Origin of the sequence: Streptomyces sp. NPDC047917 (genome assembly GCF_043204345.1) — a bacterium.
Lineage (GTDB): Bacteria > Actinomycetota > Actinomycetes > Streptomycetales > Streptomycetaceae > Streptomyces > Streptomyces sanglieri.
Genome location: NZ_JBIDCA010000003.1, coordinates 1 through 115,343, shown reverse-complemented (window position 1 = coordinate 115,343; position 115,343 = coordinate 1). Strand labels below are relative to the sequence as shown.

General features: G+C 70.7%; 97 protein-coding genes, 1 pseudogene and 1 riboswitch (1 of these 99 running past the window's edge). Of the genes and pseudogenes, 30 read left to right on the top strand and 68 right to left on the bottom strand.

Annotated elements, in window-relative coordinates; genetic code table 11:
- The 7 genes from ACGF8B_RS07475 to ACGF8B_RS07445 all read right to left on the bottom strand — a co-directional run.
- A protein-coding gene (locus tag ACGF8B_RS07475; RefSeq protein WP_384761690.1) for a potassium-transporting ATPase subunit C crosses the window boundary here: on the bottom strand, positions 1-608 show its 5' portion. It extends 55 nt beyond the left edge of the window; 608 of the gene's 663 nt are visible here — the first part of the coding sequence; its start codon is at positions 606-608; the stop codon falls past the left edge of the window.
- A 23-nt stretch (positions 609-631) separates the two neighbouring features.
- The gene (kdpB, locus tag ACGF8B_RS07470; protein WP_392735657.1) at positions 632-2,758 is read right to left on the bottom strand and encodes a potassium-transporting ATPase subunit KdpB; all 2,127 of its coding nucleotides are present in this window, start codon (positions 2,756-2,758) and stop codon (positions 632-634) included.
- Positions 2,755-4,419 (bottom strand): potassium-transporting ATPase subunit KdpA, encoded by a 1,665-nt coding sequence (gene kdpA, locus ACGF8B_RS07465; RefSeq protein WP_392735656.1) that lies wholly within the window; start codon positions 4,417-4,419, stop codon positions 2,755-2,757. Before kdpA ends, kdpB begins: the two co-directional genes overlap by 4 nt.
- A 7-nt stretch (positions 4,420-4,426) precedes the next feature.
- Positions 4,427-4,516, bottom strand: a complete 90-nt coding sequence (gene kdpF, locus ACGF8B_RS07460) for a K(+)-transporting ATPase subunit F (protein WP_037701211.1) — start codon at positions 4,514-4,516, stop codon at positions 4,427-4,429.
- Between the two features lie 347 nt (positions 4,517-4,863).
- Positions 4,864-5,637, bottom strand: a complete 774-nt coding sequence (locus tag ACGF8B_RS07455; protein WP_392735653.1) for a DUF3710 domain-containing protein — start codon at positions 5,635-5,637, stop codon at positions 4,864-4,866.
- Between the two features lies 1 nt (position 5,638).
- Positions 5,639-6,172, bottom strand: coding sequence for a dUTP diphosphatase (gene dut / locus ACGF8B_RS07450; protein ID WP_124721000.1), 534 nt, complete (start codon positions 6,170-6,172; stop codon positions 5,639-5,641).
- Positions 6,172-6,756: a PaaI family thioesterase gene (locus tag ACGF8B_RS07445; RefSeq protein WP_392735651.1), complete on the bottom strand. Its 585-nt coding sequence runs from the start codon at positions 6,754-6,756 to the stop codon at positions 6,172-6,174. The genes dut and ACGF8B_RS07445 overlap by 1 nt, the downstream gene beginning before the upstream one ends.
- A 58-nt stretch (positions 6,757-6,814) precedes the next feature.
- Here ACGF8B_RS07445 and ACGF8B_RS07440 point away from each other — a divergent pair, with 58 nt between their 5' ends.
- Positions 6,815-7,270: a DUF3093 domain-containing protein gene (locus tag ACGF8B_RS07440; protein WP_392735649.1), complete on the top strand. Its 456-nt coding sequence runs from the start codon at positions 6,815-6,817 to the stop codon at positions 7,268-7,270.
- Between the two features lie 55 nt (positions 7,271-7,325).
- On the opposite strand, the gene ACGF8B_RS07435 is transcribed toward ACGF8B_RS07440, so the two are convergent.
- The 4 genes from ACGF8B_RS07435 to ACGF8B_RS07420 form a co-directional block, all read right to left on the bottom strand.
- Entirely contained in the window at positions 7,326-8,282 is a 957-nt protein-coding gene (locus tag ACGF8B_RS07435; RefSeq protein ID WP_392735647.1) for a hypothetical protein, read from the bottom strand.
- 12 nt (positions 8,283-8,294) lie between these two features.
- Complete coding sequence (locus tag ACGF8B_RS07430; protein WP_003965732.1) at positions 8,295-8,591, bottom strand: DUF4193 domain-containing protein; 297 nt, start codon at positions 8,589-8,591, stop codon at positions 8,295-8,297.
- Positions 8,592-8,995: 404 nt separating this feature from the next.
- Entirely contained in the window at positions 8,996-10,225 is a 1,230-nt protein-coding gene (locus ACGF8B_RS07425) for a sensor histidine kinase (RefSeq protein ID WP_392735645.1), read from the bottom strand.
- 5 nt (positions 10,226-10,230) lie between these two features.
- Positions 10,231-10,884 carry a response regulator transcription factor gene (locus ACGF8B_RS07420; protein WP_072485872.1) on the bottom strand — a complete coding sequence of 218 codons (654 nt, stop codon included), beginning with the start codon at positions 10,882-10,884 and terminating at the stop codon, positions 10,231-10,233.
- A 382-nt stretch (positions 10,885-11,266) separates the two neighbouring features.
- Here ACGF8B_RS07420 and ACGF8B_RS07415 point away from each other — a divergent pair, with 382 nt between their 5' ends.
- Entirely contained in the window at positions 11,267-11,440 is a 174-nt protein-coding gene (locus ACGF8B_RS07415) for a hypothetical protein (protein ID WP_392735643.1), read from the top strand.
- 75 nt (positions 11,441-11,515) lie between these two features.
- Here ACGF8B_RS07415 and ACGF8B_RS07410 read toward each other — a convergent pair whose 3' ends face one another.
- Both ACGF8B_RS07410 and ACGF8B_RS07405 read right to left on the bottom strand, forming a co-directional pair.
- Complete coding sequence (locus tag ACGF8B_RS07410) at positions 11,516-12,334, bottom strand: inositol monophosphatase family protein (RefSeq protein ID WP_392735641.1); 819 nt, start codon at positions 12,332-12,334, stop codon at positions 11,516-11,518.
- A gap of 35 nt (positions 12,335-12,369) precedes the next feature.
- Positions 12,370-13,497, bottom strand: coding sequence for a ferrochelatase (locus ACGF8B_RS07405; protein ID WP_392735639.1), 1,128 nt, complete (start codon positions 13,495-13,497; stop codon positions 12,370-12,372).
- A 153-nt stretch (positions 13,498-13,650) separates the two neighbouring features.
- Between ACGF8B_RS07405 and ACGF8B_RS07400 the strand changes: the two genes are divergently transcribed.
- Positions 13,651-14,892 carry an MFS transporter gene (locus ACGF8B_RS07400; protein WP_392735638.1) on the top strand — a complete coding sequence of 414 codons (1,242 nt, stop codon included), beginning with the start codon at positions 13,651-13,653 and terminating at the stop codon, positions 14,890-14,892.
- Positions 14,855-16,171, top strand: coding sequence for a D-arabinono-1,4-lactone oxidase (locus ACGF8B_RS07395; RefSeq protein ID WP_392735636.1), 1,317 nt, complete (start codon positions 14,855-14,857; stop codon positions 16,169-16,171). The genes ACGF8B_RS07400 and ACGF8B_RS07395 overlap by 38 nt, the downstream gene beginning before the upstream one ends.
- Positions 16,172-16,238: 67 nt before the next feature.
- On the opposite strand, the gene ACGF8B_RS07390 is transcribed toward ACGF8B_RS07395, so the two are convergent.
- Positions 16,239-17,279, bottom strand: coding sequence for a hypothetical protein (locus ACGF8B_RS07390; protein ID WP_392735634.1), 1,041 nt, complete (start codon positions 17,277-17,279; stop codon positions 16,239-16,241).
- A 497-nt stretch (positions 17,280-17,776) separates the two neighbouring features.
- Here ACGF8B_RS07390 and sepH point away from each other — a divergent pair, with 497 nt between their 5' ends.
- Entirely contained in the window at positions 17,777-18,835 is a 1,059-nt protein-coding gene (sepH, locus tag ACGF8B_RS07385) for a septation protein SepH (RefSeq protein WP_392735632.1), read from the top strand.
- 123 nt (positions 18,836-18,958) lie between these two features.
- Here sepH and ACGF8B_RS07380 read toward each other — a convergent pair whose 3' ends face one another.
- Positions 18,959-19,786, bottom strand: coding sequence for a sulfurtransferase (locus ACGF8B_RS07380; RefSeq protein ID WP_392735630.1), 828 nt, complete (start codon positions 19,784-19,786; stop codon positions 18,959-18,961).
- A 233-nt stretch (positions 19,787-20,019) separates the two neighbouring features.
- Between ACGF8B_RS07380 and ACGF8B_RS07375 the strand changes: the two genes are divergently transcribed.
- On the top strand, positions 20,020-20,796 hold the full coding sequence (locus tag ACGF8B_RS07375; RefSeq protein ID WP_392735628.1) for a VOC family protein: 777 nt from the start codon (positions 20,020-20,022) through the stop codon (positions 20,794-20,796).
- Here the strand turns inward: ACGF8B_RS07375 and ACGF8B_RS07370 are convergent.
- From ACGF8B_RS07370 to ACGF8B_RS07350, 5 genes are all read right to left on the bottom strand, one after another.
- Entirely contained in the window at positions 20,768-21,688 is a 921-nt protein-coding gene (locus tag ACGF8B_RS07370) for a PaaX family transcriptional regulator C-terminal domain-containing protein (RefSeq protein WP_392735626.1), read from the bottom strand. The two genes, ACGF8B_RS07375 and ACGF8B_RS07370, sit on opposite strands and share 29 nt — an antisense overlap.
- A gap of 43 nt (positions 21,689-21,731) precedes the next feature.
- The gene (locus ACGF8B_RS07365) at positions 21,732-22,382 is read right to left on the bottom strand and encodes a thymidine kinase (RefSeq protein WP_392735624.1); all 651 of its coding nucleotides are present in this window, start codon (positions 22,380-22,382) and stop codon (positions 21,732-21,734) included.
- Positions 22,383-22,433: 51 nt separating this feature from the next.
- Positions 22,434-23,621, bottom strand: coding sequence for an alkaline phosphatase family protein (locus ACGF8B_RS07360; RefSeq protein WP_392735622.1), 1,188 nt, complete (start codon positions 23,619-23,621; stop codon positions 22,434-22,436).
- Entirely contained in the window at positions 23,621-24,217 is a 597-nt protein-coding gene (locus ACGF8B_RS07355; protein WP_093539487.1) for a DUF5998 family protein, read from the bottom strand. The genes ACGF8B_RS07360 and ACGF8B_RS07355 overlap by 1 nt, the downstream gene beginning before the upstream one ends.
- Before the next feature lie 96 nt (positions 24,218-24,313).
- Positions 24,314-27,232, bottom strand: coding sequence for a GNAT family N-acetyltransferase (locus tag ACGF8B_RS07350; RefSeq protein WP_392735620.1), 2,919 nt, complete (start codon positions 27,230-27,232; stop codon positions 24,314-24,316).
- 173 nt (positions 27,233-27,405) lie between these two features.
- Here ACGF8B_RS07350 and ACGF8B_RS07345 point away from each other — a divergent pair, with 173 nt between their 5' ends.
- The gene (locus ACGF8B_RS07345) at positions 27,406-27,687 is read left to right on the top strand and encodes an HPr family phosphocarrier protein (protein WP_329819353.1); all 282 of its coding nucleotides are present in this window, start codon (positions 27,406-27,408) and stop codon (positions 27,685-27,687) included.
- 260 nt (positions 27,688-27,947) lie between these two features.
- On the opposite strand, the gene ACGF8B_RS07340 is transcribed toward ACGF8B_RS07345, so the two are convergent.
- The 4 genes from ACGF8B_RS07340 to ACGF8B_RS07325 form a co-directional block, all read right to left on the bottom strand.
- Positions 27,948-28,643 (bottom strand): GntR family transcriptional regulator, encoded by a 696-nt coding sequence (locus ACGF8B_RS07340; RefSeq protein WP_392735618.1) that lies wholly within the window; start codon positions 28,641-28,643, stop codon positions 27,948-27,950.
- A gap of 226 nt (positions 28,644-28,869) precedes the next feature.
- On the bottom strand, positions 28,870-29,691 hold the full coding sequence (locus ACGF8B_RS07335; protein WP_392735617.1) for a M23 family metallopeptidase: 822 nt from the start codon (positions 29,689-29,691) through the stop codon (positions 28,870-28,872).
- 13 nt (positions 29,692-29,704) lie between these two features.
- Positions 29,705-29,870, bottom strand: a riboswitch (cyclic di-AMP (ydaO/yuaA leader).
- Between the two features lie 236 nt (positions 29,871-30,106).
- Positions 30,107-31,489: a M16 family metallopeptidase gene (locus ACGF8B_RS07330; protein WP_392735615.1), complete on the bottom strand. Its 1,383-nt coding sequence runs from the start codon at positions 31,487-31,489 to the stop codon at positions 30,107-30,109.
- A 26-nt stretch (positions 31,490-31,515) separates the two neighbouring features.
- On the bottom strand, positions 31,516-32,880 hold the full coding sequence (locus tag ACGF8B_RS07325; protein WP_392735614.1) for a M16 family metallopeptidase: 1,365 nt from the start codon (positions 32,878-32,880) through the stop codon (positions 31,516-31,518).
- 270 nt (positions 32,881-33,150) lie between these two features.
- Here ACGF8B_RS07325 and ACGF8B_RS07320 point away from each other — a divergent pair, with 270 nt between their 5' ends.
- The gene (locus tag ACGF8B_RS07320; RefSeq protein ID WP_392735612.1) at positions 33,151-35,601 is read left to right on the top strand and encodes a DNA topoisomerase (ATP-hydrolyzing) subunit A; all 2,451 of its coding nucleotides are present in this window, start codon (positions 33,151-33,153) and stop codon (positions 35,599-35,601) included.
- A gap of 30 nt (positions 35,602-35,631) precedes the next feature.
- On the opposite strand, the gene ACGF8B_RS07315 is transcribed toward ACGF8B_RS07320, so the two are convergent.
- Both ACGF8B_RS07315 and ACGF8B_RS07310 read right to left on the bottom strand, forming a co-directional pair.
- Positions 35,632-36,747, bottom strand: a complete 1,116-nt coding sequence (locus ACGF8B_RS07315) for a CobW family GTP-binding protein (protein ID WP_392735610.1) — start codon at positions 36,745-36,747, stop codon at positions 35,632-35,634.
- Between the two features lie 21 nt (positions 36,748-36,768).
- On the bottom strand, positions 36,769-37,923 hold the full coding sequence (locus ACGF8B_RS07310; RefSeq protein WP_392735608.1) for a citrate synthase/methylcitrate synthase: 1,155 nt from the start codon (positions 37,921-37,923) through the stop codon (positions 36,769-36,771).
- Positions 37,924-38,032: 109 nt separating this feature from the next.
- Between ACGF8B_RS07310 and ACGF8B_RS07305 the strand changes: the two genes are divergently transcribed.
- From ACGF8B_RS07305 to ACGF8B_RS07295, 3 genes are all read left to right on the top strand, one after another.
- Positions 38,033-39,352 carry a citrate/2-methylcitrate synthase gene (locus tag ACGF8B_RS07305; protein WP_392735607.1) on the top strand — a complete coding sequence of 440 codons (1,320 nt, stop codon included), beginning with the start codon at positions 38,033-38,035 and terminating at the stop codon, positions 39,350-39,352.
- 115 nt (positions 39,353-39,467) lie between these two features.
- Positions 39,468-41,132 (top strand): ATP-binding protein, encoded by a 1,665-nt coding sequence (locus ACGF8B_RS07300; protein ID WP_392735605.1) that lies wholly within the window; start codon positions 39,468-39,470, stop codon positions 41,130-41,132.
- Positions 41,129-41,812: a response regulator gene (locus tag ACGF8B_RS07295; protein WP_392735602.1), complete on the top strand. Its 684-nt coding sequence runs from the start codon at positions 41,129-41,131 to the stop codon at positions 41,810-41,812. Before ACGF8B_RS07300 ends, ACGF8B_RS07295 begins: the two co-directional genes overlap by 4 nt.
- Before the next feature lie 314 nt (positions 41,813-42,126).
- Here ACGF8B_RS07295 and ACGF8B_RS07290 read toward each other — a convergent pair whose 3' ends face one another.
- The 6 genes from ACGF8B_RS07290 to ACGF8B_RS07265 form a co-directional block, all read right to left on the bottom strand.
- Positions 42,127-43,719 (bottom strand): cation acetate symporter, encoded by a 1,593-nt coding sequence (locus tag ACGF8B_RS07290; RefSeq protein ID WP_392735600.1) that lies wholly within the window; start codon positions 43,717-43,719, stop codon positions 42,127-42,129.
- Positions 43,716-44,159, bottom strand: a complete 444-nt coding sequence (locus tag ACGF8B_RS07285; protein ID WP_392736459.1) for a DUF485 domain-containing protein — start codon at positions 44,157-44,159, stop codon at positions 43,716-43,718. Before ACGF8B_RS07285 ends, ACGF8B_RS07290 begins: the two co-directional genes overlap by 4 nt.
- 143 nt (positions 44,160-44,302) lie before the next feature.
- On the bottom strand, positions 44,303-44,968 hold the full coding sequence (locus ACGF8B_RS07280; RefSeq protein WP_392735598.1) for a response regulator: 666 nt from the start codon (positions 44,966-44,968) through the stop codon (positions 44,303-44,305).
- A complete protein-coding gene (locus tag ACGF8B_RS07275) occupies positions 44,965-46,131 on the bottom strand; it encodes a sensor histidine kinase (protein WP_392735596.1) in 1,167 nt (388 codons plus the stop codon). The genes ACGF8B_RS07280 and ACGF8B_RS07275 overlap by 4 nt, the downstream gene beginning before the upstream one ends.
- Positions 46,128-46,736: a DUF1453 domain-containing protein gene (locus tag ACGF8B_RS07270; protein ID WP_392735594.1), complete on the bottom strand. Its 609-nt coding sequence runs from the start codon at positions 46,734-46,736 to the stop codon at positions 46,128-46,130. The genes ACGF8B_RS07275 and ACGF8B_RS07270 overlap by 4 nt, the downstream gene beginning before the upstream one ends.
- Before the next feature lie 127 nt (positions 46,737-46,863).
- Positions 46,864-48,984 carry a type IIA DNA topoisomerase subunit B gene (locus ACGF8B_RS07265; protein WP_392735592.1) on the bottom strand — a complete coding sequence of 707 codons (2,121 nt, stop codon included), beginning with the start codon at positions 48,982-48,984 and terminating at the stop codon, positions 46,864-46,866.
- 436 nt (positions 48,985-49,420) lie between these two features.
- Between ACGF8B_RS07265 and ACGF8B_RS07260 the strand changes: the two genes are divergently transcribed.
- Positions 49,421-49,654 carry a hypothetical protein gene (locus tag ACGF8B_RS07260; protein ID WP_024489001.1) on the top strand — a complete coding sequence of 78 codons (234 nt, stop codon included), beginning with the start codon at positions 49,421-49,423 and terminating at the stop codon, positions 49,652-49,654.
- Positions 49,655-49,754: 100 nt separating this feature from the next.
- On the opposite strand, the gene ACGF8B_RS07255 is transcribed toward ACGF8B_RS07260, so the two are convergent.
- From ACGF8B_RS07255 to ACGF8B_RS07225, 7 genes are all read right to left on the bottom strand, one after another.
- Entirely contained in the window at positions 49,755-50,585 is an 831-nt protein-coding gene (locus tag ACGF8B_RS07255) for a S1 family peptidase (RefSeq protein WP_392735590.1), read from the bottom strand.
- Positions 50,586-50,718: 133 nt separating this feature from the next.
- Positions 50,719-52,266, bottom strand: coding sequence for an RNA polymerase sigma factor (locus ACGF8B_RS07250; RefSeq protein ID WP_259933791.1), 1,548 nt, complete (start codon positions 52,264-52,266; stop codon positions 50,719-50,721).
- Between the two features lie 324 nt (positions 52,267-52,590).
- Positions 52,591-53,457, bottom strand: a complete 867-nt coding sequence (locus ACGF8B_RS07245) for a FadR/GntR family transcriptional regulator (RefSeq protein ID WP_392736457.1) — start codon at positions 53,455-53,457, stop codon at positions 52,591-52,593.
- Between the two features lie 145 nt (positions 53,458-53,602).
- Positions 53,603-55,480, bottom strand: a complete 1,878-nt coding sequence (locus ACGF8B_RS07240; RefSeq protein ID WP_392735588.1) for an ATP-binding cassette domain-containing protein — start codon at positions 55,478-55,480, stop codon at positions 53,603-53,605.
- 112 nt (positions 55,481-55,592) lie between these two features.
- Positions 55,593-56,357 (bottom strand): NUDIX domain-containing protein, encoded by a 765-nt coding sequence (locus tag ACGF8B_RS07235; RefSeq protein ID WP_392735586.1) that lies wholly within the window; start codon positions 56,355-56,357, stop codon positions 55,593-55,595.
- Between the two features lie 213 nt (positions 56,358-56,570).
- Positions 56,571-57,869, bottom strand: a complete 1,299-nt coding sequence (locus ACGF8B_RS07230) for a DUF4192 domain-containing protein (protein ID WP_392735584.1) — start codon at positions 57,867-57,869, stop codon at positions 56,571-56,573.
- Positions 57,870-58,062: 193 nt separating this feature from the next.
- Positions 58,063-60,222: a RecQ family ATP-dependent DNA helicase gene (locus ACGF8B_RS07225; protein ID WP_392735582.1), complete on the bottom strand. Its 2,160-nt coding sequence runs from the start codon at positions 60,220-60,222 to the stop codon at positions 58,063-58,065.
- Between the two features lie 403 nt (positions 60,223-60,625).
- On the opposite strand from ACGF8B_RS07225, the gene ACGF8B_RS07220 reads away from it, so the two are divergent.
- The gene (locus tag ACGF8B_RS07220) at positions 60,626-61,255 is read left to right on the top strand and encodes a hypothetical protein (RefSeq protein WP_392735581.1); all 630 of its coding nucleotides are present in this window, start codon (positions 60,626-60,628) and stop codon (positions 61,253-61,255) included.
- A gap of 72 nt (positions 61,256-61,327) precedes the next feature.
- Here the strand turns inward: ACGF8B_RS07220 and ACGF8B_RS07215 are convergent, their stop codons facing one another.
- From ACGF8B_RS07215 to ACGF8B_RS07190, 6 genes are all read right to left on the bottom strand, one after another.
- Entirely contained in the window at positions 61,328-61,942 is a 615-nt protein-coding gene (locus ACGF8B_RS07215) for a hypothetical protein (protein ID WP_392735579.1), read from the bottom strand.
- Positions 61,943-62,002: 60 nt separating this feature from the next.
- Complete coding sequence (locus ACGF8B_RS07210; protein WP_392735577.1) at positions 62,003-62,713, bottom strand: ribonuclease HII; 711 nt, start codon at positions 62,711-62,713, stop codon at positions 62,003-62,005.
- Between the two features lie 253 nt (positions 62,714-62,966).
- Positions 62,967-64,688: a DUF4173 domain-containing protein gene (locus ACGF8B_RS07205; protein WP_392735575.1), complete on the bottom strand. Its 1,722-nt coding sequence runs from the start codon at positions 64,686-64,688 to the stop codon at positions 62,967-62,969.
- 231 nt (positions 64,689-64,919) lie between these two features.
- Positions 64,920-65,837 (bottom strand): ADP-ribosylglycohydrolase family protein, encoded by a 918-nt coding sequence (locus ACGF8B_RS07200; RefSeq protein ID WP_392735573.1) that lies wholly within the window; start codon positions 65,835-65,837, stop codon positions 64,920-64,922.
- A 12-nt stretch (positions 65,838-65,849) separates the two neighbouring features.
- Positions 65,850-66,509: a histidine phosphatase family protein gene (locus ACGF8B_RS07195; RefSeq protein ID WP_392735571.1), complete on the bottom strand. Its 660-nt coding sequence runs from the start codon at positions 66,507-66,509 to the stop codon at positions 65,850-65,852.
- A 25-nt stretch (positions 66,510-66,534) separates the two neighbouring features.
- Positions 66,535-68,145 (bottom strand): ABC-F family ATP-binding cassette domain-containing protein, encoded by a 1,611-nt coding sequence (locus ACGF8B_RS07190; RefSeq protein WP_392735569.1) that lies wholly within the window; start codon positions 68,143-68,145, stop codon positions 66,535-66,537.
- Between the two features lie 99 nt (positions 68,146-68,244).
- Here ACGF8B_RS07190 and ACGF8B_RS07185 point away from each other — a divergent pair, with 99 nt between their 5' ends.
- Entirely contained in the window at positions 68,245-68,904 is a 660-nt protein-coding gene (locus ACGF8B_RS07185) for a TetR/AcrR family transcriptional regulator (RefSeq protein ID WP_392735567.1), read from the top strand.
- A gap of 183 nt (positions 68,905-69,087) precedes the next feature.
- Here the strand turns inward: ACGF8B_RS07185 and ACGF8B_RS07180 are convergent, their stop codons facing one another.
- The gene (locus ACGF8B_RS07180) at positions 69,088-69,693 is read right to left on the bottom strand and encodes a YdbC family protein (protein ID WP_392735565.1); all 606 of its coding nucleotides are present in this window, start codon (positions 69,691-69,693) and stop codon (positions 69,088-69,090) included.
- Positions 69,694-69,792: 99 nt separating this feature from the next.
- On the opposite strand from ACGF8B_RS07180, the gene ACGF8B_RS07175 reads away from it, so the two are divergent.
- Both ACGF8B_RS07175 and ACGF8B_RS07170 read left to right on the top strand, forming a co-directional pair.
- A complete protein-coding gene (locus ACGF8B_RS07175; RefSeq protein ID WP_392735563.1) occupies positions 69,793-70,749 on the top strand; it encodes a DUF1152 domain-containing protein in 957 nt (318 codons plus the stop codon).
- A 184-nt stretch (positions 70,750-70,933) separates the two neighbouring features.
- Complete coding sequence (locus tag ACGF8B_RS07170; RefSeq protein ID WP_392735561.1) at positions 70,934-71,470, top strand: TerD family protein; 537 nt, start codon at positions 70,934-70,936, stop codon at positions 71,468-71,470.
- Positions 71,471-71,662: 192 nt separating this feature from the next.
- Here ACGF8B_RS07170 and ACGF8B_RS07165 read toward each other — a convergent pair whose 3' ends face one another.
- From ACGF8B_RS07165 to nrdR, 5 genes are all read right to left on the bottom strand, one after another.
- The gene (locus ACGF8B_RS07165; protein WP_392735559.1) at positions 71,663-74,059 is read right to left on the bottom strand and encodes an ATP-binding cassette domain-containing protein; all 2,397 of its coding nucleotides are present in this window, start codon (positions 74,057-74,059) and stop codon (positions 71,663-71,665) included.
- A 216-nt stretch (positions 74,060-74,275) separates the two neighbouring features.
- On the bottom strand, positions 74,276-74,686 hold the full coding sequence (locus ACGF8B_RS07160) for a VOC family protein (protein ID WP_392735557.1): 411 nt from the start codon (positions 74,684-74,686) through the stop codon (positions 74,276-74,278).
- Between the two features lie 10 nt (positions 74,687-74,696).
- Entirely contained in the window at positions 74,697-75,140 is a 444-nt protein-coding gene (locus ACGF8B_RS07155) for a helix-turn-helix transcriptional regulator (protein ID WP_392735555.1), read from the bottom strand.
- 179 nt (positions 75,141-75,319) lie between these two features.
- Positions 75,320-78,214 carry a vitamin B12-dependent ribonucleotide reductase gene (locus ACGF8B_RS07150; protein WP_392735553.1) on the bottom strand — a complete coding sequence of 965 codons (2,895 nt, stop codon included), beginning with the start codon at positions 78,212-78,214 and terminating at the stop codon, positions 75,320-75,322.
- A 160-nt stretch (positions 78,215-78,374) separates the two neighbouring features.
- A complete protein-coding gene (gene nrdR, locus ACGF8B_RS07145; protein ID WP_392735551.1) occupies positions 78,375-78,887 on the bottom strand; it encodes a transcriptional regulator NrdR in 513 nt (170 codons plus the stop codon).
- Positions 78,888-79,407: 520 nt separating this feature from the next.
- Here nrdR and lexA point away from each other — a divergent pair.
- Positions 79,408-80,202, top strand: a complete 795-nt coding sequence (gene lexA / locus ACGF8B_RS07140) for a transcriptional repressor LexA (RefSeq protein WP_383768179.1) — start codon at positions 79,408-79,410, stop codon at positions 80,200-80,202.
- Positions 80,203-80,303: 101 nt separating this feature from the next.
- On the opposite strand, the gene ACGF8B_RS07135 is transcribed toward lexA, so the two are convergent.
- From ACGF8B_RS07135 to ACGF8B_RS07115, 5 genes are read right to left on the bottom strand one after another with little or no spacing between them, the layout of a single operon-like run.
- The gene (locus ACGF8B_RS07135) at positions 80,304-82,274 is read right to left on the bottom strand and encodes an ATP-dependent DNA helicase (protein ID WP_392735548.1); all 1,971 of its coding nucleotides are present in this window, start codon (positions 82,272-82,274) and stop codon (positions 80,304-80,306) included.
- Positions 82,275-82,311: 37 nt separating this feature from the next.
- Positions 82,312-84,201, bottom strand: a complete 1,890-nt coding sequence (locus ACGF8B_RS07130; RefSeq protein ID WP_392735547.1) for an IucA/IucC family protein — start codon at positions 84,199-84,201, stop codon at positions 82,312-82,314.
- 60 nt (positions 84,202-84,261) lie between these two features.
- The gene (locus tag ACGF8B_RS07125) at positions 84,262-85,077 is read right to left on the bottom strand and encodes a GNAT family N-acetyltransferase (protein ID WP_392735545.1); all 816 of its coding nucleotides are present in this window, start codon (positions 85,075-85,077) and stop codon (positions 84,262-84,264) included.
- A 44-nt stretch (positions 85,078-85,121) separates the two neighbouring features.
- Entirely contained in the window at positions 85,122-87,002 is a 1,881-nt protein-coding gene (locus ACGF8B_RS07120) for an IucA/IucC family protein (protein ID WP_392735543.1), read from the bottom strand.
- Between the two features lie 29 nt (positions 87,003-87,031).
- On the bottom strand, positions 87,032-88,411 hold the full coding sequence (locus tag ACGF8B_RS07115) for a diaminobutyrate--2-oxoglutarate transaminase family protein (protein WP_392735542.1): 1,380 nt from the start codon (positions 88,409-88,411) through the stop codon (positions 87,032-87,034).
- Positions 88,412-88,739: 328 nt separating this feature from the next.
- On the opposite strand from ACGF8B_RS07115, the gene ACGF8B_RS07110 reads away from it, so the two are divergent.
- Entirely contained in the window at positions 88,740-89,954 is a 1,215-nt protein-coding gene (locus tag ACGF8B_RS07110) for a trypsin-like serine peptidase (RefSeq protein ID WP_392735540.1), read from the top strand.
- A gap of 259 nt (positions 89,955-90,213) precedes the next feature.
- The gene (locus tag ACGF8B_RS07105) at positions 90,214-91,383 is read left to right on the top strand and encodes a trypsin-like serine peptidase (RefSeq protein WP_392735538.1); all 1,170 of its coding nucleotides are present in this window, start codon (positions 90,214-90,216) and stop codon (positions 91,381-91,383) included.
- A 77-nt stretch (positions 91,384-91,460) separates the two neighbouring features.
- Here ACGF8B_RS07105 and hflX read toward each other — a convergent pair whose 3' ends face one another.
- The 6 genes from hflX to miaA form a co-directional block, all read right to left on the bottom strand.
- Entirely contained in the window at positions 91,461-92,981 is a 1,521-nt protein-coding gene (gene hflX / locus ACGF8B_RS07100; RefSeq protein WP_392735536.1) for a GTPase HflX, read from the bottom strand.
- A gap of 142 nt (positions 92,982-93,123) precedes the next feature.
- Complete coding sequence (locus tag ACGF8B_RS07095) at positions 93,124-94,578, bottom strand: M1 family metallopeptidase (protein ID WP_392735534.1); 1,455 nt, start codon at positions 94,576-94,578, stop codon at positions 93,124-93,126.
- A 96-nt stretch (positions 94,579-94,674) separates the two neighbouring features.
- Positions 94,675-96,840, bottom strand: a complete 2,166-nt coding sequence (locus ACGF8B_RS07090) for a RelA/SpoT family protein (RefSeq protein ID WP_392735532.1) — start codon at positions 96,838-96,840, stop codon at positions 94,675-94,677.
- 140 nt (positions 96,841-96,980) lie between these two features.
- Positions 96,981-97,853, bottom strand: a complete 873-nt coding sequence (gene dapF / locus ACGF8B_RS07085) for a diaminopimelate epimerase (protein WP_392735530.1) — start codon at positions 97,851-97,853, stop codon at positions 96,981-96,983.
- Between the two features lie 119 nt (positions 97,854-97,972).
- Complete coding sequence (locus ACGF8B_RS07080) at positions 97,973-98,410, bottom strand: hypothetical protein (RefSeq protein ID WP_124721527.1); 438 nt, start codon at positions 98,408-98,410, stop codon at positions 97,973-97,975.
- Between the two features lie 107 nt (positions 98,411-98,517).
- Positions 98,518-99,456 (bottom strand): tRNA (adenosine(37)-N6)-dimethylallyltransferase MiaA, encoded by a 939-nt coding sequence (gene miaA / locus ACGF8B_RS07075; RefSeq protein WP_392735528.1) that lies wholly within the window; start codon positions 99,454-99,456, stop codon positions 98,518-98,520.
- A gap of 228 nt (positions 99,457-99,684) precedes the next feature.
- Between miaA and ACGF8B_RS07070 the strand changes: the two genes are divergently transcribed.
- Positions 99,685-99,951: an antitoxin gene (locus ACGF8B_RS07070; protein WP_392735526.1), complete on the top strand. Its 267-nt coding sequence runs from the start codon at positions 99,685-99,687 to the stop codon at positions 99,949-99,951.
- Between the two features lie 80 nt (positions 99,952-100,031).
- Here the strand turns inward: ACGF8B_RS07070 and ACGF8B_RS07065 are convergent, their stop codons facing one another.
- Complete coding sequence (locus ACGF8B_RS07065) at positions 100,032-100,745, bottom strand: class III extradiol dioxygenase subunit B-like domain-containing protein (RefSeq protein WP_392735524.1); 714 nt, start codon at positions 100,743-100,745, stop codon at positions 100,032-100,034.
- Positions 100,746-101,046: 301 nt separating this feature from the next.
- A complete protein-coding gene (gene miaB / locus ACGF8B_RS07060; protein ID WP_392736455.1) occupies positions 101,047-102,540 on the bottom strand; it encodes a tRNA (N6-isopentenyl adenosine(37)-C2)-methylthiotransferase MiaB in 1,494 nt (497 codons plus the stop codon).
- Between the two features lie 145 nt (positions 102,541-102,685).
- On the opposite strand from miaB, the gene ACGF8B_RS07055 reads away from it, so the two are divergent.
- Positions 102,686-103,684 (top strand): TAXI family TRAP transporter solute-binding subunit, encoded by a 999-nt coding sequence (locus ACGF8B_RS07055; protein ID WP_392735522.1) that lies wholly within the window; start codon positions 102,686-102,688, stop codon positions 103,682-103,684.
- A gap of 81 nt (positions 103,685-103,765) precedes the next feature.
- On the opposite strand, the gene ACGF8B_RS07050 is transcribed toward ACGF8B_RS07055, so the two are convergent.
- Entirely contained in the window at positions 103,766-105,160 is a 1,395-nt protein-coding gene (locus ACGF8B_RS07050; RefSeq protein WP_392735520.1) for a sensor histidine kinase, read from the bottom strand.
- A 15-nt stretch (positions 105,161-105,175) separates the two neighbouring features.
- Positions 105,176-105,868, bottom strand: coding sequence for a response regulator transcription factor (locus tag ACGF8B_RS07045; protein ID WP_124720932.1), 693 nt, complete (start codon positions 105,866-105,868; stop codon positions 105,176-105,178).
- A 356-nt stretch (positions 105,869-106,224) separates the two neighbouring features.
- Between ACGF8B_RS07045 and ACGF8B_RS07040 the strand changes: the two genes are divergently transcribed.
- From ACGF8B_RS07040 to ACGF8B_RS07000, 9 genes are all read left to right on the top strand, one after another.
- Entirely contained in the window at positions 106,225-107,010 is a 786-nt protein-coding gene (locus ACGF8B_RS07040) for an amino acid ABC transporter ATP-binding protein (RefSeq protein ID WP_392736453.1), read from the top strand.
- A 69-nt stretch (positions 107,011-107,079) separates the two neighbouring features.
- On the top strand, positions 107,080-107,916 hold the full coding sequence (locus ACGF8B_RS07035; protein ID WP_392735518.1) for a glutamate ABC transporter substrate-binding protein: 837 nt from the start codon (positions 107,080-107,082) through the stop codon (positions 107,914-107,916).
- A gap of 75 nt (positions 107,917-107,991) precedes the next feature.
- On the top strand, positions 107,992-108,657 hold the full coding sequence (locus ACGF8B_RS07030; RefSeq protein WP_392735516.1) for an amino acid ABC transporter permease: 666 nt from the start codon (positions 107,992-107,994) through the stop codon (positions 108,655-108,657).
- Positions 108,654-109,553, top strand: a complete 900-nt coding sequence (locus ACGF8B_RS07025) for an amino acid ABC transporter permease (RefSeq protein WP_392735514.1) — start codon at positions 108,654-108,656, stop codon at positions 109,551-109,553. The genes ACGF8B_RS07030 and ACGF8B_RS07025 overlap by 4 nt, the downstream gene beginning before the upstream one ends.
- A gap of 221 nt (positions 109,554-109,774) precedes the next feature.
- A complete protein-coding gene (locus tag ACGF8B_RS07020) occupies positions 109,775-111,388 on the top strand; it encodes an FAD-dependent monooxygenase (protein WP_392735512.1) in 1,614 nt (537 codons plus the stop codon).
- A gap of 32 nt (positions 111,389-111,420) precedes the next feature.
- Complete coding sequence (locus ACGF8B_RS07015) at positions 111,421-111,507, top strand: putative leader peptide (RefSeq protein WP_311605579.1); 87 nt, start codon at positions 111,421-111,423, stop codon at positions 111,505-111,507.
- A gap of 103 nt (positions 111,508-111,610) precedes the next feature.
- Positions 111,611-112,129 carry a cysteine dioxygenase gene (locus ACGF8B_RS07010; RefSeq protein WP_392735510.1) on the top strand — a complete coding sequence of 173 codons (519 nt, stop codon included), beginning with the start codon at positions 111,611-111,613 and terminating at the stop codon, positions 112,127-112,129.
- 53 nt (positions 112,130-112,182) lie between these two features.
- On the top strand, positions 112,183-112,581 hold the full coding sequence (locus ACGF8B_RS07005; RefSeq protein WP_392736451.1) for a rhodanese-like domain-containing protein: 399 nt from the start codon (positions 112,183-112,185) through the stop codon (positions 112,579-112,581).
- A gap of 987 nt (positions 112,582-113,568) precedes the next feature.
- Positions 113,569-114,240 (top strand): hypothetical protein, encoded by a 672-nt coding sequence (locus ACGF8B_RS07000; protein ID WP_392735509.1) that lies wholly within the window; start codon positions 113,569-113,571, stop codon positions 114,238-114,240.
- Positions 114,241-114,347: 107 nt separating this feature from the next.
- Here ACGF8B_RS07000 and recX read toward each other — a convergent pair whose 3' ends face one another.
- Complete coding sequence (recX, locus tag ACGF8B_RS06995; protein ID WP_392735507.1) at positions 114,348-115,079, bottom strand: recombination regulator RecX; 732 nt, start codon at positions 115,077-115,079, stop codon at positions 114,348-114,350.
- A 3-nt stretch (positions 115,080-115,082) separates the two neighbouring features.
- Positions 115,083-115,343: pseudogene (locus ACGF8B_RS06990) on the bottom strand (DNA recombination/repair protein RecA); the annotation flags it as partial.

Sequence of the window (115,343 nt, the reverse complement as noted above, 5' to 3'; positions counted from 1 at the left end):
TCCCCCACGAAGCCCAGGATCCGGCCGTCCGTGTGCTGTTCGACGAGCTTCTCCACCCGGTCGACGGAGAGGTGGTTCCGCTCGGCCACCCGACGCACCTGGAGCTGTGCGTACGCCGGGGAGATGGCCGGATCCAGGCCGGAGCCGGAGGAGGTGACGGCGTCGGCCGGCACGTCCGAGGGGCTGACCGGGTGGCCGGGGACGGAGTTGTCCTTGACCACGGCGGCCTTGGCCGTCCTCACCCAGTCGATCAGCTCCTTGCTGTCGCCCGCGCGGTTGGTCGCGCCGGAGAGGATCAGCTTGTACTGGGTGTTGACGCTGTTGCTGCCCAGGCCGTTGGAGGGGCGCGGCTGGAACCACTTGAGGTCCGGGGCCGCGGTCTCCTGCCCCTTCTTCAGCGGCAGGTCGTAGCGCTGGCCGATGAGCTCGGAGCCGACGACCTTGCCGTTCGCGGATATCTCGGAGCCATTGGCCTGGTGGGGGAAGACGCCCTGGGCGACGCCGGTGACGGCGAGCGGGTAGAGCACGCCGCAGACGACGGTGAGGACGAGCAGGGCCCGCAGCCCGGCCCAGAGCAGCCGGGCGGTGTTTCCTACGGAGTTGTTCATGGCGAGTCAGCCGTTTCCTGGATTCAGTTCAGCCCGGGTACGAGGGAGATGACCATGTCGATGATCTTGATGCCGACGAACGGGGCGACCAGGCCGCCGAGTCCGTAGATCCCGAGGTTGCGCCGGAGCATCGAGTCGGCGCTGCTGGGCCGGTAGCGCACGCCCTTCAGGGCGAGCGGCACCAGCGCGACGATGATCAGCGCGTTGAAGACGACGGCCGACAGGATCGCGGACTGGGGCGAGGACAGCTGCATGATGTTCAGCTTGTCCAGGCCGGGATAGACCACCGCGAACATCGCGGGGATGATCGCGAAGTACTTCGCGACGTCGTTGGCGATCGAGAACGTCGTCAGCGCACCGCGGGTGATGAGCAGCTGCTTGCCGATCTCGACGATCTCGATCAGCTTCGTGGGGTTGGAGTCCAGGTCCACCATGTTCCCGGCCTCCTTGGCGGCCGAGGTCCCGGTGTTCATGGCCACGCCGACGTCCGCCTGGGCGAGCGCGGGGGCGTCGTTCGTGCCGTCCCCGGTCATCGCGACGAGCTTGCCGCCCGCCTGCTCCCGCTTGATGAGGGCCATCTTGTCCTCGGGCGTGGCCTCGGCGAGGAAGTCGTCGACGCCGGCCTCCTCGGCGATGGCCTTCGCAGTCAGCGGGTTGTCGCCGGTGATCATGACCGTGCGGATGCCCATCCTGCGCAGCTCGTCGAACCGCTCCCGCATGCCCTCCTTGACGACGTCCTTGAGGTGGATGACGCCGAGGACCCGCGCCCCCCGCTCGTCCTCCAGGGCCACGAGCAGCGGTGTGCCGCCCGCCTCGGAGATCGTGGCGGTGAGCGCCTTCGCGTCCGGTGCGACGGTGCCGCCGCGCTCCTCGACCCAGGCGACGACCGAACCGGTGGCGCCCTTGCGGACCCGGTGCCCGTCCACATCGACGCCGGACATGCGCGTCTGGGCGGTGAAGGCGACCCACTCGGCCTGCCGCAGCTCGCCCTGGTGGCGTTCACGCAGCCCGTACTTCTCCTTGGCGAGCACGACGATCGAACGGCCCTCGGGCGTCTCGTCGGCCAGCGAGGAGAGCTGGGCGGCGTCGGCCAGTTCGGCCTCGGTGGTGCCCTTGACGGGTACGAACTCGGCGGCCTGCCGGTTGCCGAGCGTGATGGTGCCGGTCTTGTCGAGCAGCAGCGTCGAGACGTCTCCGGCGGCCTCGACGGCCCGCCCCGACATGGCGAGGACGTTGCGCTGCACCAGCCGGTCCATGCCGGCGATGCCGATCGCGGAGAGCAGTGCGCCGATCGTCGTCGGGATCAGACAGACCAGCAGCGCGGTCAGCACGATCATCGACTGCTCCTGCCCGGCGTATATCGCGAAGGGCTGGAGGGTGACGACGGCGAGCAGGAAGACGACGGTGAGGGACGCGAGCAGGATGTTCAGCGCGATCTCGTTGGGCGTCTTCTGCCGGGCTGCGCCCTCGACCAGGGCGATCATCCGGTCGATGAACGTCTCGCCGGGCTTGGTGGTGATCTTGACGACGATCCGGTCGGAGAGCACCTTCGTGCCTCCGGTGACGGCCGACCGGTCACCGCCGGACTCCCTGATGACGGGCGCGGACTCGCCGGTGATGGCGGACTCGTCGACGCTCGCGACGCCCTCGACGACGTCTCCGTCGCCGGGGATGATGTCACCGGCCTCGCAGACCACCAGGTCGCCGACGCGGAGTTCGGTGCCGGGCACCCGCTCCTCGTTCGAGCCGATGACCCTGCGGGCGACGGTGTCGGTCTTGGCCTTGCGCAGGGTGTCGGCCTGCGCCTTGCCGCGGCCCTCGGCGACCGCCTCCGCCAGGTTGGCGAAGATCGTGGTCAGCCAGAGCCAGACCGCGATCGCCCAGCCGAACCACTCCCCCGGATTCAGGCACGCCAGCACGGTGGTGAACACCGAACCGATCAGCACCACGAACATCACCGGGGACTTGACCATCACCCGGGGGTCGAGCTTGCGTACGGCGTCGGGGAAGGACCGGATCAGCTGTGCGGGGTCGAACAGGCCCCCGCCGACGCGCCCTTCGTTCTGGTGACCCGTGGGCGCGTCCTGGTGCGGTGCCCTGGTGGGGGTGACAGTGGACATCGAGTCCTCTTGCTCCGTACGAGTGGTCATGACGCCAGCCCTTCGGCCAGCGGCCCCAGCGCCAGGGCCGGGAAGTAGGTCAGCCCGGTGATGATCAGGATGGTGCCGACCAGGAGGGTGCTGAAGAGCGGTTTGTGCGTGCCCAGGGTTCCCACGGTGGCCGGTACGGGCTTCTGCTCGGCGAGTGAGCCGGCCAGCGCGAGGATGAACACCATCGGCAGGAACCGGCCGAGCAGCATCGCGAGACCGATCGTGGTGTTGAACCACTGGGTGTCCGCGTTGAGCCCGGCGAACGCCGAACCGTTGTTGTTCGCGCCCGAGGTGTAGGCGTAGAGGATCTCGGAGAATCCGTGTGCGCCGGAGTTCAGCATCGAGTGGGGCGGGGTGGGCAGCGCCATCGCCGCGGCGGTGAAGCCGAGCACCAGGGCCGGGGTGATGAGGATGTAGCAGGCCGCGAGCTTGATCTCACGGGTGCCGATCTTCTTGCCGAGGTACTCCGGCGTGCGGCCGACCATCAGCCCGGCGATGAACACCGCGATGATCGCCATGACGAGCATCCCGTAGAGACCGGAGCCGACGCCTCCGGGCGCGATCTCGCCGAGCTGCATGCCCAGCATGGTGATCCCGCCGCCGAAACCCGTGTACGAGGAGTGGAAGGAGTTCACCGCACCGGTGGAGGTGAGGGTGGTGGCCACCGCGAAGATCGACGATCCGGCGATCCCGAACCGGGTCTCCTTGCCCTCCATCGCCCCGCCCGCGATGTCGAACGCGGGCCCGTGGTGGGCGAATTCGGTCCACATCATCAGGGTGGTGAAGCCCAGCCAGATGACCCCCATCGCCGCGAGGATCGCGTAACCCTGCTTGAGCGAGCCGACCATCCGGCCGAAGGTCCGCGTCAGCGCGAAGGGGATGACCAGGATCAGGAAGATCTCCAGGAGGTTGGACAGCCCGTTGGGGTTCTCGAACGGGTGGGACGAGTTGGCGTTGAAGTAGCCGCCGCCGTTCGTGCCCAGCTCCTTGATGGCCTCCTGGGAGGCCACGGCGCCGCCGTTCCACTGCTGCGAACCGCCCATGAACTGCCCGACCTCGTGGATGCCGGCGAAGTTCTGGATCGCTCCGCAGGCCACCAGCAGCAGGGCGCCGACCACGGCGATCGGCAGCAGGATCCGTACGACCCCCCGCACCAGGTCGGCCCAGAAGTTGCCGAGTTCACCGGTGCGGGAGCGTGCGAAGCCGCGTACGAGGGCCACCGCTACGGCCATGCCGACGGCGGCCGAGACGAAGTTCTGCACCGCGAGGCCGCCGGTCTGCACGACGTGGCCCATGGCCTGTTCGCCGTAGTACGACTGCCAGTTGGTGTTGGCGACGAACGAGGCCGCCGTGTTGAACGCCTGGTCCGGATCGATCGAGGCGAAGCCGAGCGAACCCGGCAGCGAACCCTGCAGCCGTTGCAGCAGATAGAGGAAGAGGACGCTCACCGCGGAGAAGGCGAGCACCCCACGCAGATACGCGGGCCAGCGCATCTGCCGGTCGGGGTCGGCGCCCACGGCCTTGTACATCCACTTCTCGACCCGGAGGTGCTTGGTCGAGGAGTAGACGCCGGCCATGTGGTCGCCGAGCGGACGGTACGCCAGTCCCAGCGCCACCACGAGCGCGAGGACCTGGAGCACACCAGCGAGGACGGGGCTCATATCGCGCTCAGAACCTCTCCGGGTACAGAAGGGCGAGGACGAGGTAGCCCAGCAGGGCGACGGCCACTATCAGACCGACGATGTTCTCGGCAGTCACAGCTTCGCCACCCCCTTGGCGACGAGAGCCACCAGCGCGAAGACCGCGATCGTGGTGACGACGAAGGCCACATCGGCCATCGTGTGCTCCTAGATGAGGTACGGATTCTCGGACCTCTTGAGCAAACCTCCCGCCGCGACCCTTCTGGCCTGCGTTGATGGCTTCCTTACGGGGAACGTCGGGCCCTTGACGGCGCGCATACGTGCCCCATACGCGCCCCATACGCGCGTCCTTCGCACGCTGTCCGGAAACCGCCCCCGACACGGAAACGGCCGGTGGGCCGCACCCCCTCGTAAGGGGATACGGCCCACCGGCCGAAGCTGTGCCGGGCGGCTGCCCGGATCCGCTCAGCGCACCTCGGTGATCTCGGGTCCGCGCTGGAGCTGGCCCATGCCACCGGAGAACTTCGAGCTCTCCTGGCTCTCCTGCTGGACCCCTTCGGGGACCATCTGGGCGTCGTCGGGCAGCTTGAGGACGATCGGGTCGCGCGGCGCCATGGGGCCCTCGCCCCGGACCACCACGGTGTCCCGGAAGATCGTCTCCAGCAGCCCGGCGGCCTCCGGCTGCACGGCGCCCTGGCCGGAGATCACTCCGCGCAGGAACCAGCGGGGCCCGTCGACGCCGACGAAGCGCACCAGCTGCACGCCGTTCGTCCCGTCCGGGAGCTGTACGGGGACCTGGGCACGCAGCTCCCAGCCCAGCGGGCCCTCGACCTCGTCGATGATCCCGCCCTGCTGGGTGATGCCGGAGGCGATCTCGTCGCGGACCTCGCCCCAGATGCCCTCCTTCTTGGGGGCTGCGAAGGCCTGGAGCTGTACGGCGCTGTCGCGCAGCACCACGGTCGCGGCGACGATCGCGTCACCGGCCACCTCGACGCGCAGTTCCATGCCCTCGACGCCGGGCACGAAGATGCCGCCCAGGTCGACCCGGCCCTCGCCGGGCAGGGAGACCTCGGAGACGTCCCACGGCCCGTCCGGCCGCGGTGCCGGCGGGAGGTTCACCCGACGCGGGCCGCCGTCGGCGCCGTCGGTGTCATCGAGCTCGTCGACGACCTGCTCGGCCTCGCGCGCTTCGTCCGCCACGTCCTCGGCGGAACCACTCTTCTTGCGACGTCCGAACACGTCACTGTCCTTCCCGGTCGGGTACGACCGAAGCGTAGCTGTTACCGCCCTGGGTGTTCCCGCCCCTGACGCCATCGACATCACCGGAGGCATGCCCTCCGGTGGATCCGAAGCCTCCCTCGCCGCGGGCCGAGCCCGGCAGCTGAGCCACCTCGTGGAAGCGCACCTTCTCGACCTGCTGGACGACCAGTTGGGCAATCCGGTCGAACCGCTCGAACCGCACCGGCTCTCGCGGGTCGAGGTTGATGACGATCACCTTGATCTCTCCACGGTACCCGGCATCAACCGTCCCCGGGGCATTCACCAGGGCGACTCCGCAGCGTGCGGCGAGCCCGGAGCGCGGGTGCACGAACGCGGCGTACCCGTCGGGCAGCGCGATCGACACCCCGGTGGGCAGCACCGCCCGCTCGCCGGGGGCGAGTTCGACGGCCTCGGTGGTCACCAGGTCCGCCCCGGCGTCGCCCGGGTGCCCATAGGCCGGAATCGGCACGTCCGGGTCGACCCGGCGGATGAGTACGTCCACGGGCCGGCGCATCAGGGGTTCACCTCGAAGGCACGGGCACGCCTGACCTGGTCCGGGTCGGCCATCGCCGCCTCGATCTCGGCCGGGCGGCCGTTCTCGATGAAGTGGTCGACCTTGACCTCGATGAAAAGGGCTTCGGCCCGGACCGCCACGGGCCCGTCCGGGCCGCCGATCCGGCCGGTCGCCCGGGAGTAGATCTTCCGGCCGTGCACCGCGGTGATCTCGGCGTCGAGGTGCAGCACGGTGTCCACCGGCACCGGGCGCACGAAGTCGGTCTCCAGCCGTCCGGTCACGGCGATCACCCGCAGGAGCCAGTTGAGCGAGCCGAGCGTCTCGTCCAGCGCGGTGGTCAGGATGCCGCCGTGCGCCAGCCCGGGGGCGCCCTGGTGGGCGGCCTGCACGGTGAACTCGGCGGTGACGCTGAGACCGTCGCCGGCCCGCGCCTGCAGGTGCAGCCCGTGCTGTTGTCCTTCGCCGCAGCCGAAACAGTGTTCGTAGTGCGCGCCGAGGAGTTCGCCGGGGGCCGGGGCTTCGGGGTGCCGGACCGGTTTCACCGCGTCGGCCGGGGGCTTCAGAGCCGCAGATGTTCCACTCACAGGCGCAGACCTTACCCGCGCGGCTACCCGCGGGTCGCGCCGTGCCAAGCTTGGGTTCATGCAGCCTTCCACCCCGCCTTTCGACGAACGACTGACCGCACCCCGTTCGTGGTGGCTCATCGCCTTCCTGGTCGGCATCGCCTGCGCGCTGATGCTGCTGCCGCTCGGCACCCTGCCGCTGCTGGCCGGTCTGGTGGGCGGCACGGCCCTGTCTGCGGTCGCGGTGAGCTCCTACGGCTCGGCCAGGATCCGGGTCGTGGCGGGCGCCCTGGTCGCCGGTGACGCGCGGATCCCCGTGACGGCGCTCGGCGAGGCCGAGGTGCTGGACGGGGAGGAGGCGCGCGCGTGGCGCTCGTACAAGGCGGACACCCGGGCGTTCATGCTGCTGCGCAGCTACATCCCGACGGCGGTCCGGGTGGAGGTCACCGACCCGCAGGACCCGACCCCGTACGTCTATCTCTCGACCCGCGAACCGCAGGCCCTGGTGGCCGCCCTCGCGGCCGTACGCGCCTGATCGGGCGGGGGGAACGGCGGCCCCTTCGCGGGCCGTCAGGGCCGTTCACAGGCCCCTAGGGTTCCAGCTCGCCCGGCACGGGCCGGTACGGGCCCACCTGCCGCTCCAGCGGCGGCAGCTCGGGGAGCCGGTCCCAGGGGATCTGGCGTTTACGCAGGTCCTTCCTGACCCGTTCGGCGAGCTTTCTGGTGTCGCGCCGGTTCATCATCGCGCCGACGGCGGCGCCGATCATGAACGGGACCAGGTTCGGCACGTCGCGCACCATGCGCTTCATGATCTGCTGGCGCAGTTCGCGCTTCATCTGGCCGCCCAGCGCCGCGTTCACCGTCGTGGGGTGGGCGACGTCGATTCCGCGCTCCTGCGTCCAGGACGTGAGGTAGGCGGTGGAGCGCCGGCCGAGCCCGCCCGGCGGGCGCAGTCCGTAGACCTCGTGCAGCTCGGCGACGAGCTTCATCTCGATCGCGGCCACACCGGTGATCTCCGCCGCCAGCTCGGCGAGCATGGCGGGCGGTACGGGCAGCATCGCCGCCGCGCCGATTCCGGCGCCGACGGTGGCGGTGCCCTTGCTCGCGCCTGCGATGAGCTTGTCGGCGAGCTCCTCCGGGCCGAGCCCGGGGAACTGCTTGCGCAGGGTGGCGAGATCGCGCACAGGGACGCGGGGAGCGTTCTCGATGATCAGGTCGGCGATATGACCGATCGCTGCCCTGGCGCTCTCCCCGCCCTTGCGTACGCCCCGTTTCGCTGAACTCAGACGGCCTGCCCCGGTCACGGGCTCCGTCCTGTCGACCTGTCCGGCCCCATAGGCCGCGTCGACTTCCTCGATCGCCGCGATCACTTCTTCGAGCGAGGCCGGCCGGCCCCGCTCGTCGTCCCGCTCGCCCGGGGAGGGTGGCAGGGCGGACCGCTCGGCAGGCGCTGTCACGCCTTCTGCCGGGCCTGTGCCGCCCTGATACGCCTCCGACGACCTCTTGCGCCGCAAGCGCCGCTTCCGGAACGGTGTGTCGCCTGCCACGGTCGGTGCGACCTAGTCGCAGTCGCGGCAGATCGGCTGGCCGTTCTTCTCCCGTGCCAGCTGGCTCCTGTGGTGCACGAGGAAGCAGCTCATGCACGTGAACTCGTCGGCCTGCTTGGGCAGGACCCTGACGGCCAGCTCTTCGTTGGACAGGTCTGCGCCGGGCAGCTCCAGTCCTTCGGCCGCGTCGAATTCGTCGACGTCGACGGCGGACGCCGTCTTGTCGCTCCGGCGAGCCTTGAGTTCTTCGAGGCTGTCCTGGTCGACGTCGTCATCGGTCTTGCGTGGGGTGTCGTAATCCGTTGCCATGTCGCTCTCCCCCTCTGGGTGTCTGCGGTGTCTCAGCGCACGTAACGCGTGAGAGGCCGGACTTGTGCCCGACCCGAGGCGGAGATTTTGCCTCACATCAAGGTCTGTTACTCAATCGACACCCAAAAGGGCCGCTCGGGAGTGGCCGGCTTGGGTGGCGATGGGGACCGTACACGGTCCCGGTGTCGCTCTTCACGGGCGCCACCCCGTGTACTTCCCGTGATATCGGGCCCCGAAAACCCCGACTTTTGCGGGTTTTCCGGTGGAGCGCCTGATCACGGAGCGTTGACCGCAAGAAATTCGCCCCTGTGATCGATCACACACGGAAGGTCTGGGCACAGGTCCCGAAAATTCCGCTCAAAGCGAACAAACTAATTCTTGCCCGGATCGCTCGGTCCGGCCTCTCAGACGGGCAGTGAGACGCGCATCACAAGACCACCGCCTTCACGGGGCTCCGCGATGATACGGCCGCCGTGAGCGCGCGCCACGGAGCGCGCGATCGACAGACCGAGCCCGACCCCCTTGTCGCTGCCCGTTCGCTCCGTACGCAGCCGTCTGAAGGGCTCGAAGAGGTTGTCGATCTCGTACGCCGGCACCACGGGGCCGGTGTTCGAGACGACCAGCAGGGCCTGGCCGCCCCGGAGCTCGGTGTTCACCTCCACCCAGCCTCCCTCGGGAACGTTGTAGCGCACGGCGTTCTGTACGAGGTTCAGCGCGATCCGCTCCAGCAGGACCCCGTTGCCCTGGACGACGGCGGGGGTCCGCTCGCCACGGATCTCCACGCCGCGCTCCTCGGCCTCGCCACGCGTCTGGTCGATCGCACGCGAGGCCACCTCCTCCAGGTCGACCGGCTTGCGCTCGACGATCTGGTTGTCGCTGCGGGCCAGCAGCAGCAGGCCCTCGACCAGCTGCTCGCTGCGCTCGTTGGTGGCCAGCAGGGTCTTGCCGAGCTGTTTCAGCTCCGGCGGGGCCTGGGGGTCGGACAGGTGGACCTCCAGGAGCGTGCGGTTGATCGCGAGCGGGGTGCGCAGCTCGTGCGAGGCGTTGCCGACGAACCGCTGCTGGGCGGTGAAGGCCCGCTCCAGGCGGTCGAGCATCTCGTCGAAGGTGTCGGCGAGCTCCTTCAGCTCGTCGTCGGGGCCGTCCAGCTCGATCCGGCGGGACAGGTCGGTTCCGGCCACCCTGCGGGCGGTGCGGGTGATCCGGCCCAGCGGCGAGAGCACGCGTCCGGCCATCGCGTAACCGAAGGCGAAGGCGATGACGCTCAGCCCCACCAGGGCCAGCAGCGAACGGTTCAGGAGCGTGTCGAGCGCCTGCTGGCGCTGGTGGTTGACGCAGGAGTTCATCGCCGCGTTGAAGGAGTCCGGGGACGCCTTCTCGGGCAGGTTGCAGACATCGCTGGTGACCTGCCCGTTGACGATCTTGAACGGCAGCTCGCTGCCCACGTGCAGGGCCTGTGCGGCCAGCATGTAGATGATCGAGAGCAGCAGGATTCCGGCGATCAGGAACATGCCGCCGTAGAGCAGCGTGAGCCTTATCCGGATGGTCGGGCGCAGCCAGTAGGGGGGCTCCTGCTGTTTGGGCTCCCAGGTGGGCTTCGGAGGCGCCGTCGGCGGCGCGGGGGCGGTGGGCACGGCCGTCAGATCCGGTAGCCGGAACCGGGCACGGTGACGATGACCGGCGGCTCGCCGAGTTTCCGGCGCAGCGTCATGACGGTCACCCGGACGACGTTGGTGAACGGGTCGGTGTTCTCGTCCCATGCCTTCTCCAGCAGCTGCTCGGCCGAGACGACCGCACCCTCGCTGCGCATCAGGACCTCCAGCACGGCGAACTCCTTCGGTGCGAGCTGGACCTCCGTCTCGCCCCGGAAGACCTCGCGCCGATTGGGGTCGAGCTTGATCCCGGCCCGCTCCAGGACGGGCGGCAGGGCCACCGTGGTGCGCCGGCCGAGCGCCCGCACCCGTGCGGTCAGCTCGCTGAAGGCGAAGGGCTTGGGCAGATAGTCGTCGGCCCCCAGCTCCAGGCCCTCGACGCGGTCGCTGACGTCGCCGGACGCGGTGAGCATCAGCACCCGGGTGGGCATGCCCAGCTCGACGATCCGCCGGCAGACGTCGTCGCCGTGGACCAGCGGGAGGTCCCGGTCGAGCACCACGACGTCGTAGTCGTTGACCTCGATGCGCTCCAGGGCCGCCGCGCCGTCGTACACGACATCGACGGCCATGGCCTCCCGGCGCAATCCGGTGGCCACCGCATCGGCGAGCAGCTGCTCGTCCTCCACGACGAGTACGCGCACGGCGCTGTCCTTCCTTAGAAACCTACAGAAATCCGGGTGGAAACTTCAGAACGTCCCAAAGTGCCCACGGTCCGTGATCCGGACACCCCTCGGCACGGGTCTGTGCGGCTCCATCCTGCCCGCAACGCGCATAAACCGGCGGTAAGACGACGCGCAGCGGCCTGGGGCCCGGTGGAATTCACCGGATTTTCGGGCCAGTTGAGGTTTCCCCCGGTTCGGGCCCGGGGAGGACGAATTCACACCCGAGATCACGCCTTGAATGTGGCGTGCCACAGGCCACTCCGTCCCCGGAGAGCGCGTGATCACCCGCCCTACCGCCTCCGTGCGGAGGGAAACCCCGGGCACACCCCCGTGCCACCGACCCACGATGAGGGGGCGCATTATGGACGCTTTCACCGCAGGTCTGCTGCAGCGGATCAAAACCACCGAGTACGACCTCACGAGAGCTCGGGAGACCGGCGACGACTTCCTCGCGGATGTCGAGCAGGGCGAGCTGGACGACCTGCACCGCCTCGCCGCCGAGCACGGCGTCGAGATCGGCGCCACCAGCGTCTGAGCACATCGGCACGAAGGGCCCCCGATGCCGTCACCGGCGTCGGGGGCCCTTCCCGCGTACCGGGCCGGCCTGCTTTCAGTCGTGCCAGGCGCCGAACTCGTCCAGGAGCGCCTGGAGCGGCTCGAAGACGCCCGGCGTCGCGGCGACCGTCAGATCACCGTCGGCGGGCAGCCCGGGCCGCCCGCCGGTGAGCGCGCCCGCCTCACGGGCGATGAGGTCGCCGGCCGCCAGGTCCCAGGGGTGGAGCCCGCGCTCGTAGTAGCCGTCGAGGCGGCCCGCGGCCACATCGCAGAGGTCCACGGCGGCGGAGCCGCCGCGGCGGATGTCACGGAGCCGCGGGATCAGCTTCCCGGCCACGTCCGCCTGGTGCGCACGGACGTCACCGACGTAGTTGAAACCGGTCGAGACGAGCGCCTGGTCGAGCGGCGGCGCGGTCCGGCAGCGCAGCGCGGTGCCGTCGCCGTACGCGCCGCCCTCCACGTACGCGCCGCCGCCGAGCACCGCCCGGTAGGTCTCGCGGCGCATCGGGGCCGCCACGACGCCCACGACCCGCACGCCGTCCCGCTCGGCGGCGATGGACACGGCCCAGGTGGGCAGCCCGTACAGGTAGTTCACGGTGCCGTCGAGCGGGTCGACGACCCAGCGGATTCCGCTGCTGCCCTCGGCGCTGGAACCCTCCTCGCCGAGGAAGCCGTCCTGCGGGCGGCGCTCGCTGAGGAAGCCGGTGATCAGCTTCTCGGCGGCGATGTCCATCTCGGTGACGACGTCGATCGGGCTGGACTTCGTCGCGGCCACTCCCAGATCGGCCGGGCGGCCGTCACGGAGCAGCGCGCCGGCCCGTGAGGCGGCCTCCAGGGCGAGGGCGAGCAGTTCGGACAGGTTCGGGTCGGTCACGGCTCTCCAGGGGGTTCGTGGGGGCGCAGGGGCTCTTACGCGTAGGGGCTGTCGGCGCCCGCGGCGGCGGGCTTGAGGGCCCGGGCCGGGCAGCAGCCGACCGGACAGAGGTCGTGGCCCGGCCCGAGCGAGCCCAGCGCACACCGCCGGCCGGCCTGTCCCCGCTCGGTGGCGGCGCGCTCAAGCACCAGGTCGCGCACGGCGGCGGCGAAGCGCGGGTCGGCGCCGACGGTGGCCGACCGGCGCACCGGCAGGCCCAGCTCGGCGGCCTTCGCGGTGGCCTCCGTGTCGAGGTCGTACAGGACCTCCATGTGGTCCGAGACGAAGCCGATGGGGGCCATCACCACGGCGGGCACACCGTCGGCGTGCATCGCCTCCAGGTGGTCGCAGATGTCGGGCTCCAGCCAGGGGATGTGCGGGGCGCCGCTGCGCGACTGGTAGACGAGCCGCCAGGGGTACTCGACGCCGGTCTCCTCGCGCACCGCGTCGACGATCAGCCGGGCGACGTCGAGGTGCTCGGCGACATAGGCGCCGCCGTCGCCGTGCGCCTCCACGGGGCCGGAGGTGTCGGCGGCGGAGGTGGGGATGGAGTGCGTGGTGAAGGCGAGGTGCGCCCCGCCCCGTACGTCCTCGGGGAGGTCGGCCAGGGAGGCGAGGACGCCGTCCACCATGGGGGTCACGAATCCTGGGTGGTTGAAGTAGTGCCGGAGCTTGTCCACCCGGGGCACCGGCAGCCCCTCCGCCTCCAGGGCGGCCAGTGACTCGGCGAGATTCTCGCGGTACTGCCGGCAGCCGGAGTAGGAGGCGTAGGCGCTGGTGGCGAGAACGGCGATGCGGCGGTGCCCGGCCTCGGTCATCTCACGCAGGGTGTCGGTGAGGTAGGGCGCCCAGTTGCGGTTGCCCCAGTACACCGGCAGGTCCAGCCCGTGCCCGTCGAAGTCCTTGCGCAGGGCGTCCAGCAGGGCCCTGTTCTGGGCGTTGATCGGGCTGACGCCACCGAACAGGAAGTAGTGCTTGCCCACCTCCTTCAGCCGCTCCTCGGGGATGCCCCGGCCACGGGTCACGTTCGCCAGGAACGGGACCACGTCGTCCGGGCCTTCGGGGCCGCCGAAGGAGAGCAGCAGCAGGGCGTCGTAGGGAGCGGGATCGCGCAGATCGGACATGACGACGATCCTGCCACCCGCCCCGGACGGCGCTCCCACCGACATCGGCTCCCGGGCCCACCCCGGTGCCGGGCCGATCGCCCCGACCGTAAGCTGTGTCGGTTACGTTCATGCATTACAGGCGTGTGCGATCACGCTGTTCCGGAGCTCTCCTTGCCCAGTCCCTACCGCGCGATATTCGCCGCCCCCGGCACCAAGGGGTTCTCGGCGGCCGGATTCCTCGGCCGGATGCCGCTGTCCATGATGGGCATCGGCGTGGTGACCATGATTTCCCAGCTCACCGGCCGCTACGGGCTGGCCGGCGCGCTCTCCGCGACGCTGGCGATGTCCGCGGCGGTGATCGGACCGCTGATCTCCCGGCTCGTCGACCGGCACGGACAGCGCCGGGTCCTGCGTCCCGCGACCCTGGTCGCGCTGACGGCGGTGGCCGGGCTGCTGGTCTGCGCGCAGCAGCGGCTGGCCGACTGGACGCTCTTCGTCTTCGCGGCGGGCGCCGGCTGCGTGCCCAGCGTGGGCTCGATGATCCGGGCCCGCTGGGCGGAGATCTACCGGGGTTCGCCGCGGCAGCTGCACACCGCGTACGCGTGGGAGTCGATCGTCGACGAGGTGTGCTTCATCTTCGGGCCGATCATCTCGATCGGTCTGTCCACCGCCTGGTTCCCGGAGGCCGGGCCGCTCCTGGCGGCCGGGTTCCTGCTGGTCGGCGTGGTCTGGCTGACCGCGCAGCGGTCCACCGAGCCCGTTCCGCATCCGCGCCGGGAGCACACCGGTGGTTCCGCGCTGCGCTCGCGGGGGCTCCAGGTGCTCGTGGTGACGTTCGTGGCCACCGGTGCGATCTTCGGGTCGATCGACGTGGTGACGGTGGCCTTCGCCGAGGAGCGGGGCCACAAGGCCGCCGCGAGCCTCGTGCTGGCCGTGTACGCGCTGGGATCCTGCCTGGCCGGAGCGGTCTTCGGCCTGCTCCGTCTGAAGCGGAAGGCGTCCACCAGGTGGCTGGTGGGCGTGTGCGCGATGGCCGTGAGTATGATCCCCCTCCAACTGGCCGGGAACCTGCCGTTCCTGGCCGTGGCGCTCTTTGTCGCGGGTCTCGCCATCGCACCGACGATGGTCACCACCATGGCTCTCGTCGAACAGCACGTACCGCGCACCGAACTGACCGAGGGCATGACCTGGACCAGCACCGGGCTCGCCGTCGGGGTGGCGCTCGGCTCCTCGGCCGCCGGCTGGGTGGTCGACGCGTCGGGGGCGGAGGCGGGGTACGCGGTGCCCGTCGCGGCGGGAGCGCTCGCGGCCGCGGTGGCGTTCCTGGGGTATCGCCGGCTCAGCGGGCCGGTTCTCATGGAAGGGCGCGCGGAAGATGACCGACGCACGGACGACGACGAACGCGTGGCGTAACTGGGCGGGAAACGTCACCGCCCGGCCGGTACGGGCCGTGTCCCCGGCCTCCGTACCGGAGCTCGCCGAGGTGCTGCGCCGCGCGTCCGAGGACGGTCTGCGGGTGAAGCCGGTGGGCACCGGTCACTCCTTCACCGCGACGGCGGCCACCGATGGCGTGCTGATCCGCCCGGACCTGCTCACCGGCATCCGGAACATCGACCGCGAGGCGATGACGGTGACCGTCGAGGCCGGCACCCCGCTGAAGCGGCTGAACACCGCCCTGGCCCGCGAGGGCCTCTCGCTCACCAACATGGGCGACATCATGGAGCAGACGGTCGCGGGCGCCACCTCGACCGGCACCCACGGCACCGGCCGTGACTCGGCGTCCATATCCGCGCAGATCCGCGCCCTCGAACTGGTCACCGCCGACGGCACGGTGCTGACCTGTTCGGAGACGGAGAACGCGGACGTCTTCGCCGTCGCCCGGATCGGGCTCGGCGCACTGGGTGTCATCACGGCGATCACCTTCGCCGTGGAGCCGGTCTTCCTGCTGACGGCCCGTGAGGAGCCGATGACCTTCGACCGGGTCCTGGGCGGCTTCGACGAGCTGGTCGCGGAGAACGAGCACTTCGAGTTCTACTGGTTCCCGCACACCGGCAACTGCAACACCAAGCGCAACAACCGCAGCGCCGGTCCCGCCGCCCCGCCCGGAAGGGTCAGCGGCTGGGTCGAGGACGAGCTCCTCTCCAACGGGATCTTCCAGGTGGCCTGTTCGCTCGGCCGGGCGGTGCCCGCCACCATTCCCTCGATCGCCAAGCTCTCCAGCCGTGCCCTGTCGGCCCGCACGTACACCGACATCCCGTACAAGGTCTTCACCAGCCCGCGCCGGGTCCGCTTCGTGGAGATGGAGTACGCGCTGCCGCGCGGGGCCGCCGTGGAGGCGCTGCGCGAGGTGAAGGCGATGGTCGAGCGTTCGCCGCTGCGGGTCAGCTTCCCGGTGGAGGTCCGTACCGCCCCCGCGGACGACATCGCGCTCTCCACGGCCTCGGGCCGCGACAGCGCGTACATCGCCGTCCATCTCTACAAGGGCACGCCCTACCAGGCGTACTTCACGGCGGTCGAGCGGATCATGACCGCCCATGGCGGCCGCCCGCACTGGGGCAAGGTCAACACCCGTGACGCCGAGTACCTCGCCGGGGTGTATCCGCGGTTCGGCGAGTTCACCGCCGTACGCGACCGGCTCGACCCGGACCGGCTCTTCGGCAACGACTACCTGCGCCGGGTCCTGGGCGAGTAGGTCCGCCGGACACCCGACGGCCCCGCAGGTCCCGGTCGCACGTCTCCGGGTCCTGCGGGGCCGTTCGTCACTGTCCGGCGGTGGCGGTGGCGCCGTCGCCCTGTGCCGGGGCCTCGCCCGCGGGGTCCGTGCCGGTGGTGGCGCCGTCGGCCGGTGCCGACGGGGAGGGAGTGGCCGCCGGGGACGGGCTCGTACGGTCACCGGTGCTGCCGGACTTCGTGGGGCCGGGCGTCGGGTCGGCCGAGGAGGCACCGCCCTCGCCGGCGGCCGGGCTCCGGTCGGCGCCGCCCTGCGAGTCCGTGCCGGGCGTCGCGCCGTTCTCCTGACCGGGCGTCTGCTTCCGGTCGGGGCCGGTGGTGGTGGACGGCGCCGGATCGTTCGACCCGGAACTCCGCTCCCCGCCGCGCACCACGGAGCCGACGGTCGTCCCGCTGCCTCCGCTCAGGTCGTTGCCGGAGAGCAGCTCGAACGTGGTGATTCCGGTCATCGTGAGGACGAAGACCACCGCCGCGCCGAGTGCGGAGCGCTTCCAGCCGCGGATCCGGGTGCCGTGTGTGCTGGCTTCGGAGAACTCCTCGTCCGGGTCCGGACGTGCCGTGGTGAGCAGCTGGGTCGCGTCGACCGGCCGCAGCAGGCGCGTACGGTCCGGGTCGTCGGCCGGGGCGGGCGGCGGGACCTCGGCGTCCACTCGGCGCAGCACGGTCGTGGCGTCCATGGCGGGCAGCACGGTGGTGGCGTCCGGGGCATCCGGGGTTCCGCCGCGGGTACCGGCCGGGGTCCTGGCCGGCGGCAGCCGCGTCCCCCCGGCCGTACGAGCGCCGCTCGTCTCGCGCGTATGCACCGTCACCTCGCGGCCCGGGTGCTTCACATGGACCGTGACCTCGCGGATCTGCTCCCCCGTGCGCCGGAAGAAGTGCTGGAAGACCGAACCTCCGCAGGTGGCGACGACGCTCATCACTCCGGCGCCGAGGATCGTCCCGTACACGCCCAGCTGGGAGGCCGCCACCGCCGCCGCGACCGCCGCCACGGCACTGCCCGCGACCTGCGGCAGGCTCAGATCTATGCGCCTTTCTCTGGGTTCCGTGTCGCTTTCCGGCTTCTGCACCATTTCCAGCCCTTGATTGACATCTCTCCCACCATGCAACAGGAAGGGACATTTGAGCGAAGTGAATAGTTCCGGTTCCGGGGATTCTGTGAAGCAGGACACGAGCGCGGGGCGCACCACCCCCGGCCCGGTGACCCAACTCCCGCACCTCAGGAGAACTTCGGCGGCGCGGCGGTCCACCCTCGTGGCCCGAATGGAGTACTGTGGCGAGCCCTGGGGCCGGACTCCCGTACGGGTGTCCGGGATCTTCGGGAGGGGGCCGAAGGAGGCACTCGATCCGGCGGCGCCACGGCATCGCACGGAGACTGGCTACATGAGGTGACCAGAGGTCACTTTCTGTTGCAGAATAGGTCACCGTGTCATACCGGCGATCAAGGGCTCACGCCCGACACGCCGGGCAACACGGCAATGTTGTGGCAGGCTGCACCCGGGCAGGCCACACTCGACTAGCGGAAGCAGCGACGCACGTGACGTCGGCAGGCACCACCCGGGAGGTCCCCATGCCCGAACTGCGTGTCGTGGCCGTCTCCAACGACGGCACACGACTGGTGCTCAAGGCTGCGGACAGCACGGAGTACACGCTTCCCATCGACGAGCGGCTGCGCGCCGCTGTGCGCAACGACCGCGCGCGACTCGGCCAGATCGAGATCGAGGTGGAGAGCCACCTCCGCCCCCGCGACATCCAGGCCCGGATACGAGCCGGTGCCTCCGCGGAGGAGGTCGCCCAGTTCGCCGGAATCCCCGTCGACCGTGTCCGCCGCTTCGAGGGCCCGGTGCTCGCGGAGCGCGCCTTCATGGCCGAGCGGGCCCGGAAGACTCCCGTGCGCCGTCCCGGCGAGAACACCGGACCCCAGCTCGGCGAGGCGGTGCAGGAGCGGCTGCTGCTGCGCGGCGCCGACAAGGAGACCGTCCAGTGGGATTCCTGGCGCCGCGACGACGGCACCTGGGAAGTCCTCCTGGTCTACCGGGTCGCGGGCGAGCCGCACTCGGCGAGCTGGACGTACGACCCGCCTCGCCGGCTGGTCCAGGCGGTGGACGACGAGGCGCGCTCGCTGATCGGCGAGACCGACGACGTCGCCGCGCCCGAGCCGAGCTTCCCGTTCGTGCCCCGGATCGCCCGGCTGCCGCGCGACCGGCCGCTGGACCGTGCCCTGGACCGTCAGATGGAGCGGCCCACGGCCCCGCCGCCCCCGCCCGAGCCGGAGGAGCACATCTCGGCCGGTGAGCGCGATTCGCTGACCAGCCTGCTGGAGGCGGTGCCGAGCTTCCGCGGCGACATGGTGGTGCCGGAACGGCCGGCGCCACCCGAGCCGCCTGCGATCGAGCCCGCCGCGCAGGAGCCGGAAGCCGGTGAACCGCCGGCCGCGGCGGCCTCCGCGGGCGCCGGTTCCGCCTACGCGGATGTGCTGATGCCGCGAGCGGTGGCCGGTCACCGCGACCGGCTGACCGGTACGACGGACCGCCAGGCCGAGGCGGACGGCGTCCGGCCCGGCCGCCGGGCCGCCGTACCGACCTGGGACGAGATCGTCTTCGGTACCCGCCGCAAGAAGCAGGACTGAGCGGGGAACCGCGGCATGACGAGGGCCCGTACGCCACTGCGTACGGGCCCTCGTGCCGTCTGCGTCCGCCGGGCCGGGCGCTTACCGGGCCGGGCGCGGCGGTCCCGGTCGGCGCACCCTCCCTTACCGGGGCTCGGGCCCCGTCGCCACCGGGCGGGACTCGTCGCCGGACCACTCGGACCAGGAGCCCGCGTACAGCGCCGCGGGGATCCCGGCGACGGCCAGGGCCAGGACCTCGTGGGCGCCGGAGACACCGGAGCCGCAGTAGACGCCGATCTCGTCCGCCCGGCCGGCGCCGAGTTCCTCGAAGCGGGCCGCCAGCGCCTCCGGGGCCAGGAACCGCCCGTCGTCCCCCGTGTTCTCGGAGGTCGGGGCCGAGACGGCGCCCGGGATGTGGCCGCCCACCCGGTCGATCGGCTCCACGTCGCCGCGGTAGCGCTCGGCGGCCCGCGCGTCGAGCAGCAGCCCCGAGCGGGCCAGCGCCGCCGCTCCGTCCGCGTCCAGCAGTGCCAGCGCGCCGGGGACGGGCCGGAAGTCACCCTCGGCCGGAGCCGGGATCCCGGTGTCGAGATCGCCCGTCCAGGCGGCGAGACCGCCGTCCAGGACTCTGACGTCCGGGTGTCCCGTCCAGCGCAGCAGCCACCAGGCGCGGGCCGCGGCCCAGCCCTGGCCGCCGTCGTACACGACCACCGGGGTGTCCCGGGAGACACCGGCCCGGCGCATCACCGCCCCGAACGCGTCCGGGTCGGGCAGTGGATGGCGTCCGCCGCGGCCCGCGGGGCCGGCGAGTTCCGCGTCCAGGTCGACGAAGACCGCACCGGGAATGTGCCCGGCCTCGTACTCGGGCCGCCCCTCGGGGCCGCCGAGCTGCCAACGTACGTCCAGGAGCACCGGCGGACGTGGCCCCGCCGACTCGCTCGCGTATTCCGATGCGGTGATGATGGGCTTCATGGGTGCCATCCTCGCGCAGGAGGCACCCCACCCGTACCACCTTCGAAACGGGCGCACCGAAGCAAACCGGTCTCCCTCCGTCGAGATCCGGAAAGTGCGGCGCGGCCGGAGCACTTCGTGCGCCGGGTGGTGCCAACATCTGCACGGGGCGTACACATCCCGTACCGCACGACGGCGAGCCGGCCCCGTTTTCCCCCGTACGGCCACCCCGATGGTCCGAGGAGAGAGTGACGATGACCGAGGCTGCCGCGCCGCGTACGCCCGGAACACCTTGCTGGGTGAGTCTGATCGTGCACGGCATGAGCACGACCCAGCACTTCTACGCCGATCTGTTCGGCTGGGAATTCGTGCCGGGTCCGGACCAGTTGGGTCCGTACGTCCGGGCGCTGATCGACGGAAAGGTGGTGGCGGGCATCGGACAGCTGCCGCCGGACCGACATCTGCCGGTCGCCTGGACGACCTATCTGGCCACGGACGACGCGGATCTCACGGCGGAGGCCATCCGGTCCTGCGGGGGAACGGTCGCCGTGGGGCCGCTCGACGCGGGCGAGGCGGGCCGGCTCGCCATCGCCTCCGACCCCGGCGGTGCGGTCTTCGGGGTCTGGCAGGCCGCCGCGCATGTCGGTACCGCGCTCGCCGGTGCCCCCGGCACGCCGGTCTGGAACGAGCTGGTCACCCGGGAGACCGCGACGGTCTGCAAGTTCTACCAGACGGTCTTCGGCTACGAGGCGGAGGCGGTCGTCTCGGCCGACTTCGACTACCAGACCCTGCATCTGGAGGGCCGGCCGGTGGCGTCGCTGCACGGTGTCGGCCATGCCCTGCCGCGCGACCGGGGCCCGCACTGGATGACGTACTTCGAGGTCTCCGACACCGACGAGGCCGCCCGGCGGGTGGTGGAGCTGGGCGGGTACGTCCTGCAGCCGCCCCGGGAGGGGTCGGGCGGCCGGGTGGCGACCGTGGCCGACCCGGAGGGCGCGGCGTTCACGATCGTCCGGTCGGCCGTTCGCTGAGCCGTCCGGCAGCCCGGTCCCCGCCGGTCCGGACCCGTTCGACGTGCCGGTGGGCGGGGCCGGCCAGCCGGGCGTGCATCTCGTCGAAGAGTTCGGACGCGTGGGTTCCGCTCCATTCGGCGGGCAGCAGTTCACGCGCGACGCCGGGATCGAGGTAGACCAGCCGGCGCCAGTCGGTGAGGACCCTGATGTACGTCGTGAACGCCTCCCGGTCCGCCACCCCCGGACCGTTCGCGATCCGCTCGGCCACCGGGCGGTGCGCGGCGAGGAATTCGACGTACAGCCGTTGCAGCCGGGCGGTGTCCCACCAGGAGCGGACCTTCGTGGCGAGTTCGCCGCCGTCGCCCCCGCCGGCCGAGAGGTAGTCGGCGCGGAAGAGGTCGGCGTACGCGCGCAGGCCGTGTCTGGCCAGCATGGACTCCGCCTCGTCGTGCACATGCCCGGGTGCGATCCACACGCCGGCGGACACCGAACCGAAGCCGAGCCGGGTGAGCTGGGTGCGCAGGGTGTGCCGCCTGGCGCGTTCGGACTCGGGCACCGAGAAGACGACCAGTACCCAGCCCTCGTCGACGGTGGCCCGCCGCGCGGCGAAGATGCGCGGATCGCCGTCGCGCAGCATCCGCTCCGTCTCGGGCGAGATCCGGTATCCGGCAGCCCCGGACACCGTCCGGGCTTCGAGCAGCCCGGCCCGCTTCAGCCGTGAGACGCAGGAGCGCACGGTCGGTGCCTCGACGCCGAGGTCGGCGAGCAGCTGGATCAGCGAGGCCACCGACATCCAGCCGTCGGTGTCGCGCGCGTAGAGCCCGTAGACGGTCACGATCAGCTGTCTGGGCTGCACCTTGCCCAGCGGGCCCGGTCCGGAGTCGTCCTCTTCCGCGCTCACCGTGTTCACGGCCTCATCCTAAGCAGCGGGACACGGGTGGCCGACGGGCGGCTCAGCCGGAGGTGACGGGCAGCACGTCCGGCGACAGCGCACCCGCGCGGGCGGTGGCGCTGGTGGTCCTGCGCTGGTGGTGGCGCCGGCACAGCACCTCGTAACCGACCTCACCCGCCTGCTGGTTGACGTCGCCCACGACCACCTGGGCGCCTTCGACGACCATCTCGCCGCCGACCGTCCGGGCGTTGTGCGTGGCCCGTGCGCCGCACCAGCAGAGCGCTTCGACCTGGAGGGTCTCCACCCGGTCGGCCAGCTCGATCAGCCGCTGGGAGCCGGGGAACAGCTTGGTCCGGAAGTCGGTGGTGATGCCGAACGCGAAGACGTCCAGATCGAGGTCGTCGACGATGCGCGCCAGCTGATCGATCTGGACGGGGGCCAGGAACTGCGCCTCGTCCACGATCACGTAGTCCGCCCGGCCGCCGCGGCTTATCCGGCCGACGAGATGGGCGTACAGATCCATGCCCTCGTCGGCCTCGACGGCGTCGGTGACCAGTCCAAGGCGCGAGGACAGCTTGCCCTCCCCCGCCCGGTCGTCACGGGTGAAGATCACGCCCTGCAGGCCGCGTGCCGAACGGTTGTGGCCGATCTGGAGCGCCAGTGTGCTCTTTCCGCAGTCCATCGTTCCGGAGAAGAACACAAGCTCGGGCATGAGGGGTCGAGCACCTTTCGGGCAAGGGAAGGGAAGTGGGGAGAAACGCGGTTACGAGCGTACTTCGAGGAGCGGGACGAGCTGCTCCGCGGGGGTCATCGAGCCGTGCATGCCGACCATCACGGACTCGTGCGGCTCGTTGACGGATGCGGTGATCACCACGTCGTCGTGGGCCGCCGCGACGACGTCGCCGATCCTGCCGCGGACCCGTTCGTCGACCTTCGGGCCGAACCAACCGGCCGCGATCGCCTCGTCCCGGCCCGCCACCCAGAACTGCTCGCCGAGCACTTCCTGCCAGACGGTCAGCACGTCGTTCTCGGCGCCCGGGACGGCGTACACATGACGGGCCCGGCCCTCGCCGCCGAGCAGGGCGACGCCCGCGCGCAGCTCCCAGTCCTCGTCGAAGTCGATCCGGGACTGCTCGTCGAACGGGATGTCGATCATGCCGTGGTCGGCGGTGATGTAGAGCGCCGAGCGGGGCGGGAGCTGTTCGGCCAGGCGCCGCGCCAGACCGTCCACATACATCAGCTGTCCGCGCCAGGCGTCGGAGTCGACGCCGAAGCGGTGTCCCTTGCCGTCGACCTCGCTGTAGTACGTGTAGACGAGCGACCGGTCGCCCATGGCGAGCCGTTCGGCGGCGATGTCCATCCGCTCCTCGCCGGTGAGCCGGCCCAGGAACGAGCCGCCGCTGAGCGCGACCTTGGTGAGCGGGGTCTGCTCGAAGGCGGGGGCGGAGACCTGGGCGGTGCGCACGCCCGCGGCGTCGGCGAGCTGGAACACGGTGGGGTACGGCTGCCAGACCTTCGGGGAGGTCCAGGGCTTCCAGCGGAGCTGGTTCATCAGCTCGCCGGTCTCCGGATTGCGTGCGCTGTAGCCGGGCAGGCCGTGCTCCCCGGGCGGCAGCCCGGTGCCCACCGAGGCGAGCGAGGTCGCCGTGGTGGCCGGGAAGCCCGCCGTTATCGGGCGGCCGGTACCGCCGCGCGAGGTGGGCAGCAGGGAGTGCAGAAACGGCGCCTCGTCGGGGTGGGCCTTGATCTGTTCCCAGCCGAGGCCGTCGATCAGGAACACGCAGTTCCGGTCGGCGGGGGTGAGTTCGGGGATGGCCGCGGTGAAGCCCGCGACGCCCTGTCCGGCGGCGAGCGTGGGAAGCAGATCGGCGAGCGATCCGCTGCCGTACTCCGGCACCGGGGCGCTGTCGACGGGGAGCGGAACGGGGTCCTGCCAGGCCGGCTGCGCCATCAGCGGCCGGTCGCCGCGGTCGCGGCCGTGGCCTCGGAGAGCGACTGGGCGAAGGCGAGGGTCTGGCGCACGGTGTCCGGTCCGTCACCGGCCTCGCTGACCCGCAGGCTCAGGTCGTCGGCGGTGGAGTTGCCCGTGTAGCCGTGGTCGGCCTCGCAGTTGGGGTCGCCGCAGGCGGCCGGCTCCAGGTCGATCCGGGAGACCGCGCCCCAGCCGATGGTGAGGACGACCTCGCGGGGCAGCGTGCCCGGTACGTACTTCTCGGGGTTGGCGACGACCCGGCTGACCACGACCGACGAGATCCGGTCGAGCTTGACCGACTCCGTGGAGGTGGTGGCGTACGGGGTCGGGGAGCTGGTGTCGGCGTTCTGCTCGTCGGTGTGGCTGACGATGAAACGGTTGTCCGTCAGGACCAGGACCGTGACGTGGCGGCGCACCTCGTTGGAGTCGAAGGTGGTCTCCTGGTGCACCAGGTACGAAGCGACCGGCTCACCGCCCACGGCGGCCTCCACCGCCTCGGCCACGAGGGCCGGGTAGTAGCCACTGCGCTCGATCGCCGCGCGCAGCCCCTGGGTCGTCGTACCGGTCTTTGCCATGAGGACCATCCTACGGGGGGCGGATGACTGCCGGGGACGTTGTGCGGCAGGGCCGACCGGGACCCCGGGGCGGGACGGTGGCCGCCCCGGCCGGTGTCAGTAGTTGGGGAGGCGGCGGGGGCCGAGGTCGGTGCGGGCCGGGGGCGGCGAGAGGCGGACGCTCGCGCCGAGGACGGTGAGCCCCTGGGTGGCGACCACGACCGGTTCCAGGGCGATGGAGACCACCTCGGGGTGGTCGTCGACCAGCCGGGAGACCCGCAGCAGCAGCTCTTCGAGGGCCGCGGTGTCCACGGGTGCCGCGCCGCGCCAGCCGAACAGCACCGGGGCCGCCCGGATGGACCGGATCAGTTCGGCGGCGTCGCGGTCGGTGGCCGGGACGAGGCGGTGGGCGGTGTCGCCGAGCAGTTCGGAGGGCGCGCCGGCGAGCCCGAAGGACAGCACGGCGCCGGCCGCCGGGTCGATCGTGGCCCGTACGACGGTGTCGACGCCGCGCGGCGCCATGGCCTGGACCACCGGCTGGAGTTCGGCGGGCTTGCCGAGCAGGTCGGTCAGTTCGCCGTAGGCCCGGCGCAGCGCGGTCTCGTTGGCGAGGTCGAGCCGGACGCCGCCGAGGTCGGCGCGGTGGCGCAGGTGCGGCGCGGTGGTCTTGAGCGCCACGGGGTAGCCGAGCCGGGCCGCCGCCGCGACGGCCGCGTCCGGGTCGGGTGCCGGGAGCGTCGGCCGCACGGTGATGCCGTAGTGGCCCAGGAGCTCGCGGGCCTGGTCGGGCGCGAGCTGGAGGCCCCTCGGGTCGGGGTCGGGGCCGAGGAGGGTGTCGATGAGTCCGGCGGTGCCGGGCTCGTCGATGGTGTCGTCGAGGAACTCGGGCACCTTGCCGGGCACGGCGGCCTGTCGTCGCCACTGCGCGTACCGCACCGCTTCGGCCAGGGCGCGCACCGCCCGTTCGGCGGCGGGGTAGGCAGGGATCCGGCCGTTGCGGGTTCCGGGGCCGGAGGCCGTGGGTACCGGGCCGGGACCGGGCGGAGTGGCGGCCGCGGGGCCGGAGGCCGTGGGTACCGGGCCGGGACCGGGCGGAGTGACGGCCGCGGGGCGTGCGGGGCTCGCGGCCGGGGCGGGCTGCGCCGGGGGACGCGGCTGGGCGACCGTGCTGGTGGCCGCGGCGAGGGCCTCGGCCAGACCGCCGATCTCGACGTGCACGACGGCCACCGGCTTGGCCGGGCCTGCGGCGGCGGCCGTGTGCAGGGCGGCCGCGAGCACCTCCCCGTCGCCCGATTCCGCCTCGCCGTCCTCGCCGACCCACGGGATCGCCGTCACGACGACCGAGTCGCAGCCGTCGTCGGCGAGGGCCTCGGCGAGCGCGTTCCTGAAGTCCTGCGGGGTGGCGGCGGTGGTGAGGTCCAGGGGCGGGCGCGGGCGCAGCCCCTCGGCGAGGCAGGCGTCGTACGTGAGCAGACCGAGCGATTCGGAGTTGCCGAGGATCGCGACCCTGGGGCCGGCCGGGAGCGGCTGGTCGGCGAGGAGAAGGCCCGCGTCGACCATCTCGGTCACCGTGTCCACCCGGATCACGCCCGCCTGCCGCATCAGCGCGGAGACCGTCGCGTCCGGGATCCGGGCGACCGGCACCGCGTGGCCGGGCGGGGTGGAACCGCTGTGCCGGGCGCCCTTGACCACGACCACCGGCTTCACCGCCGCGGTGCGCCGGGCGAGGCGGGTGAACTTGCGGGGGTTGCCGAGCGATTCCAGGTACAGCAGGGCGACGTCGGTGTCGGGGTCCTCGTACCAGTACTGGAGGAAGTCGTTGCCCGAGATGTCGGCACGGTTGCCGGCGGAGATGAACGTGGACAGGCCCGCGCCGCGCCGGTAGAGCCCGGAGAGCAACGCGATGCCGATCGCTCCGGACTGGGTGAACAGGCCGATACGTCCGGGGGCGGGCGGCTCGGGGGCGAGCGAGGCGTTCAGCCGGACGGTTTCGGCGTTGTTGATCACACCGAAGGCGTTCGGGCCGATGATCCGCATCCCGTACGAACGGGCCTGCCGGACCAGTTCGCGCTGCCGTTCCCGGCCCTCGGCGCCCCATTCGGCGTATCCGGCGGAGAGCACGACCAGGCCCTGGACGCCGTGCTCGCCGCAGTCCGCGACGGCTTCCGGGACCCGGTCGGCGGGGACGGCGACGACCGCGAGGTCGACCGGCTCATCGATCTCGCCGATCGAGCGGTGGGCGGGGACGCCGTCGACGGTGTCCCGGTCGCCGGCGAAGGCGCGGTTCACCGCGTAGGTGCGGCCGGTGAAGCCGGCCCCGAGGAGATTGCGCAGGACCGTGCGGCCGACGCCGCCGGGAGACCGGCCGACGCCGATGACGGCGACGGAGCCGGGGGCCAGCAGGCGCTGCACGGACCGTGCCTCCGCCCGCTGTTCACGGCCGCGCTGGACGGCGAGGGACTCGGCGGTCGGTTCGAGGTCCAGGGTCAGGTGGACGGAACCGTCCTCGAAACTGCGCTGCTGGGTGTACCCGGCATCCCGGAACACCTTGATCATCTTGTTGTTGGCGGGCAGCACCTCGGCGGCGAAGCGGCGGATGCCGCGCTCACGGGCGACGGCCGCGATGTGTTCGAGGAGCGCCGAGGCCACGCCCCGGCCCTGGTGCGCGTCCTGGACGAGGAAGGCGACCTCGGCCTGGTCGGCGGGGGCGGAGGCGGGCCTGCCCCGCTCGTCGATCCGGTCGTAGCGGACGGTCGCGATGAACTCGCCGCCGACCGTGACGGCGAGCCCCACCCGGTCGACGTAGTCGTGATGGGTGAAGCGGTGGACGTCCCGGTCCGACAGCCGTGGGTACGGGGCGAAGAACCGGTAGTACTTCGACTCGTCGGAGACCTGCTCGTAGAAGCTGACCAGCCGTTCGGCATCGTCCGTGGTGATGGGCCTGATGCGCGCGGTGCCTCCGTCGCGGAGCACCACGTCCGCTTCCCAGTGGTCGGGATAAGCGTGATGCGGACTCTGCTCCGGCGCGGGCTGCATGGGCAAAGAGTACGGCTCCGTCAGCGGTCGCGTAGGTCTCGGGGCCGGGGCAGTCTGAGAGGGCCGATCGGCGGGTCCGCGGGCGTTATGGGCTGTTCCCGGGGTCGGCCGGAGCACCGCGCACCGCGTGAGAGACTGGTCTAGACAACTGTTGATTCGTGAAGGGCAGAACCATGGCTGAGCGCCGCGTCAACGTCGGTTGGGCCGAGGGCCTGCACGCCCGCCCCGCTTCCATCTTCGTCCGTGCCGCCACGGCTTCCGGCGTCCCGGTGACGATCTCCAAGGCCGACGGCAACCCGGTGAACGCCGCTTCCATGCTCGCGGTCCTCGGTCTCGGCGCGCAGGGTGGCGAGGAGATCGTGCTCGCGTCCGAGGCCGACGACTCCGAAGCCGCCCTGGACCGCCTGGCGAAGCTGGTCGCCGAGGGACTTGAGGAGCTCCCGGAGACCGTCTGAAACACCCTCGGCGAGAGAGCCGCGGCACCCTGAACCGGGGCCGCGGCTCTTTTGTCTCCCGGTGCCCGCCGAACGGGTTCCGGCCTCCAGGATTCAGACGCACGGAATCCGGGCGAAGCAGAATCCGGGCGAAGCAGAATTCGAGCAGGACAGAATTCAGACAGGACGGAATTCACGCGGACGGAATCCAGGCGGTCATAATTTCGACTGCCCGGAATGCGCCCCTGCGCGGCGACTTCTCTTTGTATACGGCGTGATTGTTAATTCCGGGCACCTGCGGCGTTTACGGAATGTTGCGAGGTCCTCACCCGGCCGGCCCCGGGCGCGCCGGGCCGCCGGCGCGGCCGGTGCGCGGCCGCGGCCCGTTCCGCGTGACGGGCGGCCAGCGCCCTGGCCCGTTCCGCGTCGCCGCGTGCCACCGCGTCCACGATCGCCCCGTGCTCGGCCCAGGAATCCACCGGCCGGGCGGACTGCTCGACCACGTACATCCAGTCGATCTTGTGCCGCAGTTGGGTGAGCAGCGCGATCAGACCCGGACTGCCGGAAGCCTGTGCCAGCGTCTCGTGGAACCAGCCGCCCAGCGAGCGCAGATCGTCGCCCTCGCCCCGCCGGGCCCGGTCCTGGCCGAGCCGCACGAGACCGCGGAGCACCTTGAGGTGTGCCTCGGTGCGGCGTTGCGCGGCACGGGCGGCGCCCAGCGGCTCCAGCAGCGTACGGACCTCCAGGAGATCGGCCGCCTCCCGCTCGGTGGGCTCGGCGACGCAGGCGCCCGCGTGCCGCCGGGTGACCACGAAGCCCTCGGACTCCAGGGTGCGCAGCGCCTCCCGCACCGGGACACGGGAGACCCCGTATCGGCGGGCCAGCAGTTCCTCCGTGAGACGGCTGCCGCGTACGAAGACACCGGAGACGATGTCGTCACGGATTGCCGTGCATACCGAATGCGCCGGAATGCGCATGTCCGAACCTCCGTCTCGATCCCCGCGAATCGCGGCCGGCCGATGCCTGTTCCGCGACTCTATTGCAATGCGGCCGCATTTCCGATGCCGGGCGGGAATTCATGAATATCTTTTGGCCGCGGGGCGGTACGGCGGCCGGTCGTCCCGGGCGGCCGGGATCGCCGGACACGTCGAAGGCCCCGGCGCGCTGCCGGGGCCTTCGACGAGGTGGTGCGGTGGGCGCCGGTCAGACGCGGACGCCGTGGGCGCGCAGGTACGCGACCGGGTCCATGTCGGAGCCGTACGACGGGGTCGTCCGGGCCTCGAAGTGGAGGTGCGGTCCGGTGGAGTTGCCGGTCGAGCCGGAGAGGCCGATCTGCTGACCCGCGCCGACGCTCTGGCCGACGGAGACGCCGATCGAGGAGAGGTGGCCGTACTGGGTGTACGTGCCGTCCGTCATCCGGAGCACGATGTTGTTGCCGTACGCGCCGCCCCAGCCGGCCTCGACGACCGTGCCGGCGCCGACGGCGACGACGGAGCTGCCGGAGGCGGCGTGGAAGTCGATGCCGGAGTGGCTGCCGGAGGACCAGAGCGAGCCGCTGGACTTGTAGCCGGTGCTCACGTACGAGCCGGCGACCGGAAGCTGGAAGGAGCCCAGGCGGGTGCGCTCGGCGGACCGGGCGGCGCGGGCCTTCTCGGCGCGGGCCCCGGCGGCACGCTCGGCCTCGGCCTTGGCCTCGGCCACTGCCCTGGCCTTCGCCTCGGCCTTCTTCTTGGCCTCGGCCTTCCGGTGGGCCTCGGCCTTCGCCTTCGCGGCGACGTCGGCCTGGTGCTGCTGGACGTCGGCCTGGGCGTCGATCCGCTCGGCGAGGGTCTTGTCGATGGCGATGACCTGGTTGAGGCCGGTATCGCTCACGGAGGGTGCGTCGGAGTCCGCCGCGGAGGCGGGAGCGGCCAGGCCGCCGATGACGCCGGTGGTGGCCAGAGCCGCGACGCCGACGGCCTTCGCGCTGCCGCGCTTCAGTCGGCTCGGGGCACGGTGCTTCCCGGTGACACGGGTGAACGCCATGGAGGGGCTGGTCCTTTCCTTCCTTCTCGCCTACCGGGTTAGCTGACGGGTTCGGAGCAGGAAGGTCTCCTACGGACGCCCCGGCCCATCCGGGCTCAGACGTCCGATTCACCCCAGGGACTGCGTGGGTCCCCGGCTCCCCAGGCTCGCGCCTGACGGGGACTCGGCGATGACTGTCCGGTACGTCGCGGATGCGGCATACGAGTGACGGGCAGTCGAGCCGACGCTAAGCGGGGGCGCTTTCATTCACCAAACGGACAGGCCGTTTTGTAGCGCATCCCACAGGGCAGACAGGCAACCTTCCCTCAGAACGGACAAAAGGGAAGACCCCGGCGAGATCGCGCTCGCGAGGGCCTTCCTTATGTCCCGATACGCAACGAAACGGCGGGACGTACGTGTCGTGGCGGGCTGGTCGTCAGCCGGTGACCACCGACACTTCTCCGATGCCCAGGGCACGGACGGGCTCCTCGATCCGGGCCGCGTCGCCGACGAGGATCGTGACCAGCCGGTCACCCGGGAAGGCGTTGACGACCGCCGCGGTCGCCTCGACCGTGCCGGTCTCCGCGAGCCGGGCGTACAGCCGAGCCTGGTAGTCGTCCGGCAGGTGCTGCTCGACCTGGTCGGCGAGGGTGCCCGCGACGGAGGCAGCCGTCTCGAACTTCAGGGGCGCCACACCCACGAGGTTCTGCACGGCCGTCTCGCGCTCCTCGTCGGTCAGGCCCTCGGCCGCCAGGGTCCGCAGGACCGTCCACAGGTCCTTGAGCGCCGGCTCGGTGGATTCGGTGTCCACCGAGCCGCTGATGGCGAGCATCGCGGCACCGGTCGCCCCCGAGGCGGAGTCCGCGGCCGAGGAACGCAGTACCTGGGCGAAGGCCCGCACGCCGTACGTGTAGCCCTTCTCCTCGCGCAGCACCCGGTCGAGCCGGGAGGTGAGCGTGCCGCCCAGGCAGTACGTGCCGAGCACCTGGGCCGGCCACACGCTGTCGTGCCGGTCGGCCCCGATCCGGCCGATGAGCAGCTGGGTCTGCACCGCGCCCGGACGGTCGACGATGACCACCCGGCCGGTGTCGTCGGCGGTGATCGGCGGGGCGGGGCGCGGCGCGGCGGTGTCTCCGGACCAGTCGCCGAGAGTGTCGGCGAGCAGGACGTCCAGGTCGATGCCGGTGAGATCCCCGACCACCACGGCGGTCGCCGTGGACGGCCTGATGTGGGCGTCGAAGAAGGCGCGTACGGCCGCCGTGTCGATCCGCTCCACCGTCTCCTCGGTGCCCTGGCGCGGGCGCGACATCCGCGCCGTGGCCGGGAACAGCTCCTTGGAGAGCTGCTTGGCGGCACGCCGCGCCGGGTTGGCCTGCTCGTGCGGGATCTCGTCGAGCCGGTTGCGTACCAGCCGCTCGATCTCGCTCTCGGCGAAGGCCGGCGCCCGCAGCGCCTCGGCGACCAGCGCGAGTGCCTTGGCCAGCCGGGAGGCGGGGACCTCCAGGGAGACCCGGACGCCCGGGTGGTCGGCGTGCGCGTCGAGCGTGGCGCCGCAGCGCTCCAACTCGGCGGCGAACTCCTCGGCAGTGTGCTTGTCGGTTCCCTCGTTCAGCGCCCGCGACATGATCGTGGCCACGCCGTCGAGGCCCTCGGGCTCGGCGTCCAGCGGGGCGTCGAGGAAGATCTCGACCGCCACGACCTGCTGGCCGGGGCGGTGGCAGCGCAGCACCGTGAGGCCGTTGGGCAGGGCGCCGCGCTCGGGCGCGGGAAAGGCCCAGGGGCGGGCGGTGCCGGGGGCCGGCTGCGGGTGGTACTGCATCGAAACTCCAGTCGCGGCAGCGTCGGTCACTGGTCCGCCCCTTCGTGCGCGTCGGTGTCGGTCTCGTCGGTGTCCGCGGGCTCGGCCGGCTCGACCGGCTCGTAGACCAGCACCGCGCGGTTGTCGGGGCGCAGCTGGGCCCTGGCGGCCGCCTGCACCTCCTCCGCCGTGACGTCGAGCACCCGCTGAACGGCGGTCAGGGCGAGCTGCGGGTCACCGAACAGCACGGCGAACCGGCACAGTTCGTCGGCGCGGCCGGCGACCGTACCGAGGCGGTCCAGCCACTCGCGCTCCAACTGGGCCTGCGCGCGCTCCATTTCCTCGGGCGTGGGGCCCTCGGCGGCGAACCGGGCGAGCTCCTCGTCGACCGCGGCCTCGACCTGCGGCACCTCGACACCGCCGGACATCTTGACGTCCAGCCAGCCCAGCGAGGGCGCGCCGGCCAGCCGCAGCAGCCCGAACCCGGCCGCCACGGCCGTACGGTCACGGCGGACCAGGCGGTTGTGCAGCCGCGACGACTCGCCGCCGCCGAGCACGGTCAGTGCCAGGTCCGCCGCGTCGCACTCGCGGGTGCCGTCGTGGGGCAGCCGGTAGGCGGCCATCAGCGCCCGCGCCGGGACCTCCTCGCGCACCTCCTCGCGCAGCTGCTCGCCGATGACCTCCGGGAGCGTGCCGTCGCGCGGCGGCTGCTTGCCGTCGTGGGACGGGATGGAGCCGAAGTACTTCTCGACCCAGGCGAGGGTCTGCTCGGGATCGATGTCGCCGACCACCGAGAGGACCGCGTTGTTGGGCGCGTAGTACGTACGGAAGAAGGTGCGCGCGTCCTCCAGGGTCGCGGCGTCCAGGTCGGCCATCGAGCCGATCGGGGTGTGGTGGTACGGGTGGCCCTCGGGGTAGGCCAGCGCCGTCAGCTTCTCGAACGCCGTGCCGTACGGGACGTTGTCGTAGCGCTGGCGGCGCTCGTTCTTGACGACGTCGCGCTGGTTCTCCATGGACTCCTCGTCGAGCGCGGCGAGCAGTGAGCCCATCCGGTCGGCCTCCAGCCACAGGGCCAGCTCCAGCTGGTGCGTGGGCATGGTCTCGAAATAGTTGGTGCGCTCGAAGCTGGTGGTCCCGTTGAGCGAGCCGCCGGCCCCCTGCACCAGCTCGAAGTGGCCGTTCCCCTTGACCTGGCCCGAGCCCTGGAACATCAGGTGCTCGAAGAGGTGAGCCAGCCCGGTGCGTCCCTTGACCTCGTGGCGCGAGCCGACGTCGTACCAGAGGCAGACCGCGGCGACCGGGGTCAGATGGTCCTCGGAGAGCACCACGCGCAGGCCGTTGGCCAGGCGGTGCTCGGTCGCTGTCAAGCCGCCGGAGCCGGCCTGAGCGGTGGCCGTGTGACCCATGGGCATGTACGTCCCTTCGATCGCGATACTGGATTTCCTGCGAGACCTGCCACTTTAGGCAAGCGCACGGGCGCGTGGCGAAGTTCCCGTAACCCGGAAGTTCGCGTGAAAGGGGGACGCATCCCCCGCGCGGCAGGGCGCGAAAGCGCCTCGACCGGGGCCCGGAACTCCTCTTGGGACGGGTCGAGGTCGGCGATGTCAGTGCGGCGGTCCACAATGGTCCGCGTCAGAACCTGAGGTTGCCCGAACAGAATCCGTGAAGGAGTCGCAGCAGCGATGGCCCGCCGCAGCACGAAGACCCCGCCGCCGGACGACTTCGAGGAGAAGATCCTCGACATCGACGTCGTCGACGAAATGCAGGGCTCCTTCCTCGAGTACGCGTACTCGGTGATCTACTCACGGGCCCTGCCCGACGCCCGCGACGGCATGAAGCCGGTGCACCGCCGCATCGTGTACCAGATGAACGAGATGGGCCTGCGCCCCGATCGCGGCTTCGTGAAGTGCGCCCGCGTCGTCGGCGAGGTCATGGGTAAGTTGCACCCGCACGGCGACGCGTCGATCTACGACGCGCTGGTCCGTCTGGCGCAGCCGTTCTCCATGCGGCTCCCCCTGGTCGACGGCCACGGCAACTTCGGCTCGCTCGGAAACGACGACCCGCCGGCCGCCATGCGGTACACCGAGTGCCGGATGGCCGACGCGACGTCGCTGATGACGGAGTCGATCGACGAGGACACCGTCGCTTTCCAGTCGAATTACGACGGCCAGGAGACGGAACCGACCGTTCTCCCCGCCGCGTACCCGAACCTCCTGGTCAACGGGTCGTCCGGGATCGCGGTCGGCATGGCGACCAACATGCCGCCGCACAATCTGGGCGAGGTCATCGCCGCCGCCCGGCACCTGATCAAGCATCCGGGCGCGGACCTGGAGACCCTGATGCGGTTCGTGCCCGGTCCAGACCTGCCCACCGGCGGCCGGATCGTGGGCCTGGGCGGCATCAAGGACGCGTACGCCCGCGGTCGCGGCACGTTCAAGATCCGCGCGACCGTCTCGGTGGAGAACGTGACGGCCCGCCGCAAGGGCCTGGTCGTCACCGAACTGCCCTTCACCGTCGGCCCGGAGAAGGTGATCTCCAAGATCAAGGACCTGGTCTCGGCCAAGAAGCTCCAGGGCATCGCGGACGTGAAGGACCTGACCGACCGCGAGCACGGCCTGCGCCTGGTCATCGAGGTGAAGAACGGCTTCGTGCCGGAGGCGGTGCTGGAGCAGCTCTACAAGCTGACGCCGATGGAGGAGTCCTTCGGCATCAACAACGTGGCGCTGGTCGACGGTCAGCCGCTCACGCTGGGGCTCAAGGAGCTCCTGGAGGTCTATCTCGACCACCGCTTCGACGTGGTGCGCCGGCGCAGCGAGTTCCGCCGGGGCAAGCGCCGCGACCGGCTGCATCTGGTCGAGGGCCTGCTCGTCGCGCTGATCGACATCGACGAGGTCATCCGGATCATCCGGTCCAGTGACAATTCGGCGCAGGCGAAGGAGCGGCTCATCGAGCGCTTCTCGCTGAGCGAGATCCAGACGCAGTACATCCTGGACACCCCGCTGCGCCGGCTGACCCGGTTCGACCGGATCGAGCTGGAGAGCGAGCGGGACCGCCTCAACAGCGAGATCGACGAGCTGACCGTCATCCTCGAATCGGACACCGAGCTGCGCAAGCTGGTCTCTTCGGAACTGGCCGCGGTCGCCAAGAAGTTCGGCACCGACCGGCGCACGGTGCTGCTGGAGTCGGCCGGTTCGCAGGTCGCCTCGGTGCCGCTGGAGGTCGCCGACGACCCGTGCCGGGTGCTGCTGTCGTCGACCGGTCTGCTGGCCCGCACCGCCAACGACGAGCCGATCGTGCTCGCCGAGGACGCCAAGCGGGCCAAGCACGACGTGATCGTTTCGGCGGTACCGGCGACGGCCCGCGGCGATGTCGGCGTGGTGACGTCGACGGGCCGGCTGCTGCGGCTCGCGGTGATCGATCTGCCCCAGCTGCCGGACACCCATGCGGCGCCCAGCCTGTCGGGCGGGGCGATGATCGCGGAGTTCCTCACGCTGGAGAGCGACGAGTCCGTCGTCTGTCTCACCACGCTCGACGAGGCCTCCCCCGGCCTGGCGATCGGCACCCTCCAGGGTGTCGTGAAGCGAGTGGTGCCGGACTACCCGGCCAACAAGGACGAGTTGGAGGTCATCGCTCTCAAGGACGGTGACCGGATCGTCGGCGCCGCAGAGCTGCGGACCGGCGAGGAGGATCTGGTCTTCATCACGTCCGACGCGCAGCTGCTGCGCTACCCGGCGGCGCAGGTGCGGCCGCAGGGCCGTCCCGCCGGTGGCATGGCGGGGGTCAAGCTCACGGCGGACGCCGAGGTGATCTCGTTCACGGCGGTGGATCCGGCCGCGGACGCGGTGGTGTTCACCGTCGCGGGCTCGCACGGCACGCTGGACGACTCGGTGCTGACGTGCAAGCTCACCCCGTTCGACCAGTACCCGCGCAAGGGCCGGGCCACCGGTGGGGTGCGCTGCCAGCGGTTCCTCAAGGGCGAGGACCTGCTGGTGTTCGGCTGGGCGGGTGAGACGCCCGCCCGCGCCACCCAGGAGAACGGCACGCCGAGCGAGCTGCCGGCTCCGGACCCCCGGCGCGACGGTTCGGGAACGCCGCTGATCAAGCCGGTCGCGGTGGTCGCGGGACCGGTGTAGCCGGTCGGCCGGGCGACGCGTGGCGGGATGCTACGCGTCGTCGTCGGGCCGTTGCACGTACCGCAGGACGCCCCACATGCTTCGCTCGTGTGCGGCGTCCTGCGTCGCGTCCGGGGCCGGCGCGGCGTTCTCGCGGCAGTCGGCCAGCTCCTTGTGCAGGGCGTCGGGGGCGATGCCCGAACCGATCAGCACCAGCTGGGTCCGGCGTGGCTCGCCCCGCCCCCAGGGCTGCGGGTCGAACCGCAGGAACCTGCCGACCGCGTGCAGGGCGTACTTGTTGGCCCGGTCGCCCACGCCGAAGTCGACGAACCCCTTGATCCGGTAGAGGCCCTGCGGCCGGGAGTCGAGGAACGCCATCAGCCGGCGGGGGTTCATGGGCACGTCCGCGGTGAAGGACACGCTGTCGTACGCGGCGTGCAGGTGGTGCGCGTGCCCGCCGTCGCCCGCCTCCTCCTCGCTCCGGTCCCGGAGCAGATCCTCAAAGGTGAGCTGCCGGGCCTTCTCCTCGCCGTCCGGCTGAAGTGCCGGGTCGAAGAGCAGCTCCGGGTCGATGCGTCCGTACGTGGCACGGATGACGGCCGCCCCGGGACGGCCGGGGGCGCCCGCCGCGGCGATGACGCCCTGGATGCGGGCCTGTTCCTCGTGCCCGGCCCGGTCGGTCTTGTTCAGGACGACGAGGTCGGCGACGGCGAGGTGGCGGTCGATCTCGGGATGGCGGTCCCGGGTGGCGTCGAACTCGGCGGCGTCGACGACCTCGACCAGTCCCCCGTACACGATGTGCGGATTCTCGCTGGCGAGGATCATGCGTACGAGTTCCTGCGGCTCGGCCAGTCCGCTGGCCTCGATCACGATCACGTCGAGACGGGCGGCGGGCCCGGTCAGTGTCTCCAGGAAGGTGTCGAGTTCGCTCGCGTCGACCGCGCAGCACAGGCAGCCGTTGCCCAGCGAGACCGTGGAGCCGACCTGTCCGGAGACTGTCATGGCGTCGATCTCGATGGCGCCGAAGTCGTTGACGATCACGCCGATCCGGCTTCCCGCGCGGTTGCGCAGGAGGTGGTTGAGCAGCGTCGTCTTGCCCGACCCCAGGAACCCCGCGAGGACGATGACCGGGATCTGCTGCTTGCGGGGCGGGGACGACGCGTTCAACGGTGACCTCTCTCGGGGACCTCAGGGCATGGGAACCGGCTGGGGCGGGGGCGTACCGACGTAGCGGGCCGCCGGGCGGATGATCTTCGAGTCCTCCGCCTGCTCCAGGATATTGGCGCTCCAGCCGACCGTCCGCGCCGCGCAGAACGTCGGCGTGAACATCTCGCGCGGCAGCCCGCACAGCTCCATGACGACTCCGGCGTAGAACTCCACGTTGGTGTGCAGCTCCCGGCCCGGCTTGAGCTCGGCGAGTATCGCCTCGACCTGGCGCTCGACCTCGACGGCGAAGTCGACGAGCGGGCCGCCGAAGCCCTGGGCGATCTCCCGCAGCATCCGTGAGCGGGGGTCCTCGGTGCGGTAGACGGGGTGCCCGAAGCCCATGATCCGCTCGCCCGCGAGCACCCGCTCACGGATCCAGCCGTCGATGCGGTCGGGGGTGCCGATGGCGTCCAGGGTGTCGAGCGCCCGACTGGGGGCTCCGCCGTGCAGCGGCCCGGAGAGCGCGCCCACGGCCGCCACCAGGCAGGCCGCCACGTCGGCGCCGGTGGAGGCGACGACGCGGGCGGTGAATGTCGAGGCGTTGAAACCGTGGTCGACGGTGGAGATCAGGTACTGCTCCACGGCCCTGGCGCGGGCGGGGTCCGGTACGGAGCCGGTGAGCATGTAGAGGTAGTTGGCGGCGTGGGGCAGGTCGTCGCGAGGTTCGACCGGTTCGAGGCCCCGGCCGAGGCGGTGCAGGGCGGTGAGCACGGTGGGGACAGCGGCACAGGCGGCCAGCGCGTCGGCGCGGCGGTCGGCTGCGTCGATGTCGTACACCGGCTTGAAGCCTGCTGAGGCGCCGAGGAGCGAGAGGGCCGTACGCAGACCGGCCAGGGGTCCGGAACCGGCACGTGCGATGGCGGGCAGCGCGTCGCGGACCCCGGCGGGCAGCCGGCGCAGCGCGGCGGTACGGGCGGCGAATCCGGTACGGGCCGCGGCATCGGGCAGCGCGCCCTCGGACATCAGGTACCAGACGTCCTCGAAGCTGCGGGTCCGGGCCAGTTCGATCGCCGAGTACTGCCGGTAGTGGTAGAAGCCCTCGCGTCCCCGGACGTCGCCGAGAGCCGTGTCGGTGACGACGACGCCCGCGAGACCTCGGGGTACGTCGAGCGGGGCTCCGCCGGTCGTGGTCGGCATCTCTTCCTCCGTGAGTGTTCCGGTGGACTCATTCATATTGATTCAGACCTTCCATGCTTGACTGTCATCCTGTCAATGTTGATTGAATCAATGTAGATACGGTTGCGACATGAAGGATCAAGCGGCGCCCGGCAACGTTCCGGGGGCGACGGTTCCGCAGCGGCTCAGCACCCGGGAGACGGCCGAACGCCTCGGAGTGAAGCCGGAGACGGTGTACGCGTACGTCAGCCGGGGCCAGCTGAGCAGCAGCCGCGCCCCGGGCGGCCGCGGCAGCACGTTCGACGCCGCCGAGGTCGATGCGCTGGCCCGCCGCACCGGCCGCCGGACGCCCGCCCCCGCCGCTGCCGGTGACCTGGCCTTCCGTACCGGCATCACGCTGATCGAGGACAACGCCTACTACTTCCGCGGGGTCGACGCGGTCGAGCTGGCCCGGCGGTACGCCTACGAAGAGGTCGCCGAGTGGCTCTGGACCGGCGAGCTGCGGCCCGGTGTCCGCTTCACGGCGCCGGACGAGACGCTGGCCGCGGCGCGCCGGGCGGTCGGCGCGCTGCCCGTGCACAGTGGCTCGACCGACCGGTTGCGGGTGGCGGTGGTCGCCTCGTCGACCGCCGATCCGCTCCGGTTCGACCTCTCGCACGAGGCGGTGCTCGCCGCCGCGCGGAGCCTCGTCCCGACCCTGGTCGGCGCACTTCCTCCGGCCGCGGACGCACCGTCGGCGGCCGGGCGGGCCGAGGAGCGTACGGAGGCCGGCGACGCCGGGCTGGCCCGGCGGCTGTGGCCGAAGCTCACTTCCCGACCGGCCGATGAACCGTCGATCGCCGCGCTGGACGCCGCCCTCGCCCTGCTGATCGACCACGACCTCGCGGCTTCGACGCTGGCCGCCAGGGTCGCCGCGTCCGCCCGTGCCCATCCGTACGCGGTGGTCTCCGCGGGCCTCGGTGTCCTGGAGGGCCAGTTGCACGGGGCGGCGAGCGGGCTGGCGCACCGGATGCTGACCGAGGTCCTGGAGCGCGGCAGCGCCGTACCGGTGGTCGCGGACCATCTGCGAACCGGACGCAGGGTGCCCGGGCTCGGCCACCGGCTCTACACCGCCGAGGACCCGCGGGCGCGGGCGCTGTTCGCCCTGCTCGCACAGGTGCCGCAGGCGGCAGCGGCGCTCGCCGCGGCACGCGACGTGGTCTCCACGACGGCCCGGCACACTCCCCTGCACGCCAATGTCGACCTGGCGCTCGCCGTGCTCTCGGTCTCCTGCGGCATGTCCGCGGAGGCCGGCGAGACGGTGTTCGCGGTGTCCCGCACGGCCGGCTGGATCGCCCATGCCCTGGAGGAGTACGGCGAACGGCCCCTGCGGATGCGCCCCAGCGGCCAGTACGCGGGGCCCCGGCCGCCACAGCCGCTGCCCGCCGCCACGGGCGAACCGCCGAGTTAGTCGGTCGGCAGCGACGGCGCGCGAGGGGAAATTCGTGCGAGGGGAGTCCGCGCGAGGGGAAATTCGTGCGAGGGGAATTTCGGAAAGCACCGGAATGCCCTTTACCGTTCATACGATGAGCGCCCCACCGCCCACCGCCAGGAGAGCACGCCGGTCCGTCTGGCCGCAGCGGGTCTTCTCCCAGGTCCTGCTGATGCAGCTGGCCATCGCCACCGGTGTCACCGTGCTCGCCACCGGCCTCTTCCTGGCACCGCTCAGCGCCCAGCTCGACGACCAGGCGATGCGCCGCGCCCTGGCCATCGCGCAGAGCACCGCGGCCGAGCCGCAGCTCACCGAGGCCCTGCTCGCCACGGACCCTTCCCCCACCGGTCCCGTGCAGTCCGCGGCCGAGCGGGTCAGGCGCGCCACCGGCGCCGAGTACGTCGTCGTCATGGACCGGCGCGGGGTGCGCTGGTCGCACACCGACGCCGACGAGATCGGCAAGGTCGTCTCCACCGACCCGAGCGACGCCCTCGCGGGCCGCGACGTCATGGAGATCGACAGCGGGACGCTCGGCCGCTCCGCCCGTGGGAAGGTGCCGCTGCGCGACGAGTCGCGGCACGTCGTGGGCGCGGTCTCCGTCGGGATCGCGTACGACAGTGTGCGCGCCCGGCTCCTCGCCGCGATTCCCGGGCTGTTCGCCTACGCGGGGGGCGCTCTGGCCGTCGGGGCGCTGGCCGCCTACCTGATCTCCCGGCGTCTTCAGCGGCAGACCCACGACCTCGCGTTCTCGGACATCTCCGCACTGCTCACGGAGCGCGAGGCGATGCTGCACGGCATCAGGGAAGGGGTCGTCGCCCTCGACCGCACGGGCCGGATCCGGCTGCTCAACGACGAGGCGCAGCGGCTGCTCGGGCTCGGTCCCGATGCGGCGGGCCGCCCGCTGGACGCGGTGCTCGGCACGGGCCGGACGGCCGATGTGCTGGCGGGCCGGGTGCTGGGCGATGATCTGCTGACGGTGCAGGGTGCCCGGGTCCTGCTCGCCAACCGGATGCCGACCGACGACGGCGGCGCCGTCGCCACCCTCCGCGACCGCACCGAACTCGAACACCTGGGCCGCGAGCTCGACTCGACGCGCGGCCTGATCGACGCGCTTCGGGCCCAGGACCACGAGCACGCCAACCGGATGCACACGCTCCTGGGGCTGCTGGAACTGGACATGCACGAGGACGCCATGGAGTACGTCACCGAGATCGTGGGCGTCCACCGGGCGACCGCCGAACAGGTCACCGAGAAGGTGCACGATCCACTGCTGGCCGCGCTCCTGGTCGGCAAGGCGACCGTGGCGGCGGAGCGCGGTGCCGCACTGCGCCTGGCCCCGGGAACGCTGCTCCCGGACCGTCTGGTCGATCCTCGCGGGCTGGTCACGGTCGTCGGCAACCTGGTGGACAACGCGCTGGACGCGGCGGCCGGGGCGGACGGTGCGCTGGTCGAGGTGGGGCTGCGCGCCGAGGGCCGTACGGTGGTGCTGCGGGTCAGCGACAGCGGCCCCGGGGTGCCGCCCGGTCAGCGTGAATCGATCTTCACGGAGGGCTGGTCGACGAAGGAGGTCCCGGCGCACGGCAAGCGCGGCCTGGGCCTCGCCCTGGTGCGGCGGCTGGCACAACGGCAGGGTGGCAGCGTCGGCGTCGACGAGGCCGTGGACGGCGGCGCCGAGTTCACCGTCGTACTGCCGGAGGCCCTCACCGACACGGTGGAAATGACCGAATCGAATACCGGTATCGCGGGAGAAGCTCAGTGATCGAGGTCCTGGTCGTGGACGACGACATCCGGGTCGCGAAGGTCAACGCGGCGTATGTCGCCCGGGTGCCGGGATTCCGGGTCGCCGCCCAGGCGCACTCCGCCGCCGAAGCCCTCGCCACGATCGAGGGCCGGCCCGTGGACCTGGTGCTGCTGGACCACTACATGCCCGACCGCAGCGGCCTCGCCATGGTGCGTGAGCTGCGCCGGCGCGGCCACCACACCGACGTGATCATGGTGACGGCGGCACGCGATGTCGCCACCGTGCAGGAGGCCATGCGGTACGGCGCACTGCAGTACCTGGTGAAGCCGTTCACGTACGCGGGGCTGCGCACCAAGCTGGAGGCGTACGCGGCGCTGCGCCGCACCCTGGAACGCGGCGGCGAGGCCGAACAGGGCGAGGTGGACCGGCTCTTCGGCGCCCTGTGGGCGGCGGGCGAGCCCGATCTACCCAAGGGCCACTCGCCGACCACGGCGGAACTGGTCAGGCAGGCGCTCCGCAACGCGGAGGGTCCGCTGTCCGCACAGGAGATCGCGGAGAGCGCCGGCATGAGCAGGCAGACCGCCCAGCGCTACCTGAAGCTGCTGGAGCGGACCGGCAGGGTGCGGCTGACGCTGCGGTACGGCGAGACGGGCCGCCCGGAACACCGCTACACCTGGTCAACCGGCACCCAGACCTGACACCGTCCGGCCAGGAGGTGTCCGGCGGTCCACGGATCACTGCGGTCCTTCACGGGGGGCCGCGGCTTTCCGTGAGCTGCATTCTGCCCGCGGTTCCGGCAGTTGCCGCCCGGGGCAGGATCCGGAACCGGCTTTGGAACCGGAACCGGCACTGAAACTGATACCCGGACGTCGCGCCGGCGGCCCGGGGTGAGTCGCAGGGCCAGTGGATTCGAAACGTCGGAATCGGCCTCGACCTGGACAGCCTCCCCGTTGATCACCGTCGAGTGGTCGTACCCTCGGCCGAACGGTCGCATGATCCGCCGGACAGGGGTCTACACCGCGCCCGCGCCGGTCAGTGCGCGGACCTCGGTCTCCGCGTGCTTGGCCTCGTCGGGCGGATCGGTGGAGGTGACCGTTCCGACCCAGCCGGCCAGGAAGCCCAGGGGGATGGAGACCAGTCCGGGGTTCTCCAGCGGGAAGAACTGGAAGTCGACGCCCGGGAAGAGCGAGGCGGGGCTGCCGGAGACGACCGGGGAGAGCAGCACGAGCAGCACGGCCGGAATCAGTCCGCCGTAGACGGACCAGACCGCTCCCCGGGTGGTGAAGTTCCGCCAGAACAGGGAGTACAGGAGCACCGGAAGGTTGGCCGAGGCTGCGACGGCGAAAGCGAGTCCCACCAGGAACGCCACATTCAGATTCTGGGCGATCAGCCCGAGCCCGATGGCGGCCAGCCCGATCGCGGCCGCGGCCACCCTGGCCACGGCGACCTCGCTGTACTGCTTGGAGCCCGGGCGCCTGATCGAGGCGTAGAGGTCGTGGGCCACGGAGGCGGACGAGGCGAGGGTGATTCCCGCGACGACCGCGAGGATGGTCGCGAAGGCGACCGCGGCGACCACGGCGAACAGGATCGCTCCCCCGGTGGACCCCTCGCCGCCGCCCAGTTCCATGGCCAGCAGCGGGATCGCGGTGTTGCCTGCGGCGTTGGACGCCCGCACATCGGCGGAACCGACCAGGGCGGCCGCCCCGAACCCGAGGGCGATCGTCATCAGATAGAAGCTGCCGATGAGCCCGATCGACCAGACGACCGAACGGCGGGCCGCACGGGCGGTGGGCACGGTGTAGAAGCGCGACAGGATGTGCGGCAGCCCAGCGGTACCGAGCACCAGGGCCAGCCCCAGGCTGACGAAGTCGATGCGCGCGGTCCACGATCCGCCGTACCGGAGACCCGGCGCCAGGAACCGGCTTCCGTGCCCGCTCCGTTCGGCGGCGGAGTTGAGCAGGGCGTTGAAATCGCCGTGGAAGCGGAGCAGGACGAGAACGGTGAGCACGACCGCTCCCGCCATCAGCAGAACGGCCTTCACGATCTGGATCCAGGTGGTGGCGCGCATCCCGCCGAGCGACACATAGACGACCATGAGTGCCCCGACACCGATGACCGTCCAGGAGCGGGCGGCGCCGCTCGTACCGCCGAGAAGCAGCGCGACCAGGCTGCCCGCACCCACCATCTGCGCCACCAGATAGAGCACGGAGACGGTGACGGACGAAGTGCCCGCCGCGATCCGGACCGGACGCTCCGCCATCCTCGCCGCCACCACGTCGGCGAGAGTGAACCGGCCGCAGTTGCGCACCAGTTCCGCGACGAGCAGCAGCACGACGAGCCAGGCGACGAGGAAGCCGACCGAGTAGAGCATGCCGTCGTAGCCGAAGAGGGCGATCAGACCGGAGATGCCGAGGAAGGAGGCGGCCGACATGTAGTCGCCCGCGATGGCGAAACCGTTTTCCATGGGGGAGAACAGGCGGCCGCCCGCGTAGAACTCCTCGGCCGAACCGTGGCGGTTACGACTCACCCAGGTGGTGATGGCGAGCGTCACCGCGATGAAGGCGCTGAACAGCAGGAGCGCCAGCGTCTGATGGTTCCCGTTCAACGTCCGGCCCCCCTCGTCATCTCCTGTGTCTCCCAGCGCAGTTCGAGTGCGGCCCGGTCGCGGCGCAGTCGCGCGTGGCGCGCGTACGCGCCGGTGAGGAGGAAGGTCGTGAGGAACTGCCCGAGCCCCGCGACCATCGCCACATTGACTGCCCCCGCCACCGGACGGGCCATCAGTCCGGGCGCGGTGATCGCGGCGACGACATAGACGAGGTACCAGACGAGGAAGGCGAGGCTGGCGGGGACGACGAACCGCCGGTACCGGCGGCGCACTTCCTGGAACGCCTCGCTGCGCTGCACCTCCAGATAGATGTCGGCCGCGCTGTGGCCGCGCCGCGGGTCCACGGGCCCGGGTGGTCCGGCGGGAGCGAAGCCCCCCGCACCGTCCAGCTCGCCCCATCCGGAGGCCGGCGCGTCGTACCACGGGTCGTCGAGTCGCATCGCTGCGGCCTCACGCCCTGCTTCCTTCTCCACGGAACAACTCCCCTTGTCCACGGACCACTTCGGCCGTGTACCCAAGAATGGGCAGATCGGGAAGATCCCGGGCGCTTCATTCGCCGGTCTTCACCTCTTCAGGTGATGGCTCATCCGGGCGGCTGTGCGAGGCCCCGAACATACGCGTAGCGCACGGCCTGTGCCCGGTCGCGCACCCCGGCCTTGGCGAAGAGGTTGTTGATGTGGCTCTTCACGGTGGCCTGCGAGATGTTCAGGCTGCGGGCGATCTCCAGATTGGACAGGCCGTCCGCGATCAGCACCAGCACCTCCAGCTCACGTGGCGTCAGGCCGTCGGGCAGCTGCGGATCCGATGCCGTCGGCGGTGACTGCGGGCCCGCGGTCACTCGCTCCAGCAGACGACGCTGCACGCTCGGCGAGAGGCCGGCCTCGCCGGACAGCACGGCCTGGACGGCCCGTACGATCTCCTCGCCCCCGGCGTCCTTGGTGAGGTAGCCGCGGGCTCCGGCCTGCAGCGCGGGAAAAAGCGAGTCGTCGTCCGCGAAAGTCGTGAGCACCACCACCTGCGTCCCCGGATGGTCCCTGCGGATCCGCCGTGTCGCCTCCGCCCCGTCGCACCGGGGCATCCGCAGATCCATCAGAACGACATCGGGGGCCAGTTCGGCCACGAGCTCCACGGCCTCCTCCCCGTCCTTCGCCGACCCGACCACCTCGATCCCGGGCAGCAACCCCAGCAGCATCACAATCCCCTCACGCACCACCGACTGGTCATCGGCGACCACGACCCGTGCGTTCACGCCGGCACCCGCAGACTCACCACAAAACCCTCCTCGCCGGGGCCGGCCTCCAGCGTCCCGCCCATCAGCTCGGCCCGTTCCCTCATCCCGAGCAGACCGTATCCGGAGCCACTGCCGGACAGCTCTCCCCCGGGTCTTCGTCCACCCGAATCGCTGACCTCCAGGGCGACTTCGTCCGGCAGATACTCCAGCCTCACGCGCACCCTGGCCCCCGGCGCGTGCTTGCGCACATTGGTCAGGGCCTCCTGTGCCACCCTCCGGACCGTCTGTGACGCCTCGGCGGTCAGCGTCCGCTGCTCCCCCTCCACACTGACCTGCGCCGGATCCGTGGCCACCAACTGCTGCAGGAACTCTTCCACCGGAGACACCTCCCCCCGGAGCGCGGAGAGGGCCTGCCTGGTCTCCGAAAGTCCTTCACGCGCCATGGCACGCGCTGCCACGACCCGTTCCAGCACCTGGTCCCGGAACTCCCCCGCGGGCTCCCGCTCGATCAGCAGCCGCGCCGCCTCCAGATGCACCAGCTGAGCGGAGAGGCTGTGTGCGAGCACATCGTGTATCTCCCGGGCGATCCTGGCCCGCTCGTCCAGCGCGGCCGTCTCGGCCTCGGCCTTGCGTGCCGCACGCTCCTGCACCAGGAGCCGCTGTGCGTTCCCCCGGGCCTCGGCATCCAACCGGAGCACGTAACCCGCCAGCGAGAGACCCACTGTGGACATGGCGGTGGAGAGCCAGCCATCGGTGTTGACCACGGCGTAGGCGCCGAGGGCGACGGCCGTGGCCGGGAGGCCCGCGGTGAGCGGCAGCCGCTCCAGCGCGGCGATCGCGCAACCGCTCCAGAGGATCACCGCGGGCACATAGGCACCGGCCTGCTGCGCCCCGAACGCCACCAGCATCAACAGCGCCAGCAGCCCCATCGAGGGCCACAGCCGGTGTTCCAGGCTGGTCCGGAAGAACGCCCAGGCAGCGAACGCACAGCCCAGTAGGCCCACCAGGCCGAGCACGATCTCCCAGGGCCCGAACTGTCCACCGCTGAAGGTGCCCCAGAGCATCGCGGTGAGCAGCCCCACCCGGACGGACCAGGTGATCAGCTTTCGCGGCCGCGTACGGCTCGTTCCCGACAGGGCTTCCCAGGACGGCCAGCTGGTCCAGGTCGTACGCGTCGTCACACGCGGTCCTTCCACGTCGGCCGCGACGTCGCCCTGTCGCCGGAGCCACCGTACGGGGGTTCGCCATGCACAGAGCCGCCGTATGAGGAGCCACCATGCGTGGAGCCGCCGCGCATGAAGTCGCCGCGCACGGAGTCACCGTACGCCGGACGCATCTGCCCAGCCCGCCACATCAGCGCACCACCACGCGCTGCCAGCATCACCGCGAGTGCCGCCAGCAGGGCCGCGGTGCCCTGATGTATACCCATCAGCGCGCCGGCCCCGTAGAGGGCCGCCCGCAGCGCCAGACCACCTACCAGGACGAAGGCGGTGGCCTTGGTGCCCCTGCTCCACAGCGAGCCGTCCGCCTCGCGCCACAGCCGGATGGTCCAGGCCCAGCCGGCGCCCGTCACGAGCCCCACCACCACCTCGGCGCCCAGGACCGCTGCGGACAGCACGGCGTGACGCTGATCCACCAACCCGGGTTCGCGCAGCGACAGGACAAGGAGTATTCCCGGCAGAACCCACCAGCGCCGGTCGTCCGTGATCCGCTGTGCCGAGCACTGGCGGAAGACGACGACAGCGATCACTGCGCCGATCACCAGGACGTTGACGAGCCCTGACATGAGTACCTCCGATGTGCGGGAAGGTGAACGCCTTCGACGCTACGGAAGCGGCCGGATCGGAGCATCGGCTCAGGGGTTGATCACGGGTGGAGATGCCGTCTCCACCCGTGGGTGGAGACGGCGTCGATCAGACGTCGATGCGCGAGCGGTCCAGCGTGGCGGCGGAGCTGGTGATGAACTCCTTGCGCGGCGCCACCTCATTGCCCATCAGCAGATCGAAGACCTGCTCGGACGCCTCCAGGTCTCCGATGTTGATCCTCCGCAGGGTGCGGTGGCGCGGATCCATCGTGGTCTCCGCCAACTGGTCGGCGTCCATCTCGCCCAGGCCCTTGTAACGCTGGATCGAGTCCTTGTACCGGACGTTCTTGCGCTGGAGCTCCAGCAGGCGCTGGCGCAGCTCGTTGTCCGAGTACGTGTAGATGTACTTGTCCTGGCCCTTCTTCGGCTGGACCAGTTCGATCCGATGCAGCGGCGGCACCGCTGCGAAGACCCGTCCGGCCTCGACCATGGGCCGCATGTACCGCTGGAAGAGCGTCAGCAGCAGAACGCGGATGTGCGCGCCGTCGACATCGGCGTCCACCAGCAGGACGATCTTCCCGTAGCGGGCCGCGTCGATGTCGAAGGTCCGTCCGGACCCGGCTCCTATGACCTGGATGATCGCGCCGCACTCGGCGTTCTTCAGCATGTCCGAGACGGAGGCCTTCTGGACGTTGAGGATCTTGCCCCGGATCGGCAGCAGCGCCTGGAACTCGCTGTTCCGGGCGAGCTTCGCCGTACCGAGCGCGGAGTCGCCCTCGACGATGAAGAGCTCACTGCGGTCCACGTCGTCGCTGCGGCAGTCGGCGAGCTTCGCCGGGAGCGAGGAGGACTCAAGTGCAGTCTTGCGACGCTGGGCGTCCTTGTGCTGGCGGGCCGCGATGCGGGTCCGCGCGGCCGCGACGGCCTTGTCCAGGACGGCCCTGGCCTGGGCCTTGGCATCGCGCTTCGTCGAGGTCAGGAACGCCTTGAGCTCCTTGGCCACGACGTTGGCGACGATCCGGTTGGCCGCCGAGGTGCCGAGTACCTCCTTGGTCTGGCCCTCGAACTGCGGCTCGGCCAGACGGACGGTGACCACCGCGGTGAGGCCCTCCAGCGCGTCGTCCTTGACGATGTCGTCCTCGGCGACGCGCAGCAGCTTGGCGGAGCGCAGCGCCTCGTTGACCGTCCTGGTCACGGAGCGCTCGAATCCGGTCACATGCGTGCCGCCCTTGGGAGTGGCGATGATGTTGACGAACGACTTGAGGTTGGTGTCGTACCCGGTGCCCCAGCGCAGGGCGATGTCGACCGCGAGCTCACGCGTGACCTCGGTCGCCGTCATGTGACCGCGCTCGTCCAGGACCGGCACGGTCTCCTTGAAAGTGCCCTGCCCGGTCAGGCGCAGGACGTCGCAGACCGCCTTGTCCTGGGCCAGGTACTCGCAGAACTCACTGATGCCGCCGTCGAAGCGGAAGGTCTCCTCGGTCTTGCCCTCGCCGTCGAGCCCCCGCTCGTCGCGGACGACGATCGTGAGCCCCGGAACGAGGAAGGCCGTCTGCCGTGCCCGCTGGTAAAGCGTCTCCAGGTTGAGCCTGGCGTCCTTGAGGAAGATCTGCCGGTCCGCCCAGTAGCGCACCCTGGTGCCGGTGCGCGTCTTCGGTACCCGCTTGCCCTTGAGCAGGCCGTTGGCCGGGTCGAACGGGCTGTCCGGCCCCTGCTCGGTGAAGATCCCCGGGACTCCACGCCGGAAGCTGATCGAGTGCGTCGCACTGCTGCGGTCGACCTCGACGTCGAGCCGGGCGGAGAGCGCGTTGACGACGGAGGCGCCGACGCCGTGCAGACCGCCGGACGCCGCGTAGGAACCGCCGCCGAACTTTCCGCCGGCGTGCAGCTTGGTCATCACGACCTCGACGCCGGACAGGCCCGTCTTGGGCTCGACGTCGACGGGGATGCCCCGCCCGTTGTCCCGGACCTCCACGGAATTGTCGTCGTGGAGGATCACCTCGATGTGATCGCAGTAACCACCCAGGGCCTCGTCGACGGAGTTGTCGATGATCTCCCAGAGGCAGTGCATGAGACCGCGGCTGTCGGTGGACCCGATGTACATCCCGGGGCGCTTGCGAACCGCTTCGAGCCCCTCGAGTACGAGCAGATGCCGCGCGGTGTAGTTGGAACCGTCTCGGTCTGCTCCGGTCAGCAGCGCAGTGGACGGCACGGACGTATCGGCGGTCACGCGGTTCGCTCCTCGCTGAATTTCATTTGGGGCCCAAGTGGGTAACGGGCTCGGCTTCGGTTGCCGCTGAGAGGGTACCGAGGCCTGGTAGAGCGGTTGTACCGCCACCCTCCGACAACCCTCACACTAGTCCAGCCTCGCATGCACGTTCGATCCCTCGCAGGAGTGACGCGAACATCACGTTCCCTTCCAGGCATGAACCATTTAGGCTCCGGGCACGTCCTCATGAACGAACCGGCAAGCCAGCCGGGAGGATCCCACCAAGACAAGCAATGCGAAACCGTAGCGCTCCGCAATACGGCACATTCGCCGCCAACCGGCAACAGACAGCCATCTTGAGAAGAAGTTTCGAAGAAAAGCCACGAGCGGGAACGTTTTCGGCCTGGTTGGATGTTGACCCTGGTACGACAGCTCGTCGAGCTAGAGAAGAGGCGACGTGACTACTGTTCTGACCCCCGCGAGCCCGCTGACCGCAGCAGACCGCTGTGACCGTTGCGGCGCCCAGGCATATCTGCGCGTCGTCCTGATCAGCGGCGGTGAACTGCTCTTCTGCGCCCACCACGGTCGCAAGTTCGAGCCGGAACTCAAGAAGATCGCCGCGGAAATACAGGATGAGACGGACCGGCTCACGGCTGTGCAGGCCCAAGCCGCCGAAGAGGAACAACACTGACACCTCGCATCCACGACGAGCAAGGGCCGGGTCCCGGACCTGCCGACGGGCGGCTCCCCAAGGGGGGCCGCCCGTTCTCGTACCTTCGTGGTGGTGTCGTTCAGCTGCCTTCCGGCATCCAGCCGATCGCGGCGGAGATCCGCGTGTACACCCCGGGGCTTCCCGCCCTGGCGCAGCCGTTCCCCCAGGACACCAGTCCGATGAGCCTCCCACGGGCCACCAGCGGCCCGCCGCTGTCGCCCTGGCATGCGTCGTACCCGCCGAGCAGTTCGCCCGCACAGAGCATCGCTGAGGCGTCGTACGTGCCGTTCCTGCCGCCCGGGTAGGCCTGCGCGCACGCGGTGTCGGGCAGAACGCTCACCTCCGCGGACCGCAGCGCCGGCGCGTAGTCGCCGTTGCCCGTCGTGTCGCCCCATCCGTAGACGACCGCCGCGGTGCCCGGTGCGTACGCCTCATCGCCTTTTTCGGCCATCGGGATCACGCTCTTCCCGGGAAGCGCGTCGGCGAGGGTGAGCACGGCCAGATCCCCCGCGTTCGTGGCGGGGTTGAATCCCGGATTGGTCCAGGTCTCCCGCACGGGTATCTCCTGCCCCCCGGTCCCGCGCAGAGCGTCGCGGCCCGCGATGATCCGCAGATCGCGCACACTGCCGACATCGACGCCGAGCGCCTCGCGGCTCAGGCAGTGCGCAGCGGTCAGCACCTTCTTCGGCGCCACCATGACACCGCCGCAGAACTGGCCGGCGCGAGCGTCCCCGAACCGGTCACGGCTGGAGAGCGCCACGACCCAGGGGCTGTCCTTGACGTGTGCCGGCTGACCACCGATGACTATGCCGCCCTCGGCCGCCCTGGCGGGAGATCCGAGCGGTATCAGGGCCGTGGCGGCGACCAGGGCGAACGCCCCGGTCAGAGTGCGGAAGACGGTACGGGACATGCGGGCTCCTGACTCTGTGGTGAACCATTCCCACCCAGAGTCATGCCGCCGGTCGCCGACCGCACGCGTTGATAGGCCGAGGGCCCGGCTCCCCCAATGGGATCCGGGCCCTCGGTCCGTGTACTCCTGCGACCTAGTCGAGGTAGTCGCGCAGCACCTGCGAACGCGACGGGTGGCGCAGCTTCGACATGGTCTTCGACTCGATCTGACGGATGCGCTCGCGCGTCACGCCGTAGACCTTGCCGATCTCGTCCAGGGTCTTCGGCTGACCGTCGGTGAGGCCGAAGCGCATCGAGACCACACCGGCCTCACGCTCGGAGAGCGTGTCGAGGACCGAGTGCAGCTGCTCCTGGAGGAGCGTGAAGCTGACCGCGTCGGCCGGGACGACCGCCTCGGAGTCCTCGATCAGGTCACCGAACTCGCTGTCCCCGTCCTCACCCAGCGGGGTGTGGAGGGAGATCGGCTCACGACCGTACTTCTGGACCTCGATGACCTTCTCCGGGGTCATGTCGAGTTCCTTGGCCAGCTCCTCCGGCGTGGGCTCACGGCCCAGGTCCTGGAGCATCTGGCGCTGCACACGGGCGAGCTTGTTGATGACCTCGACCATGTGCACCGGAATACGGATGGTGCGGGCCTGGTCGGCCATGGCGCGGGTGATCGCCTGACGGATCCACCAGGTGGCGTACGTGGAGAACTTGTAGCCCTTGGTGTAGTCGAACTTCTCGACCGCGCGGATCAGACCGAGGTTGCCCTCCTGGATGAGGTCCAGGAAGAGCATGCCGCGGCCGGTGTAGCGCTTGGCCAGCGACACCACGAGACGGAGGTTGGCCTCCAGCAGGTGGTTCTTGGCGCGGCGGCCGTCCTCGGCGATGATCTCCAGCTCGCGCTTGAGCTTCGGAGCGAGCTTGTCGGAATTCGCCAGCTTGTCCTCGGCGAACAGACCGGCCTCGATGCGCTTGGCGAGCTCGACCTCCTGCTCGGCGTTGAGGAGGGGAACCTTGCCGATCTGCTTCAGGTAGTCCTTGACCGGGTCGGCGGTGGCGCCGGCGACGGCGACCTGCTGCGCGGGTGCGTCGTCCTCGTCGTCGTCGGAGAGGACGAAGCCCTTGTTCTCGCCCTCGCCCTCCTCTTCCTCGCCCTTGCCGGCCTTTACTTCCTCGACCGCCTCGTCGCCGTCGAGGAGCTCGTCGTCCTGCTTTCCGGACTTCTTCGATGCCGTCTTCTTGGCCGCCGTCTTCTTCACGGCGGTCTTCTTGGCAGCCGTCTTCTTGGCTGCCGCCTTCTTCGCAGGGCCGGCCGTGGCAGCGTCATCGGCCACCACGTCCACGGTCTCTGCCGACGGGGCGGCAGTGGCCGCGACCGTCCTGGTCACGGTTGTCTTGGCCGCGACAGTCTTGGTGGCGGTGCGCTTGACCGGGCTCTTCGCTGCGACGCTCTTGCGGGCACGTTTGGACGGCTCCGCGGCACTGACCATCAGCGTCACACCCTCTTCCTCGAGGATCTGGTTGAGGCTGCGCAGAACATTCTTCCACTGGGTTGGCGGAATCTGGTCAGCCTCGAAGGCCCGACGCACGTCATCGCCGGCGATCTGCCCATCAGCCTTTCCCCGCTCGATGAGCGCCATCACAGACTCGGACTCGGCGATCTCCGGCGGGAGCGTACGGGATGTGCTGGCCGACACGAACAACCTCTCGGAACGATGGAAACGGCTTCCGGCCCTGTCCTGGAGAGGACTGGAGCCGACGACCGCCGGGCTGGGAATGTACCGGCGGCGCGGGTTTGGCCTCAGAACTGCACAGCGCACTGAATGGCTGCTGTATTCCTTCCGCGGCGGTCACCTCTTAAGTCATCGCACTGTTTCGAGGAGTGTTACGCCCAATCCGCGTGGCCCGAGTCACACCTCATTTGCGATGAACCTGACCAAGGGTACGAATTCCCCACAACTGCGCCGCCGGACCGTGTCGGCCCGGCGACACGCGGTTCACAGACCCCGGCCGTGTTGCGCTCAGTGCTCGCGGGGCGCGGGCACCACACGCTCCACCTCGGGGTGGACGACGAGCAGCTGCCGCATGGCCGATTCGGCGCCCGCGGCGTCACCGGACGCAAGGGCGTCGACGATCCGGGCGTGGTGGCCGAGGGAGGCCTCACCGGGGCGGTCACAGCCCGTGATCGGGCCGCCCGAGACCTGCAGCGCCGCGGAGACGATGCCGGAGAGGTGCTCCAGCATGCGGTTGCCGGCCGCCTGGATGAGCAGGGAGTGGAACTCCGCGTCGGCCCGGGAACAGGTGATCGCGTCACCCTGCCCGACCGCGTGCCCCATGATCTCGACCATGTCGCCGAGGCGCTGCTGAATGTCCTCGCGGCCGTGGCCCGCGGCGAGACGGGCCGCGAGTGGCTCGATCGTCCAGCGGAGCTCGCCGAGCTCGCGGCGCTGGTCCTCGCGCTGGGGGCCGAAGGCGCGCCATTCGATGATGTCGGGGTCCAGCAGGTTCCAGTCGCTGACGGGACGGACCCGGGTACCCACGTTGGGCCGGGCGCTGACCAGGCCTTTGGCCTCCAGGACACGCAGCGATTCACGTACGACGGTGCGGGAGACCTCGAAACGCTGGCCGATCTCCTCCGGTACGAGGGGGCGGTCGGCACCCAGGTCGCCGGAGACGATCATCTGACCCAGCTGCTGAACGAGTTGGCCGTGGAGGCCGCGGCCCCGACTGGCCGAGCCCCGCCGGCTCATCCGACCGAGGTCGGCGTCGGGGCCGTCCCAGGAACGAAGAGCGGCCCGCTCGCCGGCAGGCGCCTCCGCGTACGGGTAGCGATCGATTTCACCCGGGCCGGCGAGGCCGGAATCGGCGGAGCGGGCGGCGGTCATCATGGTGTGCGCAAGGGTACTCACGCATCCTTTGTCGGCGCAGCTCACTCGGCTCTTGAGGTCTTTGGTGAAAAGCACACGAAAGGGTGATCGGCGCCAGCCCCCCAATTGACGCTTTACTGGTATAAACCGGGCACGTTCAACAGGGTTATGAGGCTTGGCTCGACCCGGCCGCCCTCTGCGACCGCCAACGGGCCCTGCCATGAAGGCCGGTGAGCAGATAGGCGCAGACCAGAACCGACAGCGAGAGCGCCATCGCGGTGCCCACCGGATGCGCCACGACGTCCACGACCAGTGCGATCCAGCGGTCCGTCTCGTGCGGCCAGCGCGGCCACATGAGTCCACGGAGCCTGACCGGAAGCCCGGCGACCGGACGGACCGCGGGTCCCGTCAGCACCAGCTGGACAAGCGGTACGACCAGTACGGGGACGGCAAGTACCGCGGCGACACCGGCCGTAGTCACCCTGAAGACTCCGGCAGCCAGGAGGCCCGCCCAGGCGCAGCCCACGGTCAGCGCCACCCAACTCACACCCAGCGAAACGGAATTCGGCGGTACGTGGATCCAGTCATGGCCGTACACGAGGCGAAGGGTTTCCCCGGAGACCAGGACGACGGCCAGGGCGAGCACCACCGCGACGCCCGCGGACACCACCAGTTTGGCCAGAAGCAGCCCCAGACGGCGGGGGACCGTGCCGCGGCCCGCCGCGAGCGCCGGGTAGCGGAATTCGTCGCCGAACGAGAGGGCACCGAGCAGTCCGGCCCCGACCGCCACGGGCGGCAGCGGCAGCAGCGACGGCCAGGCCGCCAGCACTTTCGGCAGAGGCGCGTGGGGATTACGGGCGAGGAGCACGGAGAGCCCGACGGAGGCCACCAGGACAACGGCCATGATCAAGGTGGTTGTCCTGACGCCGAACAGACGGCGCAACTCGTATCGCAGCGGCCGAATCGGGCCCCTGGCCGAGCGACGCCGGATGGGAGGCGCCGACTCCGGCGCCGATCCCCGCGTGACCGGTCGCGGATCTTCAGCTCCCGCGCCGCCGTCTCGTCCGGCGTGCGCTGCGGGGCCGGGGCCTGCGAGGTCCTCGGGATCCGCGGGGCTTCTGGAGGATCCTGGATCCGTCGAGCCCCCGGGTGAGTTCCCGGGCGCCGTGGGACCTGTGTCGCCGATCTCGTCCGCCAGCTGGTGCACCGGAAGCCCGTGCCGGAACGCCGTGTCGCCGATCTCCGCGCAGGTGGAGCCGTACACGGCGAGACGGCCGCCGGCTTCGGTGACCACCTCGACCGAGCGCCGGGCCGCCCGGGCCTCGCGGCTGACGACGGCCGCGAGGCGGGCCGCGTGCGGGGTCCGGACCGCGACCCGGGGACGGAGACGGGTGCGGGAGAAGTCGCCGCCGTCCTGGTCGGCGACCAGGCGACCACCGTCGATGGTGACCACTCGGTCGGCGGTCCGGGCAGCCTCCCTGGGGTCCGCCGTGGAGTAGAGAACGGTCCCGCCCCGGGCCGCGCGGGCCTGGAGCAACCCGTGCAGCCAAGAGCCCTCGCGCGGAGCGAGGCCCTCCGTCGGATCGTCGAGAACGAGCGTGTGCGGATCGCCCAGCAGCGCCGAAGCGAGGGCGAGGCGTCGGTCCATGCCGAGCGAGAGGGCGCCGATGCGCTGGTCACCGAGCCCGGCCAGGCCTACGAGATCGAGCAGTTCATCGGCCCGTGTCGCGGGTACGCCCGCGGCGGCGCAGAGCATCCGGAGCTGGCCGCGAGCGGTCCGGGCCGGATGGCCCGGTACGTCTCCGAGCAGCACACCCACTTCACGCGCGGGATGCGGGATCCGATGCATCGGCCTGCCCCGGAAGTAGGTGACCCCCCGCCCCGAGTCGAGCTCCAGCATGAGGCGGAGGGCCGCCGTCTTGCCCGAGCCGGGGGCACCCAGAAGAGCGGTGACGTGGCCGGGCCGGGCTTCGAAGGTGAGATCGTCCACGGCGGCCCGAAGGCCGCGGCGGGGGGCGGTGGTGAGTCCGATGGCCTGGAGCATCGCTTCCCTCGCGGAAGGTGAGACCGCTCGACGGCAGTGCGGGTACCAGGGAAAGATAACCCGACATATCCGACTTTTTGTGCAGCCCCAGCCTGGTGGGTGTTCCGCGAGGTCAGACTTCCGGCCTCAGCATCGGAGGGTTGAGCACGGTGGCGGCCCCGGCCCGGAAGAGCTGGGCCGGGCGACCGCCCTGGCGCGTGGTCGTACCTCCGGTGGGCACCAGGAAGCCGGGCGTGCCGGTGACCTTGCGATGGAAGTTCCGCGGGTCGAGAACCACTCCCCACACCGCCTCGTACACCCTCCGGAGCTCGCCGACCGTGAACTCCTGGGGGCAGAAGGCGGTGGCCAGGGAGGAGTACTCGATCTTGGAGCGGGCGCGTTCGACCCCGTCGGCAAGGATCTGCGCGTGGTCGAAGGCCAGCGCGGTCTGACTGTCTGCCTCGTGGCCGAAGCTCCCGTCCGCTCCGAGCAGGTCGTCGACGGACGCCCATCGCGCGCTGTTCGCATCGCCGCCGGCCCGTGGGGCCGGCAGGTCGGGCGCCAGGGCGAGGTGGGCGACGCTGACGACTCGCATCCTCGGGTCACGACCGGGGTCACCGTAGGTGGCGAGCTGTTCGAGGTGGGCACCGTTGCCGACCGCCGGGGCCGACGGATCCTGCGCGCACAGGCCGGTCTCCTCGACCAGTTCGCGCGCTGCTGCGGCTCCGAGATCCTCATCGGCTTTGACGAACCCGCCGGGCAGTGCCCATCGCCCCTGGAACGGTGGCTCACCACGGCGTACCACCAGCGCGCAGAGCGCGTGGCGGCGCACCGTGAGCACGACCAGGTCGACGGTGACAGCGAAGGGCGGGAAGGTCGACGGGTCGTAGCGCGGCATGCGGTGATCATAGTCGTCTGCCTGACGATAAACAGTCCCTTCGCCGTGCTCGTCCATCGGCTGTTCCGGGGGCAACTCCTCCGGGGGCAAATGCCGCACCACGCCCTGGCGCGGCGCCGGGAGGCAGGTTGCCGCGGCACCGCGCGGGCCGCAACACGGACACCCGGTACGTGGCAGTGGCCCGAGGCCACGCGGAGCGACGGGACATGCGAGTCATCCGTCGTCCTGGGACACACGCCGTCCGGGGGTGCCCGTCCCGGAGCGGCGCCGGGCCGCCGCCGATTCGGGACGGGCGGAGCCGGAAGGGGTCTTCTTCCGGCGTGTGGCGGCCGGCCGGGCCGTGCGCTGTCGCGCGCTCCGGTCCGGCCGATGCCCGCGCCGCCCCGCTCGTACCCTGCGCTCCCCGCGCAGGCATCGGCGCAGCGTCTCCGGGTCGAGGCCCTGGTTGCACGCCTCATGAAGCAGTTGGGCGAAGGTGTACATGGGATCGATCCGCAGCGCGAGGCCCAGCGCGACCCGCGCGCCCGGCTCGTCGCCCGTCGACCAGGAGACCCATCCGGCCAGGGTCAGTGGCGCCGCGGCATGCTCCTCGTACGGTGCCACGCAGCGACGGGACAGCGCGCGCCACAGCCGCAGCGCCGAATCGGCTTCCGGGCCCTCCATCCATTCCGCCGCCCTGTCGCGGGTTTCCCGGTCCTGCAGGCCGAGAATCACGGCGGCTGCCTCGTCATGACCGATCAGTCCGTCATCGCCGATGTCCGAGGCGGAGGGCGTCGTCACCGGCGCCTCCCCGAGTCGTTTCATGAGCAGCCGGGCCAGGTCCAGGGTCTCTCGTGCCACATCCTCGCGGCCCTCCTCGTCGAGGAGTTTGGGCACCAGTTCTGCACCCGCCGAGTCGAGCGCGCGTTGCTGGCCCGCGGCCGCCGAGGTGGTCAAAGGAGCGAGCCTCGCCTCCATCTCCCGCAGTGTTCCCCGCACTTGGATACCCGCGTACGCGGCAGCGGCCGCCATCACCGAAGTGCCGGGCATGGCCAGTTGGTTTCCTTCCGCCGGGCAGCAACGCCCGTCCGGACAGCAGTAGGACCAGTACCGGCCGTCGGAGATGCAGAGCGCTTCGAGCACCGGCACGTCCAGTTCACCGCAGGCCGTACGCAGGCGCTGGGCGAATGGCCGCAGCCGCTCCATGATCTGGCTGCCGGACTCGCCCTCGGCGGGGTCCTGGCAGAGAAAAATGACGATCGCGTCGGGGCGTTCACCACGCCGCTCGCTTCCCTTGATCAGACACTCGGCGAGCTGCTCGGCGACGGGCGCCCATTCCTGGGGCGATTGCGGGATGCCGAGCCTGAGCCTTCCGCCGAAGCGGCCCCTGCCGCCGTGCAGGGCGACCATGATCACGCTGTCGTTCGGGTGGAACCCCATGAGGTAGGGGAGAGCATCGGCGAGTTCGGCAGGCCCTCGGAGGGTGATCTGCTGCTCGTCGGCCGGACCGGTGGATTCGTGGTGCTGGTTCATGGCATGACCGTCCCGCGAGAAGCCGAATCTCGCGACCCCCTGTGGATAACTTGTCCACAGGGGGCACGGGGTGCTGGCGGTCCGCCGTACCCGGCGGGTTGCATGGAGGCATGACGCACTCGACCCGCGCAGCTCTCGGTGCCTCGCCGACTCCGTATGTGCCCGACCCGTCGGCGAATACCGGCAGAGAGCCTCAGCCTGCTGCGGCGAGGACCAGCGGAAGGACCTGGTCGCCGCCGGCCCGGCGCAGTAGCCGGGCAGCGACCGCGAGGGTCCACCCGGATTCGGTGCAGTCGTCCACGAGCAGCACAGGACCGGGGGTGCGCGCCAGGGCCTCGGCCAGCGCAGCGGGGACGGCGAAGGCACCGGAGAGCGCCCGGAGGCGTTGGGCGGAGTTGCTGCGGCGTGCCGTGTGCGCGCCGTCCGGCCCGGTGTACGTCAGGGTGCCGAGGAAAGGCAGGCGGCCGATCGTCGCGACCCCCTGGGCGAGGGAGCCGACCAGTTGCGGGCGGGTCAGGGACGGTACGGCGACGACCCCGACCGGCCGGGCAGTGGCGTCCGGGACACTCGGCGCCCAGCCGCCCGCGGAGCGCGCCCAGTCGGCGAGGACCGCCACCGCGGCCTGCAGGACATCATCAGGAACAGGTCCGTCGGGCGCGTTCTCGGCCAGCAGCGGGCGCAGCCGGTTGCCCCAGCCGATGTCCGAGAGCCGGCCCAGGGCGCGACCGGTGGAGCACTGCTCCTTGGCCGGGATACGGCCCTTGAGCTCGATGCCCAGAGCGGGCATCCCCGTCGGCCACATCCGGCGCGGCTCGATCTCCACTCCCGGCCGGTCCAGTTCCTTGGCCGCGCCCGTCAGGGTGTCCGCCGAGACGGCCGAATCAGCCCAGGCGCCCGCGCAGTTGTCACAACGGCCGCACGGGGCCGCCCCTTCGTCGTCCAGCTGCCGGCGCAGGAACTCCATCCGGCACCGGTCCGTGCCGGCGTAGTCGCGCATGGCCTGCTGCTCGGCGGCCCGCTGCCGCGCCACCCACGCGTAGCGCTCGGCGTCGTACACCCACTCGGCTCCCGTGGCCGTCCAGCCGCCCTTCACCCGCTTGACCGCGCCGTCGACGTCCAGCACCTTCAGCATCGACTCCAGGCGGGTGCGCCGAAGATCCACCGCGGCTTCCAGCGCCGGCACGGACAGCGGCCGTCCCGCGCCCGCGAGGGCCGAGAGCGTCTGCCGGACCTGTGCCTCGGGCGGGAAGGCGGTATCGGCGAAGTAGCGCCAGATCGCCTCGTCCTCCTTGCCGGGCAGCAGCAGCACATCGGCGTGTGCGACACCGCGCCCCGCACGCCCCACCTGCTGGTAGTAGGCGATCGGCGAGGACGGCGAGCCGAGATGCACGACGAAGCCAAGGTCCGGCTTGTCGAAGCCCATGCCCAGGGCCGAGGTCGCGACCAGTGCCTTGACCCGGTTCTCCTGGAGGTCGACCTCGGCCTGCAGCCGGTCGGCGTTCTCCGTCTTCCCGGTGTACGAGGCCACGCGGAAACCGCGCTGGCGCAGGAAGGCGGTGGCCTCCTCGGCCGCCGCGACCGTGAGGGTGTAGATGATCCCCGAGCCCTCCAGGTCGTCCAGGTGCTCGGCGAGCCAGGCCAGGCGGTGCGCGGCGTCCGGCAGCCGGACCACACCCAGCCGCAGGCTCTCCCGCTCCAGCGGGCCGCGCAGCACCAGGGCCTCGCCGGCTCCGGTACCCAGCTGATCGGCCACGTCCGCGGTGACCCTCGCGTTCGCGGTCGCCGTGGTGGCCAGTACCGGAACTCCGGGAGCCAGCTCGGCGAGCATGGCCCGCAGCCTGCGGTAGTCGGGACGGAAGTCATGGCCCCAGTCGGAGATGCAGTGCGCCTCGTCCACCACCAGCAGACCGGTGGTGGCCGCGAGCTTGGGCAGCACCTGATCGCGGAAATCCACCGAGTTGAGGCGCTCCGGACTCACGAGGAGAACGTCGGTGTCGCCGTGCTCGACCTCCTCGTAGATGGTGTCCCACTCCTCGGGGTTGGCCGAGTTGATGGTGCGCGCCCGGATGCCGGCCCGGGCCGCCGAGTCGACCTGGTTGCGCATCAGGGCCAGCAGCGGCGAGACGATCACCGTGGGCCCGGCGCCACGCCGGCGCAGCAGAGCGGTGGCGACGAAGTACACCGCGGACTTGCCCCAGCCCGTGCGCTGCACCACCAGCGCGCGCCGGCGCTCCTCCACCAACGCGGCCACGGCCTGCCACTGGTCCTCCCGCAACCGCGCCGAACCCCCGGGGTCACCCACGAGCTCGGCAAGGATGGCATCTGCTTCGGCGCGGAGTTCCAGGGTGTCCATGCCCCCCATGCAACCCGATGGCTCGGACAATCGGCGACTTCACCCCACGTGACACACAGCTCACAGGGTGCAGGTCGACCAAGTGTTCCCGTGCACGGGGGGGCGCTCGGGGATCATCCGCGTCCCGACGGGCCGCCGAGCGGCTCGGATCGGTGTTTCCGCTGGTCCTCGCCGTTCACATGTGAGGGGAGGCATCATCCGTGCACTGCGTGGGCAGGGATATCAGAGTCATTTCGACTGATTCCCGTCACCCGCACCAATTGCTCGTTGCCGCCCGCCGATACGCCAGGAAGAATTGGACTCGCTCCCCGCACAGTCCCTTTCGCGGCCCGGAAGGGTTGTGCCGCGGTGCGCCCTCACTCGACCCTGCCCGCACCATGGGCGCGTATGCGAAGGGAGGATCGTGACCTTCGGATTCGCTCCGTCCGCAGCCACTTCGATGTCGGCGTCCGCCGACTCGGCCAACCGTCTCGCCAGGATGCTCGAACCCGCCGAGTGGGCCGAAGCGGGGATACCGCTGCTGCGCAGCCCCCGTGAGGTCGTCAGCGGCCTGCACTCCCGGCACCGGCCGACCCCGGCGACCGCTGTGATCGCCGTGCTCGACCATGAGGAACGCCTCGCGGCCAGCGCTTCGTTCGCACGGCGCTCCATCGCCGCGGACGGCTGGGAGTTCCGCAACGCGTTGCTGGCGCATCTGCGCCGGGTCATCCCGCACGATCTTCGCCGCCGCACTCCCGTCCGTACCGCGGTGCTTCTCTACTGCCGTGAGGGCGACGAGCCCTGGACGGAGGAGGACGGGGCGTGGATGTGGGGCCTGCGGGACGCCTGCACGTTGCACGGACTGCGATGCGGCGCGTACATCACGCTGACCCGCGGTGGTTGGCAGGTACTGGGCGAGGGCCGTGGCGGGCGCAGTCCGCACTCCATGTCGCGGCCGGCCGCTCTCGCCGACGTCTCGCCGGACCAGGATCCTGCTCCGCTGCGCACCGGTGGCGGGGCCTCGCAGGCGCTTCGGCACACCGCGGCACGCTGACCCACGAACCGCCGACCCGGCCGTCCTGTCGGACAGCCGGGCCCGCGGCCACGGTCGTGTGTGTCCTGCCGATCAGACGGCGGCACCGAGCACTGTGTTGATCCGCTGCGGGTCCCCGCACACGATCAGCAGTGCTCCGGCGCGCTCCCGCGCGCCGGTCAGCACGCCGGCGAGGGTGTCGCCACCGTTGACCGCGACGATCACCACCGGACGGGTCCGCACCCGGTCAGCGGCTTCGGCACCGGCGAAGAAGACGTCTTCGCCGGCCTCGTGCTGCGCCCAGTAGGCGGCCTCGCCGAAGGACAGCTCATGCGCGGCCCACGGGTGCTGCTCCCCGGTGGTGAGCACCAGGATGTCGCCCGGTGCGCGGCCGGAGTCGAGCAGCAGGTCCACCGCTTCGTCGGCGGCGTCGAGCGCGCCGACCGCCGAGGCGGGGATCAGCTGGATCTGCGGTGCGGAACGATTCTCCGGCGTATCCGTCCGGGAAGGGCCGGGAGTGGGGAGCGGGCGCTGCGCCGGGGGCGCGGGCCTCGCGGGGCCGGGCCCGGGGCGACCGGGGCGCGGCGTGGCCGCTGTACGCGGGCCGGGTACGGGACGGGGGGTCGACGCGGTGCGGCCGGCGGCCGGAGTGACGCGGGGACCCTGGGCGCTCTCGTGAATCTGAGGCTCCTCGGGGATGAGAGGCATGGGTGGTTGTCTATCGAGCGCCGGCGCTCGGGGCGTCGGCGGGTGGGTACATGTGCGCGATCAGAAGTCGAAGCCGAGCTGGCCCCCGCTTTCCAGTGCAGCCGCCTCGGCGGAGATGCGGACCTTCTTGAGGTGCTGCCACCTGGGCAGCGCGTCGAGGTAGGACCACGACAGACGGTGGTGGGGTGTCGGTCCCCACTCCTCCAGCGCGGCCCTGTGTACGGGCGAGGGGTAACCGGCGTTGGCCCCGAAGGCGAATTCGGCGTACTCGCCGGAGTCCACACCCAGTTCGGCCATCATCGTGTCCCGGTGGACCTTCGCGATCACCGAAGCGGCCGCGACCGCGATACAGGACTGGTCGCCCTTGATCACAGTGCGGACCTGCCAGGGCTGCCCCAGGTAGTCGTGCTTGCCGTCGAGTATCACCGCGTCCGGCCGTACCGGCAGGGATTCGAGGGCACGTACTGCGGCGAGGCGCAGCGCGGCCGTCATCCCGAGCTCGTCGATCTCCTGCGGGGAGGCGTCGCCGAGACCGAATGCGGTGACCCAGCGCTCCAGCAACGGCGCGAGCTCCGCGCGGCGTTTGGGGCTGATCAGTTTGGAGTCGGTGAGTCCGGCGGGAGGTCTGCGGAGGCCGGTGACGGCTGCACACACGGTGACCGGTCCCGCCCACGCTCCGCGTCCGACCTCGTCGACTCCGGCGACGGTCCTGGCACCGGTGGTGGCGCGCAGTGAGCGCTCGACGGTGTGCGTGGGTGGTTCGTACGGCATGGCGCCTGTCAGCGTACGCCGATGGGACGGCCCGCAACACCCCGGGGCGCCCGTCGGCCGCCACGCAGCTGCGACACGGCCCCGGCAAGGGTCGTGGCGCGGCCGTGGAGGCCGACGTTCCATATGGAGCGGCGCCTCGGAGGGCGCTTCCTAGGCCGGTGGGCCCGCCGGTGCGTCGTCGGTGCACGCGGCCGTTGCGCCCGTCGTACCTGGCCCCGGGCCGGCGCGCCCGTCGTGCGTGGCCCCGGGCCGGTCAGTACGGGTCGTACGGGTCGCTTTCGTCACCGTCACCGTCGCGGTCGCTGCCGCCGACGCCCGTGCGCGATCCGGTGCAGGACTGTGTCCGACCGGCCGGATTCCGCTTCAGGATGTCTCGGGCCCGTGCCTCGCCCCAGCTGGTGGCGTACCAGGGAGCGTCGTCGGCGCGCAGTGACCGTTCGATGTCCGTGAGGGCGCAGGAGCGCAGCGGCTCGGGCAACGTGTCCAGGGCCGGTACGGCGTCGGCCGAGAGGTCCTTGAGGTAGTCGATGTCGATCGAGTGGTCGTCGCGGTACCGCTGGACGTTCTGCTCCGCGATCAGGCCGTCGGGCGAGATCAGCCCGAACGCGAGGACGCCGGCGGCCGCGCTCGCGGCCACGGCACGCGGCAGCATACGGGCGCCGAACACCCCGGCGGCCATGATCAGGACGAGCACCACGCCCAGCCAGAGCTCCACGGCCGTCACGGATATCCGCAGCCGGGTCAGACCGTACGCGTCGACGTAGAGGTCCATCCGCCTCAGCGCGGACGCCACGACGATCAGGGTGAGCAGGCACAGCGCACCGAGTACGCTCCGGACGAGTGTGCGGTCGCCGTCCCTTCCGCGGGGGGCCCAGCGCAGGGCGAGCGCGATCACCAGCAGGGTGAGGACCGTGGCCCAGAGAAGCTGCCAGAAACCCTGTCGGGCGTATGCGGAGTAGCTGAGATCGGTCTCGGCCATCACCTTGTCGTATCCGCCGAGCAGCACGGTGAGCTGGACGGCGATGAAGGCGGCGAACAGCAGGTTCAGCACGATGAGCGGCAGGGCCCACTCCAGCCGTCCGCGGGCCTTCCCCTGACGGACCGTGAGACCGTCCCAGCGGATCGGGGCGGCTGCGGCGTACGCGGCGGCGAGCGCGCCGGCCAGACCGACCAGGAAGAGGAAGAACCGCCAAGGGCTGCCGGTGAGCGAGACATCGGGCATCAGGTCGCCGAGCACGTCGGCGAAGGCGGCGTCGGCGCTCGCGAACAGTGCTCCGAACACGATGAGCAGGACGACCGCCACCGCGACGCTGCGGACAACAACCCCCAACCGGCCTCGGGAGCCCGCCATTCGGGCGCGCACGCCCCGCCCGCCCCAGGCCAGACCGTCCGCGATGGCGCTGAACAGGCCCAGCGACCCCAGGAACACCCCGAGCCAGCTGCGGTTGCCGTGCAGGGCGAGTGACCCCAGCGCGATGGCGGACACGACGGCGAGGAAGACGGGCCAGCCTGCGTCCCGAAGGGCCGGGACTGCGAGGAGCCCCAGCCCACCGAGCGCCCACAGCGCCGTCCACGGGCGGAGACGGCGACCGGCCGTCCGTGCGGCGAACCAGGCCCCGAGCGTCGCGGGGACCGCGACGATCAGCGCGTTCACGCCGAGGCCGTCGCCCAGCAGCAGGGCGCTCAGTATCGCCGTGACGACGACGCAGCAGAGCGTCGCGCCATGGATGGCGGCGGGCGCCGCCGGGCGCAGTGTGGACAGCGCGGCGGTCTGCTGCGAGCTGCCCTGCCGCCAGGGGTTGGGCGGATACTGCCCGCCGCGCTGCGCGTGGCCGGGCACTTTCGGCGGCTCGGGAGCGGTACCGCGGGGCTCCGGGGGCACCGCCTTCACCGATGCGGTCCGCTCGGACGTTCCGGGCTGCCCCGACGGCTCGGACGGCTCCGGTCCATCCGCCGGCCGGGGTATTTCTGACATGTGATCGGACATGGGACCCCTCCCCCACCGAGGTCCGCGTACACCGTCCGCAGGGCGGCGGTCGAGGCACCCCGGCGTCTCATTTTCGGCGCGCGCCCGTCTGAATGATCATCGACGGCGGCGTGGCCGAAAGAGTAGCTTCCGCTCGCAGTTGCGAGCCGTGCGGGAGGGAGCTGTGGCAGTACCGTGACAGTCCGGCCGCCCCGGTCCTGCGCTCCGCTCGTCGGTGGCTCAGCTGCCGCCGTCCCGCTGCGGGAGCCAGCCCGGCAGTTCCTCCGTGCGCGCCGTCCAGTCGGCCGGTGGCGCGCCCGCTCTGCCCGCCGCGACGATCCCGCCGACGATCGCGCACGTCGTGTCGACGTCCCCGCCCGCCTGGGCGGTCACCCAGAAGGCCTGCTCGAAATCGCCGAGGCTCCGCGCCGCCGACCAGAGGGCGAACGGAACGGTGTCGTGTGCGCTGGTACGCCGGCCGTTGCCGAGGACCGCCGCGACCGTCCCGGCGTCGCCGTAGTCGAGCATGTCCCGGGCCCGGCGCAGCCCGGCACCGACGGCGCTGCGGGGTACGAGTGCGATGACACCGTCGAGCAGTTCCGCCGGGGTGGGCGGCCCGGTCGTCGCCGCGGCCAGTGAGGCCGCCGCCGCGACGGCCATCGCGCCCACGACCGCCTCGCGGTGCTGGTGCGTGGTGTAGGAGGAGATCTCGGCCTGGTGGGTGGCCTGCTCCGGATCGTCCGCGTACCAGGCGCCGAGCGGTGCGATCCGCATCGCCGATCCGTTGCCCCAGGACCCCTGGCCCTGGAACAGCGCGGACGCCAGCTCCCGCCAGTCACCGCCCTCCCGGACCAGTCTGAGCAGCCGGTTCACGGCGGGGCCGTAACCGCGGTCGAAGTCGTGGTGGCCGGCGAAGGAATGGGCGAGCGCGTCCTGGTCGATCCGCTCGTGCTCCACCAGCACGGCCAGCACCGAGCACGCCATCTCGGTGTCGTCCGTCCACTGCCAGGAGCCGGGTGGGAGTTCGCGCCGCTTCAGCAGCGGATAGTTGACGGGCACAAAGAACTGGGAGCCCAGTGCGTCTCCCACGGAGAGCCCGCGCAGGCTGGACAGGGCGCGCAGGGCCCGTTGGCCGGAAGCAGAGTCAGCGGTTGTCATCGCTCTTCCACTCTATCCGGTGATGCCGTACGGCTCAGGGGTACGCCAGCGCTCGAACGGCCGGTCAAGGGTGTAGCGGCCGTCCGCTCCGAGTATCAGCGTGCGGGTCTCCCCGTTGCCCGGGTTGGACAGTGACTCGAACTCGGCCACCGACCAGTGGAACCAGCGCATGCAGAACAAACGCATGGTCAGTCCGTGCGTGACCAGCAGGACGTTCTGCGGATGGCCTGGATCCTCGAAACTCCGGTACAGGCTCTCCAGGAAGGCCCCGACCCTGTCGTACACATCGGCTCCGGACTCCCCCTGCGCGAAGCGGTAGAAGAAGTGGCCGTACGCGTCCCGGTACGCCTTCTGCAGACGCACGTCGTCGCGGTCCTGCCAGTTCCCCCAGTCCTGCTCGCGCAGCCGCGGCTCCTCGCGCACCCGTACGTTCTCCAGGTCCAGACCGAGGGACCTGAATGTCTCGTGGGTGCGGCGGTAGGGCGAGACGTACACGCTGACCCGCTCGCCGTCGAACAGCTCGCGCAGCTGCACGCCCGTCTCCCTGGCCTGTCCCAGTCCTCTCGCGGTGAGCCGCAGCGCGTGGTCCGGCTCGCGCTCGTAGACCGTGTCGTCGGCGTTTCCCTCGGACTCCCCGTGCCGGACGAGGACGATGCGTTGCGGTCGTGCCATGTACCGACCCTAGATCGGCTGCGGCTCATTCGAGCAGTTGTCCGGCCTCCAGACGACGTATGTCGCCGGTGAAACGGCGACGCAGCAGCCGGTCGTGCGAGACCACCACCAGCGCACCCCGCCAGTGGGCCAGCGCCTCCTCCAGCTCCTGTACGAGTCCGAGTGCCAGGTGATTCGCCGGCTCGTCGAGCAGCAGCAGGTCCGCGGGCCTGGCGAGGAGACGAGCGAGGGCGAGCCGTCTGCGCTGCCCCGCCGAAAGGGATCCGACCGGTACCCGGAGGTCCCGGGAGCGGAACAGTCCGTACGAGAGCAGCAGTTCCTCCTGCTCGTCCTCGGTGAGCGGCAGCCCTCGCCCGAATGCCGTGAGCACGCACTCCGCCGGACGGTGCACCGGCACCTCCTGGGCGAGGTAGCCGATTCCGCCGCGCCGCACGACGCGCCCCGCGTCCGGTTCGAGCACACCTGCCATGACCCGGAGCAGGGTGGACTTCCCCGCCCCGTTGCCGCCATGGATGAGCAGTCTGTCGGCCGCCGCCACAGTGAGCCGGTCGACGGAGAGCCGGTCACCGACGCGTATGCCGGTCAGGGACACCAGCTCCCCCACGGCCTCGCCGGACCTGGGCAGGGCGGCGAAGCGCAGCGGGTCCGGTGGTCTGGGGACGGGCTCCGCCCGCAGCCGCTCCAGCCGCTTGCGCGCGTTGCGGACCCGGCCGGACACGGATGCCTGGACCCGGCCCGCAGCCCGGTCGTACGCCATTTTGTTGTTGTCCTTGATGGCACGGCCGGCGGCGACGCCGTGGGCGGTGGTCGCGGTGTACTCCTCCAGCTGCGCGGTCTCCTCGCACCACTCGGCGTAGGACTGCTCCCAGCGCTGCCGTGCGGCGCTCTGCTCGGCCCGGAATCCCGCGTAGCCGCCCCCGTAGCGCACGACCGTGCGCCGGTCGGCGTCGACCTCCAGCACCGCGGTGGCGACACGCTCCAGGAAGATCCGGTCGTGGGACACGGCGATCACGGTGCCGGGGTGGGACCGGAGGGCGCTCTCCAGCCAGTCGAGCGCGGTTTCGTCCAGGTGATTGGTGGGTTCGTCGAGCAGCATCACCTCGGGAGACGCGGCGATCAGGCAGGCGAGGCCCAGTCTGGCCTGCTCGCCGCCGGAGAGACTGCCGAGCTTCCTGGCCCGGCCTGTACGGGCGAGGCCGAGACCGTGCATCGCCTTGTCGACGCGGGCGTCCGCCTCGTATCCGCCGCGCAGCTCGAATTCCGTGAGCAGCTCTCCGTACGCGGCGAGTGCGGCTTCGCCGGCCGTGCCGAGGTCCGCCTCGGTCCCCCGCAACTTCCTCTCCATCGCGCGCAGTTCCGCCAGCGCGTCGTCGATCGTGTCCTGAACCGTGCTTTCCGGCGGCAGCCGTGGGGTCTGGGTCAGCAGGCCGGTACCGCGGTCGGCAGCCGTGAACACGCTGCCGGAGTCGGGCTGTTCGAGCCCCGCGAGCAGCCGGAGCAGGGTCGTCTTCCCCGCACCGTTCTCCCCCACGATGCCGATCCGCTCCCCCGGGCGCACGGTGAGCGAGACATCGTCGAGCAACAGCCGGTCGCCACGGGACACGGTCACGCCGCGCAGAGTGATCTGTGTGGGCAAGGGCCTCTCCGAGTCAGGTCGAGCGAAAGCAACTTAACGCACTCGTTGTCGCATTAAGGCGAGTATGGAGTATGCTCACTAACGCAACAGGAGTAGCAATTGACTGGGCAGAGAGTCGCACCGGAGACCGACCCGCCGGCGTCCCCGCTCACCCCCGGCACTCGCCGTCCGGGCGGCAGGACCGCACGTACCCGTGCGGCGGTCCGTGACGCCGTCCTCACCGGCCTGTCGGAGCACGGCTACCCCGGTCTCACCATCGAGTACGTCGCAGAGCATTCCGGCGTCCACAAGACCACCCTCTACCGCCGCTGGGGCAACCTGGAAGGGCTCCTCGCGGATGCCCTGGACCTGGCCGGAGAGGACAGCTGGACACCACCCGACACCGGAAGCCTGCAAGGAGATCTGAGAGCTCTGGCGCACACGACGGCCGCGTCGTTCGAGGATCCCGCCGCAGCGGCCGCACCGACCGCGTTCATCGCCGCAGCCTTCCATTCCGAGCGCGCCGCGGAGGCACTGAACGCCTTCTACGCAGTGCGGTTCGCCCGCTGCGAGGTCATGGTCGCGCGCGCCGTCTCCCGGCACGAACTGGACCGGCGCACGGACGCCGGAGCCCTCATCAGGGCCGTGGTCTCGCCCCTGTTCTTCAGGCTGTTCATCACCCGCGAGCCCATGGAGGAAATACTGGCCGACCGCGCCGCCGACGCGGCACTGGCTGCCGCCCGCGCCGGAGTCTTCGACACCTCGACGGAGCCCGCCTGATCGGCCGCCCGGAGCCACCCCGGCTCGGCATACCCGGCTCGGGGATCCCGGCCAAGGGCTCCAGGTTCAGGGGTTCAGTCCGTCGGCCACCGGCCCCTGACTCAAAGCTCAGGGCTCAGGGCCCCGGGCTCAAGGCTCAGTACTCAGGGCTCAGCCCGGGCCGCACCCGTCCGGCCCGGCCGGTCACACCGTCCACGACGGCTCCAACTGCACGACGTCCCCGGTCAGTTCCGCCACGTCGTGGTCGATCTGCGTACGTTGCGACAATCGCTCGATGCTTCCCGCCCGGTACTTGCCACGCTCGGCGCTCGACTGCCACATCGACAACACCAGGAACTCATGGCCCGGCGATTCCCCGAACACCCCGCGCAGCATGCCGGGCGATCCGGCCATCGCCGGATTCCACACCCGCTCCTGCATCAAAGCGAAGTGCTCCACCCGGTCCTCACGCACCTTGCTGTGCGCCACCCGGACGACGTCCGCATCGGTGAAGCGTGGTTCGAAGCCCGTCTTCACATCGAAGCGGTAGTCGAACAGCTTGACCTGGATGCCGCTGTACGTACCGTACTGCGCGGCTGCCAGTTCGTCGTGGGACCGCGCCATGAACGAGTCGTAGAAGACCCGGTTCTCCCAGAAGGCGAAGATGTGGGCCACGTCCGGATGCTCGCGGCTCCACCCGCCGCCCTGCCCCTTGAACCCGGGCGTATCCGGCAGCTCCGCCCATTTCCGCTGCCCCCGTTCAAAACCTCGACGGTCCACCACGGTGCAACGAATCCACTTGACCAGCACCGCGCCATCGTACGGTGCCGGACACGGCGCGGGTCACGCTCCGGCGGAGTCCGGTGAAGTGCGCCCGGAGCGAACGCCGTTGACCGCAGAATGATCCTCATGGCCTCGCTGCACATCAACCCCCTGTTCGCCCGGCTCGAATCCGCGGAACGTGTCCTCGTCACGGGGGCCGGCGGCGGGTTCGACATCTACGCCGGACTCCCCATCGCGCTCTCCCTCTTCCACCAGGGAAAGCACGTACAGCTGGCCAATCTGTCGTTCAGCGCCCTCGAAGGACTGCCGCTCGATTCCTGGCTCGCCCCGGACGTCGCCGTCATCACCCCGGAAACAGCTCTCCACCAGGCATACTTCCCGGAGCGGACGCTCGCCCAGTGGCTCGGGCTGCACGGCTACCCGAACACGGTTCACGCCTTCTCCCGGGTCGGCGTACAGCCGCTGCGCGCGGCCTACCGGGCGTTGATCGAGAAGTACGACATCGACGCGGTCGTCCTGGTCGACGGCGGCACGGACATCCTGATGCGCGGGGACGAATCCGGCCTCGGCACCCCGGAGGAGGATCTGGCCAGTGTGGCCGCGCTCGCCGCGATCGACGTTCCGGAACGACTCGTCGTGTCCATCGGCTTCGGCATCGACGCGTACCACGGGGTGAGCCACGGTCTCGTACTGGAGAACATCGCCGCGCTCGAACGCGACGGTTCCTTCCTCGGCGCGTTCTCCGTGTCCCGTACGACACGTGAGGGCGCGCTCTTCGTCGATGCCGTGGCACACGCCCAGCACCACACGGCCGACCACCCCAGCATCGTGAACGGATCGATAGCGGCCGCCGTCCAAGGCGCCTTCGGTGACGCCCAGTTCACGTCGCGCACCCGTGGCAGCGAGCTTTTCATCAACCCCTTGATGACCCTCTGCTTCGCGTTCGAGCTGGACGGAGTGGCCCGCAACTGCCGCTATCTCGACCGGATCGAGCACACCCACCTGATCCGTCAGGTCAGCAGCGCCATCGAGGGCTTCCGGGACGAGGTCCGGCAGCGGCCGCCGCGCCGCATCCCGCACTGAACCCGGCCCGAACGCCCAACGACCGACCGGAGAACCGGGAGACCGGCGGACCGGGCGCCCGGCTCATCCATGGCCCGAATCCATCGGCGAAATCCAAGCCGGTTGGATCCACGCTCGGTTACGGACATGATCGGGTGATGCCAACGGCCCGACGGCCCAGCGGAAAGCCAGGGAGGCAAGTCCGATGAGCACGCCCAACAAAGACATCGAGAAGGTCGAAGTCAGACTCAAATGGGATCCCAGCCCTCATGGTGCCCCGCCCCATGACCTCGACATAATCGCGGCGACCTACCTGGCCGAAGCGCCGTACGGCAGCCCTGCGTACCTCGTGCACTTCGACAGCCGCTCGCCGGACGGCACCATCACGCTCGACCGCGACAGCAGGACCGGTCAGGGCTTCGGCTTCGACGAGGTGATGACACTGGAACTGAGCCGGCTGTCGACCGCGTACTCACGGGTCGTCGTCGGGGTCGCCATCCAGCAGCGCGACGGTCACAAGACCTTCGCCGGGATAGAGAGCACCGCGGTTCAGGTCCGGGAGGGCTATACGAACCTTTCGGAGGACGACTTCTCCGCGGTCGGCGGGGCCACCGCGGCGACCGTGGCCGAGTTCGTCCGGGCCACCTCCGGGGTCTGGGAGTTCCACGGCACGGTCCGGGGCTTCGACGGCGACCCCGATTCGTTCGCCGCGAAGATGGGAAGCCGTATGCCCGGCATGTGACACGTCACCGTGCCCGGTCCCGCCCAAATACCGCGCGGGAGCACGGCCACTTCGGGCCTCGTGCGGGCATGTCACATGTCCGCACGAGGCCCCGGTACGAACCGACGTGGGCCGCGAGGCACCGGCAGTGAGGCCGCGCCACGAAGCCGCGCCGCGAGACTCCTGCCGCAAAGCACCGCCGCACGGTCCCGGTCAGGAGCCCACGTACGCCGCGAGGTGCTCGCCGGTGAGGGTGGAGCGGGCGGCCACGAGGTCGGCGGGGGTGCCCTCGAAGACGACCCGGCCGCCGTCGTGACCGGCACCGGGGCCCAGGTCGATGATCCAGTCGGCGTGCGCCATGACCGCCTGGTGGTGCTCGACGACGATGACCGACTTGCCGGAGTCGACGAGCCGGTCGAGCAGTCCGAGCAGTTGCTCGACGTCGGCGAGGTGAAGCCCGGTGGTCGGCTCGTCCAGGACGTACACACCTCCCTTGTCGGCCATGTGGGTCGCCAGCTTCAGCCGCTGGCGCTCACCGCCGGACAGTGTGGTGAGCGGCTGACCGAGGCCGAGGTAGCCGAGGCCGACGTCGGCGAGCCGCTCCAGGATCCGGTGCGCGGCCGGTGTGCGCGCCTCGCCGGCGCCGAAGAACTCCTCGGCCTCGGCCACCGACATCGCCAGCACCTCGCTGATGTCGCGGCCCCCGAAGCGGTGGTCGAGCACCGAGGACTGGAACCGCCTGCCCTCGCACTCCTCGCAGGTGGTGGCGACACCCGCCATCATCGCCAGATCGGTGTAGATGACGCCCGCGCCGTTGCAGGTCGGGCAGGCCCCCTCGGAGTTGGGGCTGAACAGAGCCGGCTTCACTCCGTTGGCCTTCGCGAACGCCTTGCGGATCGGGTCGAGCAGTCCGGTGTACGTCGCCGGGTTGCTCCGCCGCGAACCGCGGATGGCTCCCTGGTCGACCGAGATCACCTCCGCGCCCGCCGGGATCGAGCCGTGCACCAGCGAGCTCTTGCCGGAGCCCGCGACTCCGGTGACGACGGTCAGCACTCCCAGCGGGATGTCGACGTCGACGCCCTGAAGGTTGTGTGCGCTCGCCCCTCGGATCTCCAGCGCCCCCGCGGGCTCGCGCACCGTCTCCTTGACGGCCGCCCGGTCGTCGAGGTGGCGGCCGGTGATGGTGTCGCCGGCGCGCAGCCCCTCCACCGTGCCCTCGAAACAGACGGTGCCGCCCGCCGTGCCCGCGCCGGGACCGAGGTCGACGACGTGGTCGGCGATCGCGATCGTCTGCGGCTTGTGCTCCACGACCAGCACCGTGTTGCCCTTGTCCCGCAACCGCAGCAGCAGGTCGTTCATCCGCTGGATGTCATGGGGGTGCAGGCCGATGGTGGGCTCGTCGAAGACATAGGTGACATCGGTGAGCGAGGAGCCGAGGTGGCGGATCATCTTGACGCGCTGCGCCTCGCCGCCCGACAGCGTGCCCGACGGACGGTCGAGCGAGAGGTAGCCGAGTCCGATCTCGACGAACGAGTCGAGGGTCCGCCGCAGCGCGGCGAGCAGCGGGGCCACGGAGGGGTCGTCGAGCCCGCGTACCCACTCGGCCAGGTCGCTGATCTGCATCGCGCAGGCGTCCGCGATGTTCAGCTTCGCGATCTTCGACGACCGGGCCTCCGCGCTGAGCCGGCTGCCGTCGCAATCGGGGCAGGTGGTGAAGGTGACCGCCCGCTCCACGAACTCCCGGATGTGCGGCTGCAACGCCTCCTTGTCCTTGGAGAGGAACGACTTCTGGATCTTGGGGATCAGTCCTTCGTACGTGAGGTTGACGCCCTCGACCTTCACCTTGGTCGGCTCCCGGTAGAGGAAGTCCTGCATCTCCTTCTTGGTGAACCTGCGGATCGGCTTGTCCGGGTCGAGAAGCCCGGACTCGGCGTAGACCCGCACGGTCCAGAAGCTGTCCGACTTCCAGCCGGGAATGGTGAACGCGCCCTCGGAGAGCGACTTGGAGTCGTCGTAGAGCTGGGTGAGGTCGATGTCCGAGACCGTTCCCCGGCCCTCGCAGCGCGTGCACATGCCGCCGGTGCGGGTGAAGGTCCGCTTGACGGTCCTGGTCCGGTCGGCACCCCGGTCGACCTTGAACGCGCCGCTCGCCTGGACCGAGGCGACGTTGAAGGAGAACGCCTGGGGCGAGCCGATGTGCGGCTTGCCCAGCCGGCTGAAGAGGATGCGCAGCATCGCGTTGGCATCGGTGGCGGTGCCGACCGTGGAGCGGGGGTCGGCACCGAGGCGCTGCTGATCGACGGTGATCACGGTGGTCAGGCCGTCGAGCACATCGACCTCGGGCCGCGCCAGGGCAGGCATGAAGCCCTGCACGAAGGCGCTGTACGTCTCGTTGATCAGCCGCTGCGACTCCGCGGCGATGGTGCCGAACACCAGTGAGCTCTTGCCCGAACCGGAGACTCCGGTGAACACCGTCAGCCGGCGCTTCGGGATCTCGATGCTCACGTCCCTGAGGTTGTTCACGCGCGCGCCGTGCACGCGGATCAGGTCGTGGCTGTCGGCGGCGTGCGGCGCAGGCGACTGCGGGTCCGTCCTCTTGGCCATGCTCATCTTCTCTCCATCCGTCGGGCGGAGCCGCCGTCGCGGTCTCCGTCTGCGTCGCCCGGCTCGTTGTCAGCGGTTTCGTCAGCGGTGTCGTCACCGGATGCAACCGGATCCCACCGGCCTCGTCACCGGCTTCGCGCGGCGTGAGAACGGGGCGCCGGACTGGCCGGCGCCCCGTCGTGCGGCGGCCCGCGTGGGTCCTGGCCGCGGTCGCCGAACGGTTCAGCGCACCTCGTTGATGCGGATGAGGTTGCCCGCGGGATCACGGAAGGCGCAGTCGCGGACCCCGTACGGCTGCTCGGTCGGCTCCTGGACGACCTCGGCGCCGCCGGCCTGCAGCCGGTCGAAGGTGCCGTCGAGGTCGGAGGTGGCCAGGGTGATGACCGCGTAGGTGCCCTTGGCCATCATCTCGGCGATGGTACGCCGCTCCTCCTCGGTGACACCGGGGTCGGCGGCGGGCGGCTGCAGGACGATCGACGTGCCGGGCCGGCCGGCGGGGCCGACCGTGATCCAGCGCATCCCGCCGAAGCCGACGTCGTTGCGGAGCTCGAAGCCCAGGACGTCGCGGTAGAAGGCCAGCGAGGCGTCCGGGTCGTCGTGCGGAAGGAAGCTCGTGTGAATCGTGAGGTCCATGGACGTCACGCTAATCGTGGCCCGGAGGTGGTGCTTCTCGATTCCTGATCGGTCTGGTCACCTGCTTCGCGACGCAGGACGGCAGGCCCGCGGTGGCCCGCTCGGCCTCGCGGCGGTAGGCGCTGGGCGGCATGCCGACCAGCTCTGTGAAGCGTGTGCTGAAGGTGCCCAGCGAGGAGCAGCCGACCGTGAAACAGACCTCGGTGACGCTGAGATCACCGCGCCGCAGCAGCGCCATCGCCCGCTCGATGCGCCGTGTCATCAGGTAGCCGTACGGAGACTCGCCGTACGCCTGCCGGAACGCGCGGCTCAGGTGTCCTGCCGACATGTGCACGCCACGGGCGAGCGCCTCGACGTCCAGCGGCTGGTCGAACTCCCGGTCCATCCGGTCACGGACCCGGCGCAACCGCGCAAGATCGCGCAGGCGCTGCGCCTCATCGGGTCTGCTGGTCATCTGCGAGATCGTGCCACACCGCGGGAGCCGGCGCACACGAACCGGGCGGCACCCCGCGCGGTGCCGCCCGGAGCACGCCGGAAGGGCGCCGACCGGAAGTCGACGCCCTCCCCGGGCTGTGGTTCAGCCGCCCGGACACATCATGCGCAACGTTGCGCCCGGCGTGATCGCGTGGGCGGTCAGCTGCAACCGCTGGTCGAGCCGCAGCCCTCGCAGATGTAGCAGGAACCGGCGCGCTGCATCTTCGTGCCGCAGGAGAAGCAGAGCGGCGCGTCCGCGCTGATGCCCAGCTGCATCTCGACGAGCTCCGCCGAGGTGTGCGCGGTCTTCGGGGCGGGCTTCTCCGCCTCCTGCACCGCGGCCACCGCCTTCAGCGGCTCCGTCCGCACCGGGGCGGACTGGGCCAGGGTCTCGACGTCCAGTTCCTCGTCCTCCAGGGAGGGCTCGTACGAACCGGTGTCGAGGTGGCGCTGACGCTCCTCGGCCGAGTGGATACCGAGCGCCGAGCGGGTCTCGAAGGGCAGGAAGTCCAGCGCGAGGCGGCGGAAGATGTAGTCGACGATCGACTGTGCCATCCGCACGTCCGGGTCGTCCGTCATGCCGGCCGGCTCGAAGCGCATGTTGGTGAACTTCGAGACGTACGTCTCCAGCGGAACGCCGTACTGCAGACCGACCGAGACGGCGATGGAGAAGGCGTCCATCATGCCCGCGAGGGTGGAGCCCTGCTTGGACATCTTCAGGAAGACCTCGCCGAGACCGTCGTCCGGGTAGGAGTTGGCGGTCATGTAGCCCTCGGCGCCGCCCACCGTGAAGGAGGTGGTGATGCCGGGACGGCCCTTGGGCAGACGCTTGCGGACCGGGCGGTACTCGACGACCTTCTCGACCGCGGTACGGATGGTCTCCTCGGCCTTGGCGGTGACCGCTTCCTTCTCCTTCTCCTTGGTCTTCGCGGAGAGGGGCTGGCCGACCTTGCAGTTGTCGCGGTAGATCGCGAGCGCCTTGACGCCCATCTTCCACGCCTCGAAGTAGACCTCTTCGACGTCCTCGACGGTGGCCGTCTCCGGCAGGTTCACCGTCTTGGAGAGCGCGCCCGAAATCCAGGGCTGGATCGCGGCCATCATGCGCACGTGGCCCATCGCGGAGATGGAACGCTCGCCCATCGCGCAGTCGAAGACCTCGTAGTGCTCGGTCTTCAGGCCGGGGGCGTCGATCACATTGCCGTGCTCGGCGATGTGGGCGACGATCGCCTCGATCTGCTCCTCGTGGTAGCCCAGGCGGCGCAGGGCCTGCGGGACGGTGCCGTTGACGATCTGCATCGAGCCGCCGCCGACCAGCTTCTTGAACTTGACCAGGGCGAGGTCGGGTTCGAGGCCGGTGGTGTCGCAGGACATCGCGAGACCGATGGTGCCGGTGGGCGCGATGACCGATGCCTGCGCGTTGCGGAAACCGTTCTTCGCGCCGAGCCGGATCACGTCCTGCCAGGCCTCCGTCGCGGCGGCCCAGATCGGGTTGTCCAGGTCGTCCACGTGAACGGCCGCGGCGTTGGCGTCGGCGTGCTGCTTCATGACGCGCTGGTGCGGCTCGGCGTTGCGGGCGTAGCCGTCGTACGCGCCGACGACCGCGGCGAGCTCGGCGGAGCGCTTGTACGAGGTGCCGGTCATCAGCGAGGTGATGGCACCGGCGAGAGCGCGGCCGCCGTCGCTGTCGTAGGCGTGGCCGGTCGCCATCAGCAGGGCGCCGAGGTTGGCGTAGCCGATGCCGAGCTGGCGGAAGGCGCGGGTGTTCTCGCCGATCTTCTGGGTCGGGAAGTCCGCGAAGCAGATGGAGATGTCCATCGCGGTGATGACCAGCTCGACGACCTTGGCGAAGCGCTCGGACTCGAAGGACTGGTTGCCCTTGCCGTCGTCCTTGAGGAACTTCATCAGGTTCAGCGAGGCGAGGTTGCACGAGGTGTTGTCCAGGTGCATGTACTCGCTGCACGGGTTCGAGCCGTTGATCCGGCCGGACTCCGGGCAGGTGTGCCAGGCGTTGATGGTGTCGTCGTACTGGATGCCCGGGTCCGCGCAGGCCCAGGCCGCCTCGGCCATCTTGCGGAAGAGGGACTTCGCCTCGACCTCTTCGATGACGTCGCCGGTCATCCGGGCGCGCAGCCCGAACTTTCCGCCGGACTCGACGGCCTTCATGAACTCGTCGTTCACGCGGACCGAGTTGTTGGCGTTCTGGTACTGGACGGACGTGATGTCGTCGCCGCCCAGGTCCATGTCGAAGCCCGCGTCGCGCAGGGCGCGGATCTTCTCCTCCTCCTTCACCTTGGTCTCGATGAAGTTCTCGATGTCGGGGTGGTCGACGTCGAGGATGACCATCTTGGCCGCGCGGCGGGTGGCGCCACCGGACTTGATCGTTCCGGCGGAGGCGTCGGCACCGCGCATGAAGGAGACCGGGCCGGAGGCGTTGCCGCCGGAGGAGAGCAGCTCCTTGGAGGAGCGGATACGCGAGAGGTTCAGGCCGGCGCCGGAGCCGCCCTTGAAGATCATGCCCTCTTCCTTGTACCAGTCGAGGATCGACTCCATGGAGTCGTCGACGGCCAGGATGAAGCAGGCGGAGACCTGCTGCGGCTGGGGCGTGCCGACGTTGAACCAGACCGGCGAGTTGAAGCTGAAGATCTGGTGCAGGAGGGCGTACGCCAGCTCGTGCTCGAAGATCTCGGCGTCCGCGGGAGAGGCGAAGTAGCCGTGGTCCTCACCGGCCTTGCGGTACGTCTTCACGATCCGGTCGATCAGCTGTCGCAGACCGGTCTCGCGCTGCGGGGTGCCGACGGCCCCGCGGAAGTACTTGCTGGTGACGATGTTGACCGCGTTCACCGACCAGAAGTCGGGGAACTCGACGCCACGCTGCTCGAAGTTGATCGAACCGTCGCGCCAGTTGGTCATGACGACGTCACGGCGCTCCCACGCCACCTCGTCGTACGGATGTACGCCGGGAGTGGTGTGGATGCGGTCGATGCGCAGACCCTTGCTCGACTTGGCTCCCTTGGCTCGGGAACCTCGTGCCGGGCCGCTCGCCGTCTCTGTCATGCCGCCTCCCATATGTGGGCAAAAACACCCTGAAGTGCCCAGAACTTCCCGGGGCACAGTCTGTCTCTGATGCCTCGGACGCCACGCAGAGCGCCCGGAGCAGGTCTATGAAGCCGCCCAGCCGCCGATCCACGGAACCGTGTCGGTCGGCCGGTGCCGATCAGTCGGCGGCGACGGCGGGAACGGGGACCTCAAGGATCTCTCCGCTCCCGCGTTCTTCCACGCGAGGCCGCCGCTCACGGAGTTCCGTGATGGCCGCCTCGAAGTCTTCGAGTGTGTCGAACGCCCGGTACACGGACGCGAAGCGCAGGTACGCGACGAGGTCGAGTTCCTGCAGGGGGCCGAGGATCGCCAGGCCCACGTCATGAGTGGTCAGCTCGGCACTGCCGGTGGCACGCACCGCCTCCTCGACCCGCTGGCCGAGCTTGGCGAGGGCGTCCTCGGTGACCGGCCGGCCCTGACACGCCTTGCGCACGCCGGAGATGACCTTGGTGCGGCTGAAGGGTTCGGTCACCCCGCTGCGCTTCACCACCATCAGCGAGCAGGTCTCCACCGTCGTGAAACGGCGGGAGCAGTCGGGGCACTGGCGGCGGCGTCGGATCGACGTGCCGTCGTCGGTGGTGCGACTGTCGACGACCCGGCTGTCGGGGTGCCTGCAGAAGGGGCAGTGCATGGCTCCCAACCCTCCTTCACAGCACGACTGAATAGCCTCTTCGGGTCCCGTCGGGGCCCCTCGAAGCTGTCACAAGCATAGGCGATGGCCACACCCCCGGCGGACCGGGGACCACAACTTCTGGGTGGCCGGAGCAATCCAACCACTAGATCTTGGGTTTGGGTGCGCATTCGGCCCTACCGCGTGTCGCGCATCACGAGCGACCGGCAGGCAGCGTACGGCCGTGTACGAGGTTACGGGAACGGTCCTGCCGCCAGGATTACGGGGCCCCGACTGCCGGACTCGAACAACGGCCCGACGGCCACCCCGCATGGCGGCGGCGCACCGACGGCCGCTACCGTAAAAGCCCGAATTGCGGGGCGCCCCCGGCGCGGCCCAAGCCCCTCGGCCATCGCACATACACCCGGCAGAGAACACACGGCAGACTTTTATTCGTTTTTCACTCGAACGTGTGTTTGGCGCAACCTTTCGAAAGCTACTACCGTTGTCCAGCTAGGGAGACCATTCGAGAGGGGCCGACGTGACCACCACCGCTGACAGTGCCACCATCACTGCCCAGGACCGCTCCCAGAGCCGATTCGAGCCGGTGCATGCCATGAATGACTCAGTCACGAACATGGAGGGGCCAGAGCCCGCGCGCCCAGCGCGCTCGTTGCCCGGCCGACCTCCTGGAATCCGGGCGGACAGCTCGGGGCTCACGGACCGGCAGCGGCGAGTGATCGAGGTGATCCGGGATTCCGTGCAGCGGCGTGGATATCCGCCCTCGATGCGGGAGATCGGTCAGGCGGTGGGCCTGTCCAGCACGTCCTCCGTCGCCCATCAGCTGATGGCCCTGGAGCGCAAGGGGTTCCTGCGCCGCGACCCGCACCGTCCGCGGGCGTACGAGGTCCGGGGTTCGGACCAGCCCAGTTCGCAGCCCACCGACACGACCGGCAAGCCCGCCGCGTCGTACGTCCCGCTGGTCGGCCGGATCGCCGCCGGCGGCCCGATCCTCGCCGAGGAGTCTGTCGAGGACGTCTTCCCGCTCCCCCGCCAGCTCGTCGGTGACGGCGAGCTGTTCGTGCTCAAGGTCGTCGGTGACTCGATGATCGAGGCGGCGATCTGCGACGGCGACTGGGTCACTGTCCGCCGCCAGCCCGTCGCGGAGAACGGCGACATCGTGGCGGCCATGCTGGAGGGCGAGGCCACGGTCAAGCGTTTCAAGCGGGAGGACGGCCATGTATGGCTCCTCCCGCACAACTCCGCATACCAGCCGATCCCGGGCGACGAGGCGACGATCCTCGGCAAGGTGGTGGCGGTGCTGCGGCGGGTGTGAAGCTCGCCGGTTCTGACCGGGCCCCGGGATCCACTGCGCCGATCCCGGGGCCCTGCCCATGTCTCCGTGCGCCCGGCATGTCACCGAGCACGCGGGGCGGGCTACTTCCCGTCGGCCTTGGCCGCCGCGTCGATCGCCGCGAGTGAGCGGCGTGCCTGATTCCGGTCGGTGGTGTACCAGAAGTCGGGCAGCGAGGCGCGCAGATAGCTGCCGTACCGGGCATTGGCCAGGCGCGGATCGAGTACGGCGACCACGCCCTTGTCACCGGTGGCCCGGACCAGCCGGCCGGCCCCCTGAGCCATCAGCAGCGCGGCATGCGTCGCCGCGACGGCCATGAACCCGTTGCCGCCCGCCTCTTCGACCGCCTTCTGGCGCGCGCTCATCAGCGGATCGTCGGGGCGCGGGAACGGGATCCGGTCCATGACCACCAGCTGGCAGCTGGCCCCGGGCACATCGACGCCCTGCCAGAGCGACAGCGTGCCGAAGAGACAGGTCTCGGGGTCGGCGGCGAAGTTCTTGATCAGCTCGCCGAGCGTCTCCTCGCCCTGGAGCAGGATCGGCTTGTCCAGCCTGCCCCGCAGCTCCTCCGCGGCGGCCTGGGCCGCCCGCATGGAGGAGAACAGCCCGAGGGTGCGCCCGCCCGCCGCCTCCACCAGCTCGGTGAGCTCGTCCAGCATGTCGGTGCGGGAACTCTCCCGCCCCGGCGTGGCCAGATGCCGCGCCACGTACAGGATGCCCTGCTTCGGGTAGTCGAAGGGCGAGCCGACGTCGAGCCCCTTCCACTGCGGAAGGTCGTCGCCCGCGGTGCCCTCGGGGGCCAGGCCGAGCGAGGCCCCCACCCCGTTGAAATCTCCGCCGAGCTTGAGCGTGGCCGAGGTCAGGACGACGGACCGCTCGGTGAAGAGCTTCTCGCGCAGCAGCCCCGAGACGGAGAGCGGCGCGACCCGCAGGGAGGCGCCGAAGCGGTCGTGGCGCTCGTACCAGACGACGTCGTACTCCGAGCCCTGGGTGATGCGCTCGGCGACGCCGTGGATCGTCTCCACCGCCGCCAGGGCCTGCTTGCGCACGGCGTCCTCGTCCTGCACGGACTTGTCGCGCGTGGCGCCGATGGCCGAGATCACGGTGCGCGCTGCGTCGCGCAGCGCCAGCAGTGCGTAGCCGAGGTCCTCGGGGACCTCTTCCAGACGGCCGGGGAGCGCCAGCTCCATGACCCGCTCGAACCCCTCCGACGCGGTCTGCAGCGCGTCGGCGGCCTTCTCGTTCACCAGCTTCGCCGCTCGGCGCACCGCTCGGTTGACCTGGCCGGGGGTGAGCTCGCCGGTGGCCACCCCGGTGACCCTGGAGACCAGCTCATGGGCCTCGTCGACGATCAGCACCTCGTGCTGCGGGAGCACCGGCGCGCCCTCGATGGCGTCGATGGCCAGGAGGGCGTGATTGGTGACGACGACATCGGCGAGCTTGGCCCGCTCCCGGGCGAGCTCGGCGAAGCACTCCGCGCCGTAGGCGCACTTACTGGCGCCCAGACATTCGCGGGAGGAGACGGAGACCTGTGCCCAGGCACGGTCGGAGACTCCGGGGGTGAGGTCGTCGCGATCACCGGACTCGGTGTCGTCCGACCAGTCGCGCAGCCGCAGCAGGTCCTGGCCGAGCTTGCTCGACGGGGCGGCGGCCTCGAACTGGTCGAAGAGCCCCTCCTCCTCGTCCTGCGGCACCCCTTCGTGGAGCCGGTGCAGACAGAGGTAGTTGGACCGCCCCTTGAGCATGGCGAAATCCGGGCGCCTCCGCAGCAGGGGATGCAGTGCGTCGACCGTGCGCGGAAGGTCGCGCTCCACGAGCTGGCGCTGGAGCGCCAGCGTCGCCGTGGCCACCACGACGCGCTCCCCGTGCGCCAGCGCGGGCACCAGATAGCCGAGGGACTTGCCCGTGCCGGTACCGGCCTGGACGAGCAGATGGGAATTGTCGTCGACGGCCTCTGCGACGGCCCCGGCCATGGCGGCCTGACCAGGTCGTTCCGTACCGCCGACGGCGGTCACGGCGGCGTGCAGGAGCTCGGGGAGGGATGGCATCGTCATAGCCCGACCAGCGTACGGGTCGCCACTGACAACAGAGTCACTCCCGGACACCGGTGGCGGGGTGGAGCGGGTTGGGAACGGTCCCGTGGATGGCCGCGTGCGGACGCTGGGGACGGTCCCGGTAGCCGTCGACGTGCAGGCGGTTGCGGTTCAGACAGAGGCGTTCGATGCGGGGTGTCAGCAGGTCGAACATCTCGAACCGCTCCTTGAGCTCGGGGAAGCGGGCGTGGTGGCGCAGGATCTCGGCCCGGACGAGTGACCAGAAATCGGCCTCCGGGACCCCCAGCTGTTCCTCGCAGAGCGGGGAGAGGAAGCGGAACACCCCGACGAAGAGTCCGGAGTGGATGAACTGGATGAGGAAGGAGGGCTCCTCGGTGAGCAGCGTCCGGCGTACGTCCTCGGGCATCGACTCGTGCTCGGGCAGTCGGCGGGCGCTGACGTTCACATCGTCGACGAAGTCCTTGATCGCCAGGCGCACCGGTACGTCGTGCTCGTCGAAGACCACGATGGCGTTCTCGCCGTGCGGGGAGAAGACCGTGCCGTAGCGGTAGAGGAAGTGCAGCAGCGGCGGCAGCAGCGCGGCGAACAGTCGGGTCAGCCAGGCGGTGGGCGTCAGCCCGGAGCGGGCGACGAGCTCGGCCGTGAAGGCGCGGCCGTGCGGGTCGGTGTGCAGCAGCGAGGCGAGTGTCCGGGCCCGTTCGCCGGGTGCGAGCCGGGGCTGGAGGGGTTCGCGCCAGATCGCGCCGAGGATCTCCTTGAACTGGTACGGGGCCTCGGGAAGGTGGTCGTAGAGCGGGTGCTCGACGGTCACCGAGGCCACCTCCCCGAGCAGGATGACCCCGCAGGTGTCGCGCAGGAACGCGTCCTGGTCGCGCAGCCCGTGGACCCAGGCGGTGACGGCGGGGGCCGCGAGGGTGCGCTCGGTCGGCAGTCCGCGCCAGACCAGTGTGTTGAGGATCGACAGCGGCAGCTTGACGGTGTGCCGGTCGGGGCGGGCCACGTTGCTGAAGGTGCGGATGGACTGCTGGGCGAGCCGGAGGTCCGCGTCGGGGTGGAGCGGAACGATGTCGCCGGCGGCGATGGCGGGGGCGAAGACCGGAACGATCCATTCGTCCCACTGCCAGGGATGCACGGGAAGGAAGAGATAGCTGTCGGGATCGAGACCGCGGGCGCGGAGCACGCCGTCGAAGGAGTCGCGGACCGAGGGGTCGAGCTCCTGCGCGTACAGCCGCTCGGGGCCGGCCAGCGTGGCCACTCCGCGGTACGCGGCGATCCTCGTGGAGACCGCGATCCACGGCAGCGTGAGGGGCGTGCGGGCCTCGGGGGTGTGGCGGGCGGCGTCGGAGGCGGAGAAACCGAGGCGGCCCTTGTTGGCGACGAGCCAGGGGTGGCCGGTCTGGTGGCCCTCCAGCTCGGCGTAGTCGAGGTCGGCCAGCCGGGCCGCGGGGAGCGCCGTGTGGTCGAGCCGGGCGTCGGCGGTGAGGGTGGTGGTGATCTCACGGATCAGGTGCCCGAGGGTGGCGCCGTCGATGTCGAGGAGACGACGGGCGCGGACGAGGAACTGGAGCGGATCGCGGAAGGGCACGGTTCCGGCGTCCGGATCGGAGTTCGGGCCCGGATCGCCGTCCGGTGTCCCGGAGTCCTTCCCGGGCATCTCCAGAATCGAGTCGGGGGCGATGTGCCAACTCCCGTACACGCCCCGCCGGGCCCTGAAGGTGAGGGAATTCCCGTCGTCGAGTCCGAGGGTGTAGGCATTGTCCGGACCGGCCTGGGCGACCGGCTCGACGACTTCCTCGTAGGCGAATTGACCGAGCATCTTCGCGAGCAGCCGGGCGGCGGCCCTGTCCCAGACCTGCGGGTTCAGTTCTGGTGTGCTGAGCGGCTCGGCGGACTCCGCTGAATCATGGCTCGCGGGATATTTCGGCACGGGGACTCCTCGGGGTGGAACCGATGGGGTTCGAGCGGGGTGAATTGGGCAGCAGTTCGTTCACAGTTGGGCACGGTGGATTCGGTCGCGGACCATCAGGGCAGCTCGTTTGTCCGGGAGTTCGAGTTCCGCGGAGAAGCGGAATCCGGCACTCAGAAAGGCTGAGACGGACGGGGTATTACGCAGATCGGGCTCCGCGACAACGCGCGCGCACCGGGGGCGGTTGTCGAGCACGAGGTCGGCGACGGCGCGCAGCAGAGTGGTGCCGACGCCTTGTCCGCGGTTGTGCACGCCGCCGATGAGCAGGTGGATCCCGGTGTCCTGCGGGCGGGCCGGGTAGTGACGTGCCAGCGGATCGAGATCCGCGCGGTAGATCTCCCAGTAGCTCATGGGGATGCCCGCCAGCACGCCGAGGCAGGGGACGCTGCGTCCGTCGCCCTCCAGTTGGGGGCGCAGATGGGCGGCCGTGACGGCTTCGGGTCCGGCGAGCTCCCAGAAGGCCGCGACGGCGGGGTCGTTCATCCAGCGGGTCAGTACGGCGAGATCGCGTTCGAGCCGTACGGGGACGAGCTGGAAGACTCCGGCCCCGGTGGTGACCGGTCGCCAGTCGGCCGGGTGGTCCAGCAGGTCTGAGGCGGCCGCCCTGCTCATGACCGGACCGGTGCCCGCCGCCGGGCCCGCGCCGCCCGGAACGGACGACGCGGGTGACACGGGCGCGCCGGGCAGCGGGCGCATCGCCTCGCCGGCCGGGGGGTCGTCCCCGAACAGCGCGAGGATTTCTTCGGAGAGCTCCAGGTCCAGGGTGTCCTCGGCAGCTGTGTCGGCCTGCGGGGCAGGGCCGGTCCCGGCGTCGGTGTGCGCATCGGCGGGAGCCACGGTGTCGCTCTCCTCTCGGCGGTTCAGGCGGTAGTCATGTTCCTTCAGGCACAAAGGGGGTTGGCGATGGTGACATAGACGGACTGGGTGTCGACGGGGCCGACCAGTTCGTCTAGGCCGTGCATCCGGGTCAGCAGATTGGCCTTGCACCGCAGGTGGGTCTTCTCCAGCAGATGCGTGGGGAGCGGCGAGCCCGGCGCGGCGGCCGATCCCAGGAATCGGCGGAAGGCCGCGATGAGCACGCGCTCGTCGGCGAGGTGCTGGGCGCCGAACGCCCCGATCAGACCGAACACATTGTTGATGCCCAGGTAGTAGGCGAAGCGTTCGTCGGTGACCTCGTCGGAGACGAAGGTGTCGCTGACCGATCCGATGCCGGCGAGCCGCTGTTCCAGCGCCGCGCGGTGGGACTCACGGAAGTAGTAGCCCTGGTTGTCGCGGTACCGGCCGCCGACGGGCCAGCCGTCGGGGCCGAGCATCACCAGGGTGTTCTGCTGGTGCGCTTCGAGGGCCACGCCCGCGTGGGCGTCGAGCCAGAGCACGGGGCCCACGACGCGGTCCAGGTAGCGCAGGAACCACTCGGCGGCAACGGCACCCACGGTCCGCCCGGTGGCGGCGGCCAGCGAGAGCACGATCTCGGCGAGGCGTGAGTGCATGCCCGCCCGGCCCGGCCAGGGGCGGGGGGCGGTCAGCGCCGCGATGCAGACCGCGTCGTCGTGCGGCCCGAACGGATTGTGCCGGAGCATCACATCGAGACCCTGGACGGGGCGGCCGTCCGGGCCGTCGACGGCCAGCCAGGCGGGGTCGCGGACGATGTCGAAGCCGGGACGGGCGGCGTGCCACTGGGTGGCGAGCCCGCTGCGGAGCAGCCGGTGGACCTCCACTCCGCGGTGGAGTTCCTTGCGGAGGTTCTCGCGGCGGGAGTTGGTGATGCGAACGCCGAGGGAGAGCTTGAGCATGACCTCGGCACCGGGCCGGTGCACGGTGCGAACGGATGAGGTGGGGTGCCAGCGTTCGCCGTGCGGTCCCAGGTCGTGGAGGAGTCCGGCGTCGAGCAGCGCGGCGACTTCGGGACGGTGTACGAGTTCGCGGGCCTGCCAGGGGTGGAGCGGAATCGGTGCGGTGTTGTCGGGGAGACGCAGGCCCGGGGCGTGCGCGGCGACCAGCTCCGTGGCCGGCACCGGACGGCCTCCGTCGGTCCAGGCGGAGTCGGTGGCCAGCACGGACCGGTCGACGGCCATCCAGTGCAGTGCGAAGGAGCCGTGCGACTCGGGCGAGTAGAGGCGCGACTCGGCGTCGGAGAGCCCCTCGCGGCTCTTGGGGGTGGGGTGTTGCGGATGACCGAGCAGCAGCGACTGCTCCGCGGTGAGGAAGAGGTCCGCTCCGGCCGGGGCGTGGGGGGCGCGGCGCCGCTCGGCGATGAATCCGGCGGTACGGCGTACCGAGTCGGCCACCCGGGCCACCATGTCGGCCCCCTCGTCCCGGCCGGCCTCGCGGCCCAGCAGGGCGGCGATGGTGACGGCGTCGGCGGGCGGTGCTCCCTCGGGCGCTCCCTCCAGGGCCGCCGGGCCGAAGCGGTGCCAGCCCGTGGCCGACCAGTAGAGGACGGGGACGAGCAGGGCCGTGCCGCTGGCGGGGAGGGGGATGCGGAGTGTGGGACCGTCCGGCCCGGCCAGGGCGGTCTCCCGGACCCAGCAGCGCAGCAGGTTCTCCGCGCCCGCCGTGTCGGCGGCCCGCAGCGGGTCCGGATGGTCGAGCGGGTCGTCCGGTGCCCCGCCGGTGGCCGTGTACTTCGTGATGCGGCACTCGTCGTGGGGTGCCTTCATCTGGCGCGGCACGGTGGACTGCTCCAGGACTAGCGGGCCGGCGAGCTGCTGAGTGGGGGACGAGCCGTCAGCCTGGGGCGTGGGGGTGGGGGTGGGGTTCACGGCGGTCTTTCTTGTGAAGGTGTCCGGGGTCAGCGGATCGACCCGGTCGTGGTGCGGTGGTGCGGCAGGCGCTCGGCGGCTGCCAGGGCGTCGGCGAGGCGGTCGACGACCGCTGTCGCCTGTTCGTCGGTGAGCGTGAGGGGAGGGAGCAGGCGGACGACGGTGGAGTGGCGTCCGCCGAGTTCGACGATGAGCCCGCGGCGCAGGCACTCCTGCTGGACGGCGAGGGCCAGGGCGGGGGCGGGCGGCGGCTCGGGGCCGTCGCCGGACGCGGCGGCCTCCGGGTCGACCAGCTCGACCCCGATCATCAGGCCGCGTCCGCGTACGTCACCGATGGTGGGGTGGTCGGTGGCGAGCGCCTGGAGGCGGGCGAGCATGCGGGCGCCGAGGGCCGCGGCGCGCTCGGCGAGGCGGTTCTGCCGTACGAAGGCGAGGGTGGCCGTGCCCGCCGCCATCGCGAGCTGGTTGCCCCGGAAGGTGCCTGCGTGGGCCCCCGGCTGCCAGGTGTCGAGTTCGGAGCGGTAGACGATCACGGCGAGCGGGAGGGAACCGCCGATGGCCTTGGAGAGCACCATCACGTCGGGCACGATCCCGCTGTGCTCGACCGCCCAGAAGGCGCCGGTGCGGCCGACGCCCGTCTGGACCTCGTCGGCGATCAGGGGGATGTTCCGGGCCTCGGAGATCTCGCGCATCCGGCACATCCAGCCGTCGGGGGCGGGGTTCACTCCGCCTTCCCCCTGCACCGGTTCGAGGATCATCCCGGCCGGTGCCGGGGTGCCGCCCTTGGGGTCGTCCAGGAGGTTCTCGGTCCACCGGGCGGCGATCTCCGCACCGCGCTCGCCGCCGATGCCGAAGGGGCAGCGGTAGTCGCGCGGGAAGGGCAGCCTGGTCACCCGTACGTCCTCGGCGCCGCCCGAAGCGGCGAGAGCCCCCTCCGTCATCCCGTGGTAGGCGCCGGTGAAGGCGAGGAGACCACTGCGGCCGGTCGCGCCGCGGACCAGCTTGAACGCCGCCTCGACCGCGTCCGTGCCCGCCGGACCGCAGAACTGGATCCGGGCATCGTCGGCGAACTGCCGCGGCAGCGTGGCGAACAGCTCCGTGGTGAAGGCGTCCTTGACCGGGGTGGCGAGGTCGAGCACATGCAGCGGCGCACCCGAGTCGATGACCTTCTTGATGGCCTCCAGGACGACCGGATGGTTGTGTCCGAGCGCCAGGGTGCCGGCTCCGGAGAGACAGTCGAGGTAACGGCGCCCGTCGGCACCCTCGATGGTCAGCCCACGGGCCCGCACCGGCACGATCGGAAGTGAGCGCGCATAGGTACGGGCGGCGGATTCGCGCAGCGACTGGCGACGCAGGATCCCCTCGTGCACCGCCGGTACTGGCACCGGGGCTGGTTCGGTCACGGCCACGGCTGTCGGTCCTCCTGCTGTAACGGTTGCGTTGCACATCGGTACGCCGGCGCACGGGCGGACTGCGGGGATGAACGCTCTTCCCGAGCCCTTTGCACGTACCAACGACGCCGGGCACGGCGGATCACGGGTAAATCGGAAGATCCTTGCGGAGGCGGAACCGCGGCCCTGCCGCTCGCCGTCCCCATCGGCACCGGCATAGTGGGGGCCGCACAGGACCTCGGGAAGTCGTCCGGAAGTCCGAAGGATGTTCGGAGCAGGTGGCTCGGAGCAGTACCGCAGTGCAGTACAGAAGTGTTGAGTTACGAAGTCCCAGGGGGATCACCACATGCGACTCATTCGACCGGCTCTCGCCGCACGTCAGGGGAGGCGCCGGCCCTCGTCGGTCCTCGCCGTGGCCGCGGCCACCGCGGTTCTCGCGCTGACCGCCACCGCCTGCGGTCCCGAAGAGGACAACGCGAGTGACAAGCCGAGCGTTCCCGCCGGTCAGTCCTCGGACGGAAAGATCACCATCCCGGACGACCTGAAGGACCGGCTCAAGGAACACGGGATCGATCTCGACCAGTGGAAGAACGGCGAGTGGAAGAACTGGGACAAGGACAAGTGGCTGCGGGAGGCCAAGGACTTCGTCAATCCGATCATCGAGGACCTGTGGGACCCGGACCGGATGCGGGACGCGGACAAGGCGCCGGAGAAGCCGGTCGACAACGACATCTCGGGTGATGTCGGCGTGACGGACCCGACGCCCGTGCCGGTCCGGGCCACAGGCGTCAGGACGCCGTACCACGCCAACGCAGCCGAGTCCGGGAAGCTGCTCTTCGACGGCCCCGAGGGCTCCATGGTCTGTTCCGCGACCGTGGTGAAGGACCCGGCACACCCCGGGAAGTCCAACCTGGTGTGGACCGCCGGGCACTGTGTGCACGCCGGCAAGAAGGGCGGCTGGTACCGCAACATCGCCTTCGTGCCGTCGTACAACAACCAGGGCCTGTCGCTCGCTCAGCTGAAGAAGGCGACCAAGCAGGAGATCGCCCCCTACGGCGTGTGGTGGGGCACTTGGGCGCAGACGTCGGACCAGTGGATCTCGCAGGGTTCCTCGATGGGCGGGCTGGGCGCGCCGTACGACTTCGCGGTGCTGCACGTCACGCCGGAGAAGGGTTCGACGGGCAAGTCCCTGGAGGAGACGGTCGGTTCCGCGCTGCCCGTCGAGTTCAACGCCCCGGCCGTGCCGAAGATCGCGGGCATGACGGCGACCGGCTTCCCGGCCGCTCCGCCGTACGACGGCCAGAAGGCGTTCCAGTGCGCGGACAAGCCGGGCCGGCTCTCGCTGACCGCGCAGGACCCGACGATGTACCGCATCGGCTGCTCCATGACCGGCGGGTCGTCCGGCGGCGGCTGGGTCGCGGACGGGCAGGACGGCAAGCCCGCGCTGGTCTCGAACACCTCCATCGGGCCGGTGACCGCCGGCTGGCTGGCCGGGCCGCGGTTCGGCAAGGAGGCCAAGGGCGTCTACGAGTCGGTCAGCAAGAAGTACGCGGGACAGTGATGACGGACCGTCGCCCGACCCGGCTCCGGGAACGGTGACGGCTCATCAGGGGCCCCCGGCGCGGCAGTTGCGCGCCGGGGGCCCCTGTCCGTCCTGCGGCGCCGCAGGACGGCCGCACTCCCCGCGGGCCGTGTCGCCGTGGCAGGGACATGCTCCGGACCGTCATAGGGTGGGCCCCTGCGTCTTCGGTGGCCGCTGGCCCGGCCAGCTGTATGACACGTTCATGGCAATTTCGGAAATATCAGGGGGAACTCTCTCCATGCGATCCATACGTCCGCTGCTCGCCGCGGCCGGTCTCGTCGCCTCGCTCGCGTTGACGGCCACGGCCTGTGGCCCGAGCGAGGACAACGCGACCGGCAAGCCCGCCGCCGACTCCGCGGGTGGCCAGGACGCCGGCGGCTCCCTGCCCGACGGTCTGGCCGAGACGCTGAAGAAGCACGGCGTCGACCCGGAGAAGTGGAAGAACGGCGAGTGGAAGAACTGGAACAAGGACAAGTGGCTGCGGGAGGCCAAGGACTTCGTCAACCCGGTCATCGACGGGCTGTGGAAGCCCGACCGGATGAAGTCGGCCAAGGACCCGGCCAAGACCATGGCGGCCGGTGACGTCACCGGCGGTCAGGGCGTCAGCGACCCGGAGCCCGCCCCGGTGCGGGCCGAGCGCGAGAAGACGCCGTACCACAACTACGCGGCCCCGGTCGGCAAGGTGTTCTTCGACTCCCCCGAGGGCTCGATGGTCTGCTCGGGCACGGTCGTCAAGGACCCGAAGAATCCCGGCAGGTCCAACCTGGTGTGGACCGCCGGACACTGTGTGCACGCCGGTTCGAAGGGCGGCTGGTACCGCAACATCGTCTTCGTGCCCGCGTACAACGACCAGGGCAAGTCCGCCGCCGCGCTGGAGAGCGCTCAGCCCCAGGAGATCGCCCCGTACGGCGCGTACTGGGCGGACTGGGCGACGACCTCGGGTGAATGGCTCGCCGACGGCGGCCCCACCGGGGGCGAGGGTGCCCCCTACGACTACGCGGTACTGCACGTGAAGCCGGAGAAGGGCACCAAGTCCCTGGAGGAGACCGTGGGCAACGCCCTGGCGATCGACTTCGACGCTCCCGAGATCTCGCGGATCGACGCCTTGGGCGCCTGGGGATACCCCGCCGCTCCCCCGTACGACGGCCTGATCATGCACAAGTGCGTCGACCGCCCCGGGCGGCTCTCCATCAGCCCGAGCACTCCGGCGATGTACCGCATCGGCTGCAGCATGACCGGTGGGTCGTCCGGCGGCGGCTGGTTCCGCAAGGGCGATGACGGAAAGTCGGTGCTGGTGTCCAACACGTCCATCGGACCGGTGACTTCGGGCTGGCTGGCCGGCCCCCACCTGGGTCCGGGCGCCAAGGACGTCTTCACCACGACGAGCGAGAAGTTCGCCGGCCGCTGACGGCACTTCATGACGGCCGAAGGCCCGCCCCCTGCCGGGGCGGGCCTTCGGGTGTTACGAACCTTGTCGCGCCGCGGTCAGTGCGCCACGGGGACGAACGAGGAGAGCTCGGCCGCCAGCTCCTCGTGCACCCGCGCCTTGAGCAGGGTGCCCTCCGACGTGTGTTCCTCGGAGATCACCTCGCCCTCGGCGTGCACCCGGGAGACGACTCCGCCCTGGATGTACGGGACGAGCGCCTCGATCTCGACCGACGGCCTCGGCAGTTCGGTGTCGATGAGTGCGAGCAGCTCCTCGATACCGGCTCCGGTGCGCGCCGAGACGGCGATCGCGTGCTTCTCGATGCGCAGCAGTCGCTGGAGCACCAGCGGATCGGCCGCATCCGCCTTGTTGACCACCACGATCTCGGGCACGTTCACCGCGCCGACCTCGCGGATCACCTCGCGCACCGCGGCGAGCTGCTCCTCCGGCGCCGGATGGGATCCGTCCACCACGTGCAGGATCAGGTCGGACTCGCCGACCTCCTCCATCGTGGAGCGGAACGCCTCGACGAGGTGGTGCGGCAGATGCCGTACGAACCCGACGGTGTCGGCCAGGGTGTAGAGCCGGCCGCTCGGCGTCTCGGCCCGGCGCACGGTCGGGTCCAGGGTGGCGAACAGCGCGTTCTCCACCAGGACGCCCGCACCGGTCAGCCGGTTGAGCAGTGAGGACTTGCCCGCGTTGGTGTAGCCGGCGATGGCGACCGACGGCACCTTGTTGCGCTTGCGTTCCTGGCGCTTGATCTCGCGGCCCGTCTTCATCTCCGCGATCTCCCGGCGCATCTTCGCCATCTTCTCGCGGATCCGGCGCCGGTCCGTCTCGATCTTGGTCTCACCGGGGCCACGGGTGGCCATGCCGCCACCGCCGCTGGAACCGCCGCCACCCATCTGACGGGAGAGCGACTGACCCCAGCCGCGCAGCCGCGGCAGCATGTACTGCATCTGTGCCAGCGAGACCTGCGCCTTGCCCTCTCGGGACTTGGCGTGCTGGGCGAAGATGTCGAGGATCAGGGCGGTCCGGTCGACCACCTTGACCTTGACGACGTCTTCCAGGTGAATCAGCTGACCGGGGCTGAGCTCACCGTCGCAGACGACGGTGTCGGCCCCCGATTCGAGGACGATGTCGCGCAGCTCCAGCGCCTTGCCCGAACCGATGTAGGTGGCCGGGTCCGGCTTGTCGCGGCGCTGGAAGACCGCGTGGAGCACCTGGGCGCCCGCCGTCTCCGCCAGTGCGGCCAGCTCCGCGAGGGAGTTCTCCGCGTCACGCACGGTCCCCGAGGTCCACACACCGACCAGCACCACACGCTCCAGGCGCAGCTGCCGGTACTCGACCTCGGTGACATCTTCGAGCTCGGTGGAGAGCCCGGCCACACGCCGCAGCGCGGCGCGCTCGGAGCGGTCGAACTGCTCGCCGTCCCGCTCTCCGTCGATCTCGTGGCTCCAGGCGACGTCCTCTTCCATCAGGGCGTCGGCCCGAAGGCTCTCGGTGAGGCTTTCGGTGACATTCTCCGTAGCGCTCTGCGCATCCTGCGCGTCCTGGGGAAGGGAAGAAGAGGAGGTCATTGGATCCTTACGTCGTTGGAAGTCCGTTACATCAGTCACAACGCGTGACGCCTCCCGATGATTCCCGCTGTCGGGAATCCCGGTCCGGCCGCCGCGGCGACTCGTCGATAGTGGCACGGTCCGTCGCACCCGTCACCCGGGTTTACCGCTGTCCGGCGGGCTTGCTGCTGTGCCAGTCCGGGTGCCCCGGCATCGGCGGGGTCTTCTTCCCGTACAGCCAGCCGTCGAGGAACGAGGTCAGGTCGCGGCCCGCGGTCCGGGACGCCAGGCGGACGAAGTCCTCGGTGGTGGCGTTGGAGTCCCGGTGCTTCTTCACCCAGCTCCGCTCCAGCCGGTCGAAGGCGTTCTCGCCGATCTCCTGGCGCAGCGCGTAGAGGATCAGCGCGCTGCCGTCGTACACCACCGGCCGGAACAGGCTGATCTTCTGTCCGGGCGCCGGGGCGTCGGGGCGGGCCGGCGGACCGCCGGCGGACCGCCAGCCGTCGGACCTGGTGTAGGCCTCGCGCATCCGGCGTTCCAGCGGCTTGTCGGCGTGGTCCTCGGCGTAGCGGGCCTCGTACCAGGTCGCGTGTCCCTCGTTGAGCCACAGATCGGACCAGCGCTGCGGGGAGACGCTGTCGCCGAACCACTGGTGGGCGAGCTCGTGCACCATGATCGATTCGAGGTACCACTCCGGGTAGTCGGTCCCGACGAACAGGGAGCGCTCGAAGAGCGAGAGCGTCTGGGTCTCCAGCTCGAAGCCGGTTTCGGTGTGGGCGACGAGCAGTCCGTACGTCTCGAAGGGGTAGCGGCCGACCTGCTGTTCCATCCACTCCAGCTGGGCGGGGCTCTTGTCGAGCAGGGGTTCGAGGCGTTTGCGGTCGGCGGTGGGCACCACGTCGCGCATCGGCAGCCGGTGCGGGCCGGTCCGGTGCAGGACGGTGGACCGGCCGATGGAGACCTGGGCCAGTTCGGTGGCCATGGGGTGCTCGGTCCGGTAGGTCCAGGTGGTGTCGGCGCCGTGCCGGACCGTGCCGGCGGGCAGTCCGTTGGCCACCACGGTGAGGTCCTTGGGCGCGGTGACCCGGAAGGTGAAGTACGCCTTGTCGGCGGGGTGGTCGTTGCTCGGGAAGACCCGGTGCGCGGCGTCGGCCTGATTGGCCATGGCCAGACCGTCGGCGGTGGGCAGCCAGCCGCCGCTGTCCCGCTCGCCGGTGGGGTCGCTGGTGTGCCGGACGGTGATGTGCAGCGGCACTCCGGCGGGGAGCCGGCCCATGGGTTCGATGACCAGGTCCTCGTCCTCGACGGCGAAGTCGGCGCGCAGTCCGTTGACTTCGACCGCGCGGACCTTGCCCCGGGCGAAGTCGAGGTTGATCCGGTCGAGCGGTTCGGTGGTTCGCGCGTCGATCCTGGTGACGGCCTCCAGCGGCTTGGTGTTGTCGCCGTGGTAGGTCAGTCCGATGTCGTAGGAGCGGACGTCGTACCCGGGGTTGCCCAGGTGGGGGAAGAGCGGATCGCCGATGCCGAGCGGCACGGGAGAGGGGATGGTGGCTGCGACAAGGGTGGCTGATGCGGTGGCCAGCAGGGCGGCCCGAAGACGGCGGGAGATGAACGGCATGAACTACCGCTACCAGCGACTTCCCGCCGGACCGGCGCGGCGCGCGCCGCGCCACCCGAACGAGATACCTGTGGCGGATGGCCCCGCCCGGCGGAGTCAGACGGTGGCGGCGCGGTGTTTGGCGCGGCTCACGTCGTACACCCCGGGCACGTCACGCATGGCGCGCATCAGGGCCGGCAGTCCGGCCGCGTCGGGGAGTTGCAGGGTGTAGGTGTGCCGGACCCGCTGTTCGCTGGGGGGTTCGACGGTGGCGGAGATGATCGCCGCGTCCGCCGTCGCGATCGCCTCGGTGAGGTCGGCGAGCAGCCGGGGCCGTCCGAAGGATTCGGCGACCAGTGTGACCCTGCACTCGGTGGCGTCCGTCCAGCTCACTCCGACCGGTGTCCGGCCGACGGACCGCATCCGGGCGACGGCGGGGCACTCCAGCCGGTGCACGGTGACGGCGCCGCCGCGTACGACGAATCCGGTGACGGCGTCGGGGGGCACGGGGGTGCAGCAGCCCGCGAGCCGTACCGGGGCGTCCGGCCGGTCCACCACGGCGCTCGCGGTGGTGGCGGGCCCGCTGCCGGTGGTCTGCTGCGGCTGCGGGCCGGGCCTGGTGTGGCCGCGCTGCCCGGGTCCGGCCCCGGCGGGCCGGCCGGCGTGCGGGCCGTGGGTGTCCTCGGGGTGGGTGTCCAGCCAGCCGGTGATGGCGATGCGGGCCGTGGGGGTACGGGCGTGGTCGAGCCAGTCGGGCGAGGGGCCCGAGGCTGCGTCCTCGGCGAGCAGCAGCTGCACGGTGTCGCCGTCGCTGAGCACGGTGCCGAGGGTGGCCAGGCGGCCGTTGACCCGGGCGCCGATGCAGTTGTGCGCCTCGTCGCCGTACTGCGCGTAGGCGGCGTCGACGCAACTGGCCCCGGCGGGCAGCCCGAGCGTGCCGCCGTCGGTCCGGAAGACCGTGATCTCCCGGTCCTGGGCCAGGTCGGCGCGGAGCGTGGTCCAGAACGTGTCGGGGTCCGGGGCGGACTGCTGCCATTCGAGGAGCCGGGAGAGCCAGCCCGGCCGGGTGGGGTCGGCGCGCTCCCCGTCCGCGGGTTCGGCGGGCTGGGAGCCGGTGCCGCTGTCCGCGGCGTACGGATTGCCGAGGGCGATGACGCCGGCCTCGGCGACCTTGTGCATCCGGTGGGTGCGGATGAGGACTTCGGCGACCGCCCCGTCCGCGCCCACGACGGCGGTGTGCAGCGACTGGTACAGGTTGAACTTGGGGGCGGCGATGAAGTCCTTGAACTCGGAGATCACCGGCGTGAAGCAGGTGTGCAGTTCGCCGAGCACGGCGTAGCAGTCGGCGTCCTCGCCCACGAGCACCAGCAGTCGGCCGAAGTCGGTGCCGCGCAGTTCGCCGCGTTTGACGCCGACCCGGTGCACGGACACGAAGTGACGTGGCCTGATGAGGACTTCGGCGGGGATACCGGCCTCCCGCAGCACCGTCGTGACGCTCTCGGCGATGGCCGCGAGCGGGTCCTGCCGGGCGGCACCGGAGCCCTCCGACCGCGCGGCGGCGGCGTCGATCAGCGCGCGGGTCCGCTCGTACTCCTCGGGGTGGAGGATCGCGAAGACGAGGTCCTCCAGCTCGGTCTTGAGGGCCTGCACGCCGAGCCGTTCGGCCAGCGGGATCAGCACGTCCCGGGTGACCTTGGCGATCCTGGCCTGTTTCTCGGGCCGCATCACGCCGAGGGTGCGCATGTTGTGCAGCCGGTCGGCGAGCTTGATGGACATGACCCGGACGTCGTCCCCGGTGGCGACGAGCATCTTGCGGAAGGTCTCCGGCTCGGCGGCGGCGCCGTAGTCGACCTTCTCCAGCTTGGTCACGCCGTCGACGAGATAGCAGACCTCTCTGCCGAACTGGTCCCGCACCTGATCGAGGGTCACATCGGTGTCCTCGACGGTGTCGTGGAGCAGCGATGCGGTGAGCGTCGTCGTCTCCGCGCCGAGCTGGGCGAGGATCAGGGTGACCGCGAGCGGGTGGGTGATGTACGGCTCGCCGCTCTTGCGCATCTGGCCCCGGTGCGAGGACTCCGCGAGTACGTAGGCCCGGCGCAGGATCGACAGGTCGGCGTCCGGGTAGTGGGCCCGGTGGGCCTCGGCGACGTGGCCGATGGCGTCGGGCAGCCGGTCCCGGGAGACGGGGCCGAGCAGCGCGACGCGCCCGAGCCTGCGCAGATCGATCCGGGGACGGCCCCGTCTGCGGATGGGGGCACCTGGGCTGGTGGCCTCTGCGCTCATGGGGCACCTCCGGCGACGTCGACCGGCGGTGGGGAGATGCGGTCGCGCCTCCGGGCCGGTGCTTGATGCTACCGAGCCCACCACGTGGCGGAGTGCCGCTCTCGCCCAGCGTGAAACGGATCACCCATTCGAGCGAAGTCCTAACCGGTCACCGTTTCGAGCCAGGCGGGGTCGATCACGCCCTCGGCGACGATCACGGCGGGGCCGGTCATCTCGATCTCGCCGTCCGGCATCTCGGTGATCAGGAGGGTACCGCCCGGCAGGTCGACCGTGTACGTGACCGGGGTGCCGGTCCTGGCGGGGTCCGCGCCGTCCCTGCGGGCCGCGGCGACGGCCACCGCGCAGGCGCCCGTGCCGCAGGAGCGGGTCTCGCCGGAGCCGCGCTCGTGGACCCGCATGGCGACATGACGCGGTCCGCGGTCCACGACGAACTCGATGTTGACGCCGTCGGGGTAGACGGCCGCGGGGCTGAAGGGCGGTACGGAGAGCAGATCGCCGGCGTGGGCCAGATCGTCGACGAAGGCGACCGCGTGGGGGTTGCCCATGTTCACGTTGCGGGCGTTCCAGCTGCGGCCGTCGAGGCTGACCGTGACGCCGTCCTCGGGCAGGAGCGCGCGTCCCATGGAGACCGTGATGGCGCCGTCCTTGGCGATGTGCACCTTCTTCACGCCGCCCCGGGTCGCGACGGCGAGGTCGCCCCTTTCGACGAGTCCGGCGCGCTGGAGGTAGCCGGCGAAGACCCGGACCCCGTTGCCGCACATCTCGGCGATCGAGCCGTCCGCGTTGCGGTAGTCCATGAACCATTCGGCCTCGGCCGCCATGGCCTGTGCCTCGGGGTGCGCGGCGGACCGTACGGCATGCAGCAGCCCGTCGCCGCCGATGCCGGCCCGGCGGTCGCAGAGCCGGGCGACGGCGGACGCGGGCAGGTCGATGGCGTTGTCCGGGTCGGGAACGATCACGAAGTCGTTCTCGGTGCCGTGACCCTTGAGGAAGGCGATCTGCGAGTTGCTCACAGGGCAACTGTACGAAACGGCGCCGACAACCGACGTCCCCGGCCGTCCCGCGGGCGTCGGAATGACGCCGGGACCTGCGGAATGACCCCGGTCCTGCGGAGAAGGGCCGGCTCCGGCCGTCACTGGAGCCGTGCGACCCGCCAGACGGCCAGGGCGACCAGCGCGCCGCCGACGACGACGTACAGGGCGATCACCCGCCAGTCGGAGCGCTCGCCCGAGCCGCGCTGCGGCAGGCCGGGCCAGGTGTAGCCCACCCGGCGGGCCGCCATCATGCCCCAGCCCGCGGCGCAGCAGCTGATCAGCAGGCCGAGCATGGCCACGACCGCGCCGCCGTCGCCGAACTCGAAGGCCAGCGGGAAGGCGAACATCAGCGATCCCACCGCGGCGAGCATGACGATCGGTGCCAGCTGCCAGATCCGCAGCCGGCGCGCGGGGCGCAGCTCGACCTCGACCTCGGGGGTCGCTTCGAGCTCGTCCGGCCCGTCGGGGCTCAGACTTCCCGCCTCGTGCAGCGCGTCCGGTGCGTCTTGTTCAGTGTCGCGAGGGCCGGCCTCCATCGCCACGCGCCCTCCCAACTCGGACTCCACTGGTCGATCGATGCTCGATGATGGCACGCTCCAGGTCGCCGAAATGACGGGCAGGGCTTCCCGATGCCATCACGTGATCAGGCTGTAACCGCTCGTTCGACCAACGCCAGCGCCTGGCGCGGGAGTTCCCCGCGGTGTTCTGCGGCACCGCTCAGCCAGTGGACCCGCGGGTCGCGGCGGAACCACGAGTCCTGACGGCGGGCGAATCGCTTGGTGGCGCGGACGGTCTCGGCCCGCGCCTCCTCCTCGGTGCACTCCTGGGCCAGCGCGGCGAGCACCTGCTGGTAGCCGAGCGCCCGGGAGGCGGTCCGCCCCTCACGCAGGCCGTGGGTCTCCAGGGCGCGCACCTCGTCCACGAGACCGGCCGCCCACATCCGGTCGACCCTCAGGGCGATGCGTTCGTCGAGTTCGGGGCGGGCCACGTCGACGCCGATCTGGACGGTGTCGTACACCGCATCGTTACCGGGGAGGTTGGCGGTGAAGGGCTTGCCGGTGATCTCGATGACTTCGAGGGCCCTGACGATCCGGCGGCCGTTGCTCGGCAGAATGGCCCGGCCGGCTTCGGGGTCGGCGGCGGCGAGCCGGGCGTGCAGCGCTCCGGAGCCGCGATCGACCAGCTCCTCCTCCAGCCTGGCCCGCACACCGGGGTCCGTGCCGGGGAACTCCAGGGCGTCGATGGCGCCCTTCACGTAGAGCCCGGAGCCGCCGACCAGGACAGGGGTGCGGCCGGCGGCGAGCAGCCGGTCGATCTCGGCGCGGGCCAGCCGCTGGTATTCGGCGACGCTGGCGGTCTCGGTGACGTCCCAGATGTCCAGGAGGTGGTGCGGGACGGATTCGCGTTCGGCGAGCGTCAGCTTCGCGGTACCGATATCCATCCCCCGGTAGAGCTGCATGGAGTCGGCGTTGACCACTTCGCCGTCGAGCTGCTGAGCAAGAAATACTCCCAGATCGGACTTTCCGGCCGCAGTGGGACCGACGACGGTGATGACCCGCGGTGCGGGAGCTGTGCTTCTCACCGCCACAGTCTCGCAAACCTCCGGCGCTCTTCCCGAACGAGTGAGGTGACCGCCCGGGAACGGGAATCGTTCCCCGCCCCGGTGAGGGCCTGTCCGCCTCTTGCCCGCCAGGCCCCTCCGGGCGACGCGGTTCCTCGCGCAGACCAGTAGAATTCACATTGAATATGGGCGTTTTTTCATGGTTTGAAGAAGCGCTCGACCGCAGTCCCCCAGCAGGGAAGGTGCCCGATGGGCTTCCTGGACAATTTGAAGGCCAAGCTGAGCCCCGCCAAGGAGAAGGTCGGCGAACTCGCGCATCAGCACGGGGACAAGATCGACCAGGGGCTCGACAAGGCCGCACGGACGGTCGACCAAAAGACCAAGGGCAAGTACAGCGACAAGATCGAGTCCGGCGCGCGGAAGGCCAAGGACGCGGTCGAGCGCCTGTCCCACAAGGACGAGGGTGGTACGCCGCCCGCTTCCAGGGACGAGGGTGGCACGCCGCCCGCTTCCTGACCATGAACTGACCGAGTCCGGGTGACGGCCGTGCGGCGACGCCGCCGTACGGCCGTTTCCCGTGGTCCTCGGGCGGCGGCTCAGGACCAGGCGGCGACCAGGTATCCCACGCCGTAGGGGGCGTCCTCGTACAGCAGCCGTCCCGCCAGACCCGCACCCCGCGCGGCGCCCGCGAGCACCTGCCAGGGCGCCCGGCCCGCCGCCTTCAGCTCGTACGCCAGTGCCTCGTCCAGCGCGATGAGCGCGTCCGGGTCCGCCGCTCCCAGCGCGCGGGCGGCCGCCGCGTCGAAGGCCTCGGCGCGTTCGTCCAGGTAACCGGGGGCCTTGAGCGTGCGGCAGGCACTGCCGTCACCCATCACGAGCAGCGCGACCCGGTCCGCCCTGGCGGCCAGGTCCCGCCCGGCGTCCGTACAGCGGTCGGTCGCCAGCGGCTCCCCCACACCGAGCCCCTCCACCGGCACACCGGTCCATTCGGCGCGGGCCAGCAGCCAGGCGCCGACGGCGAGGGACGGCGGCAGCGGGCGGTCCGTCGCCGGTCCGAGGTCGCGGCCGAGCCGTACGCCGAGGTCGACGCCGAATCCCCGGAAGGTGCCGGTGGTCCCCTCGGGGTGCGGTCCGCGGTCCGGCCGGTCCGCGGGCCCGACCACGATCAGCAGGTCGGGGCGCGCGGCGGCGAGCACGCCGAGGGCGTCGGCGCAGGCGTCCCGCAGGGTGTCGAGCTCGGGCGCGGCACCGGCGGCGACCTCGGGTACCAGCAGGGGTGGGCAGGGGCAGACAGCGGCGGCGACAAGCATGGTCGGCAGCGTATCGCCTGGGCACCGCGGGCCGGCCACCGTCGGGCGGCGGCCGGGAGCGGGCATGCAGCCCGGCGTCGGGCACCCCGGTGCGGGTCGCGGCCGCAGCCCGACGTCGGGGCGTCACGGTGTCGACCGCAGCCCGACGTCTTGGCGTCACAGTGCCGGTCGCAGCCCGACGTCTTGGCGTCACAGTGCCGGTCGCAGCCCGCCCTCGGGCGCCCCGGTGTCGGTCGCAGCCCGGCCTCGCCGTCGTCACGGCGCAAGTCACGGCCGCCGCCTGCCCAGAGTCGGCACGGTGTCAGTCGCAGCCGCAGCCCGGAGCCGCCGTGGCGGGCAGCGGTGCCGGGGCGCCGACCGTCGGCAGTCCCAGCATCACTCCGGCCGGCTTGGCGGTCTCGGCGGCGTTGCGCTTCTCCCAGGCGTCCCCGGCCCGGGTCCGCCGCACGGCGAGCGGCGCGCCCTCGGCGAGCAGGTGGTGCGGGGCCGCGTAGCTGATCTCCACGGTCACCACGTCACCGGGGCGCACGTCCTCGTCCGGCTTGGTGAAGTGGACCAGGCGGTTGTCGGGGGCCCGGCCGGAGAGGCGGTGGGTGGCGCCGTCCTTGCGGCCCTCGCCCTCCGCGACCATGATCTCCAGCGTCCGGCCGACCTGCTTCTTGTTCTCCTCCCAGGAGATCTCCTCCTGGAGGACCGACAGGCGCATGTACCGCTCCTGGACGACCTCCTTGGGGATCTGCCCCTCCATCTCGGCGGCCGGGGTGCCGGGGCGCTTGGAGTACTGGAAGGTGAAGGCGTTGGCGAAGCGCGCCTCGCGGACCGCGTGCATGGTCTGTTCGAAGTCCTCCTCGGTCTCGCCGGGGAAGCCCACGATGATGTCCGTGGAGATGGCGGCGTCCGGCATCGCGGCGCGCACCTTCTCGATGATGCCGAGGAAGCGCTCCTGCCGGTAGGAGCGCCGCATCGCCTTGAGGATCGTGTCCGAGCCCGACTGCATCGGCATGTGGAGCTGGGGCATCACATTGGGCGTTTCCGCCATCGCCGCGATCACGTCGTCCGTGAAGTCGCGGGGGTGCGGGGAGGTGAACCGGACCCGCTCCAGGCCCTCGATCTTCCCGCAGGCGCGCAGCAGCTTGGAGAACGCCTCGCGGTCGCCGATGTCGGAGCCGTACGCGTTCACGTTCTGGCCGAGCAGGGTGATCTCGGAGACGCCCTCGGCGACCAGGGCCTCGATCTCGGCGAGGATGTCGCCGGTGCGGCGGTCCTTCTCCTTGCCGCGCAGCGCCGGGACGATGCAGAAGGTGCAGGTGTTGTTGCAGCCGACGGAGATCGAGACCCACGCGGCGTAGGCGGACTCGCGGCGGGTGGGGAGCGTGGAGGGGAATGCCTCCAGGGATTCGGCGATCTCGATCTGCGCCTCCTCCTGGATACGGGCGCGCTCCAGCAGCACGGGCAGCTTGCCGATGTTGTGCGTGCCGAAGACGACGTCGACCCAGGGGGCACGCCGCACGATGGTGTCGCGGTCCTTCTGCGCCAGGCAGCCGCCGACGGCGATCTGCATGCCGGGCCGCCTGGTCTTCATCGGGGCGAGCCGGCCGAGGTTGCCGTAGAGCTTGTTGTCGGCGTTCTCCCGCACCGCGCAGGTGTTGAAGACCACGACGTCGGCGTCTCCGTCGGAGCCCTCGGCGGCACGTACGTAACCCGCGCCCTCCAGCAGCCCCGACAGCCGCTCGGAGTCGTGGACGTTCATCTGGCACCCGTAGGTGCGCACCTCGTACGTTTTCAAACCGTCCACTACTCCACCAGCCACGTCGTTGCCGCTCACCCGTCCAGGGTAAGGGCTCCGGTCGGGCCCCGATGATGGATACCCCGCCCGGCGACCACCCGCCGCCGGGGAGCGGCCCTGGTCATCGCCGGAGCGGGCTGGCAGGATCGCCGCCATGCTCCAGGCACTCTCCCGAATCGGCAGCCGACGCGTTCTCCAGGTGTGCACCGCCGTCGCCGTCGTGCTCGGGCTGCTGCTGTGGTGGCTGCTGCCGCTCGGGCAGCCGGCCCCGACCGGAACGCTCACCTTCAGCACCGGTGTGCGCAGCGGGGTCTACCAGCGTTACGGCGAACGCCTCAAGGGCGACCTGGCCAGGGACCTTCCCGAGGTGTCGATAAAGCTGCAGACCAGTGAGGGCTCGCAGCAGAACATCGCCCGGGTGGCGACCGGGAAGGCCGATTTCACCATCGCCACCACCGACGCCCTCGCCACCTACCTGCGCAGCGGCAAGCCGGGCGCGGACCGGCTGCGGGGCTGTGTGCGGTTGTACGACGACTACATCCAGCTGGTCGTGCCCCGCGACTCGGCGGTGCGCAGGGTCTCGGACCTGCGCGGCAAGCGGGTCGGAGTGGGGCAGCGGGGTTCGGGGGTGCGGCTGGTCGCCGACCGGCTGCTGAAGGCCGCGGGGCTCGACCCCGAGGATGACGTGACACCGGTCTCCGCCGGTATCGACACCATGCCGAAGCAGCTGGAGAACGACCGCCTCGATGCCTTCTTCTGGTCCGGCGGGCTGCCCACGTCCGCGGTGCAGGAGCTGTCGAACCGGTTCGCGATCCGGTTGGTGCCGCTGGAGGCCGCACTGGTCAAGGAGCTCCAGGCGGCGGGCGGGTCCGCCCGCTACTACCGTTCGGCGATGATGCCCGCCGACGCCTACCACAGTGCGCAGCAGGACCAGGCGGTGCCGACGGTCGCGGTCGCCAATGTGCTCGTGACCACGGAACGTTCCGATCCGGCGATGACGGAGGCGTTCACCCGGACCGTGATCGACAGTCGGGACCGGATCGGGCGCGAGGTGCACGCGGCCCAGCTGGTGGATCTGCGTACGGCGATCTACACCGATCCGCTGCCGTTGCACGAAGGGGCCAGCCGCTACTACCGCTCGGTCAAGCCCTGATCGCTCCGCCTCTTCGTGCCATGCCGCTCAGCCCCGCTTCTTCATGCGTTCCGCTCAGCCCGCTTCTGCACACCGCTTCGCTCAGCCCTGCGGGCCGTTGCGCGGCACCGAGACCGTGACCCGCAGCCCGTGCGGTTCACGGGCCGCGTAGCTCAGGGAGCCGCCGCCGGCCGCCAGGAGCGCCTGCGCGATGGAGAGCCCGAGGCCGGAACCCTGGATGTTCTGGTGCTGGGTGCTGCGCCAGAAGCGGTCGCCGACGCGTTCCATCTCCTGTGCGGTGAGGCCGGGCCCGCGGTCGGTGACGACGACCGTGACGTCGTCCCGGCCGGAGGCGACCGTGACGACGACCTCTTCCCCGGCAGGGGTGAACTTCAGGGCGTTGTCGATGATCGCGTCGAGCGCGCTCGACAGCGCGATCGGATCCACCCAGGCCGTCACCGCGGACGAGCCGTCCGCCCGGAGCCGTACCCCCTTCTCCTCGGCGACCGGCCGCCAGGACGCGACGCGCTCCGCGGTGAGCGCGCCGATGTCCGTGAGCTGCAGATCCGCCGCGGCATGCTCGGCCAGCGCCAGGTCGAGCAGGTCGTCGAGGACCTGTGCGAGGCGCTTGCCCTCCGTGCGCACGGAGGCGATCTCCTCGTTGTCCTCGGGGAGTTCGAGCGCGAGGAGCTCGATCCGCAGCAGCAGCGCGGCGAGCGGGTTGCGCAGCTGGTGCGAGGCGTCGGCGACGAAGGCGCGCTGCTGCTCCAGCACGTCCTCGACGTTGTCGGCCATCTCGTTGAACGACCGGGCCAGGCGTCTGAGTTCCGGTGGCCCGCCGGAAGCCGCGACCCTCGATCGCATGCGTCCGCTGGCGATGTCGTGGGTGGCCGCGTCCAGTGTCCGCACCGGCAGCAGGACCCAGCCGGTGAGGCGGATCGCCGCGCCGACGGCGACCAGCATCGCGACCGCTTCGCCGACCGCGATCAGCAGCCAGCCGCGGATCGTGCGCGAGCGCATCTCGTCGGTGGGCGAGTCGAGGACCACCACGGCGACGACATCGCCGTCCCGTACGACGGGTGAGGCGACGACGACCCGGCCGTTCTGCCACGGCCAGACCTGCGGCGGATCGTGGCTGCGCCGCCCGAGCAGGGCTTCCTTGAACGCCTCGCGCCCCTCGCCCTCCAGCGGAAGCTGCCAGGCGGCGGGGGCCTTGGCCATGGCACTGTCGTCGCGGCGGAAGACGCCGGCGCGGATGCCGTAAACGGATGCGTAGGTGTCGAGTTCATTGCGCAGGGTGCGCCGGCGCTCGTCGTATCCGGCGGCCGGATCGGTCATGAACTGCGCGAGTGCGGCGAAACGTGCCGTGTCGTCGATGCGGTCGATGACGACGCGTTGCTGCTGGGCGGCGGCCACGCTGACGGCCAGCGGGAAGCCGAGCGCGAGCAGCACGCCCGCCATGAGAACGATGAGCAGGGGAAGCAGCCGGGTACGCACCTGGGACGTACGCCTCTACGCGGACGGCGCGACGAGGCGGTAGCCGACTCCGCGCACCGTCTCGATCAGTGCGGGCAGCCGCAGCTTGGAACGCAGCGACGCGACGTGCACTTCGAGTGTGCGACCCGTGCCCTCCCAGCTCGTGCGCCACACCTCGCTGATGATCTGCTCCCGGCGGAACACCACGCCGGGGCGCTGGGCGAGCAGCGCAAGCAGGTCGAACTCCTTGCGGGTGAGCTGGACTTCCGATCCGTCGACGCTGACCCGACGGGTCGGCAGCTCGATGTGAACATGGCCGAGACGCAACCCGGCGACGGGCATGGGCACGGTGTCCTCGCCCGGTGCGTTGCGCCGGCTGACGGCATGGATACGGGCGAGCAGTTCGCCGGTGTCGTAGGGCTTGACCACGTAGTCGTCCGCGCCGAGGTTGAGGCCGTGGATCCGCGACCGTACGTCCGCGCGCGCGGTCACCATGATCACCGGAGTGGAGGTGCGCTTGCGGATCTTCCCGCACACCTCGTAGCCGTCCTGGTCGGGCAGGCCGAGATCGAGGAGCACAACGCCGAAAGGCTCCGTGTCGGCGGGCAGCAGCGCCTGCAGGGCCTCCTCGCCGCTGCGCGCGTGCACGACCCGGAAGCCGTGCCGGGCGAGGATCGCGGAGAGCGCGGCGGCGACGTGGTTGTCGTCCTCGACGAGCAGCAGTCTCATGGCCTCCCTCTCCGGTTCTCCGTTGGTTTCGGTAGTGCGGTGCCGGTACGCGGCAGCAGACGTTCGGTGCGGTCTCTCGTACGCTCCCCGTCACTTCCCCGTACCGAGGCGTTTCACGTCATGGCGTACCAGGGCATCCACTCCGATGAGAGGCAGGTCAGTCAAGGCCCGCCTGCCGCATCCGGCCATCTGTTATCCACCCGGTACGCCGCAGGCGTCACATCTCGCGCACCCTTCACACGGAGTGTCCGGTTGCCGCCGGATCGTTATCCTCAATTTCCGCTCAGATGTAATGACGCTGGTAGCACCGCGTCACTAGGGTCCTTCCCAACCGAGGAGGACGGAGCATGAAGCCGATGAGCGGAGTTTCGGTGACCAAGGGTGCCGGGGACGCCGCGCCTGCGGCGGACGACCTTGTCGTACTGAGCAACGTCAACAAGCACTTCGGCGCGCTGCATGTACTCCAGGACATCGACCTGACGATCGCGCGTGGCGAGGTCGTGGTCGTCATCGGGCCCTCCGGGTCCGGGAAGTCCACGCTGTGCCGCACGATCAACCGCTTGGAGACGATCGACTCGGGCGCGATCTCGGTCGACGGCAAGCCGCTGCCCGCGGAGGGCAGGGAGCTGGCCAGGCTGCGTGCCGATGTCGGCATGGTCTTCCAGTCGTTCAATCTCTTCGCGCACAAGACGGTGCTCGAGAACGTGATGCTGGGCCAGATCAAGGTCCGCAGGACGGACAAGAAGGCCGCCGAGGACAAGGCCCGTTCGCTGCTGGACCGGGTGGGTGTGGCGACGCAGGCCGACAAGTACCCCGCCCAGCTCTCCGGCGGTCAGCAGCAGCGCGTGGCCATCGCGCGGGCGCTGGCGATGGACCCGAAGGTGATCCTCTTCGACGAGCCGACATCCGCGCTCGACCCGGAGATGATCAACGAGGTGCTGGAGGTCATGCAGCAGCTCGCCCGGGACGGCATGACGATGGTCGTCGTCACGCACGAGATGGGCTTCGCGCGCTCGGCCGCGAACCGGGTCGTCTTCATGGCGGACGGAAAGATCGTCGAAGAGGCCACGCCCGACCAGTTCTTCAGCAACCCGCGCAGTGACCGGGCCAAGGACTTCCTGTCGAAGATCCTTCACCACTGATTGATCCTGCGCCTCCGGGCCCCGGACCGGCTGATCACTCACATCGCGTCAACTCTAGGGAAAACCACCATGCAGCTTCGTAAGGTCACCGCCGCCTCGGCCGCCGTGCTCGCCCTCGCCATCACCGCCACCGCCTGTGGCTCCAACAAGGATGACGGCGGCTCGGGCGACGGCAAGAAGATCACGATCGGCATCAAGATCGACCAGCCGGGCCTCGGTCTGAAGACCCCCGACGGCAAGTACACCGGCTTCGACGTCGACGTCGCCACGTATGTCGCCAAGGAGCTCGGTTACAAGGCTGAGGACATTGTCTTCAAGGAGACCAAAAGCGCCGACCGCGAGACGGCGATCGAGCGCGGTGACGTGAAGTTCATCGCCGCCACCTACTCGATCAACGACGAGCGGCTGCAGAAGGTCGACTTCGCCGGTCCGTACCTGCTGGCGCACCAGGACATCCTGGTCCGCGCCGACGACAAGACGATCAAGTCGCCGGCCGACCTGAACAAGAAGAAGCTGTGTTCGGTCACCGGCTCGACCTCGGCGAAGAACGTCAAGGACAAGCTGGCCCCGAAGGCCGACCTTCAGGAGTTCGGCGGGTATTCGGAGTGCCTGACCGGCCTGGAGAACAAAGTCGTCGACGCGCTGACCACCGACGACAGCATCCTGGCTGGTTTTGCCTCGCAGCAGAGCTTCCAAGGCAAGTTCAAGCTGGCCGGCTTCAAGATGACCAACGAGAACTACGGCATCGGCCTTAAGAAGGGCGACGCCGATCTGAAGAAGAAGATCGACGCCGCGCTCACCAAGATGGTCTCGGACGGTTCCTGGGACAAGGCCGTGAAGGACAACTTCGGTCCGGCGAACTACAAGAACGAGCCCGCCCCGAAGATCGGCAACATCGTCAAGTGAAGCAGGGCTGACCGGGCGCGCCGTCCGTGAACGGCGGCGCGCCGTGCCCTCCTACACGCGGAAGCGCGGGAGATCGTGTTCGACTTTCTTGAAGGTTACGACCTGCTGGGGGCCTTCTGGGTAACGGTGCAGCTCACCGTCTACTCCGCTCTCGGCGCCCTCATATGGGGAACGCTGCTGGCCGGCATGAAGGTCAGCCCGGTCCCCCTGATGCGCGGCTTCTCCACCGCATACGTGAACGTGGTCCGGAACATTCCGCTGACCGTAATCATGGTGTTCTCGTCACTGGGCCTCTACCAGACCCTGACCATCACCCTCGGCGCCCACGATTCCAAGGGCATCGGCTTCCGGCTGGCAGTGCTCGCCCTGATCGCCTACACCGCCGCCTTCGTGTGCGAGGCGCTGCGCTCCGGCATCAACACCGTCCCGGTCGGCCAGGCCGAAGCGGCACGCGCCCTCGGGCTGAGCTTTACGCAGGTGTTGGGGCTGATCATCCTTCCGCAGGCGTTCCGCGCGGTGGTCAACCCGCTGTCCAATGTGCTGATCGCGCTGACGAAGAACACCACGGTCGCCTCCGCGATCGGAGTCGCCGAGGCCTCGTACCTGATGAAGGGCATGATCGAGGCCGAGGCCCAGCTGATCCTCATCTCCGCGGTATTCGCCTTCGGCTTCATCGTTCTGACCCTCCCGACCGGCCTGATCCTCGGCTGGGTGAGCAAGAAGGTGGCGGTGAAGCGATGAGTTCCGTCCTCTACGACGCCCAGGGACCACGCGCCAAGCAGCGCAACATCCTGTACACGGTTGTGTTCGTGCTGTGCGCCGCAGCCGTGGTCTGGTGGGTGTACGACAGCCTCGCGGAGAAGCACCAGCTCGACTGGATCAAGTGGAAGCCCTTCTTCACCAGCTCCCAGCCTTGGGAGACGTACATCTGGCCGGGTCTCCAGAACACGCTCCAGGCCGCGTTCTTCGCTCTGATCATCGCGCTGCCGCTCGGAGCGCTCTTCGGTGTCGGCCGGCTCTCCGACCACCGGTGGGTGCGGGTTCCGGCCGGCGTGGTCGTGGAATTCTTCCGCGCCATCCCGGTGCTGATCCTGATGATCATCGCGAACGCGGTGTACTCCGAGTACACGAACATCAGCGCCGACGACCGTCCTCTGTACGCCGTGGTGACCGGTCTGGTGCTGTACAACGCCTCCGTGCTCGCGGAGATCGTGCGAGCCGGTATCCACACCCTTCCGAAGGGGCAGGGCGAGGCTGCCAAGGCTCTCGGCATGCGCAAGGGCCAGACCATGGTGTTCGTGCTGCTGCCCCAGGCGGTGACCGCGATGCTGCCCGCGATCGTCAGCCAGCTCGTCGTGATCGTGAAGGACACCGCGCTCGGCGGTGGGGTGCTGACCTTCCCCGAGCTGCTGTCCTCGGTCCGCCCGATGAGCGCGAACTACGGCGCGAACACGATTGCGTGTTTCACCATCGTGGCGCTGATCTACATCGTCGTGAACTTCGCGCTCACGTCGTTCGCGAGCTGGCTGGAGCGCTGGCTCCGGCGCAACAAGAAGAACAAGGGCACGGCGCCCGGGGGCGCACCGGAGACCATCGGTACTCCGTCGCTCGTCGTCGACGACGGGCGCGCCGTCTGACGGCTCGTCGTACGAGGTTCCCGAGGGGCGGTGGCGGATGAGCCACCGCCCCTCGCCGCCTTCCGGTGTCGCTTGACGCGGGCACCGGCAGTAGGTTGCATACGTTCTGTGATCGCGCCCCCTGTCCTCTCCGTCGCCACGCCTCCTCAATCCGCCATCCATCTTTCGATCCGCTCGTCTCTCGCGCCCGCGTCATCCGAACGGATCTCAGGAGCCGCGCCGTGGACCCGGTGATCGTCGTCGGTGCCGGGCCGGTCGGCCTGGCGCTGTCGCTCGCCCTCGCGGCACAAGGGGTGCCCTCCGTCCTGCTCGACGAGGACCCGGGCAAGGACGAGACACGCCCCGCCCGCACCGTGGTGCTGCGCGAGGACACCGCGGCGCTGGTGGAGCGGCTGGGCTGCAAGGCGCTGCGGCACGAGGGGGTGCGGTGGACCGGGTGGCGGTCGATGCGGCGCAAGCAGGTGGTGCGTGAGCTGCCGCTCGGCGAGGACTCGGCCGAGGGCGATGCGTTGCCGGCCCCCATCCATCTGCCGCAGCACGTCCTGACGCGGGAACTGAGGGGCGCGGTGGCCGCCCAGGAGCTGGTGCGGGTGGCCCCGTACAGCCGGATCGACACCCTGGAGCAGGACGCCACCGGCGTCACCGTGCACACCAGGGAGCCGAACGCGACCTGGTGGCGCGGGAGTTACCTGGTGGGCTGCGACGGCGCCAGGTCCACCGTGCGCAAGCTGCTCGACATCCGGTTCCCCGGGCGTACGGCGGTGGAGCGGCATGCCGTCGCGGCGCTGCGCACCGAGCTGCCCTGGCCCGGACAGGCAGTGCTGCACCGGCTGCCGCCGTGGCGCACCGGCGGTGCCGAGGTCACGGCGCGGCCGCTGCCGGACGGTGTCTGGCGGCTTGACTGGCTGCTGCCGCCGCGCGGCGAGCTCGTCACCCCGGACGCGCTGATCACCCGGGTCCGGGACACCCTGGCGGGCTGGTGCGGGGAGACGCCTCCGTACGAACTGCTGGACACGGGCGTGTACACGCTGCACCACCGGCTCGCCCTGCGCTGGCGGGTCGACCGGGCCTTCCTGGCCGGCGACGCCGCCCACCTGCTGGGCGCACTGGGCACCCAGGGGCTCGACGAGGGGCTGCGGGACGCCGAGAACCTGGCCTGGAAGCTGGCCCAGGACTGGCACCACGGCACCTCGGACGTACTGCTCGACAGCTACCAGGCCGAGCGCCGGGCCGCGGTCGCCGCGCGGCTGCGCGCCGCGGACCAGTCGCTGCCGATACTGCGTGGCGGCGGTGGGCTTCGGACGCTGGTACCGGGGAGCGCACGGGAGCACGATTCGCTGCTCGCCGACGGACATCTGGGCTGTGGCCCCCTCGGTGCGCCCCCCTCGTACTCGCATTCGCCCCTTGCGCCCCCACGCGCCGAGGCGCACACATCTGTGGGTACGCCCCCCGGTGCGCCGGTGGCCGATGTGCGGGTGACGGCCCCCGACGGGACGACCGTACGGCTCCGGGAACGGCTGGGGCAGGGGCATCTCCTGGTGGTCCTGGTGGCGCCCGGGACCGGGGTCTGGGACCGGCGTCACTGGATGACCGCCGGTGTCATGCCCCGCCTCGCCGCCGCCGTAGACGCCCTGCCGATGAAGGGCGAACTCCTGGTGACGGAGAGCTATCCGGGGGCGTCGGCCCACACCGTGCTGCTGGTCAGGCCGGACGGTCATCTCGTGACGTCGTTCGGCGGGGTGCAGCCCCGGGATCTCTTCGCGGCGGCGGACGCGGTACGTGGTGGGGCGGTGCGCGCGGCTCTGCGTTCCGACCAGACCGCGGGCATCAATTGACCGGTGCGGACGCAGATGGTGTACTCCGGAACGTGACCGACACCGATGTGCGCCTGTGGCGGAGGGTCCATATGGACCTCGTCCGCTATGCGGGCTGCGTGTGTCGGCCGTCCTGCTGAATCGCCTTCCCCTGCCCCGCCGTGCGCGCTGCCGTACGGGCGGGCCTCCGCGCGAACCCTCAGGACGGTCCCCGTGTCTGCCCCTTCATCACCCCCTGTACGCATGTCCTCCGCCACCGATGCCGCGTCCGGACCGACGGCCGCGGAGCTGCTCGATTTCGTCCGCCGGGTCGCCTCCGACGCCGCGATCGTCGCCTCGCTCCCCCTCGATCCCGAGGGCCGTACCTGGATCCAGCTCGAAGGGCCCGGCGGCAGCGAGGCGTGGCTGATCGGCTGGCCGCCGGGCACCGGTACGGGCTGGCACGACCACGCCGACTCGGTCGGCGCCTTCACCACCGCGACCGGCACGCTCAAGGAACTGTCGCTCGCCGCCCGGCTGCCCACCGACGGCTGGAAGACCCTCGAACTCACCGAGGGCATCGACCGTTCCCGCACGTTGGCCACCGGCCAGGGCAGGGCGTTCGGCCGTCATCATGTCCATGAGGTGCTGAACGAGTCGGACACCGAGCACGCCGTCTCCGTCCACGCGTACTACCCGCCGCTGCCCCGGATCCGGCGCTACAGCCGCAACGGTGCGCTGCTCCGCCTTGAGCAGGTCGAACGGCCGGAGGACTGGCAGTGAGCGATAGCCACTGGGGTGACACGGAGTCGAGCGGGGCCGAGGCCGGGGCTGAGATCGAGGCCGGGGCCGGGGCTGGGATCGGGATCGATGAGCTGCTGGAGCAGGTTCGGGCGGGCTACGTACGGATCGGCCCGCAGGAGACAGCCACCGCCGCTGCGGACGGCGCACTCCTCGTGGACATCCGCTATGCGGAGCTACGGGAACGGGACGGACTGATTCCGGGGGCGCTGGTCGTCGAACGCAATGAACTGGAGTGGCGCCTCGACCCGCGTGGAAGCCATCGAGTCCCACAGGCCGCGAGCCACGACCTCCGGATCGTGGTGATCTGCAACGAGGGCTACGCATCGAGCCTCGCCGTCGCATCCCTGCGACAGCTGGGACTGCACCGGGCGACCGACCTGATCGGCGGCTTCCAGGCATGGCGCGCCGCAGGGCTTCCGGTCGAGGTGTGACTGGCGGAGGTCCGGCCCGGGTCGCGGGGTGATGGGCGGGCCCGGAGTGCGAACCTGGCCCGGACCCCCGGCGCGGGGTTGCGAGGCCCGGGATGCGGGGCGAACCGGGCTCGGAGTGCGGGAAACCAGGTTCGGGACAACGAATGGGCCGGGTGTGCGGGAGGGGGACGAACCAGGTTCGGGGCCCAGCGTGCGGGGGCGAACCGGGCTCGGATCCCTCCGGCGCCGGGTTGCGGGGCCCGGGGGCGCGGCCCGAGTCGGCCGGGCAGCGCGGTGGGGTCCAGTGCCGGTGGTGCGACGGTGCCCAGCACCGTCGCGTACGGAGCGGCACGGTGGCGGGCGTCGTGCCGCCGGGCGTATTGGGTGCTGAGGGCAGTCGGGCCGGTCGGTCCGGTACCGCTGCCAAGGGCTGTGACGGTCAGCGGGACGGGCAGTGCCGGGGCGGCGGTGGAGCGCGGGGTCAGGCCGTGACCGAGGACCGTCCATGCAACAGCCGACCTGGTCAGGAGGCGGCGCCGGATAACCGGATGCCGCCCCCGTGACTGCAGGAAGCGGCGCCGGTGAGGGCAGATCCACAGGCCGAGTCACGGATTGATTCACGGGTTGATTCACGGGTTGAGTCATGGGCCCGAGTCACGGGCCCGAGTCACGGGCCCGAGTCACAAACTCCGCAACGACCGTGACGCCCGCCCGGTGTCCGCCCCTGCACAGACTCTCCACCCCGCAAGGGGGCCCTCTCCTCACTTCTCTAGGCATCGCCGCGCTCCACCCCTCACACCGCCCCGCGCGCAGGCACCTGCCACCTGTCGCCTGCGCGCCGCAGCCTGCCGTGTCTCATTCCGTCCGGGGCCGCCCCGTCACACCGCCCGCCGTTCCCCCGAATCCGCCCATGACACACCCGAACGCCACGCTCCGGTGGAGCAATCCCCGCACCCGGCGGACATTCGCCTCAACGCCAAGGACCGACGTGACGGAGACCTCGCACCCATGCCGACCCCCGCCCCCACCCTCACTCCCGATCAACTGGACGCCCAGGCCGCTCGCCTCCATGACACCGAGGCGTGGCAGCAGATCGTCACCGGCTGGGAAGCCACGGCCCCCGACCCCGTACGGCCTTCCCTTCCCGGCCCCGTGCAGCCTTCTTCCCCCACCACCCCGGAACAGCTGCCGCTCGACCGCCAGTCGGCCGACTGGCGCGACCTGCTGTCCGTGCCGGTCGATCAGCTCATCGCCGACTCCGTGCGCGCCCTGCCTGCGACCGCACCGCGCGAGCGGCCGCTTCCCGGGCGGCTGGGCGCGGTCCTCCCCGATCGGCTCCACTCCTGGCGGCGCATCGGCCAGCCCGAGCTACGGCCCTCCACACACCTCGCCTACGCGAGGCAGATCCTGACCGAATGGGGCTGGCAGAACACTCCGTACCGGCTCCGCAACGCACGCGGCGCACGGTGCATCTGCGGTGCCCTGCTCACCGCGCACCGCCTGGGCTACGGCTCCCTCGACACCGTGGACCGGGCCGGTGCCTGGCTCGTCGCCGAACTCCGCTCCCAGGGCTGGACCGGGCTGATCGGGCCCTGGAACCGTTGCCCCGGTCGCACCGCCGCAGATGCGCTCGCCCTGATCGACGCCACCATCACCCGCGCCGCCCTCGCCGGGCAGTGATCACTCCGCCTCCCCCGCCGACAGCCCCTGACCGTGGGGGGCTGCACCCCCGCGTTCGCGTACAGGACCGTGGGCCCGCGCGGGTTTGTAGGTCCGTGCGCGCCCGGTCAGAAGGGCTCGTCCAGACCCTCCGTGTCCTCGCCCTCTTCCTCCAGCGCCTGCCGCACGACCCGTAGGGCCATGCCCTCCCCGTACCCCTTGCGCGCGAGCATGCCCGCAAGGCGGCGCAGCCGCTTGTCCCGGTCCAGGCCACGGGTGGAGCGCAGTTTTCGCGCGACCAGCTCGCGGGCGGTCGCCTCCTCCTGCTCCGAGTCGAGCTGCCCCACGGCCTCGTCGATCACGGCGGAATCCACCCCCTTGGTGCGCAGCTCACGGACGAGAGCCCGGCGGGCCAGTCCGCGCCCGTGGCGCCGGGACTCCACCCAGGCGTCCGCGAACGCCGCATCGTCGATCAACCCGACGTCCTCGAAGCGCGAGAGCACTTCTTCGGCCGCCTCGTCCGGGATCTCCCGCTTGCGCAGGGCATCCGCGAGCTGCTTGCGCGTGCGGGGGGTCCCGGTGAGCAGGCGCAGACAGACGTTGCGCGCCTGCTCGACCGGGTCTCGCGGCTCCCCTTTCTCGGCCCTCGACGAGGAAGGGGAACCGCTGCTCCTGGTGCGGGAACGGGCACGACGCCCCGCCCCCTCGCCGAATCCGGCCTCCGAGCCCCTGTCACGGCCGGGACCGGCCTCCGGCTCGTACGCATCCTCGGACTCGGCCATGTACCCGGCGGCGATCTCATGGCCGGGTCCGGCGTGCTGGTCAGTGGCGCTGACCGGCCACTCCGTACGACGCGTCACGGTCTAGCTCTTGGCCGCCGCGGTCTTGGCCGGCTTGGTCTTGCCGGCCGGGGCGGGCACCGACTTCGCGCTGTCGGCCGGAGCCGCGGCACCGCCCGCCGTGTCCGCGCCGGACTCGGCGGCGTTGTCGTCGGGCCTGACCCCGATGCCCAGCTTCTCCAGGATCTTCTTCTCGATCTCGTTGGCGAGATCGGGGTTGTCCTTGAGGAAGTTGCGGGCGTTCTCCTTGCCCTGGCCGAGCTGGTCGCCCTCGTACGTGTACCA

Coding starts and splice junctions, on each gene's coding strand:
- kdpB (WP_392735657.1), bottom strand. CDS start 2,758: ATGACCACTCGTACGGAGCAAGAGGACTCGATGTCCACTGTCACCCCC.
- kdpA (WP_392735656.1), bottom strand. CDS start 4,419: ATGAGCCCCGTCCTCGCTGGTGTGCTCCAGGTCCTCGCGCTCGTGGTG.
- dut (WP_124721000.1), bottom strand. CDS start 6,172: ATGCGCCGGCCCGTGGACGTACTCATCCGCCGGGTCGACCCGGACGTG.
- ACGF8B_RS07440 (WP_392735649.1), top strand. CDS start 6,815: ATGCAGCCTTCCACCCCGCCTTTCGACGAACGACTGACCGCACCCCGT.
- ACGF8B_RS07430 (WP_003965732.1), bottom strand. CDS start 8,591: ATGGCAACGGATTACGACACCCCACGCAAGACCGATGACGACGTCGAC.
- ACGF8B_RS07415 (WP_392735643.1), top strand. CDS start 11,267: ATGGACGCTTTCACCGCAGGTCTGCTGCAGCGGATCAAAACCACCGAG.
- ACGF8B_RS07405 (WP_392735639.1), bottom strand. CDS start 13,497: ATGTCCGATCTGCGCGATCCCGCTCCCTACGACGCCCTGCTGCTGCTC.
- ACGF8B_RS07395 (WP_392735636.1), top strand. CDS start 14,855: ATGACCGACGCACGGACGACGACGAACGCGTGGCGTAACTGGGCGGGA.
- ACGF8B_RS07390 (WP_392735634.1), bottom strand. CDS start 17,279: ATGGTGCAGAAGCCGGAAAGCGACACGGAACCCAGAGAAAGGCGCATA.
- sepH (WP_392735632.1), top strand. CDS start 17,777: ATGCCCGAACTGCGTGTCGTGGCCGTCTCCAACGACGGCACACGACTG.
- ACGF8B_RS07380 (WP_392735630.1), bottom strand. CDS start 19,786: ATGAAGCCCATCATCACCGCATCGGAATACGCGAGCGAGTCGGCGGGG.
- ACGF8B_RS07375 (WP_392735628.1), top strand. CDS start 20,020: ATGACCGAGGCTGCCGCGCCGCGTACGCCCGGAACACCTTGCTGGGTG.
- ACGF8B_RS07365 (WP_392735624.1), bottom strand. CDS start 22,382: ATGCCCGAGCTTGTGTTCTTCTCCGGAACGATGGACTGCGGAAAGAGC.
- ACGF8B_RS07360 (WP_392735622.1), bottom strand. CDS start 23,621: ATGGCGCAGCCGGCCTGGCAGGACCCCGTTCCGCTCCCCGTCGACAGC.
- ACGF8B_RS07355 (WP_093539487.1), bottom strand. CDS start 24,217: ATGGCAAAGACCGGTACGACGACCCAGGGGCTGCGCGCGGCGATCGAG.
- ACGF8B_RS07350 (WP_392735620.1), bottom strand. CDS start 27,232: ATGCAGCCCGCGCCGGAGCAGAGTCCGCATCACGCTTATCCCGACCAC.
- ACGF8B_RS07345 (WP_329819353.1), top strand. CDS start 27,406: ATGGCTGAGCGCCGCGTCAACGTCGGTTGGGCCGAGGGCCTGCACGCC.
- ACGF8B_RS07340 (WP_392735618.1), bottom strand. CDS start 28,643: ATGCGCATTCCGGCGCATTCGGTATGCACGGCAATCCGTGACGACATC.
- ACGF8B_RS07335 (WP_392735617.1), bottom strand. CDS start 29,691: ATGGCGTTCACCCGTGTCACCGGGAAGCACCGTGCCCCGAGCCGACTG.
- ACGF8B_RS07330 (WP_392735615.1), bottom strand. CDS start 31,489: ATGCAGTACCACCCGCAGCCGGCCCCCGGCACCGCCCGCCCCTGGGCC.
- ACGF8B_RS07325 (WP_392735614.1), bottom strand. CDS start 32,880: ATGCCCATGGGTCACACGGCCACCGCTCAGGCCGGCTCCGGCGGCTTG.
- ACGF8B_RS07320 (WP_392735612.1), top strand. CDS start 33,151: ATGGCCCGCCGCAGCACGAAGACCCCGCCGCCGGACGACTTCGAGGAG.
- ACGF8B_RS07310 (WP_392735608.1), bottom strand. CDS start 37,923: ATGCCGACCACGACCGGCGGAGCCCCGCTCGACGTACCCCGAGGTCTC.
- ACGF8B_RS07305 (WP_392735607.1), top strand. CDS start 38,033: ATGAAGGATCAAGCGGCGCCCGGCAACGTTCCGGGGGCGACGGTTCCG.
- ACGF8B_RS07300 (WP_392735605.1), top strand. CDS start 39,468: ATGAGCGCCCCACCGCCCACCGCCAGGAGAGCACGCCGGTCCGTCTGG.
- ACGF8B_RS07285 (WP_392736459.1), bottom strand. CDS start 44,159: ATGCGACTCGACGACCCGTGGTACGACGCGCCGGCCTCCGGATGGGGC.
- ACGF8B_RS07270 (WP_392735594.1), bottom strand. CDS start 46,736: ATGTCAGGGCTCGTCAACGTCCTGGTGATCGGCGCAGTGATCGCTGTC.
- ACGF8B_RS07255 (WP_392735590.1), bottom strand. CDS start 50,585: ATGTCCCGTACCGTCTTCCGCACTCTGACCGGGGCGTTCGCCCTGGTC.
- ACGF8B_RS07245 (WP_392736457.1), bottom strand. CDS start 53,457: ATGATGACCGCCGCCCGCTCCGCCGATTCCGGCCTCGCCGGCCCGGGT.
- ACGF8B_RS07240 (WP_392735588.1), bottom strand. CDS start 55,480: ATGCTCCAGGCCATCGGACTCACCACCGCCCCCCGCCGCGGCCTTCGG.
- ACGF8B_RS07235 (WP_392735586.1), bottom strand. CDS start 56,357: ATGCCGCGCTACGACCCGTCGACCTTCCCGCCCTTCGCTGTCACCGTC.
- ACGF8B_RS07230 (WP_392735584.1), bottom strand. CDS start 57,869: ATGAACCAGCACCACGAATCCACCGGTCCGGCCGACGAGCAGCAGATC.
- ACGF8B_RS07225 (WP_392735582.1), bottom strand. CDS start 60,222: ATGGACACCCTGGAACTCCGCGCCGAAGCAGATGCCATCCTTGCCGAG.
- ACGF8B_RS07215 (WP_392735579.1), bottom strand. CDS start 61,942: ATGCCTCTCATCCCCGAGGAGCCTCAGATTCACGAGAGCGCCCAGGGT.
- ACGF8B_RS07210 (WP_392735577.1), bottom strand. CDS start 62,713: ATGCCGTACGAACCACCCACGCACACCGTCGAGCGCTCACTGCGCGCC.
- ACGF8B_RS07205 (WP_392735575.1), bottom strand. CDS start 64,688: ATGTCAGAAATACCCCGGCCGGCGGATGGACCGGAGCCGTCCGAGCCG.
- ACGF8B_RS07200 (WP_392735573.1), bottom strand. CDS start 65,837: ATGACAACCGCTGACTCTGCTTCCGGCCAACGGGCCCTGCGCGCCCTG.
- ACGF8B_RS07195 (WP_392735571.1), bottom strand. CDS start 66,509: ATGGCACGACCGCAACGCATCGTCCTCGTCCGGCACGGGGAGTCCGAG.
- ACGF8B_RS07175 (WP_392735563.1), top strand. CDS start 69,793: ATGGCCTCGCTGCACATCAACCCCCTGTTCGCCCGGCTCGAATCCGCG.
- ACGF8B_RS07170 (WP_392735561.1), top strand. CDS start 70,934: ATGAGCACGCCCAACAAAGACATCGAGAAGGTCGAAGTCAGACTCAAA.
- ACGF8B_RS07165 (WP_392735559.1), bottom strand. CDS start 74,059: ATGAGCATGGCCAAGAGGACGGACCCGCAGTCGCCTGCGCCGCACGCC.
- ACGF8B_RS07160 (WP_392735557.1), bottom strand. CDS start 74,686: ATGGACCTCACGATTCACACGAGCTTCCTTCCGCACGACGACCCGGAC.
- ACGF8B_RS07155 (WP_392735555.1), bottom strand. CDS start 75,140: ATGACCAGCAGACCCGATGAGGCGCAGCGCCTGCGCGATCTTGCGCGG.
- ACGF8B_RS07150 (WP_392735553.1), bottom strand. CDS start 78,214: ATGACAGAGACGGCGAGCGGCCCGGCACGAGGTTCCCGAGCCAAGGGA.
- nrdR (WP_392735551.1), bottom strand. CDS start 78,887: ATGCACTGCCCCTTCTGCAGGCACCCCGACAGCCGGGTCGTCGACAGT.
- ACGF8B_RS07135 (WP_392735548.1), bottom strand. CDS start 82,274: ATGACGATGCCATCCCTCCCCGAGCTCCTGCACGCCGCCGTGACCGCC.
- ACGF8B_RS07110 (WP_392735540.1), top strand. CDS start 88,740: ATGCGACTCATTCGACCGGCTCTCGCCGCACGTCAGGGGAGGCGCCGG.
- ACGF8B_RS07105 (WP_392735538.1), top strand. CDS start 90,214: ATGCGATCCATACGTCCGCTGCTCGCCGCGGCCGGTCTCGTCGCCTCG.
- hflX (WP_392735536.1), bottom strand. CDS start 92,981: ATGACCTCCTCTTCTTCCCTTCCCCAGGACGCGCAGGATGCGCAGAGC.
- ACGF8B_RS07095 (WP_392735534.1), bottom strand. CDS start 94,578: ATGCCGTTCATCTCCCGCCGTCTTCGGGCCGCCCTGCTGGCCACCGCA.
- ACGF8B_RS07090 (WP_392735532.1), bottom strand. CDS start 96,840: ATGAGCGCAGAGGCCACCAGCCCAGGTGCCCCCATCCGCAGACGGGGC.
- ACGF8B_RS07080 (WP_124721527.1), bottom strand. CDS start 98,410: ATGGAGGCCGGCCCTCGCGACACTGAACAAGACGCACCGGACGCGCTG.
- ACGF8B_RS07070 (WP_392735526.1), top strand. CDS start 99,685: ATGGGCTTCCTGGACAATTTGAAGGCCAAGCTGAGCCCCGCCAAGGAG.
- ACGF8B_RS07065 (WP_392735524.1), bottom strand. CDS start 100,745: ATGCTTGTCGCCGCCGCTGTCTGCCCCTGCCCACCCCTGCTGGTACCC.
- ACGF8B_RS07055 (WP_392735522.1), top strand. CDS start 102,686: ATGCTCCAGGCACTCTCCCGAATCGGCAGCCGACGCGTTCTCCAGGTG.
- ACGF8B_RS07045 (WP_124720932.1), bottom strand. CDS start 105,868: ATGAGACTGCTGCTCGTCGAGGACGACAACCACGTCGCCGCCGCGCTC.
- ACGF8B_RS07040 (WP_392736453.1), top strand. CDS start 106,225: ATGAGCGGAGTTTCGGTGACCAAGGGTGCCGGGGACGCCGCGCCTGCG.
- ACGF8B_RS07035 (WP_392735518.1), top strand. CDS start 107,080: ATGCAGCTTCGTAAGGTCACCGCCGCCTCGGCCGCCGTGCTCGCCCTC.
- ACGF8B_RS07025 (WP_392735514.1), top strand. CDS start 108,654: ATGAGTTCCGTCCTCTACGACGCCCAGGGACCACGCGCCAAGCAGCGC.
- ACGF8B_RS07010 (WP_392735510.1), top strand. CDS start 111,611: ATGTCCTCCGCCACCGATGCCGCGTCCGGACCGACGGCCGCGGAGCTG.
- ACGF8B_RS07000 (WP_392735509.1), top strand. CDS start 113,569: ATGCCGACCCCCGCCCCCACCCTCACTCCCGATCAACTGGACGCCCAG.